At 71.5% G+C, this 115,343-nt stretch carries 96 protein-coding genes and 1 pseudogene (1 of these 97 running past the window's edge); 41 read left to right on the top strand and 56 right to left on the bottom strand.

The annotated features are described in order from the left end of the window. Both ABD332_RS46950 and ABD332_RS46945 read right to left on the bottom strand, forming a co-directional pair. Positions 1 to 663: the 5' portion of a LacI family DNA-binding transcriptional regulator gene (locus ABD332_RS46950; protein ID WP_344511302.1), read on the bottom strand. The gene continues 339 nt to the left of window position 1, outside the view; 663 of the gene's 1,002 nt are visible here — the first part of the coding sequence; the start codon lies at positions 661 to 663; its stop codon lies off the left edge, out of view. Between the two features lie 185 nt (positions 664 to 848). Next, positions 849 to 2,672 carry a glycoside hydrolase family 127 protein gene (locus tag ABD332_RS46945; RefSeq protein WP_344511300.1) on the bottom strand — a complete coding sequence of 608 codons (1,824 nt, stop codon included), beginning with the start codon at positions 2,670 to 2,672 and terminating at the stop codon, positions 849 to 851. A gap of 161 nt (positions 2,673 to 2,833) precedes the next feature. On the opposite strand from ABD332_RS46945, the gene ABD332_RS46940 reads away from it, so the two are divergent. Next, entirely contained in the window at positions 2,834 to 3,844 is a 1,011-nt protein-coding gene (locus ABD332_RS46940) for a LacI family DNA-binding transcriptional regulator (RefSeq protein ID WP_344511299.1), read from the top strand. Between the two features lie 45 nt (positions 3,845 to 3,889). Here the strand turns inward: ABD332_RS46940 and ABD332_RS46935 are convergent, their stop codons facing one another. From ABD332_RS46935 to ABD332_RS46885, 11 genes are all read right to left on the bottom strand, one after another. Next, entirely contained in the window at positions 3,890 to 5,077 is a 1,188-nt protein-coding gene (locus ABD332_RS46935; RefSeq protein ID WP_344511298.1) for an acyl-CoA dehydrogenase family protein, read from the bottom strand. Continuing rightward, entirely contained in the window at positions 5,074 to 6,213 is a 1,140-nt protein-coding gene (locus ABD332_RS46930; protein WP_344511296.1) for a CaiB/BaiF CoA transferase family protein, read from the bottom strand. The genes ABD332_RS46935 and ABD332_RS46930 overlap by 4 nt, the downstream gene beginning before the upstream one ends. Then, positions 6,210 to 7,721, bottom strand: coding sequence for an aldehyde dehydrogenase family protein (locus ABD332_RS46925; protein ID WP_344511294.1), 1,512 nt, complete (start codon positions 7,719 to 7,721; stop codon positions 6,210 to 6,212). The genes ABD332_RS46930 and ABD332_RS46925 overlap by 4 nt, the downstream gene beginning before the upstream one ends. Then, entirely contained in the window at positions 7,718 to 9,067 is a 1,350-nt protein-coding gene (gene gabT, locus ABD332_RS46920; protein WP_344511292.1) for a 4-aminobutyrate--2-oxoglutarate transaminase, read from the bottom strand. Before gabT ends, ABD332_RS46925 begins: the two co-directional genes overlap by 4 nt. Beyond that, the gene (locus ABD332_RS46915; RefSeq protein WP_344511290.1) at positions 9,064 to 9,633 is read right to left on the bottom strand and encodes a phosphohydrolase; all 570 of its coding nucleotides are present in this window, start codon (positions 9,631 to 9,633) and stop codon (positions 9,064 to 9,066) included. Before ABD332_RS46915 ends, gabT begins: the two co-directional genes overlap by 4 nt. Further along, on the bottom strand, positions 9,630 to 10,652 hold the full coding sequence (locus ABD332_RS46910; RefSeq protein WP_344511288.1) for a membrane dipeptidase: 1,023 nt from the start codon (positions 10,650 to 10,652) through the stop codon (positions 9,630 to 9,632). The genes ABD332_RS46915 and ABD332_RS46910 overlap by 4 nt, the downstream gene beginning before the upstream one ends. Before the next feature lie 43 nt (positions 10,653 to 10,695). Further along, entirely contained in the window at positions 10,696 to 11,565 is an 870-nt protein-coding gene (locus ABD332_RS46905; RefSeq protein WP_344511286.1) for a substrate-binding periplasmic protein, read from the bottom strand. Between the two features lie 79 nt (positions 11,566 to 11,644). Further along, positions 11,645 to 12,289, bottom strand: a complete 645-nt coding sequence (locus tag ABD332_RS46900; RefSeq protein ID WP_344511284.1) for an amino acid ABC transporter permease — start codon at positions 12,287 to 12,289, stop codon at positions 11,645 to 11,647. Between the two features lie 10 nt (positions 12,290 to 12,299). Beyond that, positions 12,300 to 12,944: an amino acid ABC transporter permease gene (locus ABD332_RS46895; protein ID WP_344511282.1), complete on the bottom strand. Its 645-nt coding sequence runs from the start codon at positions 12,942 to 12,944 to the stop codon at positions 12,300 to 12,302. Then, positions 12,944 to 13,750 (bottom strand): amino acid ABC transporter ATP-binding protein, encoded by an 807-nt coding sequence (locus ABD332_RS46890; RefSeq protein ID WP_425552396.1) that lies wholly within the window; start codon positions 13,748 to 13,750, stop codon positions 12,944 to 12,946. The genes ABD332_RS46895 and ABD332_RS46890 overlap by 1 nt, the downstream gene beginning before the upstream one ends. Continuing rightward, on the bottom strand, positions 13,750 to 15,396 hold the full coding sequence (locus tag ABD332_RS46885; protein ID WP_344511280.1) for a phytoene desaturase family protein: 1,647 nt from the start codon (positions 15,394 to 15,396) through the stop codon (positions 13,750 to 13,752). The genes ABD332_RS46890 and ABD332_RS46885 overlap by 1 nt, the downstream gene beginning before the upstream one ends. Before the next feature lie 192 nt (positions 15,397 to 15,588). Here ABD332_RS46885 and ABD332_RS46880 point away from each other — a divergent pair, with 192 nt between their 5' ends. The 6 genes from ABD332_RS46880 to ABD332_RS46855 all read left to right on the top strand — a co-directional run bounded on the left by ABD332_RS46880 (position 15,589) and on the right by ABD332_RS46855 (position 25,207). Continuing rightward, positions 15,589 to 16,326: a FadR/GntR family transcriptional regulator gene (locus tag ABD332_RS46880; RefSeq protein ID WP_344511278.1), complete on the top strand. Its 738-nt coding sequence runs from the start codon at positions 15,589 to 15,591 to the stop codon at positions 16,324 to 16,326. A 209-nt stretch (positions 16,327 to 16,535) separates the two neighbouring features. Then, positions 16,536 to 17,486 carry an RNA polymerase sigma factor SigJ gene (gene sigJ / locus ABD332_RS46875; RefSeq protein WP_344511276.1) on the top strand — a complete coding sequence of 317 codons (951 nt, stop codon included), beginning with the start codon at positions 16,536 to 16,538 and terminating at the stop codon, positions 17,484 to 17,486. 87 nt (positions 17,487 to 17,573) lie between these two features. Further along, positions 17,574 to 18,746: an NAD(P)/FAD-dependent oxidoreductase gene (locus tag ABD332_RS46870; protein WP_344511274.1), complete on the top strand. Its 1,173-nt coding sequence runs from the start codon at positions 17,574 to 17,576 to the stop codon at positions 18,744 to 18,746. Between the two features lie 319 nt (positions 18,747 to 19,065). Beyond that, complete coding sequence (locus ABD332_RS46865) at positions 19,066 to 19,563, top strand: sigma-70 family RNA polymerase sigma factor (RefSeq protein ID WP_344511272.1); 498 nt, start codon at positions 19,066 to 19,068, stop codon at positions 19,561 to 19,563. Then, positions 19,560 to 20,699, top strand: a complete 1,140-nt coding sequence (locus ABD332_RS46860; RefSeq protein ID WP_344511270.1) for a hypothetical protein — start codon at positions 19,560 to 19,562, stop codon at positions 20,697 to 20,699. Before ABD332_RS46865 ends, ABD332_RS46860 begins: the two co-directional genes overlap by 4 nt. After that, entirely contained in the window at positions 20,696 to 25,207 is a 4,512-nt protein-coding gene (locus ABD332_RS46855) for an FtsK/SpoIIIE domain-containing protein (RefSeq protein WP_344511268.1), read from the top strand. Before ABD332_RS46860 ends, ABD332_RS46855 begins: the two co-directional genes overlap by 4 nt. 14 nt (positions 25,208 to 25,221) lie before the next feature. Here the strand turns inward: ABD332_RS46855 and ABD332_RS46850 are convergent, their stop codons facing one another. Genes ABD332_RS46850 through ABD332_RS46840 form a run of 3 tightly spaced genes read right to left on the bottom strand, consistent with a single transcriptional unit; the run spans position 25,222 to position 36,214 of the window. Next, positions 25,222 to 26,079, bottom strand: a complete 858-nt coding sequence (locus ABD332_RS46850) for a ricin-type beta-trefoil lectin domain protein (RefSeq protein WP_344511266.1) — start codon at positions 26,077 to 26,079, stop codon at positions 25,222 to 25,224. A gap of 17 nt (positions 26,080 to 26,096) precedes the next feature. Then, a complete protein-coding gene (locus ABD332_RS46845) occupies positions 26,097 to 28,460 on the bottom strand; it encodes a right-handed parallel beta-helix repeat-containing protein (protein ID WP_344511264.1) in 2,364 nt (787 codons plus the stop codon). Beyond that, positions 28,457 to 36,214 carry a hypothetical protein gene (locus ABD332_RS46840; RefSeq protein ID WP_344511262.1) on the bottom strand — a complete coding sequence of 2,586 codons (7,758 nt, stop codon included), beginning with the start codon at positions 36,212 to 36,214 and terminating at the stop codon, positions 28,457 to 28,459. The genes ABD332_RS46845 and ABD332_RS46840 overlap by 4 nt, the downstream gene beginning before the upstream one ends. Positions 36,215 to 36,308: 94 nt before the next feature. Here ABD332_RS46840 and ABD332_RS46835 point away from each other — a divergent pair, with 94 nt between their 5' ends. The 7 genes from ABD332_RS46835 to ABD332_RS46805 all read left to right on the top strand — a co-directional run bounded on the left by ABD332_RS46835 (position 36,309) and on the right by ABD332_RS46805 (position 40,256). After that, a complete protein-coding gene (locus ABD332_RS46835; RefSeq protein ID WP_344511260.1) occupies positions 36,309 to 37,193 on the top strand; it encodes a hypothetical protein in 885 nt (294 codons plus the stop codon). A 15-nt stretch (positions 37,194 to 37,208) separates the two neighbouring features. Next, complete coding sequence (locus ABD332_RS46830; protein ID WP_203844309.1) at positions 37,209 to 37,514, top strand: WXG100 family type VII secretion target; 306 nt, start codon at positions 37,209 to 37,211, stop codon at positions 37,512 to 37,514. Between the two features lie 148 nt (positions 37,515 to 37,662). Then, positions 37,663 to 38,001, top strand: coding sequence for an ArsR/SmtB family transcription factor (locus ABD332_RS46825; protein ID WP_344511255.1), 339 nt, complete (start codon positions 37,663 to 37,665; stop codon positions 37,999 to 38,001). Next, positions 37,998 to 38,480 carry an SRPBCC domain-containing protein gene (locus ABD332_RS46820; protein ID WP_344511253.1) on the top strand — a complete coding sequence of 161 codons (483 nt, stop codon included), beginning with the start codon at positions 37,998 to 38,000 and terminating at the stop codon, positions 38,478 to 38,480. Before ABD332_RS46825 ends, ABD332_RS46820 begins: the two co-directional genes overlap by 4 nt. Before the next feature lie 298 nt (positions 38,481 to 38,778). Next, on the top strand, positions 38,779 to 39,387 hold the full coding sequence (locus ABD332_RS46815; RefSeq protein ID WP_344511251.1) for an NUDIX domain-containing protein: 609 nt from the start codon (positions 38,779 to 38,781) through the stop codon (positions 39,385 to 39,387). Further along, positions 39,374 to 39,595, top strand: coding sequence for a hypothetical protein (locus ABD332_RS46810; protein WP_344511249.1), 222 nt, complete (start codon positions 39,374 to 39,376; stop codon positions 39,593 to 39,595). The genes ABD332_RS46815 and ABD332_RS46810 overlap by 14 nt, the downstream gene beginning before the upstream one ends. Next, positions 39,588 to 40,256: a 3'-5' exonuclease gene (locus ABD332_RS46805; RefSeq protein WP_344511247.1), complete on the top strand. Its 669-nt coding sequence runs from the start codon at positions 39,588 to 39,590 to the stop codon at positions 40,254 to 40,256. Before ABD332_RS46810 ends, ABD332_RS46805 begins: the two co-directional genes overlap by 8 nt. Positions 40,257 to 40,366: 110 nt before the next feature. Here ABD332_RS46805 and ABD332_RS46800 read toward each other — a convergent pair whose 3' ends face one another. From ABD332_RS46800 to ABD332_RS46765, 8 genes are all read right to left on the bottom strand, one after another. Continuing rightward, positions 40,367 to 41,653: an RNA polymerase sigma factor gene (locus ABD332_RS46800; RefSeq protein ID WP_344511245.1), complete on the bottom strand. Its 1,287-nt coding sequence runs from the start codon at positions 41,651 to 41,653 to the stop codon at positions 40,367 to 40,369. 13 nt (positions 41,654 to 41,666) lie between these two features. Continuing rightward, on the bottom strand, positions 41,667 to 42,092 hold the full coding sequence (locus ABD332_RS46795; RefSeq protein ID WP_344511243.1) for a YciI family protein: 426 nt from the start codon (positions 42,090 to 42,092) through the stop codon (positions 41,667 to 41,669). A 28-nt stretch (positions 42,093 to 42,120) separates the two neighbouring features. Then, positions 42,121 to 42,477, bottom strand: a complete 357-nt coding sequence (locus ABD332_RS46790; RefSeq protein ID WP_344511241.1) for a DUF1801 domain-containing protein — start codon at positions 42,475 to 42,477, stop codon at positions 42,121 to 42,123. Positions 42,478 to 42,492: 15 nt separating this feature from the next. Further along, positions 42,493 to 43,041, bottom strand: coding sequence for a dihydrofolate reductase family protein (locus ABD332_RS46785; RefSeq protein WP_344511239.1), 549 nt, complete (start codon positions 43,039 to 43,041; stop codon positions 42,493 to 42,495). A gap of 617 nt (positions 43,042 to 43,658) precedes the next feature. Then, positions 43,659 to 44,441, bottom strand: a complete 783-nt coding sequence (locus ABD332_RS46780) for a class I SAM-dependent methyltransferase (RefSeq protein ID WP_344511365.1) — start codon at positions 44,439 to 44,441, stop codon at positions 43,659 to 43,661. A gap of 263 nt (positions 44,442 to 44,704) precedes the next feature. Next, on the bottom strand, positions 44,705 to 45,592 hold the full coding sequence (locus ABD332_RS46775; RefSeq protein ID WP_344511237.1) for a fumarylacetoacetate hydrolase family protein: 888 nt from the start codon (positions 45,590 to 45,592) through the stop codon (positions 44,705 to 44,707). Further along, a complete protein-coding gene (locus ABD332_RS46770) occupies positions 45,589 to 46,764 on the bottom strand; it encodes a trans-sulfuration enzyme family protein (RefSeq protein ID WP_344511235.1) in 1,176 nt (391 codons plus the stop codon). Before ABD332_RS46770 ends, ABD332_RS46775 begins: the two co-directional genes overlap by 4 nt. Further along, the gene (locus ABD332_RS46765; RefSeq protein WP_344511233.1) at positions 46,746 to 47,126 is read right to left on the bottom strand and encodes a Rid family detoxifying hydrolase; all 381 of its coding nucleotides are present in this window, start codon (positions 47,124 to 47,126) and stop codon (positions 46,746 to 46,748) included. The genes ABD332_RS46770 and ABD332_RS46765 overlap by 19 nt, the downstream gene beginning before the upstream one ends. Positions 47,127 to 47,189: 63 nt before the next feature. On the opposite strand from ABD332_RS46765, the gene ABD332_RS46760 reads away from it, so the two are divergent. Both ABD332_RS46760 and ABD332_RS46755 read left to right on the top strand, forming a co-directional pair. Further along, a complete protein-coding gene (locus ABD332_RS46760) occupies positions 47,190 to 48,638 on the top strand; it encodes an aminotransferase-like domain-containing protein (RefSeq protein WP_344511231.1) in 1,449 nt (482 codons plus the stop codon). Positions 48,639 to 48,822: 184 nt separating this feature from the next. Next, on the top strand, positions 48,823 to 50,523 hold the full coding sequence (locus ABD332_RS46755; protein WP_344511229.1) for a hypothetical protein: 1,701 nt from the start codon (positions 48,823 to 48,825) through the stop codon (positions 50,521 to 50,523). A gap of 276 nt (positions 50,524 to 50,799) precedes the next feature. Here the strand turns inward: ABD332_RS46755 and ABD332_RS46750 are convergent, their stop codons facing one another. Next, the gene (locus ABD332_RS46750) at positions 50,800 to 51,003 is read right to left on the bottom strand and encodes a ClpX C4-type zinc finger protein (protein WP_344511227.1); all 204 of its coding nucleotides are present in this window, start codon (positions 51,001 to 51,003) and stop codon (positions 50,800 to 50,802) included. A gap of 91 nt (positions 51,004 to 51,094) precedes the next feature. On the opposite strand from ABD332_RS46750, the gene ABD332_RS46745 reads away from it, so the two are divergent. Continuing rightward, positions 51,095 to 51,427, top strand: a complete 333-nt coding sequence (locus ABD332_RS46745; protein WP_344511225.1) for a hypothetical protein — start codon at positions 51,095 to 51,097, stop codon at positions 51,425 to 51,427. A gap of 525 nt (positions 51,428 to 51,952) precedes the next feature. On the opposite strand, the gene ABD332_RS46740 is transcribed toward ABD332_RS46745, so the two are convergent. Continuing rightward, positions 51,953 to 52,657 carry a DUF4240 domain-containing protein gene (locus ABD332_RS46740; protein WP_344511223.1) on the bottom strand — a complete coding sequence of 235 codons (705 nt, stop codon included), beginning with the start codon at positions 52,655 to 52,657 and terminating at the stop codon, positions 51,953 to 51,955. 157 nt (positions 52,658 to 52,814) lie between these two features. Between ABD332_RS46740 and ABD332_RS46735 the strand changes: the two genes are divergently transcribed. From ABD332_RS46735 to ABD332_RS46720, 4 genes are all read left to right on the top strand, one after another. Beyond that, complete coding sequence (locus tag ABD332_RS46735) at positions 52,815 to 53,219, top strand: hypothetical protein (protein WP_344511221.1); 405 nt, start codon at positions 52,815 to 52,817, stop codon at positions 53,217 to 53,219. A 59-nt stretch (positions 53,220 to 53,278) separates the two neighbouring features. Then, the gene (locus tag ABD332_RS46730) at positions 53,279 to 53,845 is read left to right on the top strand and encodes a hypothetical protein (protein WP_344511219.1); all 567 of its coding nucleotides are present in this window, start codon (positions 53,279 to 53,281) and stop codon (positions 53,843 to 53,845) included. A 271-nt stretch (positions 53,846 to 54,116) separates the two neighbouring features. Further along, entirely contained in the window at positions 54,117 to 55,280 is a 1,164-nt protein-coding gene (locus ABD332_RS46725) for an IS110 family RNA-guided transposase (protein WP_344511217.1), read from the top strand. A 324-nt stretch (positions 55,281 to 55,604) separates the two neighbouring features. After that, the gene (locus tag ABD332_RS46720) at positions 55,605 to 57,866 is read left to right on the top strand and encodes a DUF8189 domain-containing protein (protein ID WP_344511215.1); all 2,262 of its coding nucleotides are present in this window, start codon (positions 55,605 to 55,607) and stop codon (positions 57,864 to 57,866) included. A 397-nt stretch (positions 57,867 to 58,263) separates the two neighbouring features. Here the strand turns inward: ABD332_RS46720 and ABD332_RS46715 are convergent, their stop codons facing one another. The 8 genes from ABD332_RS46715 to ABD332_RS46680 form a co-directional block, all read right to left on the bottom strand. Continuing rightward, the gene (locus tag ABD332_RS46715) at positions 58,264 to 58,737 is read right to left on the bottom strand and encodes a hypothetical protein (protein ID WP_344511213.1); all 474 of its coding nucleotides are present in this window, start codon (positions 58,735 to 58,737) and stop codon (positions 58,264 to 58,266) included. Positions 58,738 to 58,873: 136 nt separating this feature from the next. Beyond that, positions 58,874 to 59,407, bottom strand: coding sequence for a SigE family RNA polymerase sigma factor (locus ABD332_RS46710; protein ID WP_344511211.1), 534 nt, complete (start codon positions 59,405 to 59,407; stop codon positions 58,874 to 58,876). Between the two features lie 200 nt (positions 59,408 to 59,607). Next, positions 59,608 to 60,483 carry an SMI1/KNR4 family protein gene (locus ABD332_RS46705; RefSeq protein WP_344511210.1) on the bottom strand — a complete coding sequence of 292 codons (876 nt, stop codon included), beginning with the start codon at positions 60,481 to 60,483 and terminating at the stop codon, positions 59,608 to 59,610. Between the two features lie 453 nt (positions 60,484 to 60,936). Continuing rightward, a complete protein-coding gene (locus ABD332_RS46700; protein ID WP_344511208.1) occupies positions 60,937 to 61,377 on the bottom strand; it encodes a hypothetical protein in 441 nt (146 codons plus the stop codon). 146 nt (positions 61,378 to 61,523) lie between these two features. Further along, positions 61,524 to 61,805 (bottom strand): DUF4190 domain-containing protein, encoded by a 282-nt coding sequence (locus tag ABD332_RS46695; protein WP_344511206.1) that lies wholly within the window; start codon positions 61,803 to 61,805, stop codon positions 61,524 to 61,526. A 326-nt stretch (positions 61,806 to 62,131) separates the two neighbouring features. Beyond that, a complete protein-coding gene (locus ABD332_RS46690; protein ID WP_344511204.1) occupies positions 62,132 to 63,403 on the bottom strand; it encodes a hypothetical protein in 1,272 nt (423 codons plus the stop codon). 109 nt (positions 63,404 to 63,512) lie between these two features. Continuing rightward, the gene (locus ABD332_RS46685) at positions 63,513 to 64,007 is read right to left on the bottom strand and encodes a DUF3995 domain-containing protein (RefSeq protein WP_344511202.1); all 495 of its coding nucleotides are present in this window, start codon (positions 64,005 to 64,007) and stop codon (positions 63,513 to 63,515) included. A 3-nt stretch (positions 64,008 to 64,010) separates the two neighbouring features. Further along, on the bottom strand, positions 64,011 to 64,646 hold the full coding sequence (locus ABD332_RS46680; protein ID WP_344511200.1) for a hypothetical protein: 636 nt from the start codon (positions 64,644 to 64,646) through the stop codon (positions 64,011 to 64,013). A gap of 261 nt (positions 64,647 to 64,907) precedes the next feature. On the opposite strand from ABD332_RS46680, the gene ABD332_RS46675 reads away from it, so the two are divergent. Continuing rightward, a complete protein-coding gene (locus ABD332_RS46675; RefSeq protein WP_344511198.1) occupies positions 64,908 to 65,912 on the top strand; it encodes a zinc-dependent alcohol dehydrogenase in 1,005 nt (334 codons plus the stop codon). A 703-nt stretch (positions 65,913 to 66,615) separates the two neighbouring features. On the opposite strand, the pseudogene ABD332_RS46670 reads toward ABD332_RS46675, so the two are convergent. Then, a pseudogene (locus ABD332_RS46670) lies at positions 66,616 to 67,236 on the bottom strand (phosphoribosyltransferase); the annotation flags it as partial. A 393-nt stretch (positions 67,237 to 67,629) separates the two neighbouring features. Here ABD332_RS46670 and ABD332_RS46665 point away from each other — a divergent pair. Next, positions 67,630 to 67,824: a hypothetical protein gene (locus tag ABD332_RS46665; protein WP_344511196.1), complete on the top strand. Its 195-nt coding sequence runs from the start codon at positions 67,630 to 67,632 to the stop codon at positions 67,822 to 67,824. 72 nt (positions 67,825 to 67,896) lie between these two features. Continuing rightward, entirely contained in the window at positions 67,897 to 68,796 is a 900-nt protein-coding gene (locus tag ABD332_RS46660) for a universal stress protein (RefSeq protein ID WP_344511194.1), read from the top strand. A gap of 42 nt (positions 68,797 to 68,838) precedes the next feature. On the opposite strand, the gene ABD332_RS46655 is transcribed toward ABD332_RS46660, so the two are convergent. Continuing rightward, a complete protein-coding gene (locus tag ABD332_RS46655) occupies positions 68,839 to 69,744 on the bottom strand; it encodes a universal stress protein (RefSeq protein ID WP_344511193.1) in 906 nt (301 codons plus the stop codon). A gap of 154 nt (positions 69,745 to 69,898) precedes the next feature. Here ABD332_RS46655 and ABD332_RS46650 point away from each other — a divergent pair, with 154 nt between their 5' ends. Both ABD332_RS46650 and ABD332_RS46645 read left to right on the top strand, forming a co-directional pair. Next, positions 69,899 to 70,156 (top strand): helix-turn-helix domain-containing protein, encoded by a 258-nt coding sequence (locus tag ABD332_RS46650; RefSeq protein ID WP_344511191.1) that lies wholly within the window; start codon positions 69,899 to 69,901, stop codon positions 70,154 to 70,156. Positions 70,157 to 70,257: 101 nt separating this feature from the next. After that, entirely contained in the window at positions 70,258 to 71,370 is a 1,113-nt protein-coding gene (locus ABD332_RS46645; RefSeq protein ID WP_344511189.1) for a glycoside hydrolase family 130 protein, read from the top strand. An 87-nt stretch (positions 71,371 to 71,457) separates the two neighbouring features. Here ABD332_RS46645 and ABD332_RS46640 read toward each other — a convergent pair whose 3' ends face one another. Further along, entirely contained in the window at positions 71,458 to 74,031 is a 2,574-nt protein-coding gene (locus ABD332_RS46640) for an ATP-binding protein (RefSeq protein ID WP_344511187.1), read from the bottom strand. A 546-nt stretch (positions 74,032 to 74,577) separates the two neighbouring features. Between ABD332_RS46640 and ABD332_RS46635 the strand changes: the two genes are divergently transcribed. From ABD332_RS46635 to ABD332_RS46605, 7 genes are all read left to right on the top strand, one after another. Beyond that, positions 74,578 to 75,426: a DUF4397 domain-containing protein gene (locus ABD332_RS46635; RefSeq protein ID WP_344511186.1), complete on the top strand. Its 849-nt coding sequence runs from the start codon at positions 74,578 to 74,580 to the stop codon at positions 75,424 to 75,426. 83 nt (positions 75,427 to 75,509) lie between these two features. After that, positions 75,510 to 76,130 carry a class F sortase gene (locus tag ABD332_RS46630; RefSeq protein ID WP_344511185.1) on the top strand — a complete coding sequence of 207 codons (621 nt, stop codon included), beginning with the start codon at positions 75,510 to 75,512 and terminating at the stop codon, positions 76,128 to 76,130. Between the two features lie 93 nt (positions 76,131 to 76,223). Further along, the gene (locus ABD332_RS46625; RefSeq protein WP_344511183.1) at positions 76,224 to 77,414 is read left to right on the top strand and encodes an MFS transporter; all 1,191 of its coding nucleotides are present in this window, start codon (positions 76,224 to 76,226) and stop codon (positions 77,412 to 77,414) included. Between the two features lie 21 nt (positions 77,415 to 77,435). Further along, on the top strand, positions 77,436 to 78,176 hold the full coding sequence (locus ABD332_RS46620; RefSeq protein ID WP_344511181.1) for a peptidylprolyl isomerase: 741 nt from the start codon (positions 77,436 to 77,438) through the stop codon (positions 78,174 to 78,176). Positions 78,177 to 78,228: 52 nt separating this feature from the next. After that, positions 78,229 to 78,528 (top strand): GlsB/YeaQ/YmgE family stress response membrane protein, encoded by a 300-nt coding sequence (locus tag ABD332_RS46615; RefSeq protein ID WP_344511179.1) that lies wholly within the window; start codon positions 78,229 to 78,231, stop codon positions 78,526 to 78,528. A gap of 66 nt (positions 78,529 to 78,594) precedes the next feature. Beyond that, a complete protein-coding gene (locus ABD332_RS46610) occupies positions 78,595 to 79,776 on the top strand; it encodes an MFS transporter (RefSeq protein WP_344511177.1) in 1,182 nt (393 codons plus the stop codon). Positions 79,777 to 80,002: 226 nt separating this feature from the next. Further along, positions 80,003 to 80,479, top strand: a complete 477-nt coding sequence (locus ABD332_RS46605; RefSeq protein WP_344511175.1) for a response regulator — start codon at positions 80,003 to 80,005, stop codon at positions 80,477 to 80,479. A 53-nt stretch (positions 80,480 to 80,532) separates the two neighbouring features. Here ABD332_RS46605 and ABD332_RS46600 read toward each other — a convergent pair whose 3' ends face one another. Further along, positions 80,533 to 81,720, bottom strand: a complete 1,188-nt coding sequence (locus tag ABD332_RS46600; RefSeq protein WP_344511173.1) for an MFS transporter — start codon at positions 81,718 to 81,720, stop codon at positions 80,533 to 80,535. 125 nt (positions 81,721 to 81,845) lie between these two features. Beyond that, positions 81,846 to 82,358 (bottom strand): DUF2231 domain-containing protein, encoded by a 513-nt coding sequence (locus ABD332_RS46595; RefSeq protein WP_344511171.1) that lies wholly within the window; start codon positions 82,356 to 82,358, stop codon positions 81,846 to 81,848. Positions 82,359 to 82,518: 160 nt separating this feature from the next. Between ABD332_RS46595 and ABD332_RS46590 the strand changes: the two genes are divergently transcribed. After that, entirely contained in the window at positions 82,519 to 83,181 is a 663-nt protein-coding gene (locus ABD332_RS46590; RefSeq protein WP_344511169.1) for a response regulator transcription factor, read from the top strand. Next, positions 83,178 to 84,410, top strand: coding sequence for a sensor histidine kinase (locus ABD332_RS46585; RefSeq protein WP_344511167.1), 1,233 nt, complete (start codon positions 83,178 to 83,180; stop codon positions 84,408 to 84,410). The genes ABD332_RS46590 and ABD332_RS46585 overlap by 4 nt, the downstream gene beginning before the upstream one ends. A gap of 346 nt (positions 84,411 to 84,756) precedes the next feature. On the opposite strand, the gene ABD332_RS46580 is transcribed toward ABD332_RS46585, so the two are convergent. From ABD332_RS46580 to ABD332_RS46555, 6 genes are all read right to left on the bottom strand, one after another. Beyond that, on the bottom strand, positions 84,757 to 85,914 hold the full coding sequence (locus ABD332_RS46580; protein WP_344511165.1) for a multicopper oxidase domain-containing protein: 1,158 nt from the start codon (positions 85,912 to 85,914) through the stop codon (positions 84,757 to 84,759). A gap of 555 nt (positions 85,915 to 86,469) precedes the next feature. After that, positions 86,470 to 87,054 carry a GTP-binding protein gene (locus tag ABD332_RS46575; protein WP_344511163.1) on the bottom strand — a complete coding sequence of 195 codons (585 nt, stop codon included), beginning with the start codon at positions 87,052 to 87,054 and terminating at the stop codon, positions 86,470 to 86,472. Beyond that, a complete protein-coding gene (locus ABD332_RS46570) occupies positions 87,032 to 87,484 on the bottom strand; it encodes a DUF742 domain-containing protein (protein ID WP_344511161.1) in 453 nt (150 codons plus the stop codon). The genes ABD332_RS46575 and ABD332_RS46570 overlap by 23 nt, the downstream gene beginning before the upstream one ends. Then, positions 87,481 to 87,963, bottom strand: coding sequence for a roadblock/LC7 domain-containing protein (locus ABD332_RS46565; RefSeq protein ID WP_344511159.1), 483 nt, complete (start codon positions 87,961 to 87,963; stop codon positions 87,481 to 87,483). Before ABD332_RS46565 ends, ABD332_RS46570 begins: the two co-directional genes overlap by 4 nt. Beyond that, positions 87,960 to 90,497, bottom strand: a complete 2,538-nt coding sequence (locus ABD332_RS46560; RefSeq protein WP_344511157.1) for a sensor histidine kinase — start codon at positions 90,495 to 90,497, stop codon at positions 87,960 to 87,962. Before ABD332_RS46560 ends, ABD332_RS46565 begins: the two co-directional genes overlap by 4 nt. Continuing rightward, positions 90,487 to 91,509 (bottom strand): hypothetical protein, encoded by a 1,023-nt coding sequence (locus ABD332_RS46555; RefSeq protein ID WP_344511155.1) that lies wholly within the window; start codon positions 91,507 to 91,509, stop codon positions 90,487 to 90,489. The genes ABD332_RS46560 and ABD332_RS46555 overlap by 11 nt, the downstream gene beginning before the upstream one ends. Positions 91,510 to 92,029: 520 nt before the next feature. Here ABD332_RS46555 and ABD332_RS46550 point away from each other — a divergent pair. Together ABD332_RS46550 and ABD332_RS46545 are read left to right on the top strand one after the other, a co-directional pair. Next, a complete protein-coding gene (locus tag ABD332_RS46550; protein ID WP_344511153.1) occupies positions 92,030 to 92,554 on the top strand; it encodes a 2'-5' RNA ligase family protein in 525 nt (174 codons plus the stop codon). Between the two features lie 191 nt (positions 92,555 to 92,745). Next, positions 92,746 to 93,171, top strand: a complete 426-nt coding sequence (locus ABD332_RS46545; protein WP_344511363.1) for an archease — start codon at positions 92,746 to 92,748, stop codon at positions 93,169 to 93,171. A gap of 127 nt (positions 93,172 to 93,298) precedes the next feature. On the opposite strand, the gene ABD332_RS46540 is transcribed toward ABD332_RS46545, so the two are convergent. The 7 genes from ABD332_RS46540 to ABD332_RS46510 all read right to left on the bottom strand — a co-directional run bounded on the left by ABD332_RS46540 (position 93,299) and on the right by ABD332_RS46510 (position 103,506). Further along, positions 93,299 to 94,720 carry an RtcB family protein gene (locus tag ABD332_RS46540; protein WP_344511151.1) on the bottom strand — a complete coding sequence of 474 codons (1,422 nt, stop codon included), beginning with the start codon at positions 94,718 to 94,720 and terminating at the stop codon, positions 93,299 to 93,301. A 44-nt stretch (positions 94,721 to 94,764) separates the two neighbouring features. Next, positions 94,765 to 96,594 carry a DUF4118 domain-containing protein gene (locus ABD332_RS46535; RefSeq protein WP_344511149.1) on the bottom strand — a complete coding sequence of 610 codons (1,830 nt, stop codon included), beginning with the start codon at positions 96,592 to 96,594 and terminating at the stop codon, positions 94,765 to 94,767. 257 nt (positions 96,595 to 96,851) lie between these two features. Next, the gene (locus ABD332_RS46530; protein WP_344511147.1) at positions 96,852 to 97,688 is read right to left on the bottom strand and encodes a hypothetical protein; all 837 of its coding nucleotides are present in this window, start codon (positions 97,686 to 97,688) and stop codon (positions 96,852 to 96,854) included. Positions 97,689 to 97,859: 171 nt separating this feature from the next. Further along, positions 97,860 to 98,384, bottom strand: a complete 525-nt coding sequence (locus ABD332_RS46525; protein ID WP_344511145.1) for an isochorismatase family protein — start codon at positions 98,382 to 98,384, stop codon at positions 97,860 to 97,862. 54 nt (positions 98,385 to 98,438) lie between these two features. Further along, positions 98,439 to 98,564 carry a hypothetical protein gene (locus tag ABD332_RS46520; RefSeq protein WP_344511143.1) on the bottom strand — a complete coding sequence of 42 codons (126 nt, stop codon included), beginning with the start codon at positions 98,562 to 98,564 and terminating at the stop codon, positions 98,439 to 98,441. A 162-nt stretch (positions 98,565 to 98,726) separates the two neighbouring features. After that, positions 98,727 to 100,031: a sugar phosphate isomerase/epimerase family protein gene (locus tag ABD332_RS46515; RefSeq protein ID WP_344511141.1), complete on the bottom strand. Its 1,305-nt coding sequence runs from the start codon at positions 100,029 to 100,031 to the stop codon at positions 98,727 to 98,729. A 97-nt stretch (positions 100,032 to 100,128) separates the two neighbouring features. Then, on the bottom strand, positions 100,129 to 103,506 hold the full coding sequence (locus ABD332_RS46510; protein WP_344511139.1) for a ThuA domain-containing protein: 3,378 nt from the start codon (positions 103,504 to 103,506) through the stop codon (positions 100,129 to 100,131). A gap of 1,045 nt (positions 103,507 to 104,551) precedes the next feature. Here ABD332_RS46510 and ABD332_RS46505 point away from each other — a divergent pair. Then, positions 104,552 to 106,651, top strand: a complete 2,100-nt coding sequence (locus ABD332_RS46505; RefSeq protein ID WP_344511137.1) for a ThuA domain-containing protein — start codon at positions 104,552 to 104,554, stop codon at positions 106,649 to 106,651. Positions 106,652 to 106,717: 66 nt separating this feature from the next. Here the strand turns inward: ABD332_RS46505 and ABD332_RS46500 are convergent, their stop codons facing one another. Then, the gene (locus tag ABD332_RS46500) at positions 106,718 to 107,191 is read right to left on the bottom strand and encodes a GbsR/MarR family transcriptional regulator (protein WP_344511135.1); all 474 of its coding nucleotides are present in this window, start codon (positions 107,189 to 107,191) and stop codon (positions 106,718 to 106,720) included. 71 nt (positions 107,192 to 107,262) lie between these two features. Here ABD332_RS46500 and ABD332_RS46495 point away from each other — a divergent pair, with 71 nt between their 5' ends. The 3 genes from ABD332_RS46495 (at position 107,263) to ABD332_RS46485 (ending at position 111,205) form a co-directional block, all read left to right on the top strand. Next, complete coding sequence (locus ABD332_RS46495) at positions 107,263 to 108,159, top strand: ABC transporter ATP-binding protein (RefSeq protein ID WP_344511133.1); 897 nt, start codon at positions 107,263 to 107,265, stop codon at positions 108,157 to 108,159. Next, positions 108,156 to 109,763, top strand: a complete 1,608-nt coding sequence (locus tag ABD332_RS46490; RefSeq protein WP_344511131.1) for an ABC transporter permease — start codon at positions 108,156 to 108,158, stop codon at positions 109,761 to 109,763. Before ABD332_RS46495 ends, ABD332_RS46490 begins: the two co-directional genes overlap by 4 nt. A gap of 185 nt (positions 109,764 to 109,948) precedes the next feature. After that, entirely contained in the window at positions 109,949 to 111,205 is a 1,257-nt protein-coding gene (locus tag ABD332_RS46485) for a methyl-accepting chemotaxis protein (RefSeq protein ID WP_344511129.1), read from the top strand. A gap of 214 nt (positions 111,206 to 111,419) precedes the next feature. On the opposite strand, the gene ABD332_RS46480 is transcribed toward ABD332_RS46485, so the two are convergent. The 3 genes from ABD332_RS46480 to ABD332_RS46470 form a co-directional block, all read right to left on the bottom strand. Then, complete coding sequence (locus ABD332_RS46480) at positions 111,420 to 112,925, bottom strand: hypothetical protein (protein ID WP_344511127.1); 1,506 nt, start codon at positions 112,923 to 112,925, stop codon at positions 111,420 to 111,422. Between the two features lie 122 nt (positions 112,926 to 113,047). Then, entirely contained in the window at positions 113,048 to 113,488 is a 441-nt protein-coding gene (locus ABD332_RS46475; RefSeq protein WP_344511125.1) for a S26 family signal peptidase, read from the bottom strand. Then, positions 113,485 to 115,343: ABC transporter ATP-binding protein (locus ABD332_RS46470; protein ID WP_344511123.1), on the bottom strand; the 1,859-nt coding region annotated here is incomplete at its 5' end. The genes ABD332_RS46475 and ABD332_RS46470, both read right to left, overlap by 4 nt.

Genomic DNA, 115,343 nt, shown 5'->3' with positions numbered 1-115,343 from the left:
CGCGGCGCTCCAGTCGCTCGTGAGGGGCGCCGGGGCCGGGCGTCCCGCGTCCTCCAGCGCTGTCCGCCAGCCGGCCATCCGCTCTCTGGCCTCCGGCCAGTTCGCCGGTCCCGCGACATGGTGGACGGTGCGATGGCCGAGTTCGAGCAGATGCCGGGTGGCCAGGGCCGCCCCGGCGGCGTTGTCGATCGCCACCATGGGGACCTCGGAGTCGTCGCCGGGCTCGGCAGTGGTGCCGCGGCCGACGATCGGCACGTCCAGGGGCACCTGCCGCAGCGCCGTCCAGGCCGCCGCGACCGGCGCGAGCGTGACGATGCCCTCGACGGCCTGCTCGCGCAGGCGCCGCACGGCGTCGCGGACCTGTGGCACGTCGGGCTCCCGGGCGCTGGCGACGCTGACGAAGTAGCCGGCCTCCCGGGCCGCCCGCTCGATGGCGTGGACCATGAACGAGGGCCCGAAGAGGGTCGTGTCGAAGGTGACGAGGCCGACCGTCTGGGACCGGTTGGTGGCCAGGGTCCGGGCCGCGATGTTGGGCTGATAGTCCAACGCCCGCATCGCGGCCAGGACCCTGGCCCGGGTCTGCGACCGGACGTTGGGGTGGTCGTTGATCACCCGCGAGACGGTCTGGTGCGAGACCCCGGCGAGGTGAGCGACGTCCCGCATCGCCGGGGGCCTTCGGGCGGTGTGCATGCTCAGCCGAACGCCTTGACCTCGATCGGCCCCGCCGAGGCCGATCGTCTGGGGCCCTTGGTCGCTGCTGGCGGAGGCATGACGGCGGCGGGAGCGGTAGTCAACGCGAGTGCCGGCCGAGACTTCCGGCGGGGGTGTGGCATCGCGTCACCTCCTTGTCAGGACGGGATGATGGGAAGCCAGACGCGCATCGTGGATGGGCCGCGGCGGGCCCAGCGGTGATACGGGACGAGCGGAACGAGGACTGGCTGCACATTCCCGGCCGGCACGGGCCGGTCACCGTACGGCCACCTGGCCTTACCCGGGTCGGCGGTGCGCCCCTTCACCGCGCTCTCCTCGGCCGCGACGCCGGTGTCGACCTGCAGCTCATCGAGGTCGACGCCGTCCTCCTGGTCGATCGACTCGGCGCACATCACGATCGGACCCGCCTCCACGGCGGCGCAGCCGCGCACCGCGTCCACGCGCGGGTCCGGGAACGTCCATCGAGGCCGCACGGACAGGTCCAGTCGGATCTGCTCGCCGGGAACGAAGACGCGGCGCTCGACCCGGGTCCCGCCACCTGCCCAGTCCGGCACCCGCAGCGTGATCGTCCGCTCCTGAGCGGGTGCTTCGGCCACGGTGACGATGACGGTGCCGTTGTCCGGGTACGCCGTGTCGACCTCGAGTCGCATGCCCGCGGCCTGGACGGTCATGGGAGCGAACTGGTGAATCTGCACACCGGCGTCGTTGCCGGACTCGGTCGCGGTCACGAAGTAGGTGCCCAGGGAGGCGACGAGCCGGGACACGTTGGTCAGGCAACAGGACACCTCGAACCACGGCGCACGCTGGCCACCGCCGAAGCGCAGCTGCTCATGCTCGGCCGAGGGAGTCTCGGGCCGGGTGCGCTGGTGCAGGGTGTGGGCGTAGAAGAAGGAGCGGCCGTCGTCGGCCACCGCGGCGGCGATCACGTTGTGCAGCACCCGATCGACGATGTCGCCGTAGCGGGTGTCGCCGGTGGCCAGCAGCAGCCGGTGGGCGAGCATGACGGTGGCCACGCCGGCGCAGGTCTCGGAGTAGGCCCGGTCCGGCGGAAGCACGAAGTCGTCGCCGAAGGACTCGTCGAGATGGCGCGAGCCCATCCCGCCGGTGATGTAGGTGCGCCGGGCGACGGTGTGGTCGAACTGCCGCACGACCGCCGCGAGCAGCTCGTCGTCGCCGGTCTCCACGGCCACGTCCACGGCGCCGCAGGCCAGGTACAGGGCGCGCACGGCGTGGCCGCCGAACGCCTCCGCCGCACGGATCGGGGTCTCGTCCTGGAAGTACCGCCATCCGAACTCGTGCTCCGGCAGGCTGCGGTGCCCGCGCCGGCCGATGAACGCGACGGCCATGTCGAGGTACCTGCGCTCGCCGGTGAGCCGATAGAGCTCGACGAGCCCGGGCTCGATCTCGGGGTGCCCGCAGAAGCCCTCCTGGGCGAAGCGCTCGCAGACGTGGTCGGCGACGCGGCGGGCGACCTGCAGCAGCTCGGGAGCGGCGCCGGTGCGGTGCGCGGCCACCGCGGCCTGCAGGAGATGACCGGCGCAGTAGAGCTCGTGACCGAAATTGAAGTCGCTGTACCGCTCCGGCTGGCCGGGCCGCCCGTAGCCGGTGTGCAGGTAGCCGTCGGCGGCCTGGGCGCCCGCGGCGAGCGCGACCAGCTCGGACAGCAGCCCGGTGTGATCGGTGCCGCCGGCCCGGCCGGTCTCCCAGCTGGCCGCCTCGGCGAGCTTGTACACCTCGGAATCGGAGAACTCACGCCCGCGGCGGCGCAGCGCAGCGTCGGGGTCGCGGAAGTTGCCCGTCCAGCCGAGACGGTCCAGCCACTCGCGGCAATGCTCAATGGTGGCGGTGCCGATGACCGCCTGACGCTTCCCCCAATACCCACCGGTGAGCTGCACCTGGTGCAGTCCGACGGGGTGCAGCTCCCCGCTCGAGGGCACAACGGGTCCTGGGACGGCCGCCACCGTCACCACCTTTCCGAAATGTTACGAAAACCTTTTCGGGAATCTTGGCAGCGCGAGACGCACCTGTCAACGGCTGTTTTGCAGCCATCGCGCAGCACCTGTCGTTGCGAGGTTCATCCACAAGCTATGCTCGCCGAAACGTTTTCGAGAGGACTGAACCGGTGGGCAGAACACGCGCGCGGGCGACCCTGACCGACGTTGCCAAGCGGGCAGGGGTCTCCGTCGCCACCGCCTCGAAGGCACTCAACTCGCGCGACGAGGTGGCCCCCGCGACCCGTCGACGGGTGCAGCAGGCCGCGGAGGAATTGGCTTTCTACCCCAACGTGTTGGCTCGGGGACTCGTCTCCGGTAACACCCGAACCATCGGTTTGCTCACTGACGAGCTGACCAGCGCCCGCTTTGCGATTCCGGTGCTGCTCGGCGCCGAGAACGCCCTGGGCAACGAACAGATGAGCGTCCTGCTGTGCGATGCCCGCGGCGATGCCATCCGCCGGCGCCACTACATTCAAACGTTGCTGGCCCGCCAGGTCGACGGGTTCATCATCCTCGGCGACGCCAACGACCTGCGCCAATCACTCACGCGCGACATCCCGATTCCGGTCGTCTATGCCTACTGCGAGTCCGACAACCCCGCCGACCTGTCTGTCATCGCCGACGACGCCGGCGGCGCCCGCCTTGCCGCCGAGCATCTCGTCGCGCTCGGCCGCAAGCGCATCGCCCACATCACCGGCGACGACACCTACCGGGCCGCCCGCGACCGAGCCGCCGCATTACGGGAGGTCCTCGACAGCGCCGGCCTGCCACTCATCGGCGATCCGCTCTTCGGCCAGTGGTCGCAACGCTGGGGACGGCACGCCGCCGCCCGGCTCCTGAGCGCACACCCCGACATCGATGCGATCTTCTGCGGCAACGACCAGATCGCCTCGGGGGCGGCCGACACCTTACGCGAACTCGGCCGCCATGTACCCGACGACGTCGCGCTGGTCGGCTACGACAACTGGGAGGTCTTCGCCACCGAGTGCCGACCCCCGCTGACCACCGTCGACCTCAACCTCGAGCAGCTGGGCGCGACCGCGGTCGGACAACTCTTCGCGATCCTGGATGGCGAGACCCGCTCTGGCGTCGTCCGTCAGCCCGGTCGCCTCGTCGTCCGAGGATCAACAGTCCCATAGACGAGCCGCACGTCCGCAACCCATCGACTACGGGCAATGCGAGGGTCATCGGAACGCCGGGATACCGGTCATCAACTGCCCCAGAACAAGGGTGTGCATCTCCACCGTTCCCTCGTAGGTCAGCACCGACTCCAGGTTGGCGGCGTGCCGGATGACCGGATACTCCAGCGAGACGCCATTGGCGCCGAGCAGGGTCCGGGCCGTCCTGCAGATGTCCAGGGCCTCTCGCACGTTGTTGAGCTTGCCGAGGCTGACCTGCGCCGGGGTCAGCACGCCGGAATCCTTGCGGCGGCCGAGATGCCAGGCGAGCAGCACGCCCTTGGCGTACTCGACGTTCATCTCGACGAGCTTGTGCTGAGTGAGCTGGAACGCGGCCAGCGGACGGCCGAACTGTTCGCGCTGGCGGGTGTAGTCCAGCGCGACCTGCAGGCAACTGCGGGCTGCCCCCATGGCTCCCCAGGTGATGCCGTACCTCGCCTCGTTCAGGCAGCTCAGGGGACCCTTCAGCCCGCGCACGTCGGGGAAGGCGAACTCGTCCGGGATCCGCACGCCGTCCAGGACCAGTTCGCTGGTCACCGAGGCCCGCAACGATCCCTTGTGCTTGATCTCCGGAGCCGAGAAGCCCGGACTGTCCGTCGGCACGGCGAAGCCTCGCACCCCTTCGTCCGTGACGGCCCACACCACGGCCACGTCGGCCACGGACCCGTTGGTGATCCACATCTTGCGCCCGTCGAGGATCCAGTCGCTCCCGTGACGGCGCGCGCGGGTGCGCATCGAACCGGGATCGGAGCCGTGATCCGGCTCGGTCAGGCCGAAGCAGCCGATCGCCTGGCCACTGGCCATGCGAGGGAGCCACTGCTGTTTGGTCTCCTCGCGGCCCCACCTCCAGATGGCGTACATGGCCAACGAGCCCTGGACCGACACCAGCGAGCGCAGCCCCGAGTCCGTCGCCTCGAGTTCGAGGCACGCCAGACCGTACGCGACGGCGCTCAGTCCGGCGCAACCGTAGCCCTCCAGGTGCATGCCCAGCAGTCCCATGTCCCCGAGCGCGACCGTCAGCTCCCGAACCTGAGGCACCCGCCCGTGCTCGTACCATTCGGCGACGTGCGGTTCGACGAGGTCGTCGCACAGGCGACGGACCGCGTCCCGGACCGCTCGCTCGTCATCGGTGAGGAAATCCTCGAGGTCGAGCAGGTCCAAGGGGTCGGGCTGGCGCGTTGCCGAAGTGGTCACGTGCTCCTCCTGGAGGCATAGGTGGTGCGGACAAGGGCGTTGTGCTCGCCCAGCCGCGGCGGTCGCCGGTACTCCCGCACCGGAGTGCGCGAGTAGGTCACGGGATGCCGGACCTGGTCCATCGCGTCGTCGCCCAGCGAGACCCGGGGTTGCAGGCCGAGCCGGGCCGCGAGCTCGAAGGCGGAACCCACGTCGCCCACCCGCCCGGCCGGTACGCCGGCGCGCTCCAGTACGCCGACCCACTCGTCGACGCCGGCACGGCGCAGCGCCGGCTCCAGCTCCCGCACCAGCTCGGCCCGGTGGGCCACCCTGGCCGGGTTGGTGCGGAACCGGTCGTCCTCCGGCAGCGTGGGCAGCCCGAGGGCCTCCGCGAGCCGCCGGAACTGGGCGTCGTTGCCGCACGCGACGGCGAGCTGCCCGTCTGCGCACTCCAGCGTCTCGTACGGGGCGATCGATGGATGCTGGTTGCCGAGACGGCCCGGAGACGTGCCGGTCGCCAGGTAGGTCGCCGCCTGGTTGGCCAGCGAGCCGAGGAGGCTCGACAGCAGGTCGACGCGCACGTGCTGGCCGCGCCCGGAGGTGGCGCGTTCGAGGAGGGCGGCCAGGATGCCCGCTACGGCGTCCTTGGAGGTCAGCACGTCGACGAGGGCGACGCCGACCTTCACCGGACGTGCCTGCGGGTCGCCGGTGATGCTCATGAGCCCGCCGACGGCCTGCACCAGGAAGTCGTACCCCGGCAGCGACGAGTCCGGGCCGAAGCCCGAGATCGAGCAGTAGACGACGCTGGGGTTGCGTTCGGCGACGGCGTCGTACCCGAGGCCGCGCGCGTCCAGGGCACCCGTGCGGAAGTTCTCCACCACGACGTCCGCGCCGGCCGCCAGGTTGACGGCGACCTCGAGATCCCGGGGGTCGTCGAGGTCGAGCTCGACACTCAGCTTGGACCGGTTGGCGGCCTCGAAGTAGGCGCTGGTCGCCGCGGTCCACGGCGGACCCCACTGGCGGGTGTCGTCCCCGACGCCCGGCCGTTCGACCTTGATCACGGTCGCGCCGAGATCGGCCAGCATGACGGTGGCGAGCGGCCCGGCGAGCACCCTGCTGAAGTCGGCCACGACGATCCCGTCGAGCACCGGCCTCATGATGCCCCGGCCCGGATCCAGTCCCCGCCGACCCGGCAGGGAATCGACCACGGGTTGCTCCGCCGCGCGACCGGCGGCAGCAGCTCGTCGCGGAATCCCTGGAAGGCGACCGGGCGGACGAAGCGTTCCAAGGCGCGAGCCCCGATCGACGTGGCCGTCGGTTGCGTCGTCGAGGGCCAGGGCCCTCCGTGCTGCTGGGCGCGTGCGAGCGGCGCCCCCGTCGTCCAGTCGTCGAGGACGACCCGCCCGACCTTGCCGCTCAGCGTCTCCAGCCATCGAACCGCCCACGGATCCTCGCCGGGTCCGGCGAACAGGGTCGCGGCCAGCGCTCCCGGCAGCTGCGTCAGCGTCGCGAGGACCTGCTCGGGCGCGTCGTACTCGGCGACCGCGACCACGGCCCCGAAGACCTCTTCCAGCAGCCTGCTCCCCGCCCGCACCTCCGCCAGCGGCGCCTCGAGGACGGCGGCGGGCGCCGACCAGCCGGGACCGTCGCCGCCGAGCTGCACGGCGACCGTGGCGCCGGCGTCCCGCATGGCCTCGACGCCGGACCGGACGCCGTCGGCGATGCGGCGGGTGAGCATCACGGGCTCGGGCGCGAGCCGCTCCAGCTCGCCCGCGACGCGGGCCGCGAGGCCGCTGCCCTTCGGGGCGAGGACGAGGCCCGGCTTGGTGCAGTATTGCCCGTGCCCGAGCGTGAAGGAGGCGACCAGCCCGCGGGCCACCTCCTCGATCCGCGTCGCACCCAGCGGTGTGACGACGACCGGGTTGACGGTGCCCATCTCGGCGAAGACCGGGATGACCACCGGCCGTTCGTTGGCCAGCCGCCACAGTGCCATCCCACCGGTCTGGGAGCCGGTGAACGCGACCGCGGCCAGGTCGGTGTGCTTGACCAGCTCGACGCCGGTCTCGAAGCCGTGGACGATGCCGAGGGCACCGTCCGGGGCTCCCGCGGCCGCGAGGGCGGCCCTGGCGAGCCCGAACAGCTTGCCGCTCACCCCGAGGTGTGCCGGGTGCGCCTTCACCACCACCGGGCACCCGGCAGCCAATGCGGACGCGGCGTCGTGGCCCAGCACCCCGAACGCGAAGGGGAAGTTGCTGGCGCCGAAGACGGCGACCGGCCCCAGTGGCACGTTCACACGGGTCAGGCTCGGGGTCTGCCCGTCGGCGGTGTCGTGCTCGACCCGCAGGAAGTAGCCGGCCGCGGCCTCGTCGGCGTAGAACCTGATCTGGGCAACGGTCCTGGTCAGCTCCCCCTGCAGCCGCGTGGTGCCCAGCGCGGTCTCCCAATCGGCCAGGCGGACGAGATCGCCTCGCGCGCCCTCGACCGCATCGGCGACCGTGTGCAGCCACCGGGCCCGGTCGCGCGGTGCCGCGCGGGACAATGTGGGAGCCGCGGCTACCGCCCGCGCCATGGTCCTCTCCAGCTCGGCGCGGCTGGTCGGGCGAGCTGTCGTGGTCGGCAGACCCGTGCGCGGGTCGTGGCTGGTCTCGGGCGACGTCGGCGTCATCGGGCCCTCACCGCCTCCTCGATCACGCTCAGTGCGTCGTCAAGAAGTTGGGGTTCGATGACGAGGGGCGGCAACAGCCGGAGCACGTTGCCGTAGGTGCCGCAGACGAGCACCAGCACGCCCTGCCGGTGGCAGGCGGCCGCGACGGCTCGGGCCGCCTCCGGGTTCGGGGTCCGGCTGCCCGGCCGCACGAACTCGACGGCCAGCATCGCGCCCCGGCCCCGCGCCTCGCCGACGCACGACTGTGGGCCGGCCAGGGCGCGCAACCGCGGGAGGGCGAGCGCCTCGATGTCGCGGGCCCGCTCGACCAGCCGCTCCTGCTCGATGACCTCCAGCGTGGCCAGTGCGGCGGCGCAGGACACCGGGTTTCCCGCGAACGTACCGCCGAGCCCACCCGGGGGCACCGCGTCCATCACCTCGGCGGATCCGGTCACCGCGGCGATGGGCATGCCGCCGCCGAGGGCCTTGGCCGTGGTGATCAGGTCCGGGACGACGCCTTCCCGGTCGCAGGCGAACATGTCACCGGTACGCCCCAGCCCGGTCTGCACCTCGTCGGCCACGAACACGATGCCGTGCCGGTCCGCCAGCTCACGGACCCGCGGAAGGTACCCGGGCGGCGGCACGATGAACCCGCCCTCGCCCTGGATCGGCTCCAGGACGATGGCGGCCACCCGATGGCCGCCGATCTGGGTCTCGACGAGGTCCCGGAGGGCTTCGGCGGCCTCCTCCGCGCAGCGCTCGGGGCCGCCCTGCCAGCGGTAGGGGTAGGGTGCGGGCGCCCGGTAGACCTCCGGTGCGAACGGCCCGAACCCGTCCTTGTAGGGCGCCACCTTCGCGGTCATGGTCATCGTCATCAGCGTCCGGCCGTGGTACGCGTTGCCGAGGACGACCACCGCAGGCCGGCCGGTGGCCACACGCGCGATCTTGACTGCGTTCTCGACGGCCTCGGCGCCGGTGGAGAACAGTGCGGTGCGCTTTTCGTGGCTTCCCGGTGTGATCCGGTTCAATGCCGCGGCGACCTCGACGAACCCGTCATACTGCGTGACCAGGAAGCAGGTGTGCGTGAACCGCTCGGCCTGTTCGCGAATCCGGCGCACGACGTGCGGATGGGACGCGCCGACGGCGGTGACGGCGATCCCGGAGGCGAGATCGACGAGGTGGTTGCCGTCCACGTCCACCACCACGGCGCCGCCGGCGCGTTCGACGAAGACCGGCATCGTCTGCCCCAGGCCCGCGGCGACGTGCGTGTCACGGGCCGCTTGCCGTTCGCGGGAGCGGGGGCCCGGAATCTCGGTCCGCAGGATTCGCCGCTGTTGCGGCAGACCTGCCGTGCCGGCGGTCGTCATGCTGCTGTCGCCTCCTGCTGCAGGTAGCGGGGTTCGGCGAAGACTCGGCGCAGCGCCGGTTCGAACGCCTCCAGGGCCAGCGCGTCGTATCCGGGATCGAAGCTCTCCTGGTCGTACAGTTCGCAGAACTCGGCGCAGTCGTCGAACCAGGGAGCGTCGCGGTACCGGTCGCGGGCGTTGCGCGCCTCCGCGGGGAGATTGGTGTAGTAGTACTGCTGGAAGATCCCGTGGTGGCGGGCGATCCACATGAGCTGCGGTCGCACGAACGGCCGCACCAATGCTCCCGCCAGCTCGCTGTGCGTGTACGGCGCGAGATTGTCCCCGACGTCGTGCACCAGCGTCATCACGACGTACTCGTCGTCACGGTCGTCCCGTAGCGCGCGGGTGGCCACCTGTAGCGAGTGTTCCAGCCGGGTCACGCGGTGGCCGCTGAATGATCCCGCCAGCTCCCGCAGCGCGCCGAGGATCCGGTCCGGCAGCCCTTCGTTGAACACGCGCTCCTGGTGGTCGAGGTAGTCGTACTCATCCGGGCCGCCGTCCTTCATCCGGACGAACTGCACGGTCATGCGGCTGCCTTCGCGGCCCTCGGCCGGCTGTCGCCGTGGGGGGTCAGCCCCTCGTCGAAGATCCTCATCCAGTTGCCGCCGACGAGCTTGTCGACCTCGGCGTCGTCGAAGCCCCGGTCCCGCAGCCCCTGCTCGAGCGCGGGGAACATCGCGGGGGTCTTGAAGAAGTCGGGCCAGGGCAGCCAGCCCTGCGCGTCCGCGGTCGCCGGGCCGAGCTGGGTCACGTGCGACCACCGGCCCTTGCGGATCCACTGGAGCTTCTCGTCGTTCCACCCGTGGCTGGCGTCGCTGCCGATGCCGACATGGTCGATGCCCATCAGGTCGACCGCGTACGCGACCATGCCGGTCCACTCCTCCAGGCCGACCGGGCCGCCGCCGGTCAGGTGGGCGTACGGTGCGACGCCGAGGACGCCGCCGCGGGCCGCGAGCTTGCGCAGCACCTCGTCGGACTTGTTCCGCGCATGGGGCCAGACCGTCGCGGGGTTCGCGTGGGTGATCGTGACCGGTCTGGCCGAGCGGTCGATGGCGTCCAGCGACGTGCGCTCCCCCACGTGCGACAGGTCGACCAGCATGCCGAGCCGGTTCATCTCCTCGATGACGTACCCGCCGAAGCGCGTCAGGCCGGCGTCCTGCGTCTCGTAGCAGCTCGCGCCGACATGGTTCTGGATGTTGTACGTGAGCTGGGCGACCCGGATGCCGAGGTCGAAGAAGACCTCCACCAGGTCGAGGTCGTCCTCGAACGACGAGGCGTTCTGGAACCCGAGCACGACCGCGACGCGCCCGCCGGCGACCACGTCGCGGATCTCCTGTCCGTCACGGGCCAGGGCGATCAGATCCTCGTTCGCGCGGAACATCCGGTTCCATGCGCCCAGCAGGTCGAGCGTGGTCCGAGCGTCCTCCCAGATGACGACCGTCGCGTGGATGCAGTCGATGCCTCCCGCACGGATCTCCAGGAAGCGTTCTCTGGTGAAGTTGCTGCTCTGCAAGCCGTCGACGACGATCCGGTTGTTGGCGTTCATGACAGGTCGGGTCTCCTCGAAGGGGTTGGGTCGGTCTTGCGGATCAGAAGCTCTGCAGGGGCTGGGGATTGTCGGCCTCGGCCGACAATCCGTACTTCTCCAGGATCTTGCGGAACTCGCCACTGTCACGCAGCGCCTTGAGACCGTCGTTGATGGCCTCGTTGAGGGTCGTGTTCTGCAGGTTCACGGGGAAGTTGGTCTGCCCTGGCTGCAGGGTCGCCTTGACGGCCTGGTTCGGCTTCGGGACCACCACCTGGACGTCGTTCTGCAGGCCGGCCATCTCGATCTGCCGCACCGCCGTGGGCTGGGAGTTCACGATCGCCTCGATCCGCCCCGCCTTGAGGTCGGCGTAGGAGGCCTCGAGCGTGTCGTAGAGCTTCTGGTTGTTGCCGATGAGCTTGTTGACGTCGTCCACCCAGAGGGACCCGATCGCGGACCCTACGGTGTGACCTCGAAGGTCATCGATCTGCTCGATGCCGCTGCCCTTGCGCGACGCGATCGCCAGGTAGACGGTGATGACGGGGTCGCTGAGCCGGACGACCTTCGCGCGTTCGGCGGTGCGGTACCAGCTACCGAGCGTGGTGTCGGCCCGCCCGGACTCCACCGACGGGATCATGCTCGCGACGTTGCCCCGCACGATCGTGATCGAGAGGCACTCCCGCTCGGCGATCCGGGCGAGGATCTCGCCCTCGGCGCCGGTGAGCTTGTTGCCCTCGCTGTCGGCGAATGGCGGGTTCGGGAAATGCGCGACGGTCAGGGTTCCTTTGGCGACCGTCTGCACGTTCGGGTGCACGGGTGTGCAGTTCTTGTCCGGTGCGGCGGACCCGTTGTCCGCGGTGGGGTCGGCGCAGGCGGCGAGGGCCAGCGAGGACAGCAGGGCGATGACGGCGAGGGCGGTACGGGCTCTCTTCACGGTGGTCTCCAGATATGGCGCGAAGTCGGATCGGAACCACGGCGTCAGGACGCCGTTGGGGGAAATCCCGTCCATGGGGTCAGAGGTGACGGCTGAGCTTCCGCTCGAACCGCCGGACCAGCACCGATGCCACGATGGCGATGGCCGCGTACAGCACGGCCGCGGCGACGAAGGTGCGCAGGTACTCGAACGTCACGCTGCCCCGCAGATACGCGGCCTGCATGACCTCCGAGAGGGTGATGGTGTAGGCGAGAGAGGTGAGCTGGAATGCCTTGATGGCCAGGTTCATCAGCGGTGGGATGGCGATCCGGGCGGCCTGCGGCAGCAGGATGTCGCGATACGCCGACCGCGGCGTCAGCCCCAGCGCCTTCGCGGCCTCGCGCTGCCCGGGCGGGACCGCGTTGAGGCTGGAGCGCATGATCTCGCACGCGTAGGCGCCGATGGACCAGGTGAATCCCACCACTGCCGCCGGCATGGGGTCGAGGGAGACACCGGCCTGCGGCAGGCCGCGGTAGATGAGGTACAGGATGACGAGGAGCGGCAGTCCGCGACCCACCTCGACGACGGTCAGGGCGACGATCCTCACGGCCCGCCGCTTGGCGTCGACGAGCAGTGCGAGCACAAGGCCGAGCACGAAGGCGAGAGCAAGGCTCAGGCCGGCCAGCTGGAGCGCCGTGCCGAGCCCGGGGGCCAGCGTCTTGAAGTCAACGAGAAGTCCGTGCATCGTCGTCTCCTCAGCCGACCGAGAACTTCGCCCGCAGGCGGCTGTCGACGCGGCGCGACCCGTACGCGAGCGGGAGGCTCAGGAGCAGGTACACCACGCCGACGACGACGAATGTGGTGAGGCCGTCGCCGGTCCGCTGGGTCACCAGCCCGCCACGGAAGGTCAGCTCCATCACGCCGATCGCCGACGCGAGCGCCGACTCCTTGAGCAGGCTGATGGCGTAGGTGGCCATGGTCGGGCTCACCACCCGGGCGAGCTGCGGCGCCAGGACGTACCGGCCACGATCCCAGGTGCTCAGGCCCAGTGCTTTGGAGGCCAGCCACTGGCCCTGTCCCAGGCCGCTGAGGCCGCCCCGGTAGATCTCGCCGAGGTAGGCGGAGCTGGTGACGCCCAGCGTGAGGATGGCGGTCGTCCACGGCCCGAGCCGGATGCCGATCTCGGGCAGCCCGAAGAAGACCAGGAAGAGCCAGACGAGGTTCGGGACCGACCTGAACACCTCGATCAGGCTGATGGCCGGCCAGCGCAGGAGCCGATGGGCGCTGCGACTGGCCACCGCCAGTGGCACGCCGAGCACGGCGCCGATCAGGAAGGCCGCCGCAGTGATCGTGACGGTACCGATCGCGCCGGTCAGGATGTATCCGGTGTATTGGAACATCAGCGGTCCAGCACGGCGCTCAGGAAGGTCCGGGTGCGCGGATGGCTCGGACTCGCCATGATCTGGTGCGGGTCGCCCGCTTCGACCACGGCCCCGTCGACCATCACCACGATCCGGTCGGAGACGTCACGGGCGAACGCCATCTCGTGCGTCACCACGATCATCGTCATGCCGTCGGCGGCGAGTTCTTTCATGACGGCGAGGACTTCGGCCCCCACCTCGGGGTCCAGGGCCGAGGTGGGCTCGTCGAACAGCATCACCGCCGGGTCCAGCGCCAGGGCACGGGCGATCGCCACCCGCTGCTGCTGCCCTCCGGAGCAGCGCCCGGGATAGGCGCCGGCCTTGTCCGCCAGCCCGACGCGTTCGAGCAGCGACATCGACCGCGCCTCGGCTTCGGCCGGGGAACGGCCGAGCACCCGCTCCTGGGCGAGCGAGACGTTGCGCAGCACCGTGAGATGCGGAAAGAGGTTGAAGTTCTGGAACACCATCCCCAGCCGCCGGCGCAACGCCTGAATGTCCCGTTCCCTGGGTGTGGCGCCCGGGCCCACGCTGAGCGAGGTGTCGCCGACCCGCAGCGTGCCCCGCGTCGGGATCTCGAGGAGATTGACGCAGCGCAGGAACGTGCTCTTGCCGGCACCGCTGGGACCGATGATCGAGACGACCTCTCCCCGGGCCAGGCCGAGCGTGACGTCCCGCACGGCGACGTGGTCGCCGAAGCGCATGGTCACGCCCGATGCTTCGAGAAATGCCGGCTCCGCGCGGCGATCAGGCTTCACACTGGTCTCCCTCGTGTCGAGTCCGGGCATCAGCTCGCCCCCGCCGTGCCGAACTCCGTGTAACGGTCGGGGTCGGTGCGATCGGCGAGCAGCCGCCGGGCGGCGTTGCGGCCCGGCAGCCCCGAGACGTAGTTGCCCGGCCAGGTCCCCACGCTGCCCAGGTAGAGACCCGCGACCGGGGTGGCGTAGTGGCTCAGCCCGAACGTGGGCCGGGCGTCGAACATCTGGAACGCGGTGATGTCGCCGTGGGAGACATGGGCGCCCATGAGCCCGAAGTCGCGCTGGAGGTCCTCCGGCGAGAGGGCGCGATACCCCACGATCATGTCCTTGAGACCCCGGAAGTACACCGCGTCGAGATGCTCGATGATGTGGCGGGCGAACCTGTCCTTCTCGACGTCCCAGGTGCTCCCCGACAGCCGCAGCGGCGCGTGGAAGACCGTCAGACTCAGCACGTGCCCGCCCTCGGGCGCCAGCGTGGGATCGATGGAGGACGGGATGAGGCCCCAGATGATCGGCTCGCGCGACCATTCCCCGGCGAGCGCCGCGTGGTACCCCCGGTCCATCCCGGAGATGGTCGTTCCCATGCGGAACCCGCACCGCAGCAGCCTGTCGTTCTCGGCGTCGTCCACGGCGCAGGTGAAGCGGGGCGTGCCGTCCACGGCCAGCATGAGCTTGAAGGCGGTGCCGTCCATCTTGATGGCACCCGCCTGGGCAGCCAGGTCCTGGCCCAGTTCGTCCGGCGTCAGGAACTGGGTCAGGGTCAGCTTCGGGTTCACCGCCGACAGGACCGCGCCGGCGGTGAACTCCTCCCCGTCGTTGGTCACCACGCCGGCGACGCGGCCGTGCTTGACGACGATGGAAGCCACACCCGACCCGGTGCGGATGACCGCCCCGGCGGCGCGAGCGGACGCCGTCATCGCGCGAGCGATCTCCGCCATGCCGCCGATGGGCGCGACCTTGCTGGTGCCCAGGGTGTGGAACCGTTCGCCGCTGCGGGTGGCCGAGGAGCCCCGGTACAGCGGCCGGTGGAAGAGCATGTAGGCGGACCCCGGCGTGCTCGGACCCAGGTAGTTGCCCGAGATGGCGACCATGCCCAGCAGGGACATCACCTCTTCGGAGGTGATCCGCTCGGCGAGGAAGTCGGTGGCGCTGCCGAACATGAGCCGGTTGAACAGTGCCCGGTCCGCGTCGTTGTCGAGCCGGCCGTAGAGGTCGGCGACGCTCGGCGGGGCCTCGTAGAAGGAGACGTCGAGCTTCTCGGCCAGGGTCGACATCGCCTGGAGCGTGGCGAAGTAGCCGTCGACGTCGCCCGCGTTGAGCGACTTGAGCTCGTCGGCCAGGCCGCTGCGGGAGTTGGCGGCGACGAACCGGCGCCCGTCGGCGAAGGCCATGACCGAGCTTGGATCGGGGTGGGCGAACCGGAGCCCGAAGTCCTGCAGTCGCATCTCGGAGACGATGGAGGGCTCGAGGTTGTGGCACGAGTTCGACACCGCGTTGGTTCGGTACCCGGGAACGATCTCGGCCGTCGCCAGGAGCCCGCCCGGATCGTCGCGCTGCTCGAGCACCAGCACGTCGAGGCCCGCCCGGGCCAGATAGAAGGAGGCGACCAGCCCGTTGTGGCCGGCGCCGATGACGATGGCGTCGAAGTTCCTGCTTATCCGGTCCTCGTCAGGCACCGCAACCTCCTCTGAGTAGCGAACGGGATCACGGTAAACCGCCAAGAGGGCTTTTGCTAGACTTTTGACACGACCGATCTGGACCAGGGTCCCGAATCGGGAAACTGCCATGTAGCATCCTGTACTGCTCGGGTTCGCTGCAGAGTTCACCAGGATGGGACTTATGTCTGACTTCAAGGCAGCGGGACGCACGTGACCAACAACGGGGCGGGACTCAAGCGCGTCCGCAAGGCCTATGAACAGATCGCGGACCAGCTCCGCGACAACATCCTGCAAGCGAAGCTGCGCGCCGGTGAACGCCTGCCGCGGGAGGTCGACCTCGCCGAGACCTTCGGCGTCAGCCGGGCCACGGTCCGGGAGGCTCTTCGCGTCCTCGCGAGCGAAAATCTGATCCGCACCTCCAAGGGCGCGACCGGCGGCTCCTTCGTGACGCGCCCGACGATCGACTACGTGTCCGAGTTCATGACGACACAGATCAACCTGCTGACCGCGGCCGAAGAGGTGAGCATCGCCGAAACCGTGGAGTTGCGGGAGCTGATCGAGGTCGAGGCCACTCGGCTGGGAGCGCTGCGCCGCACCGACGAGCAGCTCACGCGGCTGACTGAGACCGTGCCCGATCCCGCCGCCGGCCTGTCCCACTCAGAGATCAGCGACCTCAACCGCGCGTTCCACCTGACTGTGCTGGAGCTCGCCCACAACCGCCTGATGGTGCTCTCCGCCCAGCCCGTGTATGCCGTCCTCGAGGCCCGCTCGGAGCGCAGCCTGCTCAACACCCGCGAGCACGACGCCATCCTGCGGGAGCACGCGGAGATCCTTGCCTGCATCCGCGACCAGGACGGGCCTGGTGCAGCCGAAGCCATGCGGAACCATCTCGTCCACCTTCGCCCGCTCTCCGAACGGACCTGGCGAAAGGCCCTTCCCCTAACATGACATCGCAGCTGTTGGAGCACTGCGCGGCGGGCTGACCAGCACGCGAGCGACAACAGCCTCGTCGGCGTACGCGACCTGGCCGCCGGAGCGGACGAGCGCCTGGCGTTCCAGAACGCGCACCCGGGCCGAGAACTGACCTCAGCCGGCCCCGGGGTGGAACGCCGCGGCCGGGGCGAGGCCGGCGAAAGCGAAGCACGTACCGTGGGGTCATGGCTCTGACCGTCGGGGACGTTGAGCGGTTCGAGGTGGCCCGGCCACGGCTGGAGGCCATCGCCTACCGCATGCTCGGCTCCGCGGCGGAGGCCGAGGACGCGGTGCAGGAGACGTTCCTGCGCTGGCAGGGCGCGGACCACGGGCGCATCGAGGTGCTCGAGGCGTGGCTGACGAAGGTCCTCACCAACCTGTGCCTCAACCAGCTCACGTCGGCGCGGGCGCGGCGTGAGGTGTACGTGGGGCAGTGGCTGCCGGAGCCGCTGCTCGCGGGGGATCCGATGCTCGGTCCGGCCGACACCGTGGAGCAGCGCGAGTCGGTGTCCTACGCGGTGCTCACGCTGATGGAGCGGCTCACGCCGAACGAGCGGGCGGTGTACGTGCTGCGCGCCGCGTTCGACTACCCGCACCGGGAGATCGCCGGGATCCTCGACATCACGGAGGCCGCCAGCCAGCAGATCTTCCACCGGGCCAAGCAACACGTCGCCGAGGGCCGGGCGCGCACGGAGATCGACGAGGCCGCGGCGCGGCGGATCGTCGAGGAGTTCCTGGCGGCCGCGACCAGCGGGCGGACCGAGCCGCTCGTGCGGCTGCTCACCGGGGACGCCGTCTCGATCGGCGACGGCGGCGGGAAGGTCCCGGCGCGGGCGAAGGCGTACGAGGGTGCCCTCGCGGTGGCGAAGTTCGTGCGGGGGCTGTTCGCGCCCGGCGAGGCGAAGCGCGCCGCGGCCGGCGGGTCGCCCGGGATCTACGCCACGACCGCCAACGGGGAGCCGGCCGTGGTGGCCGTGGTGGACGGGCGGGTCGTGGGGGTCATGTGCCTGGAGGTCACCGACGGCGGTATCGCGGCGCTGCGCAACCAGGTCAACCCCGACAAGCTCGACCGCGCGACCGAGCGCTGGACGGCCACCGGCGACCACGGGAAACCCCTGTTCACCGCGTTCCAGTGAGCATGTGAGCTGCTTCACACCACGTTCCTGTCAGCAAACGGCGGGCCGCCCGGTTCAAGGGGCACACCGCCAGACAGGAGCAGGGACATGCAGCAGCACCGCATCATCGTTCTGGGCGCCGGGTACGCCGGGGCCATCGCCGCCGGCCGGCTCGCCAAGCGGCTGCGCCGCGAGGACGTCGCGATCACCCTCGTCAACGCCGAGCCGGACTTCGTCGAACGGGTCCGCATGCACCAGCTGGCGACCGGCCAGACGCTCAAGCCGCGGCCGTTCAGCGCGATGCTCGCCGGCACCGGCGTCCAGCTGCGGATCGCCAAGGTCACCGCCGTGGACGTGGAGCGCAGGACCGTCACGGCCGGCGGCGAGGAACTCGGATACGACACCCTCGTCTACGCGCTCGGCAGCGGCTGGAACGCCCAGGGCGTCCCCGGCACCGCTGAGCACGCCCACGAACTCGCCAGCCGCTCCGGCGCGCTGCGGCTGCGGGACCGCCTGGCCCGCCTCGACGCCGGGCAGCCCGTGGTCGTCGTCGGCGGCGGCCTCACGGGGCTGGAGGCCGCCACCGAGATCGCCGAGGCCCGTCCGGACCTCGAGGTCGCCCTCGCCGCCCGCGGAGAGCTCGGCGACTGGCTGTCGGACAAGGGCCGCACGCACCTGCGGAAGGTCGCCGCCCGGCTCGGGATCACCGTGCACGAGCACACCGCCGTCGCCCGGGTCGAGGCCGACGCCGTCGTCACCGCCGATGGCCGCACCATCCCGGCCGCGGTGACGGTATGGACCGCCGGGTTCGCGGTCCACCCGATCGCGCAGGCGAGCGGCCTGGAGGTCACCGACACCGGCCGGATCGTCGTCGACGGCACCATGCGGTCGGTGTCCCATCCGGAGGTGTACGCCGTGGGCGACGCCGCCTTCGCCATGGGTGCCGGGGACAAGCCGCTGCGGATGTCGTGCGCGTCCGGCACCCCGATGGCGTGGCAGGCCGCCGACGCGATCGCGGCACGCCTGACCGGCGGGAAGCTGCCGAACGTCCCGCTGCGCTACTTCAACCAGTGCATCTCGCTGGGCCGCAAGGAGGGCCTGATCCAGTACGTGACCGCCGACGACCGTGCCGTCTCCGCGGTCCTCACCGGCCGGCTCGCCGCGGTCTACAAGGAGCTGATCTGCAAGGGCGCGGCCTGGGGCGTCGCCAACCCGACGCTGGGCATGCCCACCCGCCGCCACCCCGTCACCGTGGAAAGCACGGTCGGGGCGACGGCGTAGCGCTACCAGAGCCGGGCTCTACCGCGTCTCAGCAGTACACGTTGCCGCGGGTACTGGATGCTGAACGCGCTGGACGTCTTGGTGGCGCTCTGCCGCCCTCACCCCGGGACCGTACCTGCACATCGGCGGCGACGAAGCGTCGAGCACGCCGGCGACGGACTACATCGACCTCGTATAGCTGACGGTCGATGAACGGACACGCCATGTTCATCTTCGGCTACCCGTAGGCAATCCGGCGCTGTAAGTGTGGGCGCGGAAGTGCTCAATGAACGACCATCCGGGCGCTTCGCACGAATGTACGCGAAAGGCTGCGCCCAACGTGAGCTCTGGCGATGCCGCCCGCGACCTCGGCGAACAGCGCGCCGCCCTGCACCGCTACGTGACCCGGCTCGTCGCCCCCGACCTGCACCAGGCCGAGGACATCGTGCAGGAGACCCTGCTGCGCGCGTGGCAGCACGCCGACCAGCTCGACTGGTCCGAGCGGCCGATCCGGCAGTGGCTGTTCAGGATCGCGCGCAACCTCGTCGTCGACGCCTGGCGCAAGGACCGCAGCGTGCCGATCGGGATCGCCGCCGACCTGTTCCCCGAGCGGGCCGACCGCGGCGACCTGGCCGAGACCGTCGCCGACCGGCACCTCCTGGTGCACGGGCTGCGGCAGCTGCCGGCCCGGCACCGCGAGATCCTGGTGCACGTCCACCTGCTCGGACGCGGCGGCGACGACACCGCGGCGGCGCTCGGCATCCCCGGCGGCACCGTGAAGTCCCGCACCCACCACGCGCTGCGGGCCATGCGCGTGGTCCTCGGGGAGGCGGCATGATCGCGTACCTGTCGGCGCACCGCGGGCCGATCAGCGCCCTGCTCGGCGGTCTCGGCCTGCTCGTGCTCGCCCTCGTCCTGCTCCAGCGCGCGGTGCGGCGGGCCGGCGGCTGGCGGGTGGTGCGGCGCCGGTTCGCCCACGAGGTGCGGCGGACGGCGGCGGCGTTCGGGCGGCCCGTCCGGCGCTGGTGGCGGTACCGGCGACGCCTCGAACTCCTCAGCGGACTGCTCGCCGACCCGCAGACCTGGACGACCGCCGCGGCGGCGCTGCGCGACATTCCGCTGCCCGGCCGGCGGCAGCCCTACGCCGTGATCCTCGCCGGCGACGCCGTCGGCGTGTACTTCGCCGGGGCGCCCTGCGAGGTCCCCGACGACTCGCCGTGGACCGCCGACGAGGACGACCCGATGCTGTGGTGGACCCCACGGGACCCCGACGCGCCCGGCGACGCGGCCCCGGTGCTGGTGGCGGCCGGCGTGGAGGACGCCCGCGGCGGCGTGGTGTTCCTCGACCTGACCGCCGGCCCCGCCACCGTCGCCACGACCGGCGACGACCGCACCGGCCGCGCGCTCGTGCAGTCGATCGCCGCCCAGCTCGAGGCCCGCCTGCCCGGCGGCGCGGTCACCATCGGCCCCGGCGTGCATCCCGGGTTCGACGGCGAGCTGACCTCGCCGGCCACCGAGTTCCTCATCTGCGCGGGCGTACCCGGCAGCACGCGCACCGAGCTACGCACCGTCCGCATCGGCGGCGCCCAGGGCCATGCCAGGCTGCTCGTCGCCGACCGCACGGGACTCATACGCCCGGCCGGCACCCCGCTCGTCCTCGACGTCACCGCGCTGCCGAGATCGGTCGTCCGCACGCTCGCGACGATCCCGCCCGCGCCGCGGCGCCCAGACACCGGCCCGCTCCTGGACGAGGACGCCTTCGTGGCCTCCCTCGACGCCCCGTCGTCCCGGCCGCCGGTCCGAGCAGCGACGGCTCCGGAGGCCGACCCGGAGGCGCCTCCGCCGGGGGAAGCGGCCGACGCCGGGGCGCCGCCCGTCCGGCCGGTCAGCGCCGCCACGCACGACGAGGACGAGTTCGACGAGCCGGAACGCCCCGCCCCCGGCGTGTCCGCGACCAGGGGGATGCCGGCGTGAACCTGACACTCACCACCGTCGACGGTATCGACGGGACACGCCGGGACCACCTCGTCGACCTGCCCGGCGCCTGCACCGTGGCCGAGCTCAGCGCCGCCCTCGACCGGCCCGCCGACGACGGGGGCGCGGCCAGGTTCCTGGCCGGAGCCGGGCCGGCCAGGAAGGTGTACCTCGACGGCGTCGAGGTGCCCCTCTCCGCCCCGGTGCACGGCTCCGGCATCCGGTCAGGAGCGGTCCTGGGTCTGGGCCGGCCCGTCCGGCGACGGGACCTGGTCCGGCCCGACCCGGCCGACGCCGGCCCGGTGCTCGTCGAGCTGCACGCGGTCTCCGGGCCGGCCGCCGGCCGGAGCTGGCGGCTCACCCCGGGCAGCTGGGAGATCGGCACCGCCGATCACTGCGCGATCAGCGTCGACGGCCCCGACGCCCCCACCGGCGGGCTCTGGGTGACGGTCTCCACCCGGGGGACCGTGACGTGGCACCGCGAGCCCGGCGACGACGGCGAGGTCAGACCGGCGGTCGTGGAGCCGCCGTACGCGTTCGACCCGGAAACCGGCATCACCGTCGAGACCGGCGGGCGGCCATCGGTACCGGACGCGCAGGACGACGACGAACCCGCCCGGCGCTGGGAGCCCGGCACCGATCTCGCCGTCGGTCCGGTCCTGCTGAGGCTCGTCGCCCCGGTGGCGGCCGACGCCGCGGTCACGGACGCCGCCGACGGGATCGGCCTGGACTACAACCGGCCGCCGCGGATCGCGCCGCATCTGGACGCCGAGCGGGTGCGGCTGCCGAACCCTCCGACCAAGCCGCCACGCCAGCCCTTCCCGATGCTGATGCTCGTCGCCCCGATCGTGCTCGGGCTGGTCCTCGTCGGGGTGTTCCGCTCGTACTTCTACCTGGTCTTCATCCTGTTCACGCCGGTCATGGCGGTCACCAACTGGATGGTCGGCCGGCGCGGCAACCGCAAACAGCACGAGGACCAGTGGCGGCGGTACCGCCTGCGGATGGACTCCCTACAACGCGAGATCCACGACGCGGTCCGGCAGGAGCGGCACGTGCGCTGCGTGACCGGACCCGACCCGGCGACGCTCGGCCTCGTCGCGACCGGCCCCGGCGTGCGGCTGTGGGAGCGGCGCCGGCGGGACCCCGACCACCTGCTGGTCCGGCTCGGCACCGCCGACCTGCCGTCCGTGAAGGAGATCGACGACCCGGGCCGCGACGAGAACCACCGCACGGTGCGCTGGAACATCCAGGACGTGCCGGTCGGCCTGGAGCTCGCCGAATACGGCGTCATCGGCGTCGCCGGCCCGGCCGCGCCGGTACAGGCGCTGGCGCGGTGGTTCGTCGCGCAGAGCGCCGTCCTGCACAGCCCCCGGGACCTGCGGGTGGTGGTGCTCACCGAGCCACGGCGCAGCGACGGCTGGAGCTGGGTCCGGTGGCTGCCGCACCTGCGGCCCGCCGGTGGGGGCGGCCCGATGGTCAGCGTCGGCAACGACCCGGAGAGCGTCGCCAACCGCGTCGCCGAGCTGGTCGCCCAGGTGCAGGCGCGCCAGCGGGCACTCGGCTCATCGCTGGGCAAGGCCATGTTCACCGACCCCGACGTGCTCGTGATCCTCGACGGCGCCCGCCAGCTGCGGGACGTCCCGGGCGTCGTGCAGCTGCTCACCGAGGGCCCGCGGGTCCGCCTGTTCAGCATCTGCCTCGACGAGCAGGAGCGGCTCCTGCCGGAAGAGTGCACCGCGGTCGTCGTGGCCGCCGCGACGACCGTCACGCTGCGCCGCACCGGCAGCGCCGACCTCACCGGCATCCGCGCCGACCTGGTCGACGTCGGCTGGTGCGAGTGGCTCGCCCGCGGCCTCGCCCCGCTGCGCGACGTCAGCCCCGAGCACGACGCCGGGCTGCCCCGCGAGGTGCGGCTGCTGGACCTGCTGGACCTCGAGCCGCCAGACCCCGCCGAGCTGCTGCGCCGGTGGGAGAAGCGGCCGGCCAGCACCACGTTCGCGCTCGGCCGCGGCTACGACGGGCCGCTCGCGCTGGACCTGGTCCGCGACGGGCCGCACGGGCTCGTCGCCGGCACCACCGGGTCCGGGAAGTCGGAGCTGCTGCAGGCGTTCGTGGCGTCGCTCGCCGCGGCGAACCGCCCCGACGAGCTGACCTTCGTCCTCGTCGACTACAAGGGCGGCAGCGCGTTCCGGGAGTGCGCCGAGCTGCCGCACACCCTGGGCATGGTCACCGACCTCGACGCGCACCTCGTGCAGCGGGCGATGGACTCCCTCGGCGCCGAGCTCCGCCGCCGGGAGCGGATCCTCGCCGACGCCGAGTGCAAGGACCTGCCCGCGTACCGGGCGAAACGCGCCGCCGACCCGGCGCTGCCCCGGCTGCCGCGGCTGCTGCTGGTGATCGACGAGTTCGCCACCCTCGTGCGTGAGGTGCCGGACTTCGTGCCCGGACTGATCGGCATCGCGCAGCGTGGCCGGTCCCTCGGCATCCACCTCGTCCTCGCCACGCAACGGCCGGCCGGGGCGGTCACCCCCGACATCAAGGCCAACACCAACCTGCGGATCGCGCTGCGGGTCACCGACACGGTGGAGAGCCAGGACATCATCGACACCGGCGAGGCCGTCACCATCTCGCCCGGCAACCCGGGCCGGGCGCTGGTGCGCGCCGGGCACCGCACGACCGTGCCGTTCCAGGCCGCGTGGGTCGGGGCCGGCCGGCACCCCGAGGGCACCGCGCCTGTCGCCGCGGCGCCGCTGCGCACCGCGGAGCTGTCGTGGCAGCGGCTCGGCCGCCCCGTCGACCTGCCCGTCGCCGACGTCGACCCGCACGCCCCCACCGCTCTCGTGCCGACGGACCTGCAGGTCTTCGTCGCCGCCGTGAACGAGGCCGCGGCCGGCCTCACCGACCTGGTGCCGCAGCCGAGCCCGTGGCTGCCGGCGCTGCACGAGCGGGCGCTGCTGGCGGAGCTGACCGTCCAGCGGGAGGCGCCCGTGCACGAGAGCGTGCCGCCGCTGATCCCGTACGCGCTCGAAGACGTCCCGCAGCTCCAGCAGCGCCGGGTCGCGACGGTCGACCTCGGCACATTCGGCCATCTCTACGTGATCGGCGCGCCGCGCTCCGGACGGACCCAGGTGCTGCGGACCATCGCCGGCGCCGCCGCGCAACGGACGAAGGTCCGCGACGTGCACCTCTACGGCATCGACGCCGCGGGCGGCGGCCTCACCGCCCTCGAAGCGCTGCCGCACTGCGGCGCGGTGGTGTCGCGGCACGACATGGAACGCCTCGAACGCCTCCTGCGCCGCCTCGGCCGGGAGCTCACCGAGCGGCAGGAGCGCTGCGCCGCGCTCAGCTGCGCCGGGCTCGTCGAGCTGCGCCGGCGGCTGCCCGCCGCGGAGCGGCCGCCGCACATCCTGCTCTTCATCGACGGCTGGGACGCCCTCGCCCCGGTCCTCGACGAGCACGACCAGGGCCGGCTCCTCGGCGACGTCACCAGGATCGTGCGGGAGGGCGCCGCCGCCGGCATCCACGTCGTCGCCACCTCAGAGCGGGCCCTGCTCGGCGGCCGGCTCGCCGCGCACAACGACCACAAGCTGCTGCTGCGCCAGGCCGACCGCAACGACTATCAGCTCGTCGGCATCCTGCCGAGCAAGGTCCCGGCGACGATCGTGCCCGGCCGCGGCTGGCACGTGCTGTCCCGCACCGAGACGCAGGTCGCGCTCCTGGACCCCGACGACAGCGGCCAGGCCCAGGCCGCCGCCCTGCGCAGGATCGGGGCCGCGGCCGGCACCCCCGGGCGGGAACGACCGTTCGCCGTTGCCGGCCTGCCCACGTCCGTCGCCTTCACCGACGCCTACGAGCAGGTCCCCGCCTCCCTGCGCCGCCCGATGTGGGGGCTGCTCGGTGTCGGCGGCGACGACGGCACCGCGGTCGGCGTCGACCTCGCCACCACGTCGGCGTTCTACGTCGGCGGCCCGCCCGGCACCGGCCGCAGCAACGCCCTGGCCACCCTCGCGGTGTCGCTGCTGGCCGGCGGCACCGGCCTGATCGTGTTCACCCCGCGGGAGTCGCCGCTGCGCGCCCTCGCCCGGCACGCCCAGGTCCGTCTCTTCACCGACCCGGACCCGGCCAACGACGCCGTGCAGGCGGCGCTCACCGATCTGCGCGGTCCGGCGGTGCTCCTGGTGGACGACGCCGACCTGCTCACCACCCCCGCCGCCGACAAGGTCCTGCGGGCCGTCGCCACCTCGGGCCGCGACCACGGCCAGTCCATCGTCTACGCCGGTGCCGCCGACGCCCTCTCGATCGGCCTGGGCGCCTGGCTCACCGCCGCCCGCCGCTCCCGCCGCGGCCTGCTCCTGTCCCCCAGGTCAGTCACCGAGGGCGACGCCATCGGCGCCCGCCTGACCTCCAGCCAGGTCCGCGGCGCCGCCCCGGTCGGCCGCGCGTACACCTCGGGCCCCGCCGGCACGGCAGTCGCCGTCCAGGTCCCCCTGACCGTCCTGCGGGACTGAGGGGAGTCCAGCGATCAGCGCCAGAACCATTTCTGGTTGTCCTGGCCGTTGCACCAGTAGAGCTTGACGGGGCTGCCGGTGGTCGTGCGGCGCTCGATGACGTCGGCGCACTTGTCCGCGTTGACGTTGACGAGGTCGTTGGAGGCGTTGAGGCGCCATTGCTGGGCGCGGTTGCCGCTGCAGTAGGCGACCTGGACGACGGTGTAGACGTCCGTGCCGGCCCAGGCGGCGTCCATGCAGAGGCTCACGGAGCGGATGGTGCCGTCGGGGAGGGTCTCCCAGTGCTGGGCGGCGGAGCCGTTGCAGGTGGCGATCACCAGGGCGGTGCCGTCCTTGCCCGCGGCGGCGCTGAGGCAGAGGCGGGACTGGACGCCGACGATCGCGCGACCGGGGATCGAGGGCGGCGGGGCGGCGGCCTTGGCGGTGGTCTTCGCCGGGGCGGCGGCCGTGGTCGTGGTGACGCCCGCCTGGGCTCCGGTCGCCGTGCCGCCGGAGCCCGAACCGCCCGCACCCGACCCGCCGGCACCTGACCCGCCGGCACCCACGCCGGAGCCCGAACCGCCCGAGCCGGGCCCCGGCCCGGCTGAGCCGTTGCCGCCCGAGCCGCCGGGGGGCGTGGAAGAGCTGGAGGCGGCAGGACCGGCCGTGGGAGCGGGCGGCGTCGCAGAGGTGGAGGTCACCGCCGCGGGGCGGGGAACGAAGCCCGGGCCGGCGGTGCGGCCGGCGTCGGCCGCGGGACCCGAGGGCAGGATGAACGGCAGGGCCGCCACGGCCAGTACCACACCCGACACCACGAACACGCGGGGCGCCGGGATGAAGCCCCGGCGGGGCACGGTGGGACGGCGGGTGAAGGCGTCGGCGAACGGGGACATGGCTGCTCCAGTCGGGGCTATCGGGTGGGCAGGTCTTCGGGGGCGAGCAGGACGAGGTCGTCGCCGGTGGCGTCGGGGAGTTCGGCGACGCGTTGGGCCTGGCGTTCGGTCATCTCCTGGAAGACCTGGCGGGCCAGGCGGCCGTTGCCGAAGCCAACGCCCCGGGGCAGGGCGGTGAAGTAGTCGACGAGGCCGCCGCGGGCGGCGTCGGTGAGCTCGTACCGGTGTCCGGCGGCCTGGTGCTCGACGATCGCGACCAGCTCCGGGGTGTCGTAGTCGTCGAAGTGCAGGGTGCGGGTGAAGCGTGAGGCCAGGCCCGGGTTCGCGCCGATGAAGCGGTCCATCTCGCCCGGGTAGCCGGCGACGATGACGATGACGTCGTCGCGGTGGTCCTCCATCATCTTGACGAGGGTGGCGATGGCCTCCTGGCCGAAGTCGTTGCCGCCGTAGCGGGGCACGAGCGAGTAGGCCTCGTCGATGAACAGGACGCCGCCGAGGGCGCTGGTGACGGCGGCGGCGGTCTTCGGGCCGGTGTGGCCGACGTATTCGCCGACGAGGGCGCTGCGGTCGACCTCGACGAGGTGGCCGCGGCGCAGCAGGCCGAGAGCCTTGAGCAACCGGCCGTAGAGGCGGGCGACGGTCGTCTTGCCGGTGCCGGGGTTGCCGGCGAAGACCAGGTGCCGGCTCAGCGGCGGGGCGGGCAGGCCGGCCTCCTCGCGGCGGCGGACGGTCTGCATGAGCTTGACGAGCGTGCCGACGTCGCGTTTGACGCGGTCGAGGCCGACCAGCTCGGCCAGCTCGCCGAGAAGGTCGTCGAGCGAGAGCTCGTCGGGGGCGGGGACGGCGGTGACCGCCGGGGAGCTGGCCGGCGACGCGAGCGCGGTGACGGCGTCGTGGATGCGGCAATCCTCAAACATCGGGTCGGCGGCGGTGTCGACGTGCAGGCCGGCGAAGCCGGTCGCGGTCACGTCGCACCGGGTGAACTGCCCGCCGGCGCCCTGGGCGACGTAGATGCCGTTCTTCGCGACGCCGTCGACGCGCAGCCCTTCCACCTGTGGGCGGGAGCCGGTCCACGCGACCAGTCCGGAGCCTCCCCCGCCGGTGACGTCGGCGGCGGTGATCAGGACCGGGGCGGCCGTGTCGATCACGATGCCCGCGGCGCCTGCGTCGGTGACCCGGCCGCCGGTCAGGGTGAGCGCGCCTCCGGCGACGACCTCGACGCCGACCTCTTTGGGTCGCAGGACGGCGCACTGGCGCAGGTCGGCCGGGGACGAGGAGGCGATCCGCACGCCGGTGGCGACGTCGGCGATCGTGCAGCCGGCCGCGGTGAGGGAGGCGCGGTCGCCGACGTGCAGGCCGGTCAGGGTGAGGTCGCGCAGGTCGCAGTCGGTGAGCGTGACCCTCGACTGCTCCACGGCGTGGACGCCGTGCTCGGCGCCGTGCCGCACCCGGCAGGCGGTGAGCTGCACGTCGGCGGTGCCGCCGGTGTGCACGGCGCTGAACCCGGCGCTGGTGAGGTGGCAGCCGTCGAGGACGGCCCGGGCGGCGCCGACGGCGAGCAGCGCGTTGGCGGAGGTGTCGCGGACGGTGCAGCCGGCCGCGGTGAGCTCGGCGTCGTCGGTGACGACGAGACCGCTGGCGCCCGGCCCGGTGATGCGGCAGTCGGTGAGCCTGACCCGGGCAGCGCCGGACACCTGGACGGCGGCGGCGCCGGACATGTCGATGCGGGACTCGTCGGCGACCACGGCCGCGGCGTCCTCGACAAGGAGCCCGTCGCGGCCGGCCCGGTCGATCCGGCAGTCGGTGAGACTGAGCCGGGCGGTGCCGCGCACGCGGATCCCGGACCCGTCGGTGGCGCGGACGAGGAGCCGGACCGCGGCGAGCTGGGCGGCGCCGGACAGCACGATCCCGACCCCGGCGACGGCCTCCAGGCGCACGTCGGACCCTTCGGCCTTGACGTCGCCGGCGAGGTGCAGCGCCGTGCCGGCGGCGCCGTGCACGGCGACGTCGCGCAGGACGACGGCGGCGACGGCATCGACCGCGCGGGCCTCGATCCGGCCACCGTGCACCTCGACGTGGTCCAGGATCGCGCCGGCGCCGTCCTGGACCGACACGGCGGGGCGGGACGGGTCGGCACCCCGCACGACCAGCCCGGTGACGGTGGCGGCCGCGGCGGTGAGGGTCAGGGTGCCGATCTCGACGCTGCCGGTGCCGTGTTCCGGACGCAGGTGCACGTCACGGTCGAGCTGGACCGGCTCGGGATAGCGGCCCGGCGCGACCGCGATCGTGTCGCCGGGTGCGGCGGCGCGCACGGCCTCGGCGATCGTCCGGTGGGTGCCGCGGCCGCCACGGGCGCCGGAGACGGTCAGGACCCTGGTCATTTCGCGTAGTACCAGGGGTTGTCGTGCATGCGGAACTCCTTGAGGAGCTGCGACGTGACCGTCTTCTCGATGATCTTCCAGGGCAGCTGGAGCGCGAACTCGGCGACCCCCTGGCGGTGGAACGCCCGGCCGCCGAGGCCGGAGTTGAAGAGCGTCTTGGCGATGCTGGTGGTGACGGCGCCGGTGACGCCGGCCGCGGCCGACAGCAGGCCGTCGTAGACGGCGGCGCCGCCGGTGAGGTAGACGGTGTTGCCGTTGGCATCGGTGATGCCGAAGACGGCCGCGTTCATGCTGCCGTTGACGAAGCCGGTGAGCCCGGCGACGGGCACGTTGAACGCGAAGTCGTAGGTGCCGCCGCGCCAGCGGGTCGCGGTCTCGTTGCCGGCCCACTCGTTGGACCAGTACTTGTCGTGGTTGAGCGGCTTGCGGTGCCAGCCCTTGCCGCCGTCGATGTTGGCGAGACCGGCCTTCCAGTCGCCGGAGCGTTGCATGGCGCCGAACTTGTTGTCGTGCACGAGCGAGCCGACGGCCTGTTTCACGGCCGCGCCGACGGCGGCGTTGGCGAACGCCTTCAGCACGTCCTTGCCGTTGAACTCGGTGCCGGCGATCGCGTCGACGATGCCGTTGACGGCGAGGTTCGCGGCGAACTCGAGCAGGAACTCCTGGGAGAACTCCAGGGCCGCCTTCTGCAGGGCAAGTTTCCAGTACGGCTCGTACAGGGCCTCGGTGTGCGTGCCGAGCCGCAGCTCGCCGCCCCACTCCATGCGGTTGGCCTCGCGGATGCGCCGGTTCCAGCCGCGCACCTCGGTGACGCCGCCGCGGTGGTCGAGCTCGCGGCCGACGCGCTGCCAGCCCCCGCCGGCGCCGCGTTCGAAGACGTAGCCGTCGTCGGTGCGGCGGGCGATGGTGAGCCCGGTGGCGTCGTACTCGCGCCACTGCCCGCGCCAGGCGTCGCGCTCCAGGAACCCGGTGCCGAACTGCGAGCGGTCCCGGACGGTGGCGCCCATGTCGAACTCGCGCCACGCGCCGGGGGTGCCGAGGGTGTACTCGCGGATCCGGCCGATCTCGGCGCCCGCCGGGATCTCCCGGACCACGACCGCGGCGCCGGCGCCGTCGGTGACCTCGTCGCGGAAGCGGGTCGCGCCGCCGAACCAGTCGGCGACCCAGCCGCCGGCGCCGTTGCCGGCGTTGGTGTCCCACCAGCGGCGCAGCGGGTTGGCGCCCTGGGCCGCCGCGACGTTGCCGTACTTGTCGATCTTCCGCCACTGCCATTCGTGCCCGCCGCCGGGCAGGTCGACCCGCCACGAGTCGACGTAGCCGCCGCCGTCGAGTATCCGGCGCTCGCGGATGAGGACCTGATGGCCGTCGGCGCCGCGGACCGTGTCGCGGAAGGAGTCGTCGTAGGTGGTGTGCGGGCCGTTGAAGCCGCGCCCGTATTCGCGCGTGCCGGTCTGGCCGGCGCCGTCGCGCCACTGCCAGGTGCGGCTGTCGCTGCGCGCGTCGTAGCCGGACCAGCTCCATGTGCCGGCGCGCTCCGGGGCGTTGGCCTCGACCCGGTGGACGCCGCCGGCCGGGTCCGGCCAGTCGTCGGCGCGACCGATGACCACGCCGTGCGGGTCCTTGCGCACCCAGACGCCGGTGCCTTCGTGCGCGGCGCCGCGGCTGGCGAACCCGCCGTCGGCGGCACCGGCGGCGGGCGGGCGGTGGAACTCCTTGATCGAGCCGTCGGCGTACCCGGCGCGGGCGACGGAGTGCTGCTGGCCGCCGAACTCGTACCAGTTGCCCTGCTGCTGCCCCGGGACGAACCGGTCCTCCCAGATCCGGCCGTCGGGGTGCGGGCCGACGTTGACCCGGTGCCCCGACAGGTTGCCGTTGCCCTCGGTCCACGGGATGCGGTTGGCGTCGCGGACCGCGCCGGCCGGGAGCGGGACGGTGTCGTGGCCGACCTTCAGGGTGTTGCCGTGGTCGAGCTTGGCGCTGGAGCGCACGAACCGGCCGGCGTTGGTGAAGTCGTAGGAGGCGTCGTTCATGCCGACGAACCGGAAGCCCTGCGCCCGCACGTTGCCGTGGGCGTCGAGGCGGCGCCACTCGTAGAGCTGGAAGCGGGTGTCGGTGCGCAGGTGCGGGTTGGCGCGGAACACGTCCTCGTCGACGCCGGCGAGGAACCTGCGGGCCCACTGCGGCGGCCGCTGCTCCGACCACCGGCGGGTCTCGAGGCGGTCGCCGCCCGGCAGCGCCTCGAGCTTCCCGGCGTCCTTGCCGTGCGGGGAGTGCGTCTGCCACGTGTCCCGGCGCACGCCGCCGGCGCCGAGGTCGAACTGCTGATACACGCCGGCGTTCGCGGGGCCGTGCGCGGTGCCCCACTGGCGCTGCACGACCGGCCCGGGGTTGCCGCCGGCCGGGGGCAGCCGGTCGGTCCAGCCGCCGTCGCGGTCCAGGGTGCGGGGGCCGTGGCCGAGCCGGTTGCCGGCGTTGTCGAAGCGGTGCCAGGTCCAGTCGCCGAGGGCACCGCGCAGCCCCACGACGTCGCCGCCGCCGATGCCCTGCCGGAACTCGTGCACGAGCCGGCCACGGTGGTCGACGTCCCGCCAGCCGACGGCGTTGGTGTCGAACCTGCGTACGCCGTGGTCGACGACCCGGCCGTCGGGGGTGAGCTCCACCCACTGCGGGCGCTGCGCGGTGCGGCCGAAGTCGCCGTCGATGCGGCGGAACACGTCGAGGCTGGTGCCGCCCGGGATCGGGCGCCGGTCGAAGACCTCGACGCCGGACCGGTTGAGCAGCCGGACCCGCCCCGAGCCGGCGGCGGCCGCGTCGACGGTCCCGGCGTGGAACGCGCCGGCGGGCAGCTGGACGCCGTTGTCGGCGAGGTGCCAGGTCCGGCCGGTGGCGTTGACGACGAACTGCCGGGTGGTGGGTGCCGCGTCGCGCAGCACGTTGAAGGACTGCTCCAGGAGGTTGCCGGCGGCGTCGTACCGGCGGAACTCCCCGGCATGCAGGCCCAGCTGGTCGGTGACCCGGTAGCCGGCGCCGTCCGCAGCGACCTGGAGGCCCTGGAGCCGCACGCCGGCCAGGTCCTCGACGTGCCCGGCACCGCCGGCGGCCGGGGTGACCACGACCCGGTCGGCCCGGCCGGCGAGGTCGCGCACCGGCGTGCCGGTCTCCAGGTGGGTGCCGGCGCCGTCGAAGCGCTGGAACGCGTTGCCGCCGAGCGTGTCCGTGATCTGCGTCCCGCCGCCGTGCGTCGTGACCGTGAACCGGGCGTCGGTGACCTCGATGCGGGCGGCCGCGCCGCCGGTCGGCTGGACGTGGAACCGGTCGCCGAGCACGTTGCCGCCCACGTCCCGCAGCGGCCGTCCGGTCTCGGTCAGCGCACCGGTGCCGTCGAAGCGCTGGAACCCGTGGTGCGCCGCGGTGTCGGTGACCTGGGTCCCGCCGCCGTGCGCCGCGACCGTGTACCTGGGGTCGGTGACCTCGATCCGGCCGCCTGCGCCGTGCGCGTCCGTCACCCAGAACCGGTGGTCGAAGACCCCGCCGCCCGTGTCGGTGAGCGGGCGGCCCGTCGCGGTCAGGGTGCCGGCCTGGTCGAAGCGCTGGAACGCGTGGTGCGCCGCGGTGTCGGTGACCTGGAACCCCGGGCCGTGCCCCGCGACCGTGAATCTGGCGTCGGTGACCTCGATGCGGGCCGGCGCGCCGCCGGTCGGCTGGACGTGGAACCGGTCGCAGAGCACCCCGCCGCCCGCGTCCCGCAGCGGCCGGCCGGTCTCGGTGAGCGCACCGGTGTGGTCGAAGCGCTGGAAGCCGTGGTGCGCGGCGGTGTCCGTCACCTGGAACCCGCCGCCGTGCACGGCCGTGGTGAACCTGGGGTCGGCGACCTCGACGGTGTGGCCGCCGGCGCCGTGGGTGACGACGAACTGGCCGCCGACGGGGGCGCCCGTCGCGTCCCGCAGCGGGCGGCCGGTGGCCGTCGCGGTGCCCGTGGCGTCGAAGCGGTGGAAGCCGGCGCCGTCGGCGACCTGGAAGCCGTCGCCGTGCCGCGTGATCGCGTGGCCGCCGGTGCTCTCGATCCGCACGCCGCCCATGGCGTACCCGCCGACCGGCTCCACCACGAACCGGCCCTGCAGGTCGTGCCCGTCCAGGCCGCGCAGGGCCGTGCCGACCTCGGTGAGGTCGCCGTCGGCGTCGAAGCGGCGGAACCCGGTGCCGCCGCCGATCTGGTACCCGCCGTCGAACTCCGTCACGGTCAGGTGCGGCACCACGGCGCCGTCGTCGTCGATCAGCCGCAGCTGCACCGCGCCGGCGGCGTCGACGTGCTCGTCGATCCGCAGCCCGAGCCCGCCACCGTCGGCGCCCCGGAGCACGACGTGCCCGTCGATCGGCGCGCCGGCCCACAGGTCGTTGACGATCCGCGAGAGGTTGCCGCCGCCGCCGAGCAGCCGCGGCCGGTCCCGCAGCGAACTGGCGGTGAGCTCGGAGATCCGGGCGTCCATCGCGGCCGGGTTGACGCCGAGGCCGCGCAGCTCGGTCTCCAGGCGTTCGACGCGCATGAGGGCGGCCTGGTGGGCGTTGCCGGCGTGCACGTGGGCGACACCCGGGCCGCTGGACGACTGCCCGGGCCGGGCCTGGATGTCGTTCCAGAGTGCCTCGACGCGGCCGAGTTCGTTGCGGGCTCCCGTGTACTGGCCCCAGGTGTCCAGGCGTTGCCGGCGCAGCGGATCGTCCATGGCGCCGAACAGCCCGGCGATGCGGTTGCTGTCACGCTGCCAGGCGGCGTCCAGCTGCGCGCCGGTCGGTCGGGCGTTCGACGCCGGCGGGGGCGGGGTGATGCCGGCGTCCCGGACCGCGGCGCCGCCGGCGTGCGGCGCGCCCCGGCTGAGCTGGGTCTGCAGCAGGCCGAGCGCGAGGGTGACGGTGACCGGGTCGACGCCGGCGTCCGCCGCTCCGCCGCCGGGCGGGGTGGCCGGCCCGGGGTCGGCGTCGCTGCCGGCCCGTCCGCCCGGACCCGGGTCGACGCCGGCGCCGGCCCGTCCGCCCGGACCCGGGTCGACGCCGGCGCCGGTCCGGACGGTGTTGTCTGCGCCGTTCAGGGCTCGGACGTCGACGGCGAGCTGGGCGACCGGGGGTGGGGGCTGCACACCGGCGAGGTGGGCGGGGCTGCCCGAGGCGCCTGCGGGCACGTGGACTGTGGGTGTGCCGGCATGGTGCGGGCCGTGGATCGCCGGGGCACCGGGGTCGCGCGGGGGCGGGGCGTGCAGGGCGGACGGATCCGCGCCGTGCGGCACCGGGGTGTGCGGGACGACGAGGTCACCGTCGTGCGGTGCCGCGTGTAGCGCGCCGTTCACGTTCGGCGGGGTGCCCGCGACGTGCGCCGGGGTGGGGTGCAGGCCCGCGGCGCCGGTCAAGCCGGGCGGGGAGCCTGCGACGTGCGCCGGGGTCGTGGCCGGGGCGCCGGGGTGGGCGGAGACGCCGTCGAGGCGGGTGACGACGAGCTGGGACACCGGCGGGGTGTCGAGGCCCCGGCTCAGGGCGCCGAGGTCCTGCGACACGTGCTGGGCGCCGATCGCGAAGCCGGTGTGGTCGCCGATGCGGGCGCCGGCGCCGTTGACCGCACCGCCCGGGGTGCCGATCAGCGTATGCGCGGTGGGCGCCGCACCCGGGTGCTGGGCGAGCAGGTCCATCGCCCCGGCGTGTGCCGAGGGCGGCGGGCCGAGGTGCAGGCCGTTGTGGACGGACGGGGCCGGGGTGGCGTGCGTGAGGGCGCCCGGTGTGATCGCGTCCCCGAGCGCGACCGGCGCGGGACCGCCGTGCGTGAACCCGCCGGGCGCCGGCACGCCGTTCGCGATGACTGCCGGCGGGGGCGCGGCGTTCGCCAGTACCGGCGAGGCACCGGCATGAGTGAGACCCGCCGGTGGCGGCACGGCCGTCGCGAGCACCGGCGTGGCGCCCGCGTGGGTGAGACCCGCCGGAGGGGGGACGGCGTTGGCGAGCACCGGGGAGGCGCCGAGGTGCGTCACCGCGGCCGGCGGGGGCACGGCGTTGGCCAGGACGCTCGCCGGTGGGACGGCGTTGTGGGTGACGGCGCCCGGCGGGGTCAGGTGGACGGCGCCCGCCATGGAGCCGGTCTCACCGAGGTGGATGCCGCCGAGCAGGGAGCTCGGCGGCGGGGCGGTGACCGCGGAGATGGCCGGCAGGTGCAGGTTGCCGGCGGCGCCCGCGTGCTGCGCCGGCGACACCGGCTGCAGGTGTACGCCGGCGCTGACGCCCGTGCCGGGGTCGAAGGTGTGCAGGGGCGGCATGCCGATGCTCATGCCCTCCAGCCGCACCCGGGTCAGCGTGTCCATCGGCGACAGCATGATGGCGTCGATGCTGCGGACCGCGTCGCCGCTGAAGTGGAAGCCGTCGCCGATGGTGCTGTGCAGCTGCATCGCCGGCGGGGTCGGGGTGATCTTGCCGATGCCTTCGAACGATCCGACGTTGACGGTCTCGATCCGGGGCGGGACGGTGAGGTTGCCGGTGCGCACGTCGTTGAGGTCCAGGTGTACGCCGCCGCCCCCGCTCTCCGGGAGGAAGACGTGCGGGCGGGGCAGGCCGTACAGGTGATGGCCCAGGACACCGCGGTCGAAGACGGCGAGCTTCATCGCCTTCCACACGCCGAGGTGCAGCTCGTCGGCCTCGGCCGGCAGGAAGAGCCGCAGCCAGCGGTTGCCGCCGAACTCGGTCTTCAGGAACGTCCAGGTGCTGGCGCCGAACTTGGCGACCATCGAGGGCACGCTCGTGGCGAACGCCTGGATACCGCGGACGCCGTTGACGACGAAGAGCCCTGCCTTCGACAGCGCGATGCCGGTGAGGGCGGGCAGGTCGGTGATGCCGGTCCGCAGCCACAGTGCGCCGTTGCGGATCCAGGTGCCGGCAACGGTCGCGATGTCGTGCAGTCCGGGGAAGATCACGAACGGGTGGCTGATGATGCCGCGGAACGCGTTGCCGAAGAACTTGAACACCGCGAACGCGCCGGCCTTCAGCCCGTTCCAGGCGAACTTCGCGCCGGCGGCGATGATCTGGAAGATCGGCACGGCCCGGGTGGTCGGGGCGAGAATGCCCAGGGCGGAGAGGAAGAACTCCAGCGCGGTGGCGTTGCCGTGGGCGAAGTCGACCGCGGTCTTGATGAACAGGGCCAGGTTGACGCCGATGGCCACGAGCGCGATCGGGCCGCCGAAGACCAGCGCCGGCAGGATCAGGGCGATCGCGATCCACTTGAAGATCTCCCAGAACTCCTCGCAGCCGGACACGGGCTGCTTGATGTTCTGGTACGCCTCGACGATCCGGTTCGACGCGGTGTCGGCCGCGGCGCTCTGCTGCTCCCCCGCGGTGCGGGCGGTGTCGGTGAGCGCCGGCCGGCCGGGGTCGTCCTCAGCCATCCCGCGGGCCTGGGTGAGTGCCTGGTCGGCGCGCCACTGCTCGTCGCGCATCACCGCCACGTAGGTGGTGAGCGCCGTCGCCGACCACTCGAACGCCTCGGCGAGACTCTGCACGAAGCCGCGCAGCCGGCCGCTGATCTTCTCCCGCAGCGCCTCGGCGGTCTTGCCGGCGAACGCCTCCGGGCCGGCGGTGTCCAGGACGGCGGCGAGCGCGGTGTCGACCTCGCGGGCGACGGTGCCGAGGCTGCGCAGCGAGGCGATGACCTCGTCGATCCGGGCGGGGTCGCCGGGGGTCGGGTCGCCGCCGAGGCCGACCTTGTCCCAGTCGGTCGGTCGTGGCACGCGGACACCCCCTCGCAGCGGATCTGCATGACCACGTGTGAACCCGCCGGACGGTTCACACGTGGTCGAGGCGGGACCACGAGAGGAGGCCGCGTTGCCCGACTTCGCCATCGACTACGGGCTGTTGCACGAGGCCAAGAAGGACCTGCACGATCTCGCCGACCGGATCGGGCCGAAGCTCGGCGACACGGTGTTCTCGCAGGTCGGCAGCATCGAATACGAGGACTCGGACGCGGTGTTCGGCAACGACGGGCTGGCTGGGTCGTTTCGCAGCCTGTACCGGATGGCCCAGCACCCGATGAGCAAGGCCGAGGACGACCTGCGGGAGCTCGGTGACATCTTCGGCGCGGTCGCCGACGGGTACTTCGACGTCGACGCCCAGATCGCCAACGGGATGGGCATGATGGGCGCCAGCCTGGACCTGGACCGCTGGAAGGACTCCAAGGACGCCTGGGACTACCTGCAGGCGCACCGCGGTGACTGCGTGCCGGGGCCGGACGGGTCGATGCCGGGCTTCTGCTCCGCGACCGACCCGGGCCCGCCGCCGACCGACTCGACGATCACGACCGAGACGGGATCGGTGCACACCCACCTGACGCTCGACGAGAACTACAACGTGATCAAGGAGGAGACCACGGTCGTCAACGGCGACCAGCGGTACACCTCGACCACCACGTATTCGGCGGATCGCACGTCGTACACGACGGACACCACCTACAGCGACGGCAGCACGACCCACTCGGTGACGACGACGGGTGAGCACGGCTCGTCGGTGACCGACACCACGGCGGGCGACGGCTCGACCACGCACACCGTCATCGCCCTGAACGAGGGCGGCGGCGGCACGATGACCGTGACCGAGAGCGACGGCACGGTGACGAAGTACACGCGCGGCGATCAGTACGCGCGCTGGGACGAGGTCGAGAAGACCACGCCCGAGGACGAGACCGACTACTCCAGCTACCCGATCGGCGTCTGACCGAAGGAGCCCGCCATGCCCAACATCTCACTCGACTACGACAAGATCGAGGCGACCTCGACCCGCCTCGACGGCGCCGTCCGCGACATCCTCCCGATGCTCGAGTCCCTGCGCAGCGACGTGTCCAACCTGCTGGAGGACGGCCTGGTCTTCCAGCAGTCCAGCCCCGCGATGAAGGAGTCGTACGACAAGTTCAACACCAGCCTCCTCGCCGCGATGAAGGGCATCAACGACTTCGCGAAGCAGTTCCGCGACATCCGCACCTCGATGGAGGAGATGGACGTCGACATGGCCGGCAAGATCCGCTCCGCCGGCTCCTGACCCACCGCCGTTGCTGGTCCGCTCCCGGGCGGACCAGCAGGTGGTCGCCGCTGATGCCCTGCGGTTCAGTCGGTGCGCGGCCCGGCAGGTCCACCCCCACGATACTTAGCCCTTGCGCTAAGTATCTGGACGAAGAATACTTAGCCGCGTGGCACAGTATTCGGCGCAGCTCGACGGCGTGTTCGTCGCCCTTGCCGACCCGACCCGGCGCGGCGTCATCCAGCGCCTCGGCCGGGGCCCGGCGAGCGTCGGCGAGCTCGCCGGCGAGTTCCCAATGACCCTTCCCTCGTTCATCAAGCACCTGCGGACGCTCGAGGCCAGCGGGTTGATCCGCACGGCGAAGTCCGGACGGGTGCGCACCTGCACGCTCAACCGCGAACGCCTCGCCGTCGTCGACGACTGGCTCGCCCAGCAGCGCGGGATCTGGGAAGCGCGCACCGATCGCCTCGAACGCCTCCTCACCGATCCGAAGGAGCACCGGCAATGAATCCCGACCTCGACCCGGACCTGGACCTGGCCCTGCAACGGGTGATCCGCGCGCCCCGCGCCGCTGTATGGAGCGCGTGGACCGACCCGTCCCGTTTCGAGCAGTGGTGGGTCCCGGCTCCGACCCTGTGCCGCGTCGACCGCCTGGACGTGCGGCCCGGCGGCGCGCTCGTGACCCGGCTCAGCGACGACGGGGTGACGTTCGCCCCGCACCTCGATGCGTGCTTCCTCGTCGTCGACGAGCTCGAGCGGATCGTGTTCACCAACGCGATCGACAGCGCTTGGCGACCCACGAACCCCTCCCCTGTTCCCATGACCGCCGAGATCACCCTGAGCGATCACCCCGACGGCACGGACTATCGCGTCATCGTCCGCCACGGCGATCCGGCCGATCGAGACCATCACGAGAAGCTCGGCTTCGCGGACGGCTGGGGCTCGGTCACCGAACAACTCGCCCGGGTCGCCGAACGCCAGGGATGAGCGGCCGTCCGCGGTACGTTCCCGTGCCCCCACGAGCCTCTGCACGCCAACACGCGTCAGGCGGTGTTGGTGACGGCCGTCAGTAGCCGCTTGAACTACGCGACCAGTTGATCGCCGCCGCTGGTGACCACCTGGTCGTTGCCGGCCCGGCTGTAGAGCCAGTACAACAATCCACCAGGCGGTGTCTCTGGCTGACACGGCCACCACATTGCCGTCCCAATCGTTCAGGTGAGCGGCGAACTCCTCAGGAGACCGCCGGGTAAGTTCGCCGAGAAAGCCCGTGAGCGGAGGCGGACACATGATGAGAATGGCGGCCGAGCGGCAGGCGCTGCGGGAGCTGGTTGCCGGGCTGGTTCCGTTCGACGACCGTGAAGCCGCCGACCGCGACGACGTCCTGGCGTGGATCGACAGCGGCGCCGAGGTGTACCGGCGGGTGCCGCCGGACGTTCCGCCGAAGCACCTCGTCACCTACTTCCTGCCGTACGACGAACGCACCGACCGGGTGCTCCTCGTCGAGCACCGCAAGGCCGGGCGGCTGCTCCCGCCGGGCGGGCACGTCGAACCCGACGAACACCCCTGGGTCACCGTCGCACGGGAAGCCGGGGAAGAACTCCAGGCGGCGGCGCATCCGCATCCGTGGTGGCCCGGCGGACGGCCGCTGTTCGTCACGGTCACGCAGACCGTCGGCCCGCACGTCCACACCGACTGCACCCTGTGGTTCCCGATCGCGCTGGACGCTGACCGGCCGATCACACCAGATCCGGGCGAGTTCGCCGGCTGGGACTGGTACCCCCGCGCCGAAGCCATGACCTGGCCCGCCGAACGCACCGACCCGCACTTGCCGAGGTTCCTCACCAAGTTCACCCGCACCGCACCAGGCGAATGGGCTCCGCATGGCGACAGGTAGCCCACCCGGCGGGATCGGCGCCGACGTGGCCGGCCAGTACGCGATGCCGACCGTCCTGGGATTCCGTCGCCTGCATGCACCCGCCGTACGCGCTCACATCGCCGCACACGGCGGCCACGCGCTGCTGATCGAGGCAACCACCCGCCGGCAGGTCGACGAGCTCCTCGCCAGGCTCGGCAGATCCGCCTCCGGAGCTGCGGATGGTTGACCGGTACGCGACCGATCCGGCGATGCGCGCCACCACGTTCGTGGTCCTCGACTTCGAAGGCACCACCCCGACCGGAGCACCGGCCGAACCCATCGAGGTCGGCGCCGTCCTGCTCCAACTGCACGACGGGCCGGAAGGATGGCGGCTCGGCGAGACCGGCCGGTTCGAGGCACTCATCCGGCCACCGGCCCACGCCCCGGTCACCGCGCTCGACACCCGCCAGACCGGCATCACCCCGGCGATGGTGACCGGAAGACCTGGCGCCGCGGCGGTCCTCAGCCAGTTCGACGCGACGCTCACCGCACCGCCGTACGTGACGGTCGCGCATCACGCCGCCACCGAGGCCGGCATCCTGCGCCGGTACGCCACCGCCTGCCCGACCCTCGCCACCGTCCCGATGCTCGACACGATCCGGCTCGCCCGGCACGCCTGTCCCGGCCTGCCGAACTACCAGCTCGACACCGTCCTCACCCACCTCGGCATCCCGGTCCCAGCCGGACGGCACCGAGCCCTGCCGGACGCCACGGCGACCGCCACCGCATTGCGGCACCTGCTCACCGCCGGCAGCACCCGGCTGGCCTGGTCCCGGCTGTCGCACCTGCACGCCATCGCCGGCGCCGCACCACCGCACCAACCCGATGCCCAGCAGCCGCTGTTCTGACCACGCCGAACCCGACTGGCGCCACCTACGAACGCGTCCTGGCCTCCGACGTGCGGTACCGGATGGGGTCGACGGCCCGTCGAGGAGATGCTGTCGGGCGCGTTTCCGGCTCAGTCCGCCGGCGGCTCCTTGCCGGACTGGCCGCCGGCGTCGCGGGGGGCGAGCGCCTGCGCCATGCGGCTGAGAAGGAGTTGCCGTTCCTGTTTGGTCGGTGCGAGTTCGGCCGCGCGTTCCAGCTCGGCTGCGGCCTCGGCGTGGCGGCCGAGCCGGATGAGGATGTCCCCGCGCACCGCGCCCAGCAGGTGGTAGCCGGCCATCCGGCGGTCGGCGAGCAGCGGTCGGGTCGTGGCGAGTGCGGCTTCGGGTCCGTCGACATGGAGTACGGCGACCGCGCGGTTGAGCTCCACGACGGGTGACCGGGTGATCTGGGTGAGGGCGTCGTACAGCGCGAGGATGGCGACCCAGTCGGTGACTGCGAACGTCGCCGCGCGGGCGTGGCAGGCGGAGATGGCGGCTTGCAGCGAGAACACGCCGAGGGGCCGGGCCAGGTCGAAGGCGCGGTCCAGCATGCTGAGGCCGTGCTCGATCAGCGTGCGGTCCCAGAGTCGGCGGTCCTGGTCCTCGAGCCGGATCGGGATGCCGGCAGCGTCGACACGGGTCCGGAAGCGGGAGGCCTGCAGCTCCATGAGGGCGACCAGCCCGAACACTTCGGGCTCGGTCGGGGAGAGTCCTGCGAGGACCCGTCCCATCCGCATCGCCTCGACGGCGAGGTCTGCGCGGACGAGGTTCGTGCCTGACGAGGCCGAATAGCCCTCGTTGAAGATCGCGTAGAGCACATCCAGCACCGCGCGCAGGCGTTCAGGGAGTTCCCCGGCCGACGGGGCCTCGATCGGCACCCGCGCCTCGGCCAGGGTCCGCTTGGCGCGTGAGATCCGCTGCCCGATCGTCGCAGTGGGCACGAGGAAGGCACGGGCGACCTCGTCGGTCGTCAGTCCGCCGAAGAGCCTCAGTGTGAGCGCGACCCGGGATTCGGTTGAGAGCACGGGATGGCACGTGGTGAACACCATGGTGAGCAGGTCGTGCGGGATCGGATCGAGTGCCTCGTCCGCGACATCGGCCAGTTCGCCCTCGTGCCCGGCGACGAGGAGCGGCGCCTTCTTGCGGGCCGTCTCCTCGCGCCGGGCACGGTCGATCGCCTTGTGCCAGGCGGTCTTCATCAGCCAGGCACCCGGATTCGGCGGGATGCCGTCAGCCGGCCACTGTTCCAGTGCCGACACGAACGCCTCGGACGCGAGATCCTCGGCGATGTCGAGGCTCCCGATCCGGCGGGCGAGTGTCGCGATCAACTGGGGCGCCTCGATCCGCCACAGCGCCTCGACCGACTTGCGCAGGTCCATGGCCGGGTCCGGTTCAGTCCGAGGTCGGGTCGAGCAACCGCTCGCTCTTGGCGAGCGCGTCAGCGTCGACGGTCTGGGCGAAGTCGGCCATGTCGAACAACGGCCGGATCTCCAGGATCTGCGAGTCGCCGTAGGACGGGTCGAACGGGCACCTTTTCGCCCACTCGATCGCCTCGGCCAGCGAGCTGACCTCCCAGATCCAGTAGCCCGCGATCACCTCTTTCGATTCGGTGAACGGGCCGTCGACCACCGTCGTGCCCGCTGTCGAGAACGCGACCTTCGCCCCGGCGGCGCTGGGCTGGAGTCCCTCGCCGCCGAGCATGATGCCGGCGTTGACGAGTCGTTCGTTGAAGACCCGCATCTTCTCGAACATCTCGGTCGTCGGCTCACCGTTGTCCTCATCGGCGGCATCGCCCTTGGTCATCACCATCACACGCATGAGAAGGATCCTCTCGGTTGATCTTGTCTCAGTCCAGGCCGGTGGTCCGGCGCAGCAGGCCGGCGATGAAGTCGGTGTCCACCGTGTCGCCCTCGGCGAGGTCGACGACCTTGCGGTCGCCGTTGCCCATCGACCGCAGCACGCCCGGCACCGGGTCGACCTCGCCAGCACCGAACACCATGAACGAGACCTTGGCGGCGGCCACGTGCAGCACCGCGGTGTTCTGGCCGGCGAGGTTGAAGTGCGGCTTGCCGTACTGGATGGCCTCCTCGACGCCGGGGACGGTGTCGAGAACGGTCCGGCGCAGCGTCGCGCACAGGTCCTGCTGCCACGGCTTGGTCTTGGCGAGGTAATCGGTGACGTCCTGGCTCATGTCGTCGCTCATCTCGGTACTCCTGGTTCAGGCGGTGGTGACGCGGTAGGTCGACACGACCACCCCGGACTCGAAGGTGGTGGTCTCGAAGTGCTGGAGGCCGGTTCGGCTCTCGGCGCGGAACAGCGGCTCGCCACTGCCCTTGAGGACCGGATAGGTCCAGATCTTGTACTCGTCGAGGAGGCCGGCCGTCGCGAGTGCGTCGGTCAACCGGCCGTTGCCCCAGATCAGGATGTCGGTGCCATCGTTCTCCTTGAGCGCCTTGACAGCGGTCAGCAACTCGGCGCCGGCGATGACGGTCGTCGGGTTCCAGGCGCTGGTGTCGACCGGCTGGGAGGCGACGACGTACTTGTGCATGGCGTTGACGTGGTCGGCGTACGGGTTGCCACCCATGTTGGGCCACGCCTGCGCCATGCCCTCGTAGGTGATGCGGCCCAGGATCAGCGCGTCGGCGCTGAGCGTCAGGTCCAGGGCGTACCGCATGGCCGCCGGGTCGTTGTATGCCAGCGACCACTCGTGGGGGTTGTCGATGAAGCCGTCGACAGTGGTGTAGGTCGAAGCGATGATCCGTCGCATCAGGTCTCCCCTGGTGGTGGGCCGGCTGTTCCGGCCCTCACCCGTCCTTCGCGCGACAGCGCGCCGTTTCGACATCAGAGCCAAAGAAACTTTTTTGGTTCTCCGCGTCGCCCGACACGGCCCTCGACGTCTCGCTGTTCGGTGTCGCGATCGCGGCCGGGACTGCGCTCCTCCGCATGACCGCCGGCCTCGCCTCGGGCCGACACCACACCCACCCCGCGTTGGTGGTCTGGTCCGCGGCCATGAGTGCCGTCTTCCGGCTGCGGCTCTACGACCGTGTCCTCGGCCTCGAGGAACTCCACCCAGCTGCGGATCTGGGAACAGATCCTCGACAACACCGATATCGAGGTCTTCTACGGCAACGTCGCCATGGTCGTCAACCAACGGCCGAGCACCGAACACCATCATCGCATACGGGCGTGCGGCAGATGATCATCTGCTCTTCCTGACCGAGTCCGACACCGACCCAGGGGCACTCCGTGACGGGAGCGCTGCCCACAGAATCTCGGACGCCCCGTGCGGCCGACCTGCACAGGGCGCCATTGTTGCCCTTCAATCAGCTCCCCAGCGGGGACACGCGCGCTCTGCTGAAACCAACCGCCACTGGTCGAAGCGATTCACCGGACTCGTTGGGCGATCCTCAGCTCAGTCAGGTAGCGCTTGACAATTTGACCCCCGTAGTCCACGTCGATCAGCCGCGCGATGGAGTTCAGCAGTGCGCTCCGCTGCACGTCCGGCAAGGCACGGTGTCCGGAGTAGGTCAACAGCAGATCCAGGTAGTCAGCTGTCGAGTACGGCAGCTCCCACTCGTATCGGTAGAACTTCGCAGGCCCGAATCGCCCCGACGAGGTGAGCTCCCGATCGTCTTCGACGATGTCACGAGCAGTCTCAAGACGCAGGCCCGGTGGGGTCGACGGATCGAAGCGCTCGTAGCACTTCTGGGTCTCAACGAAGAATGCCTCGGTCCAGGTGCCGCCAGCGATGTGGTGGGTTCCCACGGTGGCCAGCAGGCCACCGAGACGCAAAGCGTCAGCAGACTTCGACACCCGCACGGCGGGGTCGATCCAGTGAAACGCGGTAGCGGAGAACACCACGTCGAACGGTTCACCGGGCAAGGGCCACTCCTCGAACGCCGCCGTTACGACCTCCACCGCGTCGAACGCGGCAAGATTTCGCCGAGCCACAGCCGCCATGTCGGTGCCCAACTCGACAGCCACGATGCGGTAGCCCCGCTCGGCCAACGGCACAGTCGCCTGCCCAGTGCCACAGCCGATTTCCAGCACTCTTGCCCCAGGCGCTACCCCGGCCGCAGCGAGATCATCAAACATCTGCACTGGGTATCGGGGGCGGGCACGGTCATACCGTGCAGCGTCCTCGTTGAAGGTCTCTCGCAACCTCACGTAGTCATTGCTATCGCTCACCAACAGAGAGTACGAGCGCAGCTCCTACGACAGGCACCCAATTCTCGATGCCACGCACGGCAGGGTCCAGCAGCTCGCCCGCCTGCCGATCGTTACCGGAAAAAAGGGCTCCAGCATCCATTCGTGCCATTCAATCGTGTCCGCCCAGGCAGCGGACCTGGGCCCCCGAGCACCTTGGATGGCAAAGAACAGGCGTCGCACCAGCCGGGCCATGACCTGCAGGCCCCGGCCGGGCGCGTCCGCTATGTGTCCCATGTACGTGCAGCGTGACCGTCCTGGGTTGGCCGGGCGGCCTGGGCGATCGGGGTGTACTGCGTGCCGAGCCCGTCGATGGTGGTGGTCATCGTCTGGCCTGGTTTGAGGTAGTGGTCGGTGTCGGTGCCGAGGGCGGTTCCGGCCGGCGTGCCGGTGGTGATGATGTCGCCGGGGTGCAGCGTCATGAACTGGCTGATGTAGGCGATCAGCTGGTCGATCCGGTGGTGCATGTCGCCGGTACTGGCACGTTGCCTGGTCTCGTTGTCGACGCAGAGTTGCATGGCGAGGCCGTGCGGATCGGGGATCTCGTCGGTCGTGACGAGCCAGGGCCCGATGGGGGCGAACGTGTCGTGTGCCTTGCCCTTGTCCCAGGTGCCGCCGCGGTGCAGCTGCCACGTGCGTTCGGTGATGTCGTTGACGATGCAGTACCCGGCGACGTGGCCCATCGCCTCAGACGTCCGGGCCTGGCGCGCCGTGCGGCCGATGACGACGCCCAGCTCGACCTCGTAGTCGGTGGTCGTGCTCAGCGGCGGCAGGAGCACCGGGTCGTTCGGGCCGCTGACGGCCGACGCCGGCTTCAGGAAGAGCAGCGGCTCGTCCGGCAGGGGCATGCGGGCCTCGTCCGCGTGCGACCGGTAGTTGAGGCCGACCCCGACGATCTTGCCGACCCGGCCGAGGCACGGTCCGATGCGGGTCGGGGTCGGAACCGCTGGAAGCCGGTCGACGTCGAGCCGCGCGAGTTCCGCGAGCCGCTGCGGGGCGAGGCCATCGGGATCGATGTCGGCGATGTGCGCGGACAGGTCCCGAACCGCGCCCGCCGCGTCGAGGACGCCCGGCCGCTCGGCGCCGGGTGGTCCGTAGCGAACGAGTTTCACGACAGCGCCTGGTCGAGGTCCATGTTCAAGTCGGCCGGGTCCTCCAGGCCGACGGCGAGCCGGATGAGCCCGGCCGGCACCAGGTCCTCCACGGTCGCGCTGCCCATGCCGGACCACATCCGGGCCGGGAGGACCACCGCGGCGGTCGGCCCGCCGAAGCTCGCGGCCCGGGAGGGAAGTCGCAGGCGGGAGACCACGCGCTCGGCCGCTTCGAGCCCGCCGCGGACCTCGAAGCTGAGCACGCCTCCGGGGCCGGTCATCTGGCGGGCGATCAGCTCCGCCTGCGGGTGGTCGACGAGGCTGGGGTGGTGCACCCGGACGACGGCCGGATGCTCGGTCAGATGGGCCGCGACGGCTGAAGCCGAGCGGTTGTGCTGCCGCATCCGTACCGGCAAGGTGCGCAGGCCGCGCTGCAACATCCACGCGTCGTGGGCGGACAGTGTGGCGCCGAACAGGTAGGCATCGCTCCACAGCCGGTCGGCGAGGTCGTTGGAGGTGACCGCGACGCCGGCGGTGAGGTCGCCGTGGCCGCCGAGGTACTTGGTGGCGCTGTGGAGCACGATGTCGGCCCCGAGCCCGAGCAATTGCTGGTTGACCGGTGAGCCGAGCGTGGCGTCGACCGCCAGGACCGCCCCGGCACGACGGGCCAGCGTTGCGATCGCCGCAACGTCGGTGACGCGCAGCAGCGGGTTCGTCGGCGTCTCGAGCAGCACCAATGTCGCCGGGGTGCGCAATGCCTGGTCGAACCCGGCCAGGTCGTCGTGGTGGACGAAGTCGACGCCGATGCCGAGCCGCGGAGCGATGCTGTCCAGGAAGCCGGCAGTCCCCCCGTACAGCTCGCGTTGCGCGACGACCCGCGCGCCGGTGCCGAACGCGACGATCGTCGCGGTGATCGCGGCCATGCCGGAGGCGTACAGCAGCGCCGTTTCGCCGCCCTCGAGCGCGGCGATGACCGAAGCGGTCTCGGCGTGGTTCGGGTTGCCGTAACGGGTGTAGAAGTCGATGGCCCGCCGCCGGACCGCCAGGTCGGCGAACGCGGCGGCGGTCGGGGCGGCGAACGCGGCGGTCGGATGGATCGCCGGCGCGACGTCGACGCCGACGAGTCCCCCGACGGGGCGCCGCTGGGCGGCGACGGTGTCCGCCTGCCAGGTGTTCATCTGGCCGCCACGCATTCGATCTCCACCCGCGCGCCCAGCGGCAGCGCGGCGACAGCGACGGTGCTGCGGGCCGGATATGGCCCGGGCATCACCTCGGCGAAGACGGCATTCATCGATCCGAAGTCGGCCATGTCGACGAGGAACACGTTGCACTTCACGACCGAGGCGAAGTCCAGGCCCGCCGCGTGCAGCACCTGCAGCAGGTTGGCGAACACCTGGCGGGTCTCGGCGGCGACGCCACCGCCGACGATCTCGCCGGTGGAAGGGTCCTGTCCGGTCTGTCCGGACACGTAGACGAGATCGCCTGTACCGATGACCGCGTGCGAATACGGTCCGGCCGGAGGGGCGATCTGCGGGCTGGTGACAATTTCGCGCATGCAGGCCAAGGTGCTCCCGATTGGCCCTCGCCTCAAGGGCCATTTGCCGCGAAAGTGGTCCAGGTGAGCGTGCCTGATCTCGTGCCCCTGCTCGCCGGCTGGCGCAGCCATCGCGGCCCCCTGCACCAGTGCCTCGCGCTCGCCGTGACATCGCTCATCGAGGCCCGGCTGCTGCGGCCAGGCGACCGCCTTCCGTCCGAACGCGCGCTCGCCCGCCGTCTCGGGATCAGCCGCACCACGGTCGCCGGTGCCTACGACCTGCTGCGCCAGCGCGGAGCACTGCACAGCGTCCGCGGGAGCGGCACGACCGTGACCGGCGACCGGACCTTGCGGCACGATCCAGCCATCGCGGCCCTGGCGGCCAACCCGTTCATCCGCAGCACGCACCCACGGCATTCGACCGACTCCGTCGACCTCACGGTCTGCCGGTTCGACCCGCCCACGATCCTGGCCGAGACGCTCGCCCGCTCCGCCGACGCCCTGCTCGACCTGATCGGCAGCGGACACGACACGGCGGGCCTGCCGGAACTACGATCCGCACTCGCCGACCACCTCACCGGTCACGGTCTGCCCACCCAGCCGTCACAGCTGCTGATCACCACCGGCTCCCAACAGGCGCTGGCGCTCATCGCCTCCGATCTCGAACGCAACGACCGCGTCATGATCGAGGACCCCACCTACTTCGGCGCGCTGCACGCCTACCTCCAGCGCCGCGCCAGACTGCTGCCGTGCAGCGTCGATCACCTCGAGCGGGCCGCCGGTCTCGCCGCGAACGAGCACCGGGTGGATCTCGTCCATGTCACGTCCGCCGTGCACAACCCCACCGGCCGCCAGCTCGACGACGCGACCGGCCGACGGGTCGTCGAGCTGGCCGGACGCTGGGGCGCCACCCTCGTCGACGACCAGGCCCTACGGTTCCTCGCCGACCAGCCGCCGCCCTTCCTCGCCACGCACGACCCCCACGCGGACATCATCACCATCGGCACGTTCAGCAAGGTGCTGTGGTCCGCCCTGCGAGTCGGCTGGCTCCGCGCACCGGCGCCGGCAATCGCCCGGTTCAGCGCGCGCAAGGCCGCGCTCGACCTCGCCACACCCGCCCTCGACCAGGCGCTCGTCCTGCACTGCCTGCCACACATCGACGCGCTCGCCGCACACCGGCGCCAGCAGCTCACGCATCAACGCGCCCACCTGCGGCGCCGGCTCCGACAAGACCTCCCCCTCTGGCACGATGCCAGCGGCGACAGCGGGCCCTTCCTCTGGGTCCGCACCCACCTCGACGACGCCGACCCCATCGTGCAGGCCGCCGCCAGAGTCCAGGTCGGCATCACCGCCGGGCGCACCCTGACCCCGACCGACCGCTGGAACTCCCACATCCGGATCGCCGTCACGACCACCGACACCGCCCTCGACGCCGCGGCCGACCGACTCGCGGAGCTCGCCCGCACCTTCGACGACGGTTCGCCGCTTACGGCGCCGGCTTCGTCGATGACCACGCATCGTCTGCGCCCCTGACTCGCCGCGACACAGCGTGACGATCGCCGGGCCGGCTGCTGAAAGCTTGCCTGCCTCCGTTCGTATCAGAACCGTGCCCGGCTCCGTCCTCCCCCCGATGCCAGTGATACGGACGAGGGAGACCGACATGAACGGCAATCGCGCACAGGGTCGTTGGCGGCACGCGATGGCTCGCGCAGCCGTGGTGATGCTCGGAACGGCCGGCCTGGTCGTCGTGGGTGCCGGCGCGGCGCAGGCTGCCACGGCGGAGTTTCAGGCCTGCACCAACGCGGGCGGGCAGCCGGTCTCGCTCGCCCGGGGCTGGATCACGCAGTGCACCCTGGGCAAGGGCGCCCACACGTACACCGCGCCGCCGGGCGCCCGTACGGTCACCTTCGACCTGTACGGCGCGCAGGGCGGCAACCCCGACGGTGGGGTGCCCGGCTCCGGCGGTGCGGTCCGCGGCACCCTGCCCACGTCCGGCGACACGTTTCAGATCAACGTCGGCGGCCAGGACGGCAGCAGCGGCCCATTCGTCGCCTACCAGCGGGTCGTGCACGAGGCCGGCTCGGCCGGCGTCCACATGGAGGACGGGCCGCAGCCGTACGCCGGCGGCGCGAGCTCGGTGGGGCCGACCACCGGCAGCGGCGGCGGCGCCACGGTCCTGTTCGCCGCGGGCGCTCCGCTGACGCAGCCGCTGCTCGTGGCCGGCGGCGGCGGTGGCGCGGGCAACCACGGATTGATCTTCACCGCCAGAACCGGAAGCAATGAGTGGTCCCTCTTCCCGTACGGCGCCAACGGCGGCAATGGCGGCCTTGCCAACACGAACGGGCAGTCGGGCGGCAACCTCACCCAGTGCGGCCCGGCCGGCAGGTGCCAGACCCTGGTGCCGGGCGGTGGCGGCGGCTACGGCGGGTCCGCCGGCGGGGGCGGCGGCACGTGCGCGGCGAACTGCAGCACCGCCCCGGCCGGCCGCAACGTCGGCCTCGGCCAGGGCGGCGAGGGCGGCTCGGGCGGCTGGGGCAACGGGGGCGGCGGCGGGGGCGGCTACATCGGAGGCGGCGCCGGCGGCTCCAGCATGAACCATTCCAGCTACGGCGTGAGCGGTACTGGCGGCGGGGGCGGCGGCACGAGCTGGGCCTCCCCGACCGTCACGAACGTCAGCTACCGCGACGGCGTCCGCACCGGCGACGGCGCGGCCGTCATCACCACCACGAACGCGAACTTCGGCAAGTACAACGCAAACGGCTTCGCGTTCGGCGCCGGCGAGGTCTTCATCTCCGGCGCGGCGTACACCACCGACAACTTCGCCCTGATCATGCAGACCGACGGCAACCTGGCCATCTACAACCGCGACGGCGGCGTGGTCTGGTCGTCCGGCACGAACGGCTGGCCCGGCGCCCTGGCGCAGCTGCAGACCGGCGGCAACTTCGTCATCTGGGCGTACCTGAACGCGGTCAACCCGAGCTGGACGACCGGCACCAGCGGCACGGGCAACCAGCTGCGCTTCAGCCCCAACGGCACCCTCACCGTCACCAACGCCGCCGGCACGCAGATCTGGACCACCACCAACGTCTTCACCGCGGGCATGACGCTCCAGCCCGGCACGCAGTACTACGCGCAGAACGGCTACTACACGCTGCTCATGCAGAGCGACGGCAACCTGGTCGAGTACAACCGGTTCGGCCAGCCGCTCTGGGCCTCGAACACGGCGGGGTACCCGGGCGCCGCCGCGACCATGCAGGGCGACGGCAACTTCGTCATCTACCAGGCCGGCCGGCCGCTGTGGGCCACCGGCACCAACGGCAGGGGCGGCACCATGTTCGCCTTCCAGGGCGACGGCAACCTGGTCGTGTACACGGCCGCCGGCGCCGCGATCTGGGCCAGCAACACCGCGGGCAGATAGCCACGTGGCCCGGTGGGAAACCGCCGGGCCACGTGCAATGCAATGTCCGCAGCGATGGACGCCAGAGCTGGCGACCATCGGCTCACCCGCGACCTCTATCGACGAGTCGACGGCACCTGGCACCTCGGCTCATCCGCCTGACCGGCGTGAGCACGCCGCGGCGTAAAGCGAATCACTCAGTCGCCGACAGGGCGTGACCAATGCGGTAGGCACCTGATCAGGGCACTCCGTCGCGGCGCTCGACCGGCCATGAGCGGATGGTTCGACATCGGATTGCTAGCTCTTCAACGGCCAGCGCTGAGACCAGCCGCCGTGCGGTGGTGTCAGCCCGACCTCCTGGTCGAAGATCTCGGCGCACTTCGCGACGCACACCTGGCAGATGATCGGCCCGGCCTCGGTGGCTACAACCCGGACATGCCGGTTGTGGCGGCCGCACAGAGAACAGGTGACGTCGCTGAACTTGGACGGATCATCCACCACCCGACGAGAGTATCGGCCTCGGGGCAGCGAGCGTTGTCCGCCATGAGCGTGCGGCCGAAGGGACTCGCTCGAGATAGGGCAAACTTCGTTCATGACCAACGGAACCCAGGTGTCCTTGGCAGACCTCCGGAAGGCCCTGACGCAGCTACTCGACGCGGTCGAACGGCAGCACGGGCCGACTGTCGACTTGAAGGCGGACTACTACTGGACCATCGGTCCGGCGGACGCGTTCCGCTTCGATATCACCGGCTGTCCCGAGCCCACAGTGGGCACGTTGACCGACGATGTCCAATCCATGCGAGACATCCTGAAGACAACGCACGACGAGCCGATAGCCGTGTGGCATGACCTGGCCCACGTCATCGGCATCCTCAACCGACTCGCCGCACTCGACCTGCCGGGGACGGTCAATGGTCGCCTCTGACTCACCAGCCTGCGACGCACAGGCGAGCGCATCGTGTCAGGTCCGGACGTCTGGCCTGGCCGATTGATTGTGGTAACGGTGATGATGATCTACGCTGCCGAATCGTGAGCCTGCGAGTCCTGTCCATGCGCATCTGCGCCGCCGTCACCGGTGTTGTCACCTCGACCGCCGCTGGCGCTCCGGCCTGGGCCGGCGGCTCCGGGGCACAAGGGTCCAGAGACGCAGCGGAAGATATCGCATACTCGCTCGGCCGCCTGACCAGCACCCTGTGCTGCATCGCAGTCGTTGTCGGCGTTGTCGTCTTCTTGGTCCGCCGCAACAGGCGCTGAAGACCCACACTACCCAGAGCGCAAGACACCGAGATTGACCAGCACCCAGCTGGCCCGGGCCTGCGGCGCGCCCTTGGGCACGCTACCAATCAGCGGCGCTCCGTCCTGCCACAATGATCGGCCCGACCAAGCCGTCAAAGATCCCTGAGCATTGGGGGCCGAGGCGGGCTCCGTCAGCGGCATGAGTGCTCGCTCGTCACGGAGTCCTGGGCGGTATCCCGCGGAAGAACTCGGCCAATGTTCGGCCGGACTCTGCGAGTTGTCGTTCGAGGCCCTCCTTCGCTTGCATGAGGGAGGCTTGCGCGGCCTCGGGCGTGGCCCGGGATGGACCGGCCTGTGGAAACATCGCGGCGAGTCGCGGCAGCCGCTGACGGGACTCTGCCAGGTCGTAGTGATCCCAGCGTTCTTCCTCGACGGGCTGCGGTAGTGGCTCGGCGGTGGTCAGCCGGGACGTCTGCGCGTGGTAAATGCTCGCGCAGTCACCGTAACGGCGCTCGTACTCATGGACGGCAACGAACTCCAGTTCCTCCCGATAGGGCCATTCCTCTTCCGCCCAGGTGCGCGAGTGCCGGCCGGCCAGGCGCTGTACCTCTGGTTGGTCAGCGAGCCGGTCAGGGTCGTCGGCAACCCGGTCGAACACGACGGGACCAAGTCCGACCAGCCACGCGCGGAACCCGCTGAAACCATCATCGCTGCACCCACCCTGGATCAGGCTGGCCGCGTGCCACATCAACCAGCTGCCCACCCGATCTGTCTGGGCGTCGAGGTGATCCTGGAAGTCGATCAGATCTTCGTCCGCGAGCCCGGTCAGTGCCGCTGCGAGCCAGTCGCCTCGCTCGATCGGACCGGTGGTTTCCTGCGCCGAGCGCTCGATGAGCGCCCAGAATCCAGCAAGATCCATGTGCCGCATTATGTCGTACGAGACGCACGCTCATCGGCATGCCTGCGCACCGAATGGCGCAGAACGCCCGTCACACCGAGTGATGGGCCTACGCGCTCGGTCGGCGGCAGATCCGGACGCCTCGCGAACCGCTTGCACGGCGTGTGATCATCGTTTGATGGTCATGGAGCCGGTCCCCAGCTACGAGGAGTTGATCTGGCTATTCGAGGCGGAGCCGGTCTATCGGTACGCCGAGGACGAGCGTACGGCCGGCTATGAGTTCGATTGGCGTGAACTGTGGCCCTATACGGCCGTGACGTTCCAAACCGCGCGGGCCGGCTACGACATCGAGATGTACATCGAGCCCGGATACGAGGTCGTCCGGCTCCGGTTGCGTGTCGCGCCCGGCGGCGCTGAACTGCTCAACCTGGATCTTCGAGGCGTCCGCAGTGTCGGGGTCGAGCGCATCCATGGTCGCGAACTGCTACGTCTAGACTTTCCGGATGATTCGCCGGCATCGACCCTATGGCTGCGCATGAAGCCGGACATAGCCGTGCTTTGGTCGTACGACCCCACCAGCTGACGCGCCCGCACGTTGTCCGCGGCAGAAGCGTGCATCCGGTCGGTCGTCACAATGGACCGATGAGCGGTGAACGGTGGCATCGGCCGGTGCAGGAAGGCGTGCCGATGGACATGGCGCAGGCATGGGAGCTAGCCCATCTGTGGTGGCGGAGCAATGTCTTGTCGACGTTTGTGGCCGCCTATACCAACGACGCGGACCGTGCTCGCGAGGCCAGGCAGCTCTGTGATCAGTTGTTTGGTACCGACTCTGTGGACCTGGCGGTGGCCGAGGAGATCGTTTCCACGCTGGATGGGTGGGCGTGGGAGCTGGCAGATCAGGTGCCTGTTCCCGCCGAGCCTCGACCGGATGAGGCCGACCGGCAGGTGCGCGACTATGTCAAGGACGTCATCCGTGACCGCGTACCGGCCGAGCTGCGTGATTGGGCGGAGCGTACGCAGCTTTTCTTGGACGTCACCTACAAAGCTGTGATGAGGGAGCAAACGCTGCCCGCGCGAGTTCGCGAGGACGTCCGCTACGTGTACGTGCGCGGGACGATGGCCGTCGATCTCGGCAACCGTACAGCAGCCGAGCGCGAGCTTGAACGCCTCAAGAGGTACGAAACCGCACTCACGGAACAGGCACCGTGACGACCAGACCGGCCCGCTGCCAGGTCGACCGGGCGCCCGCTCATCGGCTTCTTGTCTACTGGTGGTACGACCGCAGCCAGGCCAGGCTTGGTCGAGGTGATCGGCAGGGTGGCTCTCTCATCGGCTGCCCGCTGTGGTTTGGTGTGGCTCTCATTTGGCATGCGTCCTGCCGGTCACCGCGGCGTGGAGAGGCTCCAGAGGGGTCTGCCCAGCTCGAAGAAGCGCTGCCCTCCTCGCTGACATGGCACCCGTCAGATCGAGGAGGACCGGCATGGCACGCGTCGTCATCGGCATGGACCCGCACAAGCGGTCCGCGACCATCGAGATCATCAACGGCCGGGAGAAGGTCCTGGCGCAGGGTCGGTTCGGCACCGACCGGGACGGCTACACCACGATGCTCAGACTGGGCCGGCAGCACAAGGACCGGGTCTGGGCGGTAGAAGGCTGCAACGGCATCGGCCGGCACATCGCCCAACGGTTGGTCGCTGACGGCGAAACCGTGCTCGACGTGCCAGCAAAGCTGTCCGCGCGGGCTCGCCTGTTCGACACCGCCCAGGGTCGTAAGACCGATCCCGCCGACGCGCACTGTGTCGCAGTGGCTGCGTTGCGCGCTACCGGGTTGCGGCAGGTGGTCGTCGATGACATCACGGTCGCCCTGAAACTGCTCGTCGACCGCCGTGACGGTCTGGGCCGGGCCCGGACCGAGGCACTGAGCCGGCTGCACCACCTGCTGCTGGAACTCGTTCCCGGCGGGGCGAAGCAGTTCCTGTCCGCGCCGCAGGCCCGGGCGCTGCTCAACACCGTCCGGCCGCGCGACATCGTGGGTCGCACCCGCCGGCAGCTGGCCTCGGAACTGATCACCGAGGTCGCCGTCATCGACAGGAAGATCAAGGCCGCCAACACGCAACTGACCGAGCTGATCGCCTCGACCGGCAGCACCCTGCAGCAGCTCAACGGGATCGGCCCGTCCGGCGCCGCCAGGCTCCTCGGTGATATCGGCAACATCGACCGGTTCGCCAGCCGGGATCACTTCGCGTCCTGGAACGGCACCGCACCCATCGACGCGTCCTCCGGCGACCAGCGGCGTCACCGGCTCTCACGAGCCGGGAACCGGCGCATCAACCGGGTCCTGCACATCATGGCCATCGTCCAGCTCCGCAACGACACCGAAGGACGCGCCTACTACCGGCGCAAACTCGCCGCGGGCAAGAGCCCGATGGAAGCCATGCGCGCCCTGAAACGCCGACTGTCCAACGTGGTCTATCAGCAGATGGTCCGCGACGCCGAACGCGTCAGGACGGGCCCGGGAGGGCAAACGGGAGCGACTCTGCAATCCAGCGCGGCCGGCTCAATCCCGACAGCCAGCACTTCGGACAAGCCACTTCCCGGACCCGCCAGAACCAACTCTAGAACACCACTCTTGGCCGCCTCTTGACACAGAGGGGTGCCATAGTCGGAAGCCCGGCTCGTTTAAGTCACTCACCGTCGATAGCACCCTGGCTGGCGCCGAGCACCCGCAGGACGTGCGCGAGAGGCTGCGCCGACCCGCCTGAGACCTTCTTTCCGTCACGGCGTGATCACAGAGACGATATCGCCCGGGATGGGTCCGCGCGCCTAGTCTCTCCTTATTCTGATCACCCGTGGCGTGGGCGGTCGATGCCCGCCGGGTGATCCCTCATGGGGAGGAACCACCATCAACACAGAGGGCACGCAGAGTGCTGTCCACGGCCGGCTCGCGCGTGGGCCGCGGCGCTGGGCCATGGTGGGCGTCTCGACGCTCGCCGCCGCGGGTGTCGTGCTCGTCTCGGGCGCGCCAGCGTCGGCGGAAGCGGTGAAGCCGGCCGCGGGTGAGGTGCTGGGCAACCAGGAGCAGAGCCTGCCGGGCAGCTACATCGTCCAGCTGAAGAACACCGCCTTCGGCGGTCTCAACACGGCGCAGGCGAAGGCCAACGTCGCCACCGCGGCCCGGGCGCTGACGACCCGGCACGGCGGCAAGATCACCCACGAGTACAGCGTCACGCTGAAGGGCTTCGCGGTCGGCGGGCTCTCCGAGGACCAGGTCGCACGCCTGGCGGCCGACCCGTCGGTGGCGTCCGTGTCGCGCGATGCGTTACAGCACAAGTCGGACACTCAGCAGTCCCCGGTCTTGAACCTGGACCGGATCGACCAGCGCCAGTCAGCGCTGGACTCCGCGTACACGTATCCGAACACGGCGTCGTCGGTGACGGCGTACGTCCTCGACACCGGGTTGTACAAGGAGCACACCGAATTCGGTGGCCGGGCGTCGTGGGGCCGCAACTTCGTCGACCGGGTGGCGAACCCGATCCCGGACACCCCGTACAACACGCCCGAGCACAATCTGCCCGACAACGTGTCCGACTGCAACGGGCACGGCACGCACGTGGCCGGCACGCTCGGCGGCACCAGGTACGGCGTGGCCAAGGAAGTCAAGATCGTCGCCGTCCGGGTGCTGGACTGCTACGGCTACGGCTGGACCTCCGAGGCCCTCGCCGGCGTCGAGTGGGTGACGGCCAACGCTGCGAAGCCGGCCGTGGTCAACGTGAGTTTCGGCGGCAGCGGCGTCGACCCGGCGGAGGACGAGGCGATCCGCACGTCGATCGCGTCAGGCCTGACCTATGCCATCGCCGCCGGCAACGGCGACGAGACCGTCAACCCGATCGACGCCTGCAGCCAGTCGCCGGCCCGGCTCCCCGAGGCGCTGACGGTCGGGGCGTCGTTTCGGTACGGCAACGACGACGTCCCCGTCAGCTGGTCGAACTACGGACCGTGCGTGGACCTCTATGCACCGGGCGGTTACGTCAGATCTGCCTGGAACGACTCGAGCTCCGGCACCAGGGACCTGCACGGCACGTCGACAGCCGCCGCGCACGTGGCCGGTGCGGCCGCGCTGATCCTGCAGGCGAACCCGGCCTTCACGCCCGCGCAGGTCAGCCGCGCGATCGTTCAGGGCGCCACGTCAGGCGCGCTGAACATGGGCGTGATGTACCCGCCACACGCCGTGAACAGCACCGCGAACCGCCTGCTGTACGTCCGTCAGAACACCCCGCCGAAGATCGCGTCGAAGCCGGCCGGCATCAACAACCAGCGCTTCGGCACGACCGAGGTCTACGGCCGCACCACGGACAACAAGATCGTGTACGCGTACAGGGCCGGCGCGAACTGGTCGGAGTGGGCCGACCTGGACGGCAACGCGCAGGGCGACCCGGCTCCGCTGTACAACCCCCGCTTCGGCACGACCGAGGTCTATGCCCGCACGTCGAGCAACACCCTCGCGTACCGCTACTACCAGAACGGCTGGTCCGGCTGGATCGACCTCGGCGGTGACCTGGCCGGCAGCCCGGCCATCCTGTACAACCCGCGCTTCGGGACGACTGAGGTGTACGCCCGGTTCGCAGACGGCACCCTGAACTACCGTTACTACTCCAACGGCTGGTCGCAGTGGTTCAGCCTGGGCGGCAACGTCGCCAGCGACCCGGCACTGCTCTACAACCCGAAGTTCGGCACCACCGAAGCCTACGTCCGCACCACGGACAACAAGCTGCAGTACCGGTACTACTCAGCGGGCTGGTCCGACTGGCTCGACCTGGGCGGCACCCTCGCCGGCAACCCGGGCGTCATCTACAACCCGACCTACGGCACCACCGAGGTGTACACCCGCACGTCGACCAACACCCTCGCCTACCGGTACTACTACAACGGGTGGGCGAACTGGATCGGCCTGGGCGGCAGCCTCGCCAGCGACCCCGGAGTCATCTACAACCCGAAGTTCGGCACCACCGAAGCCTACGCAGCGACCACCGGCGGCCAGAGCCAGTACGTGTACTACTACAAGGGCTGGTCCGGCTGGAACAACATCGGCGGCGCCGCCGCATCAGCACCCTCGGCGATCTACAACGCGTCCAACCGCACGACGCAGGTCTACACCCGCAGCGGCGACAACCACGTCAACTTCGCCGAGTACAACAACGGCTGGGCCCCCTGGCTCGACGTCTCAGCGTGACACGACAGCACCGCTCGGCACCCCACACAGGGTGCCGGGCGGTGTGCCGTTCACCGACAGGTGACGTCCCTCGCGGGCGGCGCGCCGTCGAGGAGGTAGCGCTCGCCCGTCCACGTCGCCACAGACCCCTGACGGACAGCCCAACATCCCAAGATCACGTGCTCGCTCATCGGCATGGTCGTGCGCACGACCGGCAGGTCCCCGGTCTGTCAGGCCGTGTACAGACCGGGACGATGGCCAGCGCGCCGCAGCGCCCGATCGGCGGCAAAGTAATGCACGTGATGTTGAGGCGAGCGACTTCCCTGAGGAGGACTACGAGCGGAAGTTGGCCCGACCGTTTCCAGCACGGCAACCTCTGCACGACCGACCGTCGCGGCCTCGTGTACGCCGGTGCGGCTCAGCCGATGAACATGATCAGGCCGGTGCAGGTCGTCGTCCACCCTGGGCGATCTTCAAGCCGCAACGGCAGCTCGAAGACCCGGTTCCCGTCCGGGTCGGTCACGACGCCCCGTCCCCCATCGCTTGCGGGCCTGAGTTGGCCGTGGAAGTCGTCCGGCGGGATCATGCCGAAGCCGCCCGGCTTGGTCCGAAAGTCGAAGTCCGCCGGGATGCCGACGAACCGGAACACGTAGACGCCGGGGCCGGTCAGGTCGACCGGCTCGGAGGCGAGCGCCCAATCGGTACCGTTCGCCGGATTCTGGTAGTACGGCGACGCGCTGCGCGTCATCTCGGTCTTCTGGGTAATGATCTGCTGGACCTTCTGCAGCGGGTCGACGGTGGTGCAGGGCGCGACGGACGGCGCCTTGTCCAGCGGTACGACGTGCGCCCGTGGCCGGGCGTCCAGCTGTGTCACGGCGACGGCCACCGCCACGGTCATCACCGCCGTGGCTGCGGCCGCGCCGGCCAAGGCCGCGCGCCGCCGTCCCTGCAGCCTGCGGCCCGCGGCGACGGCGTCCTCGACGTCGTACGGAGCCGGCGGCATGGTCGCCTTGGCGTCCCGGAGGAGCTCAGACAGGTCGGATCTCATGATGTACCTCCGCATCCTCATCGGCCACGAGCTCGACGCCCAGGATCTGGCGGAGCCCGTCGAGCCCGCGTGACGTGTACCCCTTGACCGTTCCCTCAGGGCATGCCAGCACCTCGGCGGTCTGCTGAACGCTCAGGCCCTCCAGATACCGCAGCACCAGCACCGCCCGATGCCGCGGCGGCAGCTTCAGCAGCGCCGCCCGGATCCGAAGCCGCTCGTCGACGACGCTGGTGCCGTCGTCGGGGCCGGGCGGATCGGGCATGGCGTGGCCGACCGACTCCTCCCGCCGCCACCACGGCCGCCGGGTCTCGTCGATCGCCGCGCGTACCACGGCGGTACGGGCATAGGCGAGCGGGTTGTCGATGTGCCGCCACCGCGCGTAGAGCCGGGCGAGAACGGTCAGGACCACGTCCTCACCGGTCTGCCAGTCGCCGCACGCCAGGTACGCCAGCCCACGCAGCGGCTCCATCTGCACCCTGACGAAGTCCCGGAACTCCGCCTCGTCGTCGCTCACACCAACTAGACGGACGCACCCGGGTCCGCGGTTACAACCTGCCGTTGATGCTCACGGTGATACGCACTTCACCGTGCGTCACCCGCAGCCATGAACGCCAGCGCGCTCGCTGCGGCAGATGTGCGCGTCGCACCGGACCTGCTATCACCTGGGGCCCGCTGCGTCACCGTCCACGCTCTGAAGGTCATGGCCGCGGCCGATCAGCGGCCGTAGGAGTGCGGACCGCCCAGCCAGCGGCTCAGATACTCCGACTGGATATCGCCGGTCAGCAGGTCGGCCAGTGCGGTGGCGAATCCAGCTCCGTACTGCTCCCAGAGCGGTCCTTCCTCTTTGAGCATGACGGGCCAGTTGTCGGGGGCCGTGCCAGGTTTGATGTGCCAGAAGAGGAAGTCGCCGTTCCCGGTGTGTCCCCAGGAAATCAGGTCGTCGCCGGGCTCGAACCATGAGGGAATGTCTTCCCGGTCCGGGTTCCAATGCGACGCGTCACCCAGATGCCAGTCCCGCCGCCAGTTGCCCCGCCCGAAGAACTCCGGGCCGACGCACTCGTGCGCGTAGGAGTTGTGCCCGACCAGGTCCGCCCACTCCTCAGCTGCGTCGGGGGCGCACACGTGGACATGGTCATCGACCGAGCCCGGGCCGTAGGCGTCGATGAATGTCTTGTAGTCGCCAGGCAGTGTGACGCCGAGCTCGGTCTCCACCGCAGACCAGTCCTTGCCGTTGCCGGCGGAATCGGCCAGGGGCGGCAGATCCAGGATTTCAGCCAGATGCGCGGCAGCCTCGGCCGGCGTCCGCCGCGTTTCGGCGAGGTCCGCGACGGAGCGCTCACCGGACACGATGTCGTCCGGCTGGAGCAGGTCACCGCCGGTGCCGCTCACGATGGCGTACGACTCGGTGAGATCTACGACGACCAGTTCCACGTCGCGCTGCCGCCGGCCATGCTCCTCGCAGGCCAGGCGGAAGCGTTCACCCGGCCGTGCCCAGTGCCGCGGGTGATAACCCGGCTCGCCCTCCAGCCGCCACCCGTCCGGGACGATCTCGACGGAATCAACGGAGAACTCGAAACGCTCAATACGCACAGTCCGTATCGTGCATGACCTTCGGAACCCGGGCCGTACCGCCCTACCGCCCGACGACATGCCCTCACGAACCCGTTCCGGCGGTTCCTCAGACGAACGAAGCCGGTGCAACGCCAGTTGTGCAGAACCGGTGTCCGTGCCCTCCCGGCCTCGGTCTTGCCGCCGGCGATGAGGATGTGGCCGTCGCTGTGGACTTACGATCGAACCCGACGGCCTGGCCGGCGTTCGCGCAACATGATCCGAGTGCGCGCTCATCGGCAGTTCAGGAAGTCACCAGTGCCGCCTGGTCGATCACCAATCGTGACGAGCGGTGATCGGTCGCCGCACACGATCGGCGGCGGATGCGGGTGCCATGAATCCAGGCTCAGCCAAAGGTGGAGGACCGTGGTGTTGGTGTCAACATCGGCGCCACGGCAGTGAGATCTACGACCGGGACGGACGGTGCGACGAGGTTCACCGCAGCAACGAGCGCTGCGCGGGGTCCACCTTGAACCCGTTGGTGGAACGGCTTGCCGCCACTACGTCGGTCGGAACATGCCAGATCATGCTCACCAAGTTGGCCGGAATGCGTTGCGGCAGCGGGGCCGGCCCGTCATGACCCTGCAGGCCGACATAGGTCTCGATGAACAGCAGGATGCGCACGCGATACAGGTAGACCGCCGAGATGTCCGACCAGGCCACGAAATCTGTCATCGCCCGATACAGCGGCGGCCGTCCACCGAACTGTATTCCCCGCCGATCAACTTGAAGCCCGATCCGGCCCGTGAGCGCGGCGTGGCCGTAGAGCGCGAGCAGGGTGACGGATGCCGCGTAGCAACCGGCCCCGACGAGCAGCCCCAGGTCATCGGAACCAGCCAACACCAGCACGGCGGTGCCCGCGATCAGACCCGTCACCGCCAGCCCCCGGATTAGCTATGCAGGGACAGACGACGAACGAGGCACCCGACCCAAGAGCTTGACAAGAACGTCTTACGCTGATGTGCGGATGGCCAACGGGCATGCGGGAGCTGCCACCACCTACGCTGCCGGATGCTCGCCGCTCAGTTCGCTCCGTTGAATCCGCCCAAGACCGCGATGCCGACCACGCTGCACCACACGATCATGAACAATCCGTAGAGCACGCTCAGGATCCAGCCAGCAATGACACCCACGTTGGCCAGTTCGATCCCGCGTTCTCCGCTCTGCGCGATCTGCTCCTTGGCCTTACGCCCGAAGTAGATCCCTAGAGGTGGGAAGACGACGAAGGCGAACACGGCAGCGAGGATGGCGTACGTGTTCACGGGCGGAAGCGGGACGTACTGGAACTTCGGTGGTTCGGTCATTTGCCCGTCAGCTCCCACAGGACGATCACACCATCATGGCCCGAGCAGTATCGCAGCCCTTTGATCACCAGGACATCGTTCTTTTGGTACGGCATAACATCTCCAGCCAACCCGAGGACGGCTGGGTTGTACGCAGCATGAACGGGCTCCGGAGTGACCGTCGGCACCACCGGGCGGTCCGGGCGAGGTCGAGTACATCACGACCGGCGACAAGCTCGATCGGGCGAAGGCGCTCCTCGCCGTCGTGCGCGAGCGGATCTTTCCGGTGGTCGGCTTCGTTCCCGAGCGCCGCGCGAGATCTGCGGCAGATGCGGGTTTTTGGCAGGTCAGGCGCTGTCGGCGGTGGCGTGGACGGCGAGGGCTTCGCGCAGGTCGTCGGTCGCCGTGGCGTAGTCGCCGGTGGCGAGGTGGCCCATGGCCTGATCGGTCAGGGCTCGGACCAGTCGCCGGGAGGATTCAGGGCCGGGCGCGGTGCGGTGCAGTTCGCGCTCGAGTTCGACGCTTCGGGCCAGCGTCAGGGTCATCTCGTCGTGGACGTGCCGGGGCAGGTCGAAGAGTACCGAGGCGCGGATGGCGCGGCGGCGGGTCAGGGTGCCGAGCTCGGCGAGGCGGTCCGTGTCGGGTGGGAGGCGATCGGCATGGGCCGCGATCGCTTCGTCGATGTCGAGGAGGCCCGCGCGGTACGTCTCTCGGAGGCTGAAGGCCCACCGGTGCAAGCTCAGCCCGGCGACTGGTTGCAGGCGCGCGTGCGCCGCGACGCCGACCGGGGTCGGTCGGCAGGCTCGGGGCCGCTCGTCCCGGGTGCCGGATCGGGCGAAGAGTGCCCCTTGGACGGCCCGGCGGAACTGGTAGTTGGCGTCGCTTCCGGCGGAGGGTAGTTGTTCGCAGGCGGCGACGGATTCCCGCAGGAGTCCGTGCGCGGCCTTCGGATGGCCGTTCTCGGCGAACCAGACCGACGATCCCGCCGTCCAGATCGCCAGGATCGGCAGCCACGTGGGATCGGCTTCGGCCTCGTGGCGCTGCTGTGCGAGGATCGCGCGCTCGATGTCGAGGCTCGCGTCGGTCTCACCGGCAAGGTCGAGATAGATGGCCAGGTCCAGCAGTGCCCACATGGTCATGGTCGACTGGTCGGGGCCGTTCTGCGGTCCGGCCGTACGGTGGCTGTCGACGACCTCACGCTGCACGGTCGCGGCCTGCGCGAACTGCCCGGCCTCGGCAAGCCCGGACGCGAGCGCCATGAGGACCCTCGTGTCGACATCCGCCGGTTGTGGGCTGGCCCGCCGGGCGTACGCCGCAGCCTGGTGCCGTGCGGCCAACGCGCGCTCGTCGTCGTGGACGTACGAGTACAGCTGGGCCAGCGAGGCAAACGCCCGCGACGCGCTGGCCAGGTGCGCCGCGGCTCCATCGGCCGCCAGGACCCGCCAGAGGTCGGCGGCCTCCTCGAAGTAGGGAAGGCTTTGCGTTGGTTGTTCGTGTCGAACCTGCCATCCGAACCTGTTGAGGCCGTGAGCCAGCTCGGGAACGCCGACGGCCGGGTCGAGCCTCGCCAGCTCCCGATACCCGGCGATCATGTCCTCGGTGACCAGCTCAGTCCTCATCGAGGCCTCCGTGCCGCTCGGCGAGTGCGATCGACAATAGTACCCGCGCACCGCACAGCCGCCGGCCGCCGTTGCCCGGTCGACCGGTGCACGCACAACCGTCGGCGTGCTACGCGCTCGCCCGCGCACGCCTTCGCCGGTCGTTGCTGCCAATGAGCAGGCCGGCTCCGAGAAGCAGACCCCACACGAGAAACAGCGGATCCCAAAGGTAGGCGTGGCCGAGCATCGCTTGCCGATCGAAGCCACCCTCCGGTCGCAGCACACCACCCAGAACGAGCCAGGCCGCGATGGAGTTCAACGCCCCGTATCCGGTGAGCACGATGGCGGCCAGCCACGCGAACGCTCGCCACGCGCCCGGGCGAGGGAGCGACCTTCTGCTGGTCACCAGAGGCACGACCACGACCGTGCACTTCACCGCAGCGACGGCGACCAGCAACAAGCCGGCAGTGACTGGCGATTCTCGCGCAACGGTCACTGCCCACTGGCCGACCGTCGGAAGCAGCCAGCGACCACCGAACGCCCAGTAGAGACTGAATCCGGCATGGAGTAGGCCCGCGGCTGCGGCTCCCATGAGGAGACGGGCTTCTGCGTGCTTGTCTGCCATGCGCTACCAGCACACGCTGAGGTCGACGCTGCCTCGGGCGACGCAGCCGTAGTAGTACCTGATCTGCGCTTCGAATCGCTCGATGATGCGGTTGGTCAGCTCGGGGTAGGCGGCGAGGACACGTTCGATCTTGTCCCACACGGAGGCCAGAACCTCGGCTGTGCGGTACTCACCGATGCCGTAGCAGGGCACGTTCGTGTGGAAGCCGTACTCGGTGTCTCCTGTGCGGTAGGCGCTGTGGTGCGCGACGTGGACCGGCACCTGCACGATCTTCTCCCAGGCGGCGTTCCGCTCGTCCCAGTCGTCGCTGAGCACGCCTGCCAGATCGATCCGCTCTGGGGTGTCGGCCGCGAAAAGGAAATGGCTGAACCAGTCCGGATCCGGGTACTTGCCGAGGTCGAGGGCGCCGAGTCGGCGCTGCTGCGCGGCGGAGAAGGTCAGGTGGGGCCAGGTGAAGCGCGCGCGAAGCTCCTCGTCAGTCAGGGTCGAGTAACTCGCCGCCGCGCTCCAACCCGGCGCAGTCGTCGCGTCCGCATCACCGGCCTCGAACAGGAGCCCGTCGACCCACTCCTCGTCATCGGGGTGTTCGAGCAGCCGGGCGAGCAGGGCCGCCGGTATCTCTTTGTACTCCGGGTACATTCCCATCGCGCCACGCTACGGTCCGCCCTCTACCGACACTCGGCGGCCTCCCCCGCCTGGCTGGCCCGCGCCACGTTCCAGCCAACGCTCATCATCACCGAGACATCATCACGACGCCGCCGATGACGAATCCGAAGAAGCCCGGTTGTTGATGCTCCAGGACAGCTGGCATCGGCCGCGGCGAGCATGTCGCGGGTCCTGGCGTTGACCCGTTCGCCACCGTGCGAGCTGGTCCGCGACCCGGTGGGTCATCATGGCTGAATGGGCGACGACAGCACGGGCATGGCGGTGCGGCTGCACGGTGTCGGCGCGCTGCGCGGCACCAGCGAACCTCGCCCGGTCCCCGGCGACGGCATGAGCCTGGTGCGGGTCACCGCCGTCGGGCTGTGCGGCTCGGACCTGCACTGGTTCACCCACGGCGGGATCGGCGACGCGCAGCTGACCCGGCCGGTCGTCCCGGGTCACGAGTTCGCCGGCGTCGTGGCGGGCGGTCCGCTGCACGGGCGCCGCGTCGCCGTCGACCCGGCCATCCCGTGCGGGCGGTGCGCCAGGTGTCTGGACGGGTACGGCAACCTCTGCCCCACCGTCCGCTTCGCCGGACACGGCGAGCTGGACGGCGCGCTGCGCGAATGGCTGGCCTGGCCGACGAGCCTGCTGCACCCGCTGCCCGACAACCTCTCCGACACCGACGGCGCGATGCTGGAGCCGCTCGGCGTCGCGGTCCACGCCTTCGACCTCGGGCACCTGCGGCTCGGCGGGTCGGTCGCGGTCGTCGGCTGCGGACCGATCGGCCTGCTGCTGATCCAGCTCGCACGGGTGGCCGGCGCGACCCGTGTGGTGGCGATGGATCCCCTCGTACACCGCACGGATGCGGCACGCAGACTCGGCGCCGACGAGACCGTGACCGCCGAGACCGCGGACCACCTGGACGGCGTCGACGCCGACGTGGTGTTCGAGGTGGCCGGCAACGACCGGGCCGTGCATGCGGCGGTCGCCGCGGCCCGACCCGGCGGGCGGGTCGTGCTGGTCGGCATCCCGGACGAGGACACGACGACGTTCCCCGCAGGGGCGGCCCGGCGCAAGGGCCTGACGTTCGCGATGTGCCGGCGGATGAACCACGTCTATCCGCGCGCGATCGACCTCGTCCAGCGCGGGCGGGTGGACGTCGCGTCGCTCGTCACACACCGCTTCCCGCTGACCCAGGCCACGGAGGCGTTCCGCACCGCGGTCCGGCGCGCCGGACTGAAGGTCGTCGTCACCCCCTGAGCCCGGTGGCCTGCCGTAGGCCGTGCTTCAGGAACCAGCCGCGGGCCTGCCGGGCGGCGGTGGTCAGGGTGCCCGGCTCCTCGAACAGGTGCGTGGCGCCGGGCACGACGAACAGGTGGTTGGGGCAGCGCAGCTGGGCCTGCGCGGCCCGGTTGAGCTCCAGGACCCGGGTGTCGCGGCCACCGACGATGAGCAGGGTGGGTGCGGTCACCGCGGACAGCCGCCGCCCGGCCAGGTCGGGGCGACCGCCCCGGGAGACGATCGCCGCGACGCCGGCATGCGGCTCCGCGGCCGCCCACAACGCCGCGCCCGCGCCCGTGCTGGCGCCGAACCAGCCGACCGGCAGCGTCGCGCACAGCGGGTGCTGGCGCACCCACGCGGTGACCTCGGTGAGCCGGCCGGCGAGCCGTTCGATGTCGAACACCTGCGCCCGGTCGGCCGCTTCGTCCGGGGTGAGCAGGTCGAACAGCAACGTGGCGAGCCCGCTCTGGTGCATCACCGCGGCGACGTACTCGTTGCGCGGGCTGTGCCGGCTGCTGCCGCCGCCGTGGGCGAACACGACGAGTCTGTCGGCGCCGGCGGGCACGGTGAGGCGGCCGGGCAGGCGCAGGGTTTCCGGACAGGTGACGACCTGCTCGTCGTGCCAGTGCTCCTGGGCCGTTGCCGGGCGGCTCGCCGCCCTGTGGTGGATGAGCAGGTCGCGGACCTCGTCGTCGGTGGTCGGCGTGAAGTCCTCGTACGACTGGCCGACCGACGACAGCCTGTTCAGCGACCGGACGGAGACCAGCTCGTCGCAGTCGCGCAGCAGCGGTTCGATTGCCTCGGCAGGCGCGACCGGGACGGCGAGGACGACGCGGGCGGCACCCCGGGCGCGGGCGACCCACGCGGCGGCCCGTGCGGTGGACCCGGTCGCGATGCCGTCGTCGACGATGATGACGGTCCGCCCCGCCAGGTCGATCGCCGGCCGGTCGCCGCGCAGCAGCCTCGCGCGGCGGCGCAGTGCCGCCAGCTCGGTCCGCTCGACCGCGGCCAGCTGCTCGTCGCCGATCCCGGCCAGGTTGATGACGCGCTGGTTGAGGACGCGCACGCCGTCCTCGCCGATGGCACCCATGCCGAGCTCGGGCTGCCACGGCACGCCGAGCTTGCGCACGACGATGACGTCCAGCGGGGCGTTCAGCTCTTCGGCGACCTGGGCGGCGACGGGCACGCCGCCGCGGGGCAGGCCCAGCACCACGACGTCCGGGCCGCGCAGCCGGGTCAGCTTGCGGCCCAGTCGGCGGCCCGCGTCGACCCGGTCGCTGAAGAGCGGGGTTGCGATCTTCATGATCCACCTCCAGGTGACAGCGGCGGCAGGAGTGGCCGACCGCCATCCGGACCTCGTACAGGTCGGTACGCGGCCCGCACATCGGCCTCACTCGGCCACCGTGACGCGGTGATGGCGGAGATCGTCAGGGCCGAAGGTCCCGTGCCGCCACCCCACCGCCGGGCGCGACGCAACGCGGCGCGGGCCGGCCGCTCGGGACCAACGGTGCTGGGCGTGCCAGGCGATCCGCGCGACGCTGGATACGACAAGCATCCCGCGACTCAGCCGCTCCTCAGAACGAGGATGGCATCCGATGAGCGAACGCACACAGAAGACGGCGGCCGACCGCGAGCGAGCCGATCTGGCCGGCTACGCCTGGGTCCGGCACGACTTCACCTGGCAGCACGCCCGGTCGTGGTTGTCCGGCAGGCCCGATGGCCGGGGCTCAACATCGGCTACGAGGCGGTCGACCGACACGCCGCCGGCGAGCTGCCGGAGCTGCGTCACGTGCTGGTCGTCGGCGACGGTCCCGCGCCGGAGAGCACCGAGTCGTTCGCGGCTGCGATCGGCGCGGCGGCCGACTGGCTCTGCACGGCCGGCGCCGCGTGACCGCGGCTCCCCGGCCGCCACGCGCGCTCCGGCGGAGGAGCTCACCCCGTGGCACCGTCAAGGGAGGTCACCATGGTTGCCGAACACACCATCGTCGTCGGCGTCGACGGCTCCCCACCGAGCCTGGAAGCTGTCGACTGGGCAGCCGCGGAGGCGGTGCGCCGGGGCCGGCCGATGCACATCCTGAACGCGTTCCAGTGGCCGCCGCCGATCTACGCGCCGGTCGTCGCGCCGTCGCCGTCACCGTTCGAGCTCGGGATCCAGGAGGCGGCCGCGCAGATCGTCGCCGAGGCCGCCGACCGGGCGAGAGCGGCTGCGTCCGCAGTGCGGCTTACCACGGCCATCCGGCCGGAGCCGGCCTCGGTGGCGTTGCTGGACACCGCCAGGACCGCCGCCGAGGTGGTGGTCGGCAGCCGCGGCCACGGCGGCTTCGCCGGTCTCCTGCTGGGCTCGGTCAGCACGCAGGTCGCCATGCACGCCCCCTGCCCTGTCGTGGTCGTGCGGCACCTCGACCGCCCGCCCGGCCCGGAAGCGGGACGGGTCGTGGTCGGGGTCGACGGCTCGCACGACGCAGGCGACGCGCTGCGCTTCGCGTTCGAGCACGCGGCGTCGTGCGGCGCCGGCCTGACGGCCGTCCTGGCCCACCGGCGGGCGGGCTCAGCCGGCCGCCCCGACGACCCGCTGATCGTCGACGCCGACGACGTGGGCGAGGACGTGCATCGTACGCTGGCCGAGTCGACCGCCGGGTGGCGGGAGAAGTACCCGGACGTCGACTTCCGCACGATCACCGTGCGCGGCCGGGCCTCCGCCGTGCTCGTCGACCGGTCCGCCGGCGCCCGGTTGCTGGTCGTCGGCTCCCGCGGCCGTGGCGGGTTCACGGGGCTGCTGCTGGGCTCGGTGTCGCTCACCGCCGTCCAGCACGCGGCCTGCCCTGTCGCCGTCGTCCGCCAGGAGAAGCCCGGGCCGTCGTAGCGCGGCTCCCCGGTCCCGGCACATGCCCGATCGTTCGCTCGGCTACCCGCAGATGTCGCCGTTCGGCGCGCTCAGCAGCCGGTCCGCAGCGGCAACGACCGCCACGGGGCAGCCCGCATCGCGCAGCAGTCCGCCTGTGACCGGGCCGAGGATCCGCGCGCCGGTCTCAAGCCGGCTCCGCGCGGCCACCACCATCATGCAGGCGTCCCGTGTCAGGGCCGCGATGCCGTGCTCCACGTCGGGGCCGTGAACGATGCACCGTTCGATCGGCACGTCCGGGTACCGGGCCGGCCAGCCGGCAAGCGCCTCCGCCAGGAGCCGCTCGGCCAGGTCCGTCGGCGTCAACCCGATCGACGGCGGCGCCGGCACGGACAGGCCCGCCAGGAAGTCGGACCGGTGCCAGTGCCGCGCCGTCGCGGCGTCGCTCAGGTGGACCACGCGCAGTGGCACGCCGCGGCGCGCTGCCTCATCGAAGGCGAACTCCAGGACCGCGTCGGACGCGGCGCCGCCGGCCAGCCCGGCCGTCACCGGGGCGTCCTGCGTCGCCGGCCGCGCCGGCACCACGAGCACTGGCACGGCGCTGCTGCGAGCCACCGAGCATGCCTCCGAGTCGCTGTCCGGGCGAGCCGCCGCCGAGGCCAGGACGACCAGCGACGCATGCGGTGCCTGGGCGACCATGGCGCCGGCGAGGTCGCCGCAGACCATCCGGGCGTCGACGTCGATCGACCGGCCCGCCAAGGCGACCGCCCGCATCATCCGGGCCAGTGCCTCGTCACGGGGCTGCCACCGCGCTTCGGGCAGCGCATCCGGGGGCGGCGGGGCGAACGCCGAGAACAGATGCAGCGGCTGGTCACGTAGCCGCGCCTCGACGGCTCCGGCCCGCACGGCCACCAGTTCGTCGTCGGCGTCGTCGAGTCCGACGAGCACCGGCCGGGCTAGGACGGTCATGGCACGGCTCCTGTCATGTCGGCGGGGCTCACACCTCCCAACGTGCCACCGGCGCGACGCCCGGGTCATGGCCGAACTACCCGCCGCCGCCGGGACGTTCGGCCGCTTTCCTCGGCGGTACGGCACCATCCGTGCTGGCCGTAGCACAGGGGCCATGCCGAGGATCAACGCGGCCACCGTCGCCGAGCACCGTGCCCAGCAGCGCCTCGCATTGCTGGCCGCGGCTCGCGACGTTCTACTCGAGGAAGGCTACGCCGCACTGAGCTTCGCCGCCCTTGCCAACCGCACCGGACTCGCACGCCCCACCGTGTACTCGTACTTCACGACCAAGGACGACATCGTGCTCGCGCTGTGCGAGGCCGAGCTGCCCCTCGTCGCGGCGGACCTCGATGGGCTCGGCTCCGTTCACTGAGATCATCGACGCTGAGGGGAGTCGGACCGTCGGTGAGGTCCAGGTGTTGTCGCCCTCGATGAGTGACCCGGGACGGCCGGACGCGTGCGACCGTGGGCGCTGTGACGACGCGCGACGTTTGCTTCGGCGATGCGACGACCGGTGCCGTGTCGTTGGACCGTCCGGTCCTGCGGCATCCGGCCAATCCGATCCTCACCGCGCGACAGGTCAACGCCGTCTGGCGTGAGCCGCACCTTCAGGTGGTCACCGTGCACAACGCAGGCGCGGCGAGGCTCGCGGACCGGACAGCGCTGCTGTTCCGGTCGCACCTGCGCTGCGGGATCAGCGTGCTCGGCCTCGCGGTCAGCGCCGACGGTGTCACGGACTGGACCGTGCACCCGCGGCCGGTGCTGTCGCCGGCGACCGAGCGGGACGTGTGCGTCGACGGCGTCGACCGGCGGCACCTCGTCGACACCGAATCCGGCGGCGTCGAGGACGCCCGGATCAACCCGGTCGAGGGCACGTTCGCGGTCACGTACAGCGCCTACCACGCCGGGATTCGCAACCGGGTGCGCGTGTCGCTCGCCCTCACCGACGATCTCACCACGTTCACCAGGCACGGTCCGATGCTCGATCGGGACATGCGCAACGTGGTCGTGTTCCCGGAGCGGATCGGCGGGCGGTACGTCGGGCTGTTCCGGCCCAACGACGTCGGTCCGGGCGACATCGGCGGCGTGTACACGCAGGTCAGGATCGGCTACGCGGACGACTTCCGGACCGGGCCGTGGGAGGTCGCCGACGAGCCGGTGCTGCGTACGGGCGTGGGCCCGAGCGCCTTCTCCGACAAGATCGGGCCGGGTGCGCCGCCGGTGCGTACGCCGCACGGCTGGCTCAACGTCTTCCACGGCGTACGCGCCACGATGGACGGCAATCCGTATGTGCTCGGCGTCGCCCTGCACGATCTCGACGACCCGAGCGTGGTGCGCGTGTCGAGCATCCCGATCCTGTTTCCGTCGCGCGCCGACTGCCGCGTCCCCGACACCGACTACGTCCACGTGCCGAACGTGGTCTTCTCCTGCGGCCTGGTACGCGAGGCCGACGGCACGGTCGTCGTCTACTACGCCGGCAACGACACGGTCATGAACGTGGCCGTGACGCATGAGGACGTGCTGGCGGACCTGTGTCTGCGCTACGGCCAGGACCCTCTGACCGGTAGGTTGCTGTACCCCGTCTGACCGCGTGGAGACCGCCGGGCTTCGCCCCGCCGACCCCCCTCGATGTCGGCGATGGACGCCGTTCGCTCGAAGCGCCGCGGAGCCGCGTCAGTGCGGCCGCGGGCCGGGGGCCTGCGCTGTTGTGTGGTCCAGGACGCGGGTGACGCTGCGCAGGAGCTGGTGGGCACTGACCGGTTTGGTGAGCAAGGTCGCGCCGGCCGGGATGGCGCTGCGGCTGGCGAGGATTGTTTCGGTGTATCCGGACAGATAGATGACGGGCAGTCCTGGTCGGGCGCGGTGCAGTGCGGCGGCGAGGGCGGGTCCGTGCATGTCGGGCAGGATCACGTCGGTGAGCAGCAGCGCGATGTCGGGGTCGACCGCGGCGAGCTGCTGGGCGTCGGTGACCGTGGCGGCGGACAGGACCGTGTAGCCGGCGTTGTGCAGGACGCGTTCGGTGATCGCGCGGAGGTTGTCGTCGTCCTCGACGAGCAGGATCGTCTCGCCGGCGCCCGGCCGGTGCTGCTCCGCCGGCGTGGCGTCCGGTTCGGTGAGGTCATCGGTGACCGGGAGTAGCGTGATGATGGTCGTGCCGTGGCCGGGTTCGGAGTAGATCTGTGCGTGGCCGCCGGCCTGGGTGACGATGCCGTAGATGGTGGCCAGGCCGAGGCCGGTGCCGTGCCCCTTGGGTTTCGTGGTGAAGAACGGTTCGAAGGCGCGCTCCAGGGTGGCTCGGTCCATGCCGGTGCCGGTGTCGCTGACTCGCAGCCGCATGTAGCGGCCGGTTCGTGCGCCCGGGTGCTGGGCGGCGTAATGCTCATCGACGGTTACGGGTGCGGTCTCGATGGTGAGGACACCGCCGCCGGGCATGGCGTCGCGGGCGTTGACGGCCAGGTTCACCAGGACCTGCTCGAGGCGGCCGGGGTCGGCGCTGATCGGCCACGGCTGCGCGGTGAGGTCGGTGATGAGGGTGATGTCCTCGCCGAGAGCACGCCGCAGCAGGGTGCCGAGGTCAGCGACGATGGTGTTGAGGTCCAGGACCCGGGTCTCGGGTGCGGGGTCGGCGCGGGCGAACGACAGCAGCTGCCGGGTGAGGGCGGTCGCGCGGTCACCGGCGGCGACGATCTCGGTCAGGTCGGCGTGCAGGGTGCGCCAGGCGGGGTCAGCGGCGGCGGCCGGCTCCAGGTCCGCGGCGGCCATGCCGGCGTAGCCGTTGATGATGCCGAGGAGGTTGTTGAAGTCGTGCGCGACTCCGGCGGCGAGCTGTCCGAGGCTTTCGAGGCGGTCGGACTGGCGCAGGCGTCGTTGCAGGTGCTCGCGTTCGGTGACGTCGGTGATGACGGCGCAGCGGACCTTCCGCCCGGCGAAGGACGTCAGGTAGGTGGTGACGCTGACCTCGGTGATGGTGCCGTCGTGCTTGAGATGGCGCTGCGGCTGGTCACGCTCGACCGGCTCGGCTGCCGCGGTGCCGGCGGCCGGCACGGTGGGTTCCTCCGCCGCGAGCAGGCCGGTGTAGGTCATCGTGAGCAGAGCGTCTTCGGGCCGGCCGTAGTACGCGACAGCGGCGGCGTTCGCGGCGACGATGTCGAGGGTGCCGGCGTCGAAGACCACAACGGGGTTGGGGCTGGCGTCGAACATCTGCCGGTAGTTGCGTTCGTGCTCCTGGGCAGCTGCTTCGGCGCGGCGGCGTTCCCGCAGTTCCCGGTCGACGGCGGCCAGCAGCGTAGTGAAGTCCTCGCCGAGTTCGGCGACCTCCCGCGGGCCGGACACCGTGACGGTCGTGTCCAGGTTGCCGGAGGTGGTGGCGGTACGTACGGCGGTGCGGAGCCTGCCGATCGGGGCGGTGACGTGCCGCTGCACGACCATGGTGGCCAGCAGCCCCGCGAGCAGGCCGAGCGCCACGATCAGGGCCTGGCGCCGGGCCAGCCGGTCGGCGCCGGCCAGCGCGGCCGACCGGTCCGCGCCGGCCAGGACCTGCCAGCCGGTGCCCTCGACGGCCGTCCGGCCATACAACCGGGGCAGCCCCGTCACGTCGACCCCGACACCGGTATCGACATCGGTAATCGCGAATCGGCTGTCGCGTACCGGGGTGCCGGCCCACCGCGACCCGTCGGGCCACCGCGTCAGCACGATCGAGCCGTCCTCGGTGGTGATCACGAATTCCAGGTGGCGGGTTCCGCCGAACAGATTGCCCGCCGCCGCGCCGAGGGCGGTCAGGTCGACGAACGCGGCTACCAGGCCGAGTCCGGGGATCACGGCGGTGACCAGGAAGGCGGGCCGTCCGGTGCGGTCGTCGCGGACCGGCGCCACGGCCTGCGGCGTGCGCACCGCGTCGGGCAGCCACGATGCTTTGGTGTAGGCGTTCGTCGGTTGGCCGTCGGGCGGTGGCCTGGACGAGCATGCAATGGTCCCGTCAGGGCGCACGACGTCCAGGTGCCCGTCGTCGGCGCCGCCGAGAGAGAATGCCAGCCGGCAGGCGCTCGGGTCGGCGAACACCTGCGCCACGCCCGCGCTGGACGCGACGGACTCAACGGTGCCGCGCACGACGGCGAGGTGCTCGCCGATCTGCCGCGCCGCCAGACGGGCCGCCATCGACGCGTCCGCCCGGGCGGCGGACACCGCGTCGTGGCGGGCCTGCACCCACCCCGCACAAATTCCTGCGCCGGCCGTGACCACGAACAGCATCAACAGCCCGATCAGGTATGACCGCAGCGGCCATCGCCTACTACGGCGCAAGGTCCTCACCGGTCCCGGTGGGGCCGCTACCGGGCGGGTCTCCCGCGTGCTCATATGGCGGCTACCTTCCCGGCATCCATGCCGGTCCGCCGCCCGGTTCGGAAACGGCAGATGCACAGCAGAGGCCAGTTCGCGGCCGATCACCCACCGCGCCGAGGGTGCGCCGACGCGTACTCGTCCAAGACGTTACGCCGTCCGCCGACCTGCATGGCCCGAATCAGAGGCGGTCGCGATCGCATCGCGCCGCCGCAGCCGTATTACAACCTGAACACGGCCGTCGAGATTCGGCCTGCATGTACCAGTCGACCACGTCCGCAAGTGTGCGAGTGCGGCGACGCCCGGCTCGACCGCATCGAAGCAGGTACGTGTCGCGACCCCCGGCTGGATGCGATTCGTGGCAAGTTCCACCGCCTGAATCCGCGACGCCCTCCGGCGCACGAAGGACCTGGCGACGGAGCAAGCCGCTCGCGTGTCCGGAACTGGAAGGGCTTCACCATGAGCATTCGTCTGACATTGCGCCGCATCGCCGCCGGAGCCGGGGCGCTCGGCGCCGTCGCCGCGGCCACGCTGCTGGTCGCGTTGCCGGCGCACGCCGCCGGGTCGAGCAAGGTGTCGGTGGTGCACGGGATTCCGGGCCAGCCGGTCGACGTGTACGTCAACGGCAAGAAGACCCTCGACAACTTCCAGCCGTCGAAGGTCGCCGGGCCGCTCGACCTGCCGGCCGGCAGGTACGACATCGTCATCGTCAAGCCCGGCGACCCGGTCACCAGCCCCGTCGTCAAGGTCGACCAGGCGGCCGTGCCCGCCGACGCGAACATCAGCCTGGTGGCGCACCTGACGGCCGACGGCAAGCCGACGCTGACCCCGTTCGTCAACGACACGAAGACCCTCGCCCCGGGCAAGGCCCGGCTGGTCGTGCGGCACACGGCGGCGGCGCCGGCCGTCGACGTGCGGGCGGGCCGCCAGCCGGTGTTCAAGAACCTCACCAACCCGAACGAGGCCAAGGCCGACCTGGCGGCCGGGACGGTGAGCGCCGACGTCGTGCTGGCCGGGACGAGCACGGTGGCGATCCCCGCCGCGGACGTCAACCTGGCCGAGGGCACCTCGACGATCGTCTACGCCGTCGGCTCCGCGGAGGGCAAGACCCTCGGGGTGGTGGCCCAGACCATCACCGGCCTGCACGGCACGCCCGGAAGCGTCAACTCCGGCACCGGCGGCACCGCCGACCGGGGCCCCGCCGCCTGGACCTACGCGGCGGCGGGCGCCGGGCTGATGCTGCTGCTCGGCGGTGCGCTGGTCCTGCGCCGCGGCGCACGACGGGTGGTCGGCGGGGTCCGGGCGTGATGCCGGCCCGGTCGAGCGACGGCGCGTCCCCGCAGACTGCTGCGGGGGCGCGCCCCGGCCGGCCGGCGGCCTGGGTCGCCGTGATGATCGGAGCCGTGCTGCTCACTGGTGCCGCGGTCGCGGCCTGCGCGCAGCGACCGGCGCCGACGGTCGGAGCGGCCGACGCGGCGGCGCTCGCCTCCGCGACACCCTCCCCGTCCGGCGGCGGTGCGCCGATCGCCGCCGGTGCGCCGCCGCCCGCGGTCGCCGCGGTGCCACCGGCCCGGCTGCGCATCGGGAAGCTCGGCGTGAACGCGACCGTGAACCCGGTCGGCGTGGACGAGCGCACCGGCGACTTCGCGGTGCCGCCGAGCGTCGACGTCGTCGGCTGGTACAGGTACGGGCCGGGGCTGGAGGCCACCGCCGGGTCGATCGTCATCGCCGGCCACGTCGACAGCGCCCGGCAGGGTGGCGGGGCCTTCTTCAAGCTGCGCGACCTCGGCCCGGGCGACCGGATCGACGTCACCGGCGGCGACGGCACCATGCACCGGTTCGGTGTCGTGGCCCGCGAGATCCACCCGAAGACGGCGATCCCGCTGCAGCGGTACTTCGCCCGCGACGGCGCCGTGCGACTCACCCTCATCACCTGCGGCGGTCCGTTCGACAGCGCGACCCGGCACTACCGCGACAATGTCGTGATCACTGCCCAGCCGATCACGACCTGACCAGATCTTGCCGGTGGTTGTCGGTTTCGGCCGGTCTCCGTTCGTCATCGAGGTGGGGCCCGCCCGGGTCCGTGCCGAGAGTGGGTGGCGTGCATGACCGTCAGTGACCAGACCATCGTCGATCAGCCGGTCGTGAGGACAGCGGGGCGGTGGGCCGTGACCGCCGTGTTCTTCCTCAACGGGCTCACGCTGTCGACCTACATCGTGCGGGCGCCCTCGATCAAGGACGCCCACCAGCTCAGTGACGGGCGGTTCGGCTTCACCGGGCTGCTGTTCGCGGGTGCCGCGCTGGCCTGCATGCAGTTCGTCGGGCCGCTGACCGCCCGGGTGGGGGCCCGGGCGGTGCTGCGCGTGACCCTCGCGGTCATGCCGCTGCTGCTGGCCGGCATCGCCGTCGCGCCCGGCCCGTGGTGGTTCACCGCCCTGGCGACCCTGCTCGGCGCCGTCCACGGCACCACCGACGCGGCGATGAACACCAGCGCGGTCGCCGTCGAACGCCGGGCCGGGCGCCCGGTCCTCAACGGCTGCCACGCGGCCTGGAGCATCAGCGCGGTCGTCGCGGCGCTGTCCACCGCCGCCCTGGCGCACGCCGGGGTTTCGCTCGCCGCCCACCTCGTCACCGCCGGCGCCCTGCTGCTGGCCGCCGGCCTCGCACTCGGACCCCGGCTGGTGCCGGAGAACGGGCGCGGGGAAGCCGAGGCCGGCGACGCGGCCGGGCAGGACGGCACCGCCGGCCCGCGGACCGGCTGGAGCGGCGCCCTGATCGTGCTGGGCCTGACCGCCACCGCGATCATGGTCTACGAGGGTGCGGTGCTCGGCTGGGGCGGCATCTTCCTGCACCAGGAGCGGCACGCCGGCCTCAGCCTGGCCGCGGCGGCGATCACCGCGTACACGGGAGGCCAGACCGCGGGAAGGCTGGTCGGTGACCGGCTCACCGGCCGCTGGGGCGGCAACGCGCTGTTCCGCCTCGGTGCGGCGATCGCCGCGGGCGGCTTCGCGGCCGCCGTGCTGACGCCGCACCCGGCCGTGGCGGTGGCCGGTTTCGCCCTGGCCGGGCTGGGTGCCTCGGTGCTGATACCGCTGACTTTCAGCGCGGTCGGCCGGCTGCGGGGCGCTCCGGCGGCGACCCTGATCTCGCGGCTGACCACGTTCACGTACACCGGGATCCTGCTCGGTCCGGCGCTCATCGGCTGGGTCGCCGACCAGGTCGGTCTCGCCGTCACGATGGCCGCGCTGATCCCGCTGCCGCTCGTCGTCGCCCTGGCTCCCCGCCCGCCGGCCTGATGGGTGTCGTACTGTGCACGCATGATCCGTCGACCGCATGGCCTGCTGAGCGCGGCGGTGACCGTGTCGCTGCTCGCCGGGTGCACCACGGCATCGTCGCCAGGGCAGCAGTTCGGCCAGCGGATCGCCCCATCCGCGGCATCGTCATCGCCGTCGTCGCCGTCATCGTCGGCCGCTGCCGGCGCGTGCCGGTGGTCGCCGGTCGCCGCCGGCAACCAACCGGCCATCAAGGACGTCGGCACACCGCCGGCCACGGTCCCCGGCGGCACCAAGGCGACCATGACGCTGACCACCAACCTCGGCGTGGTCGAGATCGCGATGGAGGCCAAGGCCGCCCCGTGCGCGGTGGCCAGCTTCGCCTACCTGGCCGGCAAGAAGTTCTTCGACGGCACCGCCTGCCACCGCCTCACGACGGCCGGGCTGTTCGTCCTGCAGTGCGGCGACCCGTCCGGCACGAGCACCGGCGGCCCCGCGTACCAGTTCGCGGAGGAGAACCTCGGCACCCAGCCCGGCTACCGCCGCGGCTCGGTGGCCCTGGCCCGCACCCAGGAGCCGGGGACGAGCGGCAGCCAGTTCTTCATCAACTACGACGACAACCCGATGCTCCCCGCGGACTACACCCGCTTCGGCACCGTCACCAAGGGCATGGACGTCATCGACAAGGTCGCCGACGGCGGCGTCAAACCCGGCGGCAGCAGCCCGGACGACGGCGCCCCGAAGGTCGGCATCGTCCTGCGACAGGTGACCGTCGTCTACGGCTGACTTGCGCGGCTGCGGCACAATGCGAGGCGGATCGGGACGAGGAGGTCGCTCGGTGAGTGCACAGGATTACGTGTCCGCGATCGTGTTCGGTGCGGTCATCGGTGTCGTCGCGCGGATCGTGCTGCCGGGCCGGCAGCCGATCGGCCTGATCCTCACCGTGCTGATCGGGATGGGTGCCGCCGTCGCCGGCACGTGGGCCGCCGACCGGTGGGACATCAGCAGCGACAAGGTCCTGGTCGTGGCCGGTCACCGGTACGACTGGCTGGTCATCGGCGTGCAGGTCGCCATCGCCGTGGTCGGTGTCGCCATCGCCGCGCTGCTGGCCCGCGCGTTCTCCTCGGATGATGACTGAACGTCCGCGAGTCGTGGATCACGTTCGGAGGCGGAGCCGGCCCGGGCCGTGACAGAGTCGGTGCCGATGCATCCGCGTACCGAACTCGTCGCCACGTTCGCCCTGGCGGCTCTGGCCTTCATCGTCGTCACCGGCGAGACCACCCCGATCGGGCTGATCAGCGACATCGCCTCTGGTGTCGGTAGCACCGAGAGCCGGGTCGGGCTGACGGTCAGCTGGTATGCCCTGGTCGCCGGCGGCACCGCGGTCCCGCTGACGCGGTGGACGGCCCGGTTCGACCGCCGCTGGGTCCTGGCCGCGAGCACGGCGGCGTTCAGCGTCGGGCACGTCGCGACCGCCGCCGCCGGCAACCTCACGGTCCTCGCCGCCGGTCGCGGGCTCGCCGCGGTCGGGCACGGGCTGTTCTTCGCGCTCGCCGCACCCACCGCCCAGCGCCTCGCCCGGCCGTCGACGCGGGGGCGCGCGGCCGGGCGGGTGATGGTCGGCGGCTCGGCGGCGCTCGTCGTCGGCACCCCGCTCGCCACCGGCCTGGGCCAGCTCGCCGGATGGCGGGCCGCCCTGCTCGCCATCGCCGCGGTGTCGCTGCTGCTCGCCGTGGCCGTGCTCTTCCTGGTGCCCTCCGTCGCGGACGAGCCCGGCACCCCCGCGGACCATCCCCGCCTCCCCGAGGTGCTGCGGCTGCCCGGCCTCGTCCCCGTCCTCGGCGTGCTGCTCGCCACGGTGGTCGGGCACTTCGCCCTGTTCACCTACGTGGCCCCGTTCGCGGCCGAACGATTCGGTTTGCACGGCACCACCTTGACCGTGCTGCTGCTCGTGTACGGCGTCTGCGCGGTCATCGGCAGCAACCTCGGCGGGCGGCTCAGCGACACCCGCCCGATCACCGGCACCCGCGCGGCCTCGGTGGTCTTCGTGGTGGCGCTCGCCGGCGTCTGGTCGGCGGGTCTGGCGGCGGCCCCGTACGCCGGCGTGCCGATGCTGCTCGTGTGGGGCGGCACCTTCTCCGTCCTCGTGGTGGCGACCTCCCTGGCGGTCCTGCGGCGCGCCCCGGGCCGCGCCGCCGAACCGGCCAACGCCGTGTACGGCATCGTCTTCCAGATCGGCATCGTCTCCGGCTCGGCCGTCGGCTCATGGTGCTACGCGGCCGGCTCGGTGACGGCGATCCCACTCGTGGCCATGGCCGCCGGCGCGGTCGCCGTGGGCCTCGTCGCGACGTCGGGCCAAGCCTTCCGCGCCGCCGACCCCGGCTGAGCCGCGCTGACAGCGGGTGGGCACCGGAAAGTCCCGGCGGTCGACCGGCGGCGCGGGTTTCCCGGTCCGGGTCTTCGGGCAGTGCTGCAACGGTGCCGTACTGTACCGCTGTCAAGGTCGCCGGCAGCGCGGGCGCGCTCGTGAGCGGTGCCTCGCCTCGCTACGGCCGGCCCTGATGCTCCGACCACGCCGCCCGGCGGCCGACCAACCAGCAGAGAGCACCGCGATGCCGACTGAGCGTTCCGTCCTGCAGGTCCTGCTCGTCGAGGACGACCCCGCCGACGTGGCACTGATGGAGAGCGTCTTCGAGGATCACAGCATCCGCAGCGAGCTGCACCACGTGGCCGACGGCGGGGAAGCCCTGGCGTTCCTGCACCGGGAGGAGCCCTACACCGACGCACCCCGGCCCGATCTGATCCTGCTGGACCTGAACATGCCGCGCGTCGACGGCCGCCAGGCGCTCACGCTCATCAAGCAGGAGGACAAGCTCAAGTCGATCCCGGTCATCGTGTTCACCACGTCGTCGACGGAGAGCGACATCGCGGCCAGCTACTCCCGCAACGCCAACGCGTTCGTCACCAAGCCGATCGACCTCGACCAGTTCGAGCGCGTCGTCGCCGAGATCCGCAACTTCTACGGCCACACCGTCACCCTGCCCAGTCGCGTCTCCGACGTCAGCCGCCTCGACGCTGACGACGAGTAGTCCGGCCCGGCGATCCGGCCCGCGTTGGGCGACCAGGCGACCGAACGTTGTCATCACGCCGGTTGTCCCATCTCGATGGTGGTTGGACGCGCCTCGGCGTTACCGGACCGGTGCAGCAGTACGGCAGCCAGACCGCAGAGGACGGCGCCGAGGCAGTACGGCAGTCCCGGCCGCAGGTCGAAGGCGACACCGGCCGCGAGCGGTCCGAGCGCCCGGGCCGCCGCGGCGGCTGCCTGCCCGATGCCGAGCATCCCGCCCAGTGCCCGGCCGCCAGCCTCAGCAATGAGCGCGGCCGCAGCCGTGCCGAGCAGGCCCTGTCCGGCGGCGACGACGGCCAGGGCGGGATAGCCCAGCCAGGCCGGGGCGAACGGCAGCACCGCCAGGCTCGCACCGAGCAGCACCGCGCCTGCCACTGCGACCCGCCGGTTGCCGAACCGGTTCGCCGCCCTTCCCGCCACGCCGCCCTGCACGACCGCCATCACCACGCCGACGCCGGTGAAGACCAGGCCGAGCCCCACCGGGCCGAGCCCGTACCGGCGTGCACCGAGCAGCGCATACGTCGCCTCCATAGCGGCGAAGGCGCACATGGAGACGAAGACCGCAGCGACGACCGGCCGCAGTGTGGGAAGCCGCATCGCGTGCGCCAGGACGGTGTGAGCGCCAGGCGCTCGCCGCGGCGGCACCGCGTCGCCCGGAGCCGGCCGGCGGGGCAGGAGGACCGCGCCGGCGAGCAGGTTGGTCAGCGCGATGGCGGCGGCGACCAGGCTCACCCCGGTGAAGCCAAGCCCGGCCAGTGCCGCGCCGAGCGCTGGGCCGATCACGAAGCCCATGCCGATCGAGGCGCCGACCATCCCGAGCGCCCGGGTGCGTTCTTCCGGAGGGCTCAGGTCCACCGCGTATGCCTGGCCGACAGCGATCGCGCCGCCGCACAGCCCGGCCACCACCCGGGCGGCAAGCAGCATGAGCAGCGAATCGGCGAAACCGACCAAGGCGAGTGAGACCGCCGAACCGGCAAGGCTGGCCAGCAGCAGCGGCCGGCGGCCGTAGCGGTCCGACATCGCACCGAGCACCGGAGCCATCACGAACTGGGCGAGCGCATAGGCGGTCAGTACCGCACCGACCCACGCTCCGGAGCCACCGAGCTGCTCGATCCGAAACGGCAGCAACGGCAGGATCACACCGAAGCCCAGCATGTCCACGAACAACGCCAGATACACGACCAGCAAAGCCTTGCGTTGCATCCGAGCTCCAACGATCGCCGACGCCCGCGGCCCAGTTACCGACACGGCGTTGGTATATTAGCGACACGATGTCGGCAACATCAGGGGTCCGCGGTGTCGACGACGTAGCGGCACCTGCCGGGCGATCAGTCGCCGTCGCGCCCGTCCCGGCTGACGGTGCTGAACGTGCCGGTCCATGAGGCCTTCGCCCCGGAGTCGCCGATGCGGTACGTGTCGAAGACGGCCCAGCCGGCGATGACGACGGCCAGCACGACGACCGCCCTGGTGATCGGGGCCGACAGCGGCGCCAGGTAGGTGCGCCGGGTCGCCGGCGACGTCGTCTCCCGTTGCCGCCACCAGATGACCAGGGCCAGGACGGCCACTGGGAGGGCGGCCCAGATGGCAGTGTCGCCGAGCTCGGTGTGCCGGTCCAGCAGCGCGGTCTCGCCGACCCGGTGCTCCAGCCACTCGCCGGCGCTCGTCGTGACGGGAACAAGGGCGACGACGAGCGCGGACAGGATCGCGTTCGGGCCGGCGAAACGGCGGCGGGCCGCGGGCCAGACGGCGGTCAGCACGAGCAGCAGGGCGGCGAGTGGAAGCAGCACCACAATGGCGTGTACGAGCAGGATGTGTGCCGGCAGTCCGTTGACCGTGCCCATGGGGATTCCTTCCGAAAACGATGGCCGCGGTGACAGGAGTTCGGTGTCATGCCCCACGGCTCACGACCCGGCAGATGCTATGAAGCGAATCTTCGAACTTTCCCATCTCCGGCGGAGAAGCTGGACCGGTGGCCGAGCATGAGAGGAGTACGGAGCGGGCATGAGCGCTGCGAGGGTGCTGGTGGTCGAGGACGACCGTGAACTCGGCCCGCTGCTGCTGCGCCTGCTCCGCAGCGCCGGGTACGAGCCCGAACTCGCACCGGACGGCCAGGCCGGCCTGCATCTGGCGCTCACCCGCCAGTACGACGCGATGATCCTGGATCGGGGGCTCCCGGCCATCGAGGGCCTCGACCTGCTCGGCCGGCTGCGCAGGACCGGCGTGACCGTTCCGGCGCTGGTGCTGACCGCCCTCGGGACCGTGCCGGACCGGGTGACCGGACTCGACGCCGGCGCCGAGGACTACGTCGTCAAGCCCTTCGAGGTCGACGAGCTCCTCGCTCGCGTCCGGGTGCTGCTGCGCGGGCACTCCCGGTCGGGGCAGCAGCTGATGGTCGGGGATGCGACGTTCGACCTGATCACGAGGACGGTGACCGCTCCGGAAGGGTCCGTCGTGGCGCTGTCCGGCCGCGAGAGTGACCTGCTGCGGCTGCTGGCCCAGCACCCGGCGCGGGCGTTCACCCGGGAGGAGATCGTGCAGCGGGTGTTTCCCGAGGCCGCCACCGTCGCGCTGGTCGACACCTATGTGCACTACCTGCGGCGCAAGCTCGGGACGGCCGCGGTGGCCACCGTCCGGGGTGTGGGCTATCGGCTCGGGCGCGGATGAAGCGCCGGACCCCCGCCGGCACGGATCCGGACCAGGTCCTGCTGTCGCGGGCACGTCGCGTCATCGCCGTGCAGACCGCGGTCGCCATCACGGTGAGCCTGCTGGTCCTCGGCGGGCTGGCCTTCGCCGTGGTGACCCACAGCCAGAACGCCGCCTCCATGGCGCTGCTGCGGCAGACCGCCGCGCACGCGGAGGATGTGAACGATCCTCCACCAGACGGGTGGATCTTCGTTCAGGAGTCCGGCGGTGGTATCAGGGCCACCACGGGCGCACCCACGCAACTGCCTGACCAGGGTGCGCTCCAGCGTGTCCGCGCCAGCGGAGTGAGCGAGATCAGCACCATCGCCGGCAGCGAGGGCGGCTACCTGACCCTGACGCTGCCGCGGGGAACCCAAACCGTGCAGGTGGTCCTGAGCCGGCACGAGCAGCACGAAGAGCGGGAGCGACTGCTCGGCGCCCTCGTGATCGGCGAGCTTGCCGGCCTGCTCATCGCGCTGCTGTCCGCGGCGTTGCTCGCCCGCCGCGCCACGGCACCCCTGGCGGACGCCCTCGCCCGGCAACGGCGGTTCGTCGCCGACGCGAGCCACGAACTGCGCACCCCGCTGACCCAGCTGCACACCCGGGCGCAACTGCTCCAGATGGACCTGCGCGCCGGCGCGGACGTCACGGACGTCACCACCGACGTCGACCAGCTCGTCACCGGCACCCGGCACCTCGGTGAGGTGGTCGAGGACCTGCTGCTGTCCACCCAGCTCAGCCGCCGCGACGACGCCCGCGCTCCGGTCGACCTCGAGGCGGTCGCCGCGGACGTCATCGCCTGCCACGCCGATCGCGCCCGGGGACAGGACGTCGAGCTGGCCCTGCTGCCCGGCACCGGGGCACCCTCGACGGTCCCCGGCCACGAAGCCGCCCTGCGGCGCGTGCTCACCGCCCTGGTCGACAACGCCCTCAGCCACACCAGGCAAGGCGGCCACGTGAGCCTCGAACTCGGCGCCAATGGCGCGTTCGTCACCGTCGTCGTCCGGGACGACGGCACCGGCTTCGACCCGGCCGACGCCGAGCGGCTGTTCGCCAGGTTCGCGCGGGGTCATGGCGATCACCGCCGCTTCGGGCTCGGCCTCGCCCTCGCCCGAGAGGTCGTCACCGGACACGGCGGAACCATCGAGGCGTCGGGCCGCCTGGGCGAAGGCGCCGCCTTCACCATCCATCTCCCCGCAACGGCGGAGTAGTACATCGCATCAACCGTCCCCGCACCCGCGGCACCCGCATCGCACGGCGTCAGCGCCTGCGGAGCCATGACAGCAAGCGGACCGTCGGGGGCTTGGCTTCGCAGGCGCACCGCTGGGACTGGGGTACGCCGGCGAGGACGGTGTCGACGTGGTTGCCGCATCCGGTGTAGGTGGCCTTGCCGCAGGTCTTGCAGGTGGCGCGTTGACACATGACAGCTCCTGATGCTGTGAGAACTGGCCGCACAGGCTACTAGGGTCCTCCTCAGCCGCTCCGGTACGTGGCGCAGGGTGCGGTGGGGGTCCGGGGCCGCCGGTCCTCGACGCTGAGGCCGGCCGCCCCGGGCCGTCAGTTGTGCACGTGGGTGCCGTCGTCGGTGGCGGGTACGGCGGCTGCTGCCGGGGCGGCGGCGTGCTGGTGGTCCATGCCGGACGGCATGTTCCCGTTCTCGTCCAGCACGTGCAGCATCGTCGACATGCCGGCGTCGGAGTGGAACTGCATGTGGCAGTGCAGCATCCAGTGCCCCGGTCCGACCGAGTCGCCGGCGACGAAGCTGACCCCGAACGTCTGGGCCGGGCCGAGCACCTTGGTGTCGATGATCGGCACGGAGTCGGCGAGCGGCTGCCCGTTGCTCACCACCCCGGTCCGGGTGTCCGCCCAGGAGTGCCCGTGCAGGTGGAAGGTGTGCATGTCGTTGCCGGCGCCGACCACCACCAGTTCCACCCGCTCCCCCTTGCGGGCGACCAGGCAGGTCGGGCCGGGCTGCGGGTTCACCTCCGCGCAGGTGTCGGTGGCCGCGCCGCGACGCAGGTTGATGCTCTGCTGGTTGCCGAAGACCACCGTGTAGGTCCGGTCCGGTTTCGGGTCGCCGGGGCGGCGGACCACCAGGCCGCCGAAGAGGCCGGCGGCGAGTCCCTGGGTGCCGTGCGGGCCACCCACCACGTGGTCGTGATACCACCAGTACCCGGCGGTGCCCTGCGCCCCGGTCTTGGTGTTGCGGGGCTGGGCGTACCAGGTGTAGGTGCGGGTGCCGCCCGGCGGGACGTACGACCCGCTCTGCACCGTGCCGTCGGACTCCTGGGTGTACTTGACCCCGTGGACGTGCAGGGAGACGCCGAGCGGGTGGCTCGGGTTGGTGCGCAGCGCCGCCAGGGTCGCCTCGGGCACCTGGTTGTGCAGGGTGATGGCGAGGCACTCCCCCTCCATCATCTCCATCAACGGGCCCGGGTAGGACGCCGTCTCCGGGGTGAGGCCGTAGCCGATCCGGGTCTGCGTGCCGTCCTTGGGCAGCTCCACCGCGTACAGCTGGACGCTGCGGTCAGGCTGGGCGCAGCCGTCCGGACGCTCGGCGAACATCCCGGTCTGGGCGGCGGCCAATCCACCGGCGCCGACCAGGCCGACCAGCATGACCGCCGCGACGACCAGGTACCGTCCGACGGCACGCGGACGCTCGGGGGCGGGCTGCGGCTCCGCCGGCTCGTCCTCGACCAGGCGCCACGCCCTCATCGGGCACCTCGCAGCAGGGTACGGCGATCGATCCTGTTCCTTGCCATGGTGCATTCCCTTCGTTCAACAGCAGATGCCGCCCAGGCCGCAGGCGGTCAGCGGGGCGATCCGTTCCGGAGGCTGATGCCGTCGTTCTCCGGGCAGGCGTGTCCGCCCGGCCGGTGCGGCGCGGGACGAATACGGCGCACGGGGGTGCGTCAGGCAGGGGAACGGGGCGACGCGGGTGCGGCACGCCCGGAGGGAAAGCGCGCAGCGAGTGGGGTGCTGTGGTGGTGCTGCGATGACGTCGCGCCGGAGTGCCGCCGGGATCCCGCGATGCGGGGCGGCACTCGCCCGTCAATGCATAGCCGTCACGGTATCGGTCGCCTGTACCAAAAGAAATAGCCGCGCCGTCGAAAGTTCGTTCTACTTAGACCAAACTTTTGCCCACGCAAGCAAAAGCCCTCCACTTGGGTAGCAGTGAAGGGCAGTGCATCTACATCAATAGCGAGGGGCGGGTGGCCGGTGTTACCGCGCCGACGGTCGTCGCCGGGCGCCTTCGTGCAGAACCTCCGCCTATGAATGGGAACCGCTGACAGCCCGGTCCAGGGCCCGGTCGAGAACCACGAGCAGCGCGTCGCGCACCGACAGGCGCTCGCGGGCGTCGAACTCGATCACCGGCACGTGGTCGGCGACGGCGAGTGCCCACCGGACGCTCTCCAGGTCGTTGGCGAGCACGCCGTCGAAGGCGTTGACCGCCACCACGAACGGCAGCCCCGACTGCTCGAAGTAGTCCACGGCCGGGTAGCAGTCGTCGAGGCGGGAGCTGTCCACGACGACGAGCGCGCCGAGGGCGCCACGGACGAGATCGTCCCACATGAACCCGAAGCGTGCCTGGCCGGGCGTGCCGAACAGGTACAGCTTGAGCGTGCGGTCGATCGTCACGCAGCCGAAGTCCATAGCGACGGTGGTGGTCACCTTGTTGACGCGGTGCCCGGGGTTGTCGATGCCGACCCCCGCGGAGGTCATCTCGGCCTCGGTGGTCAGGGGAGGAATCTCGGAGATCGCGGCGACCGTCGTGGTCTTGCCCACGCCGAAGCCACCGGAGACAACGATCTTTACTGGTATGGGTGCTGCGTCAGGAGATCGCACGGAGTCCATGGATTACTCGCAAGATGACGTCGGGACTGTGGACGGGGTCGACCTCGAGCTGGTGGATGTCCAAGAATCCGGCGGCGCACAGGTCGCCGACGAGGATCTTGGTCACGCCGAGATGCAGGTGAGCCTGAGCGGAGATCTCGGCGACCGACACCGGGGACACGCAGGTGGCGAGGATCGCCTGGAGCTCGGTCGGCATGGACCGCGCGGCGTCCGGTGGCGCCCCCGGCCGGATCGTCACCTGCGTCTCCAGGTTCACCGCCGGGTCGTCGCCCTGCACCCGCCCGGCCGTCAGGACATAGGGCCTCGGGTTGTCCGGTGCGCGGTGCGCAGGACGGTTCCACGCTGCCGTCGGAGCCGGTGAGACCGGCGCGACCGGTGAACGCAGATACGGCCGGATGCCGGGCGGCTCCTGCCCGGGCGGCACGGTCACCGCTGGACCGCGTTCTTCAACTCGGCGATGAGCTGCGGGGTGAGCGCCGCGCCGGCCCGGCTGGCGAAGAGCGTCATCTCGTAGGCCACCGTGCTCAGGTTGGCCGCGCGGGTCGCGATGACACCGAGGACCGACCCGGCGCTGATGGCGGTGATCAACAGGTAGCCGTCGACCAGGTCGACGATGACCCGGTTGAGCCCGCCGAGGTTGTACGAGGCGGAAGCGCCGCTGGCGAGGCTGGTCATCCCGGAGACGATGGCGGCCAGGCGCTCCGCGTTGGCCCGTTCCTTCGAGGCCGACGCAGCCATCAGCAGGCCGTCCGCGGACACCGCGATGGCCTCCACCACGCCGGCGGTGCCGGACGTGAACGAGTCGAGCAGCCAGTTGAAGGTCTGCACCTCCGTGCTCATCGGTGCGGCGTTGAACGGCCCACCAGAGGATTGGCGGGGCGTGCTGTCCTGGATGAACGGACTCGTCATTGTGATGATCCTTCTGATCTGACCTCGCGCAGTGCGCGCAGGACGCCGGATTCGAACTGCTCGACAAGGTTCAATGCACTGTCGGGATCGTGGGACGGCTGGCTCTCCACCAGGTGGAGCCCCGGTCTCGGGATGGCACCGGGGTCCCGCAACGTGGCACCCGGCACCCGTCTGCTCAGGTTCCGATCGGCGGTGGCCGGCCGCACCGGCGGCGACTGGAGCTGCGGCGTTGGCGGGAGCGGTGGCGTCTGGTCGATCGGGGGTGCTGTGACGTCGTGCTGCGCCCGGCGTACACCATCCTCGAACGCCTCGACGAGTGCCTGCGCGCTGCTCGGATCGGGAGGAGCCGCCACGGACTGCGCCGCGTTCCTGGCAGCCTGACTGTCGGCAGGCAGCTGCGCCCCCGGCACCCGCCGGCGCAACGCTTGCCCCTGCCGCGATGGTTGCCCCTGCTGCGCAGGGATCTCAGCGGTGGCGGCGGCATCCGGCGGTGCCACGACAGCGGCGATGGCCGGCGGCGACGCAACGGCGGCGATGGCCGGCGGCGGCGCGGCGGCGGCCAGCGCGTGCGGCGCGGCGAACGCGTTCCACGGCTGTCCGCCGTCGATCGAGTGGGTGGCCCGGGTGAATGCGCCGATGTCGATGACCGAAGCGATCGTCTCCCGCGGTCGCGGGACCGGCGCGGCCGAGCCGTCCAGTAGCTCCCGCCCGACGACGACGGTCGCGGTGACGCCACCGCCGGGCGTTTCGGTCAACGACACTTGCAGCCCGTGCCGACGGGCCAGCCGGCCCACCACGAACAGGCCGAGCACCTCCGTCGGGGCGAGGTCGATGCGCTCGCGGCGCTCCAGCCGGGCGTTCTCGACCGTGAGCCGCTCGGCCGGCATGCCGATGCCGTGATCGACGATCGACACCCGCACGTCGGTCGCGCTCTCGCCGGTGGTGACGGCGACCCGGGTGTGCGGCGGCGAGTTGGAGGTCGCGTTCTCCATCAGCTCGGCCAGCATCAGGACCAGGTCGCTGATGACCGCGGGCGCCAGCATGATCGTGCCGGTGAGCTGCACGTCGACGCGGTCGTACTCCTCGATCTCGCCGAGCGCCAGGCGGACCGCGTCGGCCAGTGCCAGCGGCGCCAGGTGCGGGTTGGTGCCGGTACCGCCGGACAGGACGACCAGGCTGCTGGCGTTGCGGCGCAGGCGGCTGGCGACGTGGTCCAGCCGGTACAGCTGCCGCAGCCGGTCGGGCTCCGTCTCGTCGCGCTCCAGCTGGTCGATGAGGCCGAGCTGCCGGCCGACGAGGTTCTGCGTGCGGCGGCCGACGTGACCGAACATCTGCGCGACGTTGCGGCGGCTGGCCACCTGCCGCTCGACCAGCTGCGCCGCGGTCTGCTGCACGCGCTCGAAGGTCCGGGCCAGGTCGCCGATCTCGTCCCGGCCGCCGACGGTGATCCGCTCCAGGCGCACCGGCTCGGGCGCGGCGGACTCGTCGTCCGCGACCCGGACCAGCTCGTCCTCGGTGACCTGCGCGACGCGGGCGGCGGAGGCGGTCAGCAGGGTCAGCGGCCGCGCGACCGTGCGCGCGATCGCCGTGCTCAGCAGGATGACGAGCAGCAGCAGGGCGAGCATGCCGGCGCTGAAACCATACGCAATGGTGGTCTGCCGCTGCTCCTGGTCGGCCATCGTGGCGGTGACGTCGGTGACGATCCGCTTCTCCACGAAGCGGCCGAGCGCGATGTAGGCCTCCAGCGACGGGAACAGCGTGGCGACCCGCAGGTCGGCGATCGCCCTGGCCGGGTCGGCCTCGACGTTCTCCACGAAGCCACCGCCGACGCGGGAGGCGAACGCGGCCGTGACCAGACCGTACAGATCCACCTGTTCGGGGGTCCCGGAGGCGGTGAACCGGTCCAGGTTCGGCTGCACGGCGGCGGCGTTGGCGAGGTACCTGGCGAGGTCACGCTGGGCGCGGGTGGCGACCATGACGGTGATCAGTGCGGCGCCGGCGCTGTTGCCCTCATCGACCCGCAGCAGCGCGTCCAGCGCCAGGAGCTGCCGGCCCTCGACGGTGGTCGCGTCGGCCGCGTCCATCAGCCGCAGCGCGTCGATCAGCCGGCCGATGACCGCGGTGAACTGGGTCAGCACCCCCTCGACGTCGGCGCTGCCGGCCACCAGCGAGGCACGCAGCCCGGCGAGCGACTTCACGTCGTCGATCGCTTCCGCCACCTCCGGTGACAGGTTGCCGGCGTAGTCGAGCTTGAGGTTGGTGACCCGGTCGGTGACCGCCGCCGTCTGCAGCAGCAGCCGCGAACGGCCGACCACCTGGACGAGGTGTCCAACCGCCATCAGCCGTTCCTGCTGCAGGTCCTGGACGAGCGCGCCGACGTCACCGGCGACCCGGGCGGTCCGCGCGGTGTCCGCCGCCCGGCCGGCCTGCCCGACCCGGTCGACCACGACGACGACCGTGAGCAGCACGATCGCGACCAGCGGGGCGATGAGGAGGACCGCGAGCTTGCCGCGGATGCGAAGCCTAGCGAGCACCGGTCGGCTCCCGGCGCCAGGCGGGGACCACGTCCTCGGCCGGTTGGGGGGCCGGTGGGACGGGTGGGTTCGCGACCGGTCGACGGCGGGGCCGGACGAGCCGCACGGTCAGCGGGACCAGCGCCAGCAGCACCGCCACCGCCAGGGTGACCGCCGCCGTCTGTCGCTGCCGGTCCAGGTCCTCGATCCGGGCGCCGATCAGCAGGTCGAGCTCGTCCAGAATCGTCGCCGCCAGCTCAGACGCGGACGTCTGGACCTCGTTGCGGACGTCCCGCAGCGCCGCGGTGTTCACCGCGGTCCGGCCGTCGACCGGCACCGTCGTCGCGGTCAGCGTCTCCATGCCGCGCCGGAACCGGTCCAGCCGGCTCAGCAGGTTGCCACTGAGGGTCCGGCTGCTGGTGCCGTCGACCGCGGCCTGCAGGCCGGCGGCGAGGTTGTTGGCCGGGTAGGTCACCGCGTCACGGGCGTTGAGCAGGTTGGCGGCCGTGCCCGCCGGGTCGTTGCGGGGCCGCCCGGCGGCGATGACCGCCAGATCCATGAACCGGCCGGCGGCCACCACGGCCTCGGGCAGCTGCTGCGCCGCGCCTTCCTGCAGGTAGGACGCGTCGATGTCCTGCTCGCGGGTCAGCTGCGAGTTGTCGCGGACCTCCTTGTACAGCGCAAGGAGCAGGTCGGTCGCCTCACCGAAGGTGCTGAACGCCGCGGCGGGGTCGATGACGCCCAGCGCCGCCAGCGCCTCGATCTTGGCGCGCAGCCCGGACCATCGCTCGTGGGTGCGCAGGTCCCCGCCGAGCCGGGCGTCGACCGAAGCGGTGGCCTCGACCACGCGGGTGACCGTGTCCCGCGGGAACGGGCGCCCCGAGACCGCGGCGGACTGCGCATCCGTCAGGGCGATCGTGAGCTGACCGAGGCTGCGGAGGTACTGGATGCCGTTGCGTTCCGACTGGGCGAACCTGGTCCGCTCCCCGACCGAGCCCCAGACCTGGTCGAACAGGAGCGTGGTCGGCGCCATCAGGGCGAATGCCAGCAGGCAGTGCAAAAGGACGGCGATCAATGAACGGGATCGCGTCGCGTGTTGTGCCATCGTCGGGGCCTCCGGCTACGTGCCAAGGTGGCGGCCACACGCTGTGACGAGCCGTCGCGGTGCGTTCTGTTGACGGCCCGGCCGTGCGCCGGTCGCAGAGGGTAGACCAAAGTCCCCTTGTCGCCGGGCGATTGAACCGCACAATTTCTCGGTAAAGCGTTCCAAATTCGGACTGTGCGGCAGCACTCACGAATAGCGACCGAAAATTGTCCGTTCCCGTACCGCTCTGCGGCCCGGAATACGATTTACGCCTAGTGCGGGTAATGTCGTGGCATCGGGTGAATCTTCTGGTGAGTTCGGATTCTCCCGCAAAGGCCGCCCCTCATCGACGCAGCGTTTCATCGAAACATCAACAATAAGGAATTATTGTAGTGCCAACCCGATGGGCAGCGGTCCGGTGCGGCCCGACACGTCCTCGCGGCGGAGAAGAGGGAGCTACCGTCGAGCGGTGGCCTTGGCTGTCTGCTTGCTCTTCGACGGTCGCGCCGAGCGTGCCCTGACGAAGCTGTGGGACGGGCTCGAGGCGCAGGGCGTCGCGACACTTCGCTCGCACACCCACGGGATGCATCATCCCCATCTGTCGTACGTCGTCCTGCTGCGGTGGGATCTCGACGCCGTCCGCGACACCGTGGCGGGGCTCCCGGACCGAGGCGGCTTCGAGGTCACCTTCGACGCGCTGGGCGCCTTCCGGCGGGGCCGGATCTGCCTCGTTCCCGCCGTGCCGGCGGACCTCATCGCGCGGCAACAGGGCGTCGTCGAGGCGGCCCGCGCCACGGGTGCGCTGGTACACGCACACTACGAGATCGACGCGTGGCTGCCGCACTGCTCGATCGCCCCGCGCGCCCGATCCGAGCAGTTGCCCATCGTCGCCACCACCGTCTACGGCATCCTCCCTCTCACCGCCCGGATCACCCGCGCTGCGCTCATCGACAGCGCGACCGGGCAGCTGTGGCCGCTGCCGAACGTGCCCTGACCGCCCGGCGGATCGTACGATTGCCTGGGTAGCCGGGTGCGTCAGCTGGTCACCGTCACTGCGGGCGCGACGGCTGGCCTTGAACGACGCCGAGCCGTGAGGACGGCGATGAGCCGGCTGGCTGCGACCATGAGGCGCACTGGTGCGTGGTCGATCTGCCCGGCACGGCGGGTGGCGGGTTGGAGGCTGTGATGGCTGAACGGCCGGCAGCGGGGCATCGGAGCGTTCCGCACACCGCGGACGTGCGGATCGAGGCGTGGGCGCCGTCGCGGGAACGCTGTGTGGTGGAGGCGGTCGCGGCAACGGTGGGCAACTTCGCCGAGGTGTCCGGCGTTTTGCCGACCGCGTCCGTTCGGTTCCGGGCCGGACCCGGCCCGGACGCCGACCTGCTGGTCGCGGTGCTCGACGAGGTGGTCTATCTGATCGACACCGCTGGCCGGCTTCCGGTCGCGGCGCAGGTGGAGGCCGGTGACGGCAGTCTGGACGTGCGGTTGGCGATGGTCGACGCCGACCGGGTGGAGTTGGTGGGCGCGGTACCGAAGGGGGTCTCGCTGCACGAATTGTGGTTCGGCCGCGAAGGGGCCGGCTGGTCGTGCTCGGTGACCATCGACGTGTGAGCGCAACGAAGCGGGTCAGCCTCGGCGCCTCTACGGCCGGACCGCAGGAGAAGTCGCCGCGCACGGCGATGTTGTCGCCCGCCAGCTGCCGTAACAGGTCCTGGCACACACCGACCGGCCGGTCGTCTCACCCCTTGACCACGCCGATCGGCACCAGCCGCGCGACCCGCACGCACAGCCCGGCGCCCTGCGCGGCGTCCACGACGGTGTCGACGTCCTTGTACGCCTCCGGTGTCTCCTCGGCCAGGCCGCGCCACGACGCCCCGCGCACCATGATGCCCTCGGCCTCCAGCCGCTCGCGCAGCTCCTTGCCGTGCACCGTCTTGGCTGCCCGATGGCGGCTGAGCGCACGGCCGGCGCCGTGGCAGGTCGAGGCGAACGCCGGCGCACCCGGCCGGCCGGTGAGCACATAGGACGCGGTGCCCATGGTGCCGGGGATGAGCACCGGTTGCCCGGCGCCGCGCAGGTCGGCCGGCAGGTCCGGATGGCCAGGTGGCAGCGCCCGGGTGGCACCCTTCCGGTGCACGCACAGCCGCCGCGGCAGCCCGGCCACCTCGTGTGTCTCGATCTTGGCGAGGTTGTGCGAGATGTCGTACACCAACGCCAGCTCCCGACCGGTGACCCTGCCGAACACGCGTCGGGCCGCCACGGCGAGCAACTGCCGGTTGGCGCGGGCGTAGTTGGCCGCCGCGGCCATCGCCCCGAGATACGCCTGGCCCTCCGGCGACGAGACCGGCGCGCACGCCAGCTGCCGGTCCGGGACGCTGATACCGAACCTGTGCATGGCGCGTTCTATGACGCGCACGTGGTCGGTGCAGATCTGGTGTCCGAGCCCGCGGGACCCGCAGTGGATCATGACGCACACCTGGCCGGCCCGCAGCCCGAACGCCTCGGCCGCCGGCTCGTCGTAGACCCGGTCGACGACCTGGACCTCCAGGAAGTGGTTTCCCGACCCGAGGCTGCCCACCTGGCCCAGCCCGCGCTGCACCGCCCGCTCGCTGGCCTGCCCGGGGTCGGCGTCGGCCACCGCGCCGCCGTCCTCGCAGCGGTCGAGGTCGCGCTGCACCCCGTGGCCCTGCTGCACCGCGTACCGGGCGCCGCCGGCCAGCACCTCCCGCAGCTGCCGGGCATCGCGCAGCGCCCACACGGCGCCGCGGTTCATGCCGCGGGGAGTCGCCGCGCCGAGGCCGTCCATCAGCGCCCGCAACGCCGGCTCCGCGAGATCCTGGCGGTCGAGGTCGGCGGCGAGCAGCCGCACGCCGCAGGAGATGTCGAACCCGACACCGCCGGGGGAGACCACCCCGCCGGTGGCGACGTCAGTGGCGGCGACCCCGCCGATCGGGAACCCGTACCCCCAGTGCACGTCGGGCATGGCATACGACGCGCCCACCACCCCGGGCAGTGTCGCGACGTTGGCCACCTGCTCCAGGGACTTGTCCCCAGCGGGGTCGGGCAGCAGCGCCCGCGAGGCGAACACCACGCCGGGCACCCGCATCTCGCCGTCCCGGTCGATGCGGAACCGGTAGTCGGACTCCTGCACCAGTTTCACGCTCACCCCCTTGGCCCGCGTGTGCGGCAGACCTCCGTTGTCGCTCAGATGCCGTCGATCGGAATGCTGAACAGTAGTGCTGTGCCGCTGCCGACCGGGCTTACGACCTCCATCTGGCCGCCGAGTGCCTCGGTGCGGTCCTGCAGGCCGATCAGTCCGGACCCGTTGCCGGTGTCGACTCCCCCGATGCCGTTGTCCCGGATCGAGAGCTCAAGGAGTCCGTCACAGGCTTCGGCGTCGACACAGACCACGGTCGCCTGGGCGTGTTTGGCGGCGTTCGCGAGTGCTTCGGACACGATGAAGTACGCAGTGACCTCGGCCCGTTCGGGCAACCGCCGGTCGATGCCCAGCGTGAGCTCCACCGGAATCGCGCTGCGGCGGGCAAGCGTCTTGAGCGCCGGGCCCAGCCCACCCTCGGACAGGATCGCCGGATGGATGCCCCGGGAGATCTCCCGCAGGTCCTCGCAGACACCGGTCAGGCCATTCGCGGCGAGTGCCACTTCCTCCCTGATCGTGTCCAAGCCGGGCGGCATTGCGGCTTCCACAGAGCGCAGTCGGAGGCCGAGCGAGATGAGACGTTGCTGTGCGCCGTCGTGCAGGTCACGCTCGAGTCGGCGGCGAGCGTCGTCCGCGGCGGCGACGACGCGGGCGCGGGAGGCGGTGAGCTGTGTACGGCTGTCGGCGTTGGCGATCGCAGTCGCGACCAGCTCGGTGAAGTCGACCAGGCGTGCCTCGGCGGCAGCCGGTATCGGCGTGGGCGACGTGGTCGAGGCGAGGGCCGCGCCCCAGAGACGACCTCCGACCACGACCGGAACGCCGACCCCCGAACGGATGCCGAGCTCACGCAAGGTCGCTGCGGTGGGACCTACGGCCTTGTCATAGCTCACCCGGGCCGAGCGACCGGTGCGCTTGACGATCCCGGACACGCAGTCTCCCTCAAGCTGGATGGACGTTCCGGCCGGCATCTGGGCGATGTCGGCCTCGTTGCGGCCCGAGACGAGGGTGCCCGTGCCGTCCGGCTCGTAGCGGACGAGACCGGTGTTCTGGGGGCCGCAGATCCGGCACAGCTCCCTCGTCACCGCACCGAAGACCTCGATCGGTGCGGCTCCATGCGCGACCAGGGTGGCCACCCGCCGCATCGCGGCCTGTTCCTCCATCAGCCTGGTGGCCTCTTCACGACTCGCTTTCAGCGAGTTGGTGATCGCCTCACGGCCGAACTCCGCGAACAGGAGCGATTCCAGCGATGGCACCACCCGTTTCCGCAGGCGCTCCAGCGTCGGTTCAGGGAGGTCCGCCGGGACCAGCAGGGTGCCCAGACACGTCGCGCGGTCGTACAACGGCAACGCGGCCCGCCGCTCGTCCCCGGGAACCGCCCCGAGCTCGATGGCCGCGGACCGTAGCGCGAACACCTCCGCGATCCGTTGTGACGCCGGACCAAGGACCGAGCGCAGATCGCCAGCGCGCAACATCCGGTGGGCCAGCTCGGCGGCGAGGTCGGCCTCCTGCTGTCGCTGCGATGCCTCGGCGGCGCGGGACCGGGCCAGGTCTGCAAGGAAGCTGGTCAACAGCCCGGCCGCGATGAAGACCACAATGCTCTGCATGTCCCGGCGCGCGTTGAGGTGCAACGTCCAGTAGGGCGGAACGTGGAAATAGTTGTAGGCGAGGGCGCTGACCACCGCGGTCACCACGCCGAGTCCGGCGCCCCACAAGGTTGAGACGACCATGACGCCGCAGAGGTAGACCACGCTTCTGGCGCCCTCTGCGACACCTGCCTTGAGGGGAAACAACAGGGCGGTCTCCGCCGCGATGAGTATCACGGCAGCCATCAGCCCGAGCGCGAGCGGTGGCGGCTTCGGACGTAGCAACAATGCCATCAGGCGCGCCCGTATCAACGACGCCCCTCCACCTTGCGACAACACACGGCGGCTGCGTCTGGCCTTTGACCGCGGCAACGAACCGGGCATCTCTGGTTGAATGTCGTGACGTAACCTCGCGTCACCGCTCCAATGTTAGCCCGGAAGCAGCGACTCGGTCCGTGACGGATACGGCTGCGCTGGGACCGCCTCGCGCTGCCGGCACCAGTTGGCCCAGGCCTACCTGGCCAGGACCAGCTCAGGTTGAGCCACCCGCATTAAGGAGCCGGCCTCTGATCGCCTCGACCGCCCGGCGGGTAGCGGTCGTCCAGCCAGCGCAGCATCCGCTGGCCGGGCAGAAACTGATGGTAGGTGCCATCCAGCAGGCCGACCGCCCGGGCCTCCTCCACATCGATCTTGCGGAGGACACGCGCGCTGTTCTCTGCGGCGCCGAACTCACCGCGGCGGGGCTTCGACGGCCAGTCAGGCCGATGGTAAATCTCCGGGTCGCGCGGAAATCGGTCGAGCAACCGCTCGTCGTTGCCGATGATCGGCCACCGTCCGGACTCGATCGAGTCGCCCAACTTGTACATCGGAAACGGCACGACCTTGTCGGTGGACGCCGGCACCCGTGGCACGGGAACGACCGTCTCGAAGAACCCGATCGCCAGACCGAACGCATTCTTGGCGACGATCACACCGATGCGATAACCACCCGCCGGAATCGGCGCAGCCACCACGTCGCCGAGCCGTGTGCGCTTGAGCCTGCGCGCTACCGAAACCTTGGCCCGGACCTCTGCCTCCGGCGCCACATCCGCGTATTCGATGCCCGATTCCCGCAAGGCGGAGGTCAGCCGCCGCCCGACCTCACCCGTGAAGCCGGGGCTCTCCGGGTCCAGGTCCGAGCCGATCACCGCCTCCAGCCCACTGGCCGCGGCCGCGAATGCGGCATCGTTCAGATCCCCGACGCGGGACACGCCGGCCGTCGCCTTGATGTTCGCGGTGAACCGCAGCCGCAACACGTCCACCTCGCCGATGCTGGCCAGCTCGAGGATCTCCATCACCTCCCTGACGGTCGGCGGCCTCCCGATCTCCTCGGCGAACTCCGCTGCCATCTCACGAAAATGCTCGGCCGATCCAAACATCAGCACTCCGACGGTTCAGCACGCGTCGTGCGTCGTCAACATGCAGGAACAGTACTCAGGCCGGCTTTCCTCGTTACCTGTCGTCGTCAGGCGAGGGTGGCGACCTGGTCGGTATGGCTGGACTGAGGACAAAAACGATGTTTAAACGCGCCACAGGTGGTCGAGGAGGTACGCGGTGTCGTGGACCTCGCCGAACCGTGGCAGGGTGACGGTGAGCGCGTGCTCGTGCTCGGCCGCGGTCAGCCCGCTCATCGCGTCGGCGGCGAAGACGACCTCGAAGCCGTGGTCGGCGGCGGCCCGGGCGGTCGACTCGACCCCCATGGTGGTGGCGATCCCCGCCATGACGACGGTGTCGATGCCGCGCTCGCGCAGCCGGTCGGCGAGGCCGGTGCCGTAGAAGGCGCCGATGGTGCGCTTCACGATGACGACGTCGCCGTCCTGCGGCTCCATCTCCGGCACGAAGCCGCTGCCCGGCGGCTGCTCCGTGACGTTCGGCCGCTCGACGCGGACCAGGACGACGGTGCCGCCCGCCTTGCGCGCCGCCGTGGCGAGGTCGGCGGACCGGGCCACGACGTCCGCGCCGCGGTGCGGGCCCAGGTCCCGCTCGACGACGCGCGGCATCAGGTCCACGACGATCAGGGCGGTGCTCGATGCGGCGGACGTCATGTCCGGAAGCCTATCCGGCGCCGGCGGACGGCGAAGCCGACCGTGGCACAGGGGTCAGTGGCGGAACGAGGCGGCGATGTCGCGCAGCTCGCCGGCCATGGTGGCGAGGCTCGCCGCGGAGCGCTGCGCCGAGGCGGCCTCCGTGGTCGTGGCGGAGGCGTTGGCGGCGACGGCGGTCATGGTGTGCGCGACAACGTGAGAGGACGACTGAATCGTCGTACCTTTCGGCAGCTCCCCCGCGGCGCGGCAAGGTTCTTGCCGCAGGTCACACGCGGGCTGCGGGAAGACGACCAAAGGCCGTCCCCGGGCGGCAGCGCCGGGGACGGCCTCGGGCCGGGCGGGTCAGCCGCGCAGGGCCGCCATCCCTGCGGCGCTGATCCTGGCGAACCTCAGCGACTGGCCGGGGTCGCCGTTACCGCCGGGGGCGTTGTCCTGCTCGTAGTTCGAGTTGTGGAAGCCCTTGGCGCCGATGTTGCTGTAGAACCCCTTGTAGTTGATGTCGCTACGGGGGTCGCCGAACGGGATCCACGAGTAGCCGTCACCCACGCCGGGGGCCTGGCCGGTGGCGTCGCCGTCCTTGGCGTGGAACAGCGGGTACCGCTTGGTCTGCTTGGCGACCTGGGCGGTCGGGTCGAAGATGTCCTCGACGCGCTTGCCCTCCCAGTCGTAGCGCCAGCGGTGCTGGTGCTGAGCGACGTGGGCCCAGTAGACGTCCATCTCGATGACGACGAGGTCGGGGTTGGTGACGTCGAGGTAGTGCTGCATGAGCCGCTTGCCCGACTCGCCGCGGACCTGGGTCGGCGCGATCGGCTCACCGGTGATGCGGTGCTGCGTGACGGTGACCAGCGGGCCGTCCTGCAGGAAGTTGTACGCCGGCGAGTGGTTGTGGGTGTACATCTGGATGCCCCACTGCCCCACGCTGATCTCGTTGAGCGCCGACCACTTCTCGCCCGCGAGGGTCCACGGCTCGATGTTGCGGTTGTTGGCGCTCGTCGGGTCGCTGCCCGTGCCCATGAACGGCATGCCGAGGATCGCCGCGAACTCCAGCTCGGCCTGCAGCCGGTTGTAGTCCTGGGCGGTCATCGCGCCGCCGGCGCTGCCCGGGCCGTTCCAGGTGTTCGGGACGAACCCGTGGTTGCCGATCGCCTCCAGGCCGAAGGCGTCGAGGAAGCCACGCAGGGTGCGGGCGTACGCGAGGTAGGCCGCCCGAGCCTCCGGGGTGGTGACACCGCCCGGCGCCGGGTTCGGCGCGGCGCCGCCCGGGTTCGAGGCGTGCTGGCCGTAGCCGGCGAACTCGATCTGCTTGAAGCCGGCCTTGGCCAGGAACTCGAACAGCTCGAGCCAGCCGCCCGGCAGCGGCACCAGCGGGCCGAGGTCGGTCGGGTCCTGGGGGAAGTTGCGGCCGCCCAGGTAGCCCATCGTCGGCGCCACACCCAGCGCGGCGCTCGCCGCGATGCCGAGCCGGGTCGGGACGTCACGCTGGCTGTACGTGATGGTGCCGAGCTTCCCGCCGGGGATGAGCCGGCCGTTGGCCGCGCTCGCCGCCGTGGCGGAGAAGACGGAGGCCGGGCCGAGCGGGCTGAACGCGGCAGCCGCAGTGAGGCCGGCGCCGGCCAGTAACCGGCGGCGGTTGATCTTTCCGGACATGTGTTGCTCCTTCTGCTGGTAGTGCGGGTGCTTCAGACCGGGGCAGGGTGCGGAGCACTGCGGGGGGTGGCGCACCCCGCCCCGGTGGGTGGTGGAGCTAGGGCGCGCTCACGCCCTGACCGCCGAACTCCACCCAGTTGAGGTTGAAGAAGTTGTTCGTCGGCCCGCCCGTGACGGGACGGAACACCAGGTAGATCCGGTGTGCGCCGCCCGGGTCAGTGATCGGGAAGGTCTGGCTGGCGAACGTGTTGGCGTTCGCGGTGGGCGCGATCGTGACCGTGGTCAGGACCGGTCCGGTGAGCGAGTCCAGGCGGACCTCGACGGATCCGGTACCGGCCGCGCCGCTGCCACCCGATGTGCGGAACGTCAGCGAGTTGATGTTCTTCAGGTCGACCGTGCCGTTGAGGGCGATCCAGTCACCGCTGCCGAGGCTGCCGCGTTGCAGGCCGCCGCCGGTGTCGGTGGTCGCCGCCGTGTTCGTGCCGGACTGGTCGACGGCGAACTCGAGCTCCTGCTTCTTCTGCCGGATGGTCGTCTGCGCGACCGTGGTCAGCGCCGGGATGCCGCCGGGACCGCCCTTGTCCGTGTACGAGACACTGATCACGCCGAACACGTTGCCGCCGTGCGAGACGTCCTCGTCGAACGTGGGCAGCGTCCCGGAACAGCCGTTCGCGGTCGACTCGGCGTGGCCGTGGCTGTCGTGCCCGAGCACGAACGTCACCTCGACCCGGGAGCAGTCGATCGCACCGTCCTGCGGGTCGGTGACCGTGACGTTGAACGGGATGTTGTCGCCGAAGGCGAACAGTCCGCCCTCGATCGGCACGTTGACCTTGACCGTCGGCGAGGTGTTGCCGACGGTGATCGTCGTGTTCGCCGAGGCCGTCTTGCCGCTCGAGTCCGTGACGGTCAGCCGGGCCGTGTACACCCCGTTGGTGGTGTAGGTGAACGACGGGTTGGGGTCGACGGAGTCGGTCGTGCCGTTGCCGTCGAAGTCCCAGGCGAACTTGATGGAGTCGGCCGGGTCCGGGTCGTTCGAGCCCTCGCTGGAGAACGCGACGGTCAGCGGCCCGACGCCGTCGGTCGGGCTGGCCGACAGCTTCGCGACCGGTGCCCGGGTGCCCTTCACGTAGCTGAACTTCACCAGCGCGGCGTCGGGGTTGATGTTGAAGAAGCCGTCACCGTAGGTCAGCAGGTAGAAGTTGCCGTCCTTGCCCCACATCATGTCCATGGGGTTGTCGCACAGGAACGGGCGGGCCGGCGTCGCGGGACCCTGGCCGCAGCTGAGCAGATCGTTGATCTTGAAGACCTGCCCGGACGAGTCCAGGCGGATCTCCCGCAGATAGTCGCGGGTGAACTCGCCGAAGAAGATGGACTGGTCGTAGTACGCCGGGAACTTCGTCGGGTTGGGGTTGTTCGCGTCGTAGTCGTACTTGGCCGCGCCGTGCGGGCCGACGCCGCCGGTGCCGAGCTCCGGGAACAGCTGCGGGCACTTCCCGGGCGGGGACTGCATGTAGTACGCCGCGCAGGGCGTGCCGAGCGGGTTGGCCGCGTTGTTGTCCTGGAACGAGTACCACATGTCAGGCGTCGCGATCGGCGGCGCGTACGTCAGGCCGGTGTTCCACCGGGACGTGTTGGCCGGGCCGCGCTCCGGGTTGTTGCACTCGAACGCCTGGGCCGGGGTGTCCAGCGGCGTCGAGGTGTTGAAGTTCCACCGGTAGTACGGCAGGGACGGCGAGTAGCACAGCGGCCAGCCGTAGTTGGCCGGCTTCCGCACGATCTCCATCCGGCCGGTGCCCGCGGGACCGCGGTTCACCTGCGGCGTCGAGGAGTCGGGCGAGTAGTCGGTGACGTAGGCGACGCCGTTCTTGTCCACGGTGATGCGGAACGGGTTGCGGAAGCCCATGGCGTAGATCTCGGGCCGGGTCTTGCCGCCGCCCTCCTCGTTGCCGGTGAACAGGTTGCCGGTCGGGATGGTGTACGAGCCGTCACCCTGGACCTTGATGCGCAGGACCTTGCCACGCAGGTCGTTGGTGTTCATCGCCGAGCGACGGGCGTCGACGTACGGGGCGTTGTACTGCCCGGTCGTGGTGAGCATGTCGTTGAACGGCGCGAAGCCACCGGAGTTGCCGCCACCCGCAGGGGTGTCGTCGCCGGTCACCATCCACAGGTTGTTGTCCTTGTCGAAGGTGATGTCACCGGCCACGTGGCAGCAGGCCCCGCGGTCGACCGGCACCTTCATGATCTTCTGCTCGGACGCCACGTCGAGGGTCGGGGTCGGCCCGTCGACGAACTTGAACCGGGACAGCTGGAAGTAGCCCTTCCACGGGTCCCAGACGCTGGGGTCCGCGCCGGTGGTCGGCGAGTTCGCGGTCGGCGTCGTCTGCGGGTACGGCGCCTCCTGGGTCAGCGGCGAGTAGTACACGTAGACCCAGTGGTTGTTGGCGAAGTCGTTGTCGATCGCCGGGCCGTACATGCCGTCCTCGCTGGCCATGTACACGGGGATCTGCGCCAGCAGGTGGGTGGTGTTGGTCGCCGGGTCGTGCAGGCGGACGCCGCCACGGCGGTCGGTCTGCACGACGCGGCCGTCGGGCAGCACGTCGAAGCCGATCGGCTCACTGACGTTCGGCGGCGCGGCGATGTAGTCCATCTGGTAGTTCGCCAGCACGGTCGCGCCACAGTCGCCGTCGGTCTGGCCGGCCGCCCACTGGATCGCGCCACCGAGGTGGGCCCGCAGGTCGGGCGTGGCGAAGCTCGCCGGCGTGTCACCCAGACCCGTGTAGAACGAGCGGCCGCCCTGGTAGTCCTTGCACCAGGTGATCGGGTGGTCGTACCCCATCGTGCCGCCGGTGTAGGTGTTCTCATCGACGGTCGCCAGCACGTGCGAGAAGCCCCGCACGTTCGACGTGAAGTTGTACCACTGATCCGTGCGGTCCCAGCGCTCGGGCAGGTTCGCCGACGCCGGGTGCACGCGGTCCGCCACCTTGACGGTGGCCTTCGTGACGCCCGACGAGCCGGCCGCCCTGGTGCCGAGGACATCGGTGAGGAACTGCCAGTCCGGCTCGGTCTCGATCGCCGAGTGGATGCCGACGAAGCCGCCGCCGTCACGGTAGTACGACTCGAACGCGGCCTGCTGCGTCGCGTCGAGCACGTCGCCGGCGGTGTTGAGGAAGACGACCACCCGGAACTGCTTGAGGTGAGGCTCGTCGAACTTCCTGGCGTCGTCGGTCTCCTCGACGGTGAACCGGAGCTGCTTGCCCAGCTCCTTGAGCGCGTTGACGCCGGCCGAGGTCGACGCGTGTTTCGCGCCGACCGACTTGGTGAATGCCAGAACCTTGTACTGGATGCCATTGCTGTTCGGTTGAGGCGCGGCGACCGCCGGGGCGGACGCCGACACCGTCCCGACCAACGTGGATGCGACGAGCGCTAGCAGGCCAGCGTACGCAGTGGTGACGCGACGGCCCGGAGCTCTGGTCATGGGACCTCCTCCGCAGGGTGCAGGGCGAACGGACCGTCGGAGGCCGCGGCGGGGTGGCGCCGCGAGCGGACGACGTCCGTTCGGGTGACGGGTGTGGTGGTGCAGCACGCCCGGAGGGAGGCGTACGGGGTGTGTGTCGAACCGCAGTGGTGTGACCGAGCTGCGCGTCAGTGCTCGCCGGGATCCCGCTCAGCGGGGCGAGCGACTGGCTCGGTCAACCTGTTGGCGACACCGTATAACTCGACTCTGTCAAAAAGAAAGAGCTAATCAAGCAAAAGTTCGGTTTGGATGGTCGTAACTTTTAATCGTGCTTACAAAAGTTCCTTTCGGCCACCAGCCTCCCGGAGGCACTCTTGGCGGTCTTGAGATTGCCCCTATTCGAAGGAGCGGAACGCGAGCGATTCGCGTTACACGTCGCTCCGGCGGGCCGTCGAATCGGCCGTGACATGCGGCGGATCGCCATATGGCAGCTGACGATCAGGCTTTCTGCACTGCCGCAGGCGCACCGAACACGGCGACACCTGCGAATGCGGCGTGAGGACAAAAATTCACTTTCGCTGAGATGAACGAAAGTTGGTTCGTAAAACATCGAAGCTCTGGACATCCTGAGCGGAAGGCTCTTACTGTGTCGGCCACGGGGCAGCACTGTTTCAACGATGTGAACGAGCCGGGGAGGTGGTCCGCTTGCACTTCAGCTCTGACACCCACCACGCAGCACACCGCAGCCGGCTCGATCCGTGCCTGCACCCGCCGCGATGACCTGCGCACCGTGACCGTCGAGCAACGCTGACCCCACGGCCGTCCTCACGGACGCGCCGCCGGGACCACCGTTGCCATCGACGCATGCACACGTGCCGGCGACGCACGCGGCGATACAGAAGCTCTCCGGCATCGCTGCCCAGAGGGTCCGGCTGTGGGTGCGCTCCACAGCCGGAGGCGGCGAAGTCGGAGTGGTTGGCCGGTGCGGCCGGAGGGACGGGACCCTTCCGGCCGCATCGGAGACCCGTTCGTTCGCCTTTCCTGTTCCTGAACCGGAAGGAAGACCATGCCCAGCCAAACCACCTCCGGCCGAGCCCGCCCAGACGCCCGCCGGCACCTGTTACGGTGCCTGGTCGCCGCCGTGCCCGTCGCGTCCATGACCGTCGGGTCGCTCGTCATCGCCACCCCGGCATGGGCCGCGCCGACGAGCGCGCCGGCCACACTCACCCCGGCCACCCCCAGCGGCACCAACAACTACTACCGCGGCCCGGTCACGCTGAACCTGTCCGCGACCGACGCGGCCAACGGCGTCCAGCGCCTGGAGTACCGGCTCGGCAACACGGCACCGTTCCAGACCGCGGTATCCGCGACCGGTCCGTTCCCCGCGAGCCTGAGCGGCTCCGTGCAGATCACCCAGCAGGGCACCACCACGGTCGGGTACCGCGCCGTCGGCGGCGACGGCTCGGCCGAGGCCGTCCGCACGATCACGGTCCGGGTCGACACCGTCGCCCCGGTGGTCAGCTGGCCCGGCATCGTCGACGGGCACGTCGGCCACACCGCCACGCTGATCCCGACCCGCACCGATCCCGCGCCGGGCTCCGGCGGTGTCTTCATCCACCGGATGTGGATCGACCAGACCGAGACGACCCCGCTGCCCGTCGCCACCTCCACCCTGGCCACCGGAGCGCACACGATCAGCGTGGTGGCCAGCGACGCCGCCGGCAACGCGGCGCACTTCGAGCAGACCTTCGTGGTGACCACGTCGTTCGCCGAACTCGACACCCTGATCGGCGGCTACGTCACCGCCGGCGCGATCGGCGCGGACCTCGGCGCCGGCCTGCGGGCCAAGCTGACGGAGGCGGCGGGCCTCGCGGAGGCGGGCAACGTCAACCAGGCGAAGCGGGCCCTCAACCAGTTCGTCGCCGCCGCACAGGACGCATCGGTCTCCGGCGCGGCCCGGGACACGCTCGTCGGCGACGCCCGCTACCTGCAGGACAAGCTCGCCGGGAAGCTCCCGGCCGAGCCGGCGACCGGCATGACCGTCACGCCGGCCATCGGGCCCAACCCGATCGCGCCGGCGACGCCGCTCGCGGCCTCGACGAACTTCCCCGGCGCCACCTACCGGGTGCTGTACTTCTCGGCCACCAAGGGCTTCCGCCACGACCACATCGCCGACACCGCCCTGCTCGTCCAGCAGTGGGGTCAGCAGCACGGCTTCGACGTCGACATCTGGGACCCGCGGCTGGCCCCGGCGTCGCTGTCGAGCACGCCGTTCACCTCCGCCGCCGACCTGGCGAAGTACAAGACGGTCATCTTCGGCTCCCCGGTGGACGGGACCAACCCCAACAGCGCGCCGGCGTCCGACGCGCTCAACGCCGCCGAGCTGGCCGCGTTCCAGGGGTACATCCAGGCCGGCGGCGGCTTCGTCGGGCTGCACGGCGCGTCCGACGCGATCCACAACGTGGCCTGGTACCGCGACCTGGTCGGGGCGTGGTTCACCAACCACCCGGGCGGGCAGAACGGCGAGGGCACCTGCGGCAGCTGCATCAACGTGCAGGTCAACACCGAGGACCCGACGAACCCGGCCACGGCGCACCTGCCGAAGACCTGGCTCACCATCGACGAGCTGTACAACTTCGACCACAACCCGCGGGCCGAGGTGCACACGCTGCTGAGCCTCGAGGAGTCGACGTACCGCCGGAGCCTCAACAGCGGCAACGCCGCGAACGTCCCGATGGCGCTGATGGGTGGCGACCACCCGATCGCGTGGTGCCAGAACTACGACGGCGGCCGCGCCTTCTCGCTCATCCTCGGCCACGACCGCGCGCAGTACTACCGTGAGGACTTCACCAGGATCCTGCTGGCGGGCATCAACTGGACGGCCGGGCAGAGCGAGGCGAACTGCTCGACCTTCCGGCAGACCCGCACGCTGATCACCGCCGGCGCCGCCGGTGGCACCCTGGACCCGGAGTCCGCCGCGGCGGTCACCGCGCTCCTCGACGAGGCCCAGGCCGCGTACCTGCGGCTGGACTACAACGCCGCGGGCACCTCACTCAACAAGATCATCGCGCTGGCCGGCTCCCCCGCCGCCGGCACCGACGCGGCGCGTGGCGAGCTCGACCGCCAGGCCCGCCAGCTGCGGGACTGGATGAAGTCCCTGAAGTAGCTCCCGCACCCGACCGACCTGCCGCCGGCCCCCCAACGGGCCGGCGGCAGGTCCGTCTCCGGGCACTCAGTCCGCCTTGGCCGCCTTCTCCGCGGCCCACTGGTCGAGCAGGGCCGGCAGCCGGTCCTGCACCCAGGTGTAGAAGTCATGCATCCCGGCGAGCCGGGCGCCGGCGGTGGTGCCGGGTCCGCCCGCCGCGGCCGCGCCCACGTCGGCGGCGTCGGCGAGGGTCTTCAGCAGGGTCATCTTGGCGACCGTCACCTCATACCAGGAATCGTCGACGAGCCGGTAGCGGTCGCGACGGTCGCCGGGGACGTGCTCGCGGGCCACCATCGAGATCTGCGACAGGTAGCGCACGGCGCCGGAGATCGCGGCGGCGCTGACACCCAGGCGGTCGGCCAGCTCGCCGGCGGTCAGCGACCGCTCGTCGGCGGCCATGAGCGTGAAGACGACCCGGCCGGCCATGCGCGGGAAGCCCCAGTCGCCGAGCAGCCTGGCCATGTCCTCCACGAAGGCCCGTAACGCCGCCTCATCTCGCATGTGGGATTCCATCCGTCAATTGTCCAACACGAACTTTCACACTTGTGTGAAATGAGTGTAGCGTCTGAAGCATGGAAAACTCCATTGAGGTCGCCGGACTGATCAAGCGGTTCGGCCAGACCACCGCGCTGGACGGCCTCGATCTGACCGTCGCGCAGGGCGAGGTGCACGGGTTCCTCGGTCCCAACGGGGCAGGCAAGACCACCACCATCCGGATCCTGCTCGGCCTGCAGCGCGCCGACGGCGGCACCGCGCGGCTGCTCGGCGGCGACCCGTGGCACGACGCCGTCTCGCTGCACCGGCGGCTGGCGTACGTGCCGGGCGACGTCACCCTGTGGCCCAACCTCTCCGGCGGCGAGGTCATCGACCTGCTGGGCCGGCTGCGCGGCGGGGTGAACCGGGCCCGCCGCGACGAGCTGCTCGAGCGCTTCGACCTCGACCCCCGCAAGAAGGGCCGCGCCTACTCCAAGGGCAACCGGCAGAAGGTAGGCCTCATCGCCGCGCTCGCCTCCGACGTCGAGCTGCTGCTGCTCGACGAGCCCACCTCCGGCCTGGACCCGTTGATGGAGGAGGTGTTTCGGCAGGTCGTCGCCGAGGAGACCGAGCAGCGCGGCCGCACCGTGCTGCTGTCCAGCCACATCCTGTCGGAGGTCGAGGCGCTCTGCGACCGGGTCAGCATCATCCGCCAGGGCCGCACCGTCGAGACCGGCACCCTGACGCAGCTGCGGCACCTGACGCGCACGTCCATCTCCGCCGAGCTGAGCACCCCGCCCAACGGCCTCGCCGATCTGGCCGGCGTCCACGACCTGCACGTGCGCGACCACCAGGTGCGGCTCCAGGTCGACTCGGCGCAACTCGACACCGTGCTGCGCCAGCTGACCTCGCACGGCGTGCGCAGCCTCGTCAGCCAGCCGCCGACGCTCGAGGAGCTCTTCCTGCGTCACTACGAGACGGAGCCGTCGAAATGAGCGCGTTCACCGGCACCGGCGCCCTCGCCCGCCTCATCGTCCGCCGCGACCGGGTGCTGCTGCCGATCTGGATGCTGCTGCTGGGCCTGCTGCCGCTGTCCCTCGCGTCCGGCACCGCGCAGCTCTACCCGACCGACGCCGGGCGGCAGGGCTACATCGACAACCTCGCCGGCAACCCGATGCTGCTGCTGTTCTACGGGACGAAGCCGGACAACGCGAGCCTCGGGGCGCTGATCTACTGGCGGTCCGCGACCGGCATGGTGATCATGGCGCTGATCGGGGTGCTGTTCGTCATCCGGCACACCCGGGTCGAGGAGGAGGCCGGGCGCCGCGAGCTGCTCGGCGCGACCGTCGTCGGCCGCCATGCCCCGGTCGCCGCGGCGCTGGCCACCATCTCCTGCGCGAGCGTGCTCGTCGGCGCGCTCGTCACGCTCGGCATGATCAGCCAGCACACGCCGGCCGGCGGCGCCGCCGCCATGGGACTGGCCTGGGCGTGCGCCGGCATCCTCTTCGGCGCCGTCGGCGCGGCCGCCGCGCAGCTCAGCGAGGGCGCGGGCGCGGCCCGGGGCATCGGCGTCGCCATTGTCGGCGTCGCGTTCGGGGTGCGGGGCGCCGGCGACGTCGCCGGCGGTGGTCTGTCATGGCTGTCGTGGGTCTCGCCGCTCGGCTGGATCTACCACGTGCGCGCCTATGCCGGCGACCACTGGTGGGTGTTCGCGGTCATCGCCGCCGCCGTGCTCGCCGTCACCGCGCTCGCGCTGCGCCTGTCGGCCCGCCGCGACGTCGGCGCCGGGCTGCTGCCCCCGAAGCTCGGCCCGGCGTCGGCCGGACCCGGGCTCGCCAGCCCGCTGGCGCTCGCGTGGCGGCTGCACCGCGGCTCCCTGTACGGCTGGCTGATCGGCCTCGGGATCGTCGGCGGGCTGCTCTTCGGCGGCGTCGCGAAGACCTCGGGGGATCTGCTGGCCGACAACGAGCAGCTCAAGCAGATCATGGAGCGCCTCGGCGGCGCGTCCGGCGCCGGCGACGTGTTCATCGCCGGCTCGCTCGGCCTCGGCGCGATCGCGGTCGCCGCCTACGGCATCTCCGCGGCGCTGCGGATGCGCACCGAGGAGGCGGCGCTGCGCAGCGAGGCCCTGCTGGCCACCGGCGTGAGCCGGCTGCGGTGGGCCGCGTCGCACCTCGTCTTCGCGTTCCTCGGCCCGACGCTCGTGATGGTCGTGACCGGTCTCGCCGCCGGGCTCCTCTACGGCACGGCGACCGGCGCCGTCGGGCGGGAGCTCCCCCGCGTCCTGGCCGGCGCGCTGGTCCAGCTGCCCGCGATCTGGCTCCTCGCCGCGCTCACCGTGGCGGTCTTCGGCCTGGCGCCCCGCCGCGCCCCGGCGATCGGCTGGGCGGCGCTGTCGCTGTGCGTGATCCTGGGGCAGGTCGGCGCCGCGCTGCAGCTGAGCCAGGCGCTGCTGGACGTCTCCCCCTTCACCCACATCCCCCACGTCCCGGGCGGGCCGGTCGCCGCGGCACCGCTGCTGGTCCTGACCGCGATCACCGTCGCCCTGGTCGTCGCCGGCCTGGCCGGCTTCCGCCGCCGCGACGTCCCCATCACCTGAGCGGCCCGTCCTCCCGCAGCACACGCCTGCCCCGGCTCCACCGCGATCGAGCGGCGCCCGGGGCAGGACGCCCGGCGGCGCCGCCGCACCCCGGCCGGATCCACGAACGAAGCAGCCCATCGGCCTCAACTCCGCGCGGTGGTCGCCGATGGGGAACTGTGTCCCCATCGTCACCAGAGCCGGCCGTGAAACGACCCGAGCGCCGCTGGTGGCGCACGATCGTGTTCGAGCTGACCGCCCGGACGGTGGTCGCGGCGGTGCTCCCGCTCGCCATCACGCTGATCTGGCTGGGTCTGGACTCCGGCGACACCACCTACCGGCACGTCGCCCTGGTCGTGGCCGGCGTCGTGGCGGTGCTGCTCGCCGAGGCGGTGCACGCGGCACGGCGGCTCGCCCGCCGGATGCGCCGCGCCATGTCCGCGCTCGACGCGCTCGCCAACGGCCGTCTCGACCTGGAGCTGCCGATCGCGCGGGACGACGAGATGGGCTGGATCGCGGGCACCATCAACCAGGCCACCGAGGGCATGCGCACGCTCATGACCGGCATCGCACAGCAGGCGCACAACCTGCGCGACGCCGCCGACGACCTGGCCACGAACGCCTCGACGGTCACCCGCCACACCGCGGAGACCGCCCAGCAGGCGGTGCTGCTGTCCGGGTCCATCGACGACGTCACCGCCAACATGCGCGGCCTGCTGTCCGGGGCCGACGCGGTGCGGACCAGCATCGACGCGATCGCCGAGCGGGCCGGCAACGCCGGGCGGGTGGCGCAGCAGGGCGTCACGACGGCCGCCGACACCCAGGTCAGCGTGACCCGGCTGGGCACGTCCAGCGCCGAGATCAGCGGCGTGGTCGCGTTCATCAACGGTGTCGCCGCCCAGACGAACCTGCTCGCGCTCAACGCCACCATCGAGGCGGCGCGGGCCGGCGCGAGCGGCAAGGGCTTCGCGGTGGTCGCCGACGAGGTGAAGGGCCTCGCCCAGCAGACCGCCGAGGCCACCGGCAGCATCGACGCGCAGGTGGCGGCCATCCGCACCGACGCGGAGGCCACCGCGACGGCGCTCGGCTCGATCACGAAGGTCATCCACGAGATCACCGGCCACCAGGCGGACATCACCGCGGCGGTGGACGACCAGCGCAACGTCACGGCCGAGATGACCCGGCGGGTCCACGACACCGGCGACACCACCCAGGCGCTGACGTCGACCATCAACGACCTGGCCGCAGCCGCCAGCCGCTCCACCGACGGCACCCGGCAGGTCGCCAACTCCGTCGCCGCGCTGGCCTCGATCGCCGCCAACCTCAGCTCGCTGACGTCCGCCTACGAGGCGGTGGCGGTCACCCGGATCGGCGCCGGTGCCTACGTACCGCCGCCGCCACCACCATCCACAGTGGACTCGACGGCCTCGGCTGCCGGTTCACCGCCCTCTGGACTGTTCTGAGCCCCGATCCGCGCTCAGCCCGCAGCACCACACAGGCCAGGCGCCCGGACGGTTCCGGACACCTGGCCTGTGTGCACGACGACCCGTGGTCGAAACGGGGACGGGGCGGAAGGTTCGTGAGCCGCCCGCTCTGCCGGGCCGGAGCCTCCTCCGGCTCTCTGAGCTACCGCCGTGCCACGTCAGCCTCGTCGATCGCGCCGGTCGGCGCAAGGCGTTATCGCCGCTGTGTCTGTCCGGAGAACACGCCGGTCTCCCGCAGGAGCCCGGCCAGCAGCGACGACGACACCGTCACTCCGTGCACCAGATCCCGGGCCGGCGCCGGCAGCTCGGTCATGCCCTGACGGTACGGCTGCGTCCAGCCGGTGGCCTCCGGATCCACCCCGTGCCGGCGGCACGCCTGCCGCACCAGGTCGGCGTCGCACGAGTCGTCACCGAGCACGACGTCCCACGGCACCGGCAGGTCCGCCCACACCTGCACGTCCGCGTGCTGGTCGCGGCCCTCCAGCCGGTGCCAGGCCGCCACGTCGGCCGCCACCAGCGCGGGCACCTTGCCCGGGCAGCTCGCCTCGATGACGTCGTCGTACCCGAGTCCGCGCGTCAGATTCAGCCAGCCGGTGCGGGCCTGGTTGAACGCCCGGGACGCGCTGTTCCACGTCGACGAGTCGTCGCCGGCCCGCATGATCATGTGGGTGGGGTCGCGGCGCACGTCGTAGGCGCGCCGCAGTGCCCGCGCCGACGCGGCGAGCTGCTCGTAGTACAGCCCCATCAGCCGGCCGCACTGCGTGTCGTCGAGCCGGTCCAGCACCGACCACCGCGTCAGCACCGACGCCAGCACCCACGGCCGGCAGGCCGGGCTCGACAGCGCGGCCGCCAGCAGCTGCTCGGCGAGAGTGTCCATGGGCCGGGCCTGGCGCCCCGACGTGAACAGGGTCCGCATGTTCAGCCGCGCCACGTAGTACGCGGTGAACGCGGCGGTGGCCGGGCACGCGACGAAGTCCTCCTCGGTGACGAGGTACGCCAGCCGCGCCTTGCCGAACGCCACCGACGCCTCGCGGTCCCGTTCGGCGGCCAGCACCTCGGTGCGCTGCTGCAGGTGCAGCACGGCCCGCACCGCCCGGCGGTACGTGCGCACCGAAACCCCGGGGAGCAGCTCCCGGCGGGTGGCGGCGGCCATCCGGTCCCGGGCGTCGGCGTGCCCGCCCCGGTCGCCCCGCGCCCCGGCCGGCTTGCGCAGCCGGTAGTAGGTGCCGCCCGCCCACGAGATCGGCACCGGACGGCGCGGGACCGTCCGGCGGGCCGGCCATGGATCCTCGTCGGGGAGGCCGAGCAGCGTCAGGGCCGACCCGAGCCACAGGTGCAGCGCCGCCGGCTCGGCCGGGTCCGCCGCCACCGGTGCCGGTCGCGCCGCGGCGAGCGCGACGGCGTCCACCGCGACCTTGGCCGTCTCGTACGCCCTGGCCAGCCCCGGATGATGCCGCCACGTCGTCGGCATCGACGACCCGACCGGCCCGGTCCACACCGCCGGCCCGTCCTGCGCCACCACCAGCTGACGCGCCCGCTGATACCGCATCATCGAATACAGGTCCCGGCAGCCCACCGCGCTCAGCCACCGCTGCGCGCCGAGCTCCACGATGTCCACCGCCACGTCCTGCGGCGACCGCCGCTCACGAATCCCGGCGTACAGGCGACGCAGGACGGCTTCTTCCGAACGCTGCTCCACGATGACCACCCAGCCCCGTCGTCGCGACGGCCCGGTGGGCGATCGCCTCCGGACGCCGGTCAACCGGAGACCAGCCGCACAGTATCGGCCCGCACGATCGGTGCCGTCCAACCAATTCCGTCCTACGGTGCGCCCAGGCGGCGGATGACGACGCCGAGGAGGCGGTCGGTGGTGAAGTAGCCGGAGCGGCGGGAGTCGTGGGACACGACGGGGTTGTCGCCCAGCAGGACCACGCGGTCGGGAGGGACGTGGTTGCCCGGGACGGTGCGCAGGGCGGGCACGGTGTCGCGCGGGATGGGGTCGCCGGGGGCGGCGGCCACGCGCTTGACGATCCGCGCGGGTCGCTGGGGTGCCGGTGGGGGTGGGGGCGAGGCCGTGAAGACCACCACCTGGCCGGTGCGCAGCGCTGCCGGTGGGATCCGGCGGACCAGGAGGCGTTCGCCCGGGCGGTACGTGGGCAGCATGCTGGGGCCGTCGACGGTGACCGTCAGGTAGCGCCGGCGCAGCCACCACACGGCGCCGAGGGCGGCCAGCACCGCCGTGGCGAGCGGGAGCCACATCATCCGTGCACCCTGAAGGGCTCAGCGGGCTCAGCGGGCTCAGCGGGCACGGTGTCGCGGTAGCCGGCCGCCTGGCGGGCGAAGAGCCGCGCGTAGCCACCGTCCGCGGCGACCAGTTCGGCGTGGGTGCCTTCCTCGGCCACGACGCCGTCGGCCAGGACCACGATCCGGTCGGCGTCGCGGACCGCGCCGAGCCGGTGCGACACGACCAGGCTGGTCCGGCCGGTCCGCAGGGTGCGCAGGTGGGTGTGCACCTGGTGCTCCGCCTCGGGGTCCAGGCCGGCGCTCGGCTCGTCCAGGATCAGCAGGTCCCGGTCGCGGCGCAGGAACGCCCGGGCCAGCGCCACCCGCTGCCACTGGCCGCCGGACAGCAGCACGCCGGTGGAGGACCCGGCGCCCTCCGGGTCGGCGTCGAAGGCGCGGCTCAGCATCGTCCGGTACCCGCGGGGCAGCGCGGACAGGGCGTCGTGCACCCCGGCCTCCCGGGCCGCGTCGGCGACGCGCCGCGGGTCGGCGGCGGCGGACAGGTCGCCGACCGCGATGTTCTCGGTGGCGGTCAGCTCATAGGACACGAAGTCCTGGAAGACCGCGCCGATCCTGGCCCGCAGCTGCGCCGGCGGCACGTCCCGGATGTCCACGCCGTCCCAGCGGATCTCGCCGCGGGTCGGGTCGTAGAACCGGCACAGCAGCTTCACCAGGGTGCTCTTGCCGCCGCCGTTGCGCCCGACCAGGGCGACCGTCTGCCCGCACGGGATGGTCAGGTTCAGCCCGCGCAGCACCCACGGGTGGTCGGGGCTGTAACGGAACCACACATCGCGCAGCTCGATCCCCCGGCGCAGCGGCGGCAGCGGCCGGGGTGACGCCGGCACCGGCAGGTCGGGCTCGGCGGTGACCACCGCGACGTAGTGATGGAACGTCAACAGGTGCTCGTAGGCCATCACCCCGGCCGAGACGACCGTGCCCAGGGACGCCTGTACGCCGGCCATCGCGGCCACGAACATCGACACGTCACCCACGCCGAGCCGGCCGTCGCCGGCGGCGAGGATCGCCCACACCAGGCCGGCCCCGGCAACCACGGCCGAGCTGCCCGCCAGCCCGCCCTGGACCAACAGCTCGCGGCGGTCCATGCGGCGCCGGGCCGCGTCGGCGGTGCGCTGCTCGTCGAGCATCCGGCCGCGCAGGAAGCCGCCGAGGTCGAAGAGCCGGATCTCCTTGGCGGCGTCCACGGTGGACAGCAGGTTGGAGTAGAACAGGCCGCGCCGCTCCACGGGCCCGATCCGCCACAGCATGCCGGTCCGCTGGCGCGACAGGCGCAGCTCGATGAACAGCGCCGGCACGGCCGAGGCGAGGACGACGCCGGTGAACGCCGGGCTGATCAGGGCCAGCGAGCCGACGAACCCGGCGACCGTCAGCCCGCTGCGGACTCCCGCCAGCGCGGTGTCCACGAGCCGCCCGGGGTTGGCCGCGCTGAGCACGCCCAGCCGCAGCCGGTCGAGGAACGCCGGGCTCTCGAAGCGGGCCAGCCCGGGAAGGCTCGACACCGCGGCGAAGAGCTCGTCCTTGCCGCGCAGCGCGGCCCGCCGGTCCACCTCGCTGCGGAGGTACTCCGCAGCCTGCACGGCGACGGCGAGGGCGGCACCGGCGGCGGCCAGGGCAAGCGCCAGGCTGAGCAGCCCGACGGCCGCGACGGCCCGGCCCGGCCCGGCGACCCGGTCCAGCAGCTCCCGGGTGAGCCAGGCCATCGCGACCGGGGCCGCCGCGGTGACCACGGTCGCGGCGACGTACCCGAGGACGTGGCCGCGGGCCGCGCGCCAGACCATGCCGGCGGCCCGGCCGGCGGCGACGGCGAGGGCACGCC

Source organism: Dactylosporangium maewongense (assembly GCF_039531485.1).
In the GTDB taxonomy this organism is placed as follows: Bacteria; Actinomycetota; Actinomycetes; order Mycobacteriales; family Micromonosporaceae; genus Dactylosporangium; species Dactylosporangium maewongense.
Note: the sequence above shows the minus strand (reverse complement) of the source record. Positions and strands in the feature narration are given on the sequence as shown.

Excerpts from the sequence above, each read along its gene's own strand:
- sigJ (WP_344511276.1), top strand. The coding sequence starts at position 16,536 with ATGGCTCTGACCGTCGGGGACGTTGAGCGGTTCGAGGTGGCCCGGCCA.
- ABD332_RS46795 (WP_344511243.1), bottom strand. The coding sequence starts at position 42,092 with ATGCGTGTGATGGTGATGACCAAGGGCGATGCCGCCGATGAGGACAAC.
- ABD332_RS46500 (WP_344511135.1), bottom strand. The coding sequence starts at position 107,191 with ATGCGAGATGAGGCGGCGTTACGGGCCTTCGTGGAGGACATGGCCAGG.
- ABD332_RS46810 (WP_344511249.1), top strand. The coding sequence starts at position 39,374 with ATGGCGACAGGTAGCCCACCCGGCGGGATCGGCGCCGACGTGGCCGGC.
- ABD332_RS46495 (WP_344511133.1), top strand. The coding sequence starts at position 107,263 with ATGGAAAACTCCATTGAGGTCGCCGGACTGATCAAGCGGTTCGGCCAG.
- ABD332_RS46545 (WP_344511363.1), top strand. The coding sequence starts at position 92,746 with ATGGCTGAACGGCCGGCAGCGGGGCATCGGAGCGTTCCGCACACCGCG.
- ABD332_RS46685 (WP_344511202.1), bottom strand. The coding sequence starts at position 64,007 with ATGGCAGACAAGCACGCAGAAGCCCGTCTCCTCATGGGAGCCGCAGCC.
- ABD332_RS46660 (WP_344511194.1), top strand. The coding sequence starts at position 67,897 with ATGGTTGCCGAACACACCATCGTCGTCGGCGTCGACGGCTCCCCACCG.
- ABD332_RS46655 (WP_344511193.1), bottom strand. The coding sequence starts at position 69,744 with ATGACCGTCCTAGCCCGGCCGGTGCTCGTCGGACTCGACGACGCCGAC.
- ABD332_RS46590 (WP_344511169.1), top strand. The coding sequence starts at position 82,519 with ATGAGCGCTGCGAGGGTGCTGGTGGTCGAGGACGACCGTGAACTCGGC.
- ABD332_RS46635 (WP_344511186.1), top strand. The coding sequence starts at position 74,578 with ATGAGCATTCGTCTGACATTGCGCCGCATCGCCGCCGGAGCCGGGGCG.
- ABD332_RS46720 (WP_344511215.1), top strand. The coding sequence starts at position 55,605 with ATGGTGGGCGTCTCGACGCTCGCCGCCGCGGGTGTCGTGCTCGTCTCG.
- ABD332_RS46625 (WP_344511183.1), top strand. The coding sequence starts at position 76,224 with ATGACCGTCAGTGACCAGACCATCGTCGATCAGCCGGTCGTGAGGACA.
- ABD332_RS46595 (WP_344511171.1), bottom strand. The coding sequence starts at position 82,358 with ATGGGCACGGTCAACGGACTGCCGGCACACATCCTGCTCGTACACGCC.
- ABD332_RS46915 (WP_344511290.1), bottom strand. The coding sequence starts at position 9,633 with ATGACCGTGCAGTTCGTCCGGATGAAGGACGGCGGCCCGGATGAGTAC.
- ABD332_RS46575 (WP_344511163.1), bottom strand. The coding sequence starts at position 87,054 with ATGGACTCCGTGCGATCTCCTGACGCAGCACCCATACCAGTAAAGATC.
- ABD332_RS46565 (WP_344511159.1), bottom strand. The coding sequence starts at position 87,963 with ATGACGAGTCCGTTCATCCAGGACAGCACGCCCCGCCAATCCTCTGGT.
- ABD332_RS46580 (WP_344511165.1), bottom strand. The coding sequence starts at position 85,914 with ATGAGGGCGTGGCGCCTGGTCGAGGACGAGCCGGCGGAGCCGCAGCCC.
- ABD332_RS46555 (WP_344511155.1), bottom strand. The coding sequence starts at position 91,509 with ATGGCGCCGACCACGCTCCTGTTCGACCAGGTCTGGGGCTCGGTCGGG.
- ABD332_RS46805 (WP_344511247.1), top strand. The coding sequence starts at position 39,588 with ATGGTTGACCGGTACGCGACCGATCCGGCGATGCGCGCCACCACGTTC.
- ABD332_RS46585 (WP_344511167.1), top strand. The coding sequence starts at position 83,178 with ATGAAGCGCCGGACCCCCGCCGGCACGGATCCGGACCAGGTCCTGCTG.
- ABD332_RS46870 (WP_344511274.1), top strand. The coding sequence starts at position 17,574 with ATGCAGCAGCACCGCATCATCGTTCTGGGCGCCGGGTACGCCGGGGCC.
- ABD332_RS46930 (WP_344511296.1), bottom strand. The coding sequence starts at position 6,213 with ATGAGGCCGGTGCTCGACGGGATCGTCGTGGCCGACTTCAGCAGGGTG.
- ABD332_RS46510 (WP_344511139.1), bottom strand. The coding sequence starts at position 103,506 with ATGACCAGAGCTCCGGGCCGTCGCGTCACCACTGCGTACGCTGGCCTG.
- ABD332_RS46765 (WP_344511233.1), bottom strand. The coding sequence starts at position 47,126 with ATGCGCGAAATTGTCACCAGCCCGCAGATCGCCCCTCCGGCCGGACCG.
- gabT (WP_344511292.1), bottom strand. The coding sequence starts at position 9,067 with ATGACGACCGCCGGCACGGCAGGTCTGCCGCAACAGCGGCGAATCCTG.
- ABD332_RS46770 (WP_344511235.1), bottom strand. The coding sequence starts at position 46,764 with ATGCGTGGCGGCCAGATGAACACCTGGCAGGCGGACACCGTCGCCGCC.
- ABD332_RS46725 (WP_344511217.1), top strand. The coding sequence starts at position 54,117 with ATGGCACGCGTCGTCATCGGCATGGACCCGCACAAGCGGTCCGCGACC.
- ABD332_RS46860 (WP_344511270.1), top strand. The coding sequence starts at position 19,560 with ATGATCGCGTACCTGTCGGCGCACCGCGGGCCGATCAGCGCCCTGCTC.
- ABD332_RS46695 (WP_344511206.1), bottom strand. The coding sequence starts at position 61,805 with ATGACCGAACCACCGAAGTTCCAGTACGTCCCGCTTCCGCCCGTGAAC.
- ABD332_RS46910 (WP_344511288.1), bottom strand. The coding sequence starts at position 10,652 with ATGAACGCCAACAACCGGATCGTCGTCGACGGCTTGCAGAGCAGCAAC.
- ABD332_RS46600 (WP_344511173.1), bottom strand. The coding sequence starts at position 81,720 with ATGCAACGCAAGGCTTTGCTGGTCGTGTATCTGGCGTTGTTCGTGGAC.
- ABD332_RS46850 (WP_344511266.1), bottom strand. The coding sequence starts at position 26,079 with ATGTCCCCGTTCGCCGACGCCTTCACCCGCCGTCCCACCGTGCCCCGC.
- ABD332_RS46535 (WP_344511149.1), bottom strand. The coding sequence starts at position 96,594 with ATGGCATTGTTGCTACGTCCGAAGCCGCCACCGCTCGCGCTCGGGCTG.
- ABD332_RS46740 (WP_344511223.1), bottom strand. The coding sequence starts at position 52,657 with ATGGATCTTGCTGGATTCTGGGCGCTCATCGAGCGCTCGGCGCAGGAA.
- ABD332_RS46620 (WP_344511181.1), top strand. The coding sequence starts at position 77,436 with ATGATCCGTCGACCGCATGGCCTGCTGAGCGCGGCGGTGACCGTGTCG.
- ABD332_RS46890 (WP_425552396.1), bottom strand. The coding sequence starts at position 13,750 with ATGCCCGGACTCGACACGAGGGAGACCAGTGTGAAGCCTGATCGCCGC.
- ABD332_RS46650 (WP_344511191.1), top strand. The coding sequence starts at position 69,899 with ATGCCGAGGATCAACGCGGCCACCGTCGCCGAGCACCGTGCCCAGCAG.
- ABD332_RS46925 (WP_344511294.1), bottom strand. The coding sequence starts at position 7,721 with ATGACGCCGACGTCGCCCGAGACCAGCCACGACCCGCGCACGGGTCTG.
- ABD332_RS46640 (WP_344511187.1), bottom strand. The coding sequence starts at position 74,031 with ATGCTGTTCGTGGTCACGGCCGGCGCAGGAATTTGTGCGGGGTGGGTG.
- ABD332_RS46525 (WP_344511145.1), bottom strand. The coding sequence starts at position 98,384 with ATGACGTCCGCCGCATCGAGCACCGCCCTGATCGTCGTGGACCTGATG.
- ABD332_RS46790 (WP_344511241.1), bottom strand. The coding sequence starts at position 42,477 with ATGAGCGACGACATGAGCCAGGACGTCACCGATTACCTCGCCAAGACC.
- ABD332_RS46800 (WP_344511245.1), bottom strand. The coding sequence starts at position 41,653 with ATGGACCTGCGCAAGTCGGTCGAGGCGCTGTGGCGGATCGAGGCGCCC.
- ABD332_RS46785 (WP_344511239.1), bottom strand. The coding sequence starts at position 43,041 with ATGCGACGGATCATCGCTTCGACCTACACCACTGTCGACGGCTTCATC.
- ABD332_RS46745 (WP_344511225.1), top strand. The coding sequence starts at position 51,095 with ATGACCAACGGAACCCAGGTGTCCTTGGCAGACCTCCGGAAGGCCCTG.
- ABD332_RS46475 (WP_344511125.1), bottom strand. The coding sequence starts at position 113,488 with ATGATGTGGCTCCCGCTCGCCACGGCGGTGCTGGCCGCCCTCGGCGCC.
- ABD332_RS46610 (WP_344511177.1), top strand. The coding sequence starts at position 78,595 with ATGCATCCGCGTACCGAACTCGTCGCCACGTTCGCCCTGGCGGCTCTG.
- ABD332_RS46845 (WP_344511264.1), bottom strand. The coding sequence starts at position 28,460 with ATGACCAGGGTCCTGACCGTCTCCGGCGCCCGTGGCGGCCGCGGCACC.
- ABD332_RS46900 (WP_344511284.1), bottom strand. The coding sequence starts at position 12,289 with ATGCACGGACTTCTCGTTGACTTCAAGACGCTGGCCCCCGGGCTCGGC.
- ABD332_RS46820 (WP_344511253.1), top strand. The coding sequence starts at position 37,998 with ATGAATCCCGACCTCGACCCGGACCTGGACCTGGCCCTGCAACGGGTG.
- ABD332_RS46630 (WP_344511185.1), top strand. The coding sequence starts at position 75,510 with ATGATCGGAGCCGTGCTGCTCACTGGTGCCGCGGTCGCGGCCTGCGCG.
- ABD332_RS46690 (WP_344511204.1), bottom strand. The coding sequence starts at position 63,403 with ATGAGGACTGAGCTGGTCACCGAGGACATGATCGCCGGGTATCGGGAG.
- ABD332_RS46505 (WP_344511137.1), top strand. The coding sequence starts at position 104,552 with ATGCCCAGCCAAACCACCTCCGGCCGAGCCCGCCCAGACGCCCGCCGG.
- ABD332_RS46735 (WP_344511221.1), top strand. The coding sequence starts at position 52,815 with ATGGTCATGGAGCCGGTCCCCAGCTACGAGGAGTTGATCTGGCTATTC.
- ABD332_RS46895 (WP_344511282.1), bottom strand. The coding sequence starts at position 12,944 with ATGTTCCAATACACCGGATACATCCTGACCGGCGCGATCGGTACCGTC.
- ABD332_RS46530 (WP_344511147.1), bottom strand. The coding sequence starts at position 97,688 with ATGGCAGCGGAGTTCGCCGAGGAGATCGGGAGGCCGCCGACCGTCAGG.
- ABD332_RS46815 (WP_344511251.1), top strand. The coding sequence starts at position 38,779 with ATGATGAGAATGGCGGCCGAGCGGCAGGCGCTGCGGGAGCTGGTTGCC.
- ABD332_RS46680 (WP_344511200.1), bottom strand. The coding sequence starts at position 64,646 with ATGTACCCGGAGTACAAAGAGATACCGGCGGCCCTGCTCGCCCGGCTG.
- ABD332_RS46605 (WP_344511175.1), top strand. The coding sequence starts at position 80,003 with ATGCCGACTGAGCGTTCCGTCCTGCAGGTCCTGCTCGTCGAGGACGAC.
- ABD332_RS46675 (WP_344511198.1), top strand. The coding sequence starts at position 64,908 with ATGGGCGACGACAGCACGGGCATGGCGGTGCGGCTGCACGGTGTCGGC.
- ABD332_RS46490 (WP_344511131.1), top strand. The coding sequence starts at position 108,156 with ATGAGCGCGTTCACCGGCACCGGCGCCCTCGCCCGCCTCATCGTCCGC.
- ABD332_RS46515 (WP_344511141.1), bottom strand. The coding sequence starts at position 100,031 with ATGTCCGGAAAGATCAACCGCCGCCGGTTACTGGCCGGCGCCGGCCTC.
- ABD332_RS46520 (WP_344511143.1), bottom strand. The coding sequence starts at position 98,564 with ATGACCGCCGTCGCCGCCAACGCCTCCGCCACGACCACGGAGGCCGCC.
- ABD332_RS46730 (WP_344511219.1), top strand. The coding sequence starts at position 53,279 with ATGAGCGGTGAACGGTGGCATCGGCCGGTGCAGGAAGGCGTGCCGATG.
- ABD332_RS46830 (WP_203844309.1), top strand. The coding sequence starts at position 37,209 with ATGCCCAACATCTCACTCGACTACGACAAGATCGAGGCGACCTCGACC.